Genomic DNA, 109,946 nt, shown 5'->3' on the forward strand with positions numbered 1-109,946 from the left:
ACACCCTGTGAAATAATGCGAAGGACGTGGTGGTCAGTCTCCCGACATTGCGCGCCTACGCCGCGTTCCTTCGCATTATCGCCACCTCGCGATAACAGGTGTTATGCGCAGCTGCGCATAAGATTGCCCAGGCTTCGGCATAGGCGTCGTAAACTGCGATCTGGTCCTCGGTCAGGCAGTGCTCGAGAATTTCGTACTCGACCCCGGCGAAGGATAGCGCGCGGGCGGTGTAGAGTCCGAGCGACTTCAAGTCCCGAGCTACGAGTTCCATAGCGGCAATCCCGCCGTCGCGGATATCGGCGACGAAGGTTTCGCGGTTAGCGAAGGCGGTCTCGGGGCCCCAGAGACCGAGCCGGGTGGCATAAGCGAGGTTGTTGACGTCCGAGGCGCCGGTTGCCGAAGCATAGAGCACCCGGGCGCGTGGCAGCAGGTTCTGCAACCTGACCCCGGCGATCCCTTGCTCCGACCCTTTGACCTTGCCGCGTGAGCCTTCGCCGCCTGCGGCATTGGCCATGGCGTGAGCCTCGTCGAACACGATCACGCCGTCAAAATCATCGCCGGCCCAGGCGAGGATCTGGTCGAGGCGGGTCGCATCGTTCCGACCGGAGCGCAGCGTAGGATAAGTGACGAACAGGATGCCCTCACGCATGGCGATCGGGGTCCCCAGCCTCCAAGACGCGAGTGGCTGAATATCGATTGGCAGACCGCCGAGTGCTGTCCAGTCCCGCCGGGCATCTTCCAGCAAGGCCTCGTTCTTCGAAACCCAGATATGGCGTCGCTCGCCGCGCACCCAGCGATCGAGGATGACACTTGCGACCTGGCGGCCCTTGCCGGCCCCTGTGCCATCGCCAAGAAAATAGCCCTGACGGAACACTTGACCTTCGGCCGATGCCTTGAGCGAACAGCCTTTGTCTTCGGAATCAAATCGACCGGGCAGGTCGCGGGCGTGAGCGCTCACCGCATAGATCAATGTCTCGGCCTGCGCGGTGGACAGCAAGCCCTTGGAGACAAGGCCTTCGGGAAGCTGCGGCACCGCGTGGGGAACCGGCGCTGCGATCGAGCCCATGGCAACGGATTCAACCAGTGGCGTCGGATGGTCAGCGGCACCATCGATCTCGATACGGCTCGGCCGGTAGGGCAGATAGTGCCCGACCTGGCTTTCAATCGGTGCGGGATCCTCGAGCGGCAGGTAGGTCAACGGAACGATGGCGATCGGGGCAGCGGCAGACTTGGCTGGAGAAGGGAGCGGGCGACGCGACGTGGCGACCAGACGGAAAGGCGAACGAACCGGGACGCTCGATCGTTCAGGCACGACCGCCGCGCCAGCCCGCCCGGGCAATGCATCCACGAGAACCGCAATCTCCACAAAGTCATTTGTGCGGGCAACGACCGGCTCGGCTGTAGCCTCGGTCTTGTCGAGCACCAGCAAACGGGTGGTAATGCCGGTGCCTTGCTTGACGAAGGCGCGCTCGATTGCAGCATTGAGCCTCAGCGATGCGGGACCCTTGAGACCCGTCAGAAATCTGCTGACATCGAACCACTCGGGCATAATCGCAACGAGGCGACCGCCAATCGCCAGCCGGTTCCACGCCGAGCGCAGATGCCGTGCGCCAGTCCAGCTGTCATGTCCGCGCTCGACCCCGTGCGAATAAGGCGGGTTCATCAGCACCACGCTTGGAGCGACGGAAGGATCGAGCAGCTCGTCGATCAGTTCAGCATCGTGGCCGGTCAGCCGTGCATCTGGGAACAAGGCGCCGAGGCAGCCGCGGCGCAGCGGCGAGATCTCGTTGAGTGCGAGGCGCGCACCGGCCTTTGCCGCCCAGACCGCGAGCATCCCCGTCCCGGCGGAGGGTTCGAGGACGAGTTCGCCCTCAGAAATTGCGCAAGCACGGGCGGCGAGCCAGGCAATCCGGGGCGGCGTTGCGAACTGCTGCCATGCGATCTGCTCTTCGCTGCGGCTGGTCTGGGTTGGAACCCGTGCTTCCAGCGAGGCAAACAGGCTGCCGACATCGGTCACAGATGCTGAAAGGTCGAACTCCTCGCGCTCTTGCAGCCAGAGTATCTGAGCGAGTTCGATAGCGGCATGCGCGTCGCGCACCGACCAGCGCCCCTCGGCGTCGCTGCCGCCGAAGTACTCGGTCAGAGTGTCTGTCAGCTGTCTGCGGGTGATGGGTTCGCACGACGCTAACATCGCGGCGATCGAACGAGCGGCGATCAACACCAGCGGTTCAGATGGTGGGGGAAGCAAGAGAGTGGTTGCAGAGCTGAGCATTTGGAACCTCCTGACGAAGCCCCAATGCGATTGCCGGGCCTTCACCAGGCCAAAGGCCTTCTCTCCTCTTGTCCCTTCAGAGCTTGCTCTGTTGCCACGCCTGCAATGCGTCGTTCCAGTCGGCTCCGTGAGTGCGGGGACGACGCGTGATGATGTTTCGGTTCTCACGAGCATAGACGCTACGGGCCCGTTCTTCGGCGAGTTCACCACCCGCATCGTGGTCGATGAACAAGTGCAATTCGTTCACGCTTTCCGGAATCGACACGAGGCCGAATCGTTCGTTCCCCAGCGAGGCCCAGCAGGGAATCTGCGTCAAGGCCCGGGCAGCGAGTGCGCTTTCTATTCCTTCGGCGAGGCCCAGCTTTCCCCCGACAGGATCAAAGAGGCGGACTGCGCCTGCCGTCATTTTCCCTAGCGCCCGCTTGGGATTGTCGAAGGCGGCCAATACCGCCCCTACCGGATCCAAAAATGTCCGGTGGATTGCCACCAGCCCGTGATCCATGGTCACTGCCGCGATCAGAGCAGGTAGGTACTGCGTGTTCCCCTTGGGACCGAGCGGCGTGCGGGGGTGAAATCGCAATGCGCGAGAGACAGCCCGAATTCCTCGGGCCTCGAGATAGGCCTTTGCAGGGGTCTCACCGACAGGCTTAGCTTCGCGCCAAATGCGCTCCGCGAACGCGTTGCGGGCCGATTTGTCGATATTGCTGATGGGTTCGATCTCGGAGCCTGCCGAGAACATCGTCTCGGGAGAAACACCGCGCGCTGCCAAAGCCCGCAGCACCTGATCCTGGCTACAGCCCGCGAAGCAATGGAAGAGAATGGCGCGCCGGCCCAGCGTAACGCCAAGTGACGGCGTTCGGTCGTCATGGGCGGGGCATCGTGCCATCCCTTTGGAGCCTGACCAGTACCCCCCAAGCCCCTCGCAGATCTGTTTTGCCGAGGTAGCGAGAGACGTGGTCGGATGACTGGAGAACGAAGGGGACATTGGGTGGCTCCTCAAGCTCAAAAACCGTCCCCTCGCGAGCGAACTCTCCTCCCAGGCGAAGGTGCAAAACGCTTTCCTACACCCCCGTGTTCACCATACGTTCCTTTTCGATTCGAGGCAATCGGACGAGACGGAAATGATCAGAATAGGAAAGATGGGCGCGCTCTTGGCGGCCGTGACCGTGGTGCATGCTTCTGCTCAGGCGGAGCCCTCAAGCTTCGCGATTTTCGAGCATCGGCCCACTCCCAACGAGGAGGCGGATCCCGATCCAACTTACCTCGTGCAGACCGAGAGAAAACTGAGCCTCAGCGCGTCGGCACCAGCACCAACTTTTCGCGAGTCCATCTATTCCGCCAGCGTGCGAGAAGCGGAGCTGCGCTACAGCCTGCCCTCGGGTCTTTTGCAGGCATTGATATGGACGGAATCTCGATTCAATCCGATGGCGATCAGCCCTGCTGGTGCAGCAGGGCTGGCGCAGTTAATGCCTAGAACGGCTCGCTATCTTGGCGTAGTGAACCGGCATGATCCTCGGGCCAGCATTGATGGCGGGGCACGCTATTTGCGCGAAATGCTGGACAAGTTTGGCGCGATCCACCTTGCACTTGCTGCCTACAACGCAGGGCCAGGCGCAGTTGAGCGCGCTGGCGGGATACCTCGAAATAGCGAGACGCCGGGTTACGTTCGGAGCGTGCTTGGTAGATGGCAGGCAATCAGCTCGCGCATCTGACGCTACTTCGTCTAACATCATGACGACAGAGGAACTGGACTAGTGGGAAAGACCGTGTTGCGATGGCTCTGAAGCTGGATCGAGATGATGAAGATGAAAATGTCGTTCTGTTCGATTTTCGGGACGAATTGACGATGCAGCGCCGCAAACGGCGGCGAAAGGAATGGATGTTGGGACTGGGTGCGTTCTCGATCGTCTTCGCTGGAGGAATGCTGGCGCTAAATTGGCCGTTCGCCGATTTGGCCTCAAGTATTTCCTCGGGGCCGGTAGCTAAGCTCTCCCTCGTGGCAGGCAGCTCCTCGCCGAACTTTGAACTCTGCGGGATGGTGCGCCGGACTTGCGTCGTCGATGGCGACACCTTCTGGCTGGAGGGCGAAAAGATCCGGATCGCTGATATCGACACCCCTGAAGTCAGCGAGCCCAAATGCGATGCTGAATACCAGCTCGGTATGAAGGCGACCTACCGCTTGCGCGACTTGCTAAACGGCGGGGCCTTCGAGGTTCGCACTATCGGCAATCGGGATTCTGATCGCTACGGGCGCAAACTCCGGGTTGTCGTGCGCAATGGTCAATCGCTTGGCGATCATCTTGTGCGCGAGGGGCTAGCCCGCACATGGACTGGGCGACGCGAGCCGTGGTGCTGAGCGGTGATCTGAGCTCAGACGTCATAATGAGCACAACGAATTGGCAGAATTCGACCGAACTCGAGCCATTCCGCTTGGCGGTAGAAAGCGACCGTTATCGGGATACGCTGTCATTTGCACTAGCCTGAGCATACACCTTCGCCGACGCTTCGTTGCGGACCGAACCAGACACATTTAGCAGTAAGATCGTGACATACAGTTTCACTTCTCTCTCTCCAGCCGATTTTGAAGACCTTGCACGAGACCTGCTGGGCGAGGAATTGGCTTGTCGATTTGAGGCGTTTGGCCCTGGTCCCGATGGAGGCATTGACGGGCGTCACGCAAAATCTGGAGTAACCACGATCCTTCAGGCGAAGCACCTTCGCATGTCAGGCTTCGCGGCATTGGCAAGCCAAATGCGGAATGCTCGCCCATCAATCGATCAACTGCAGCCGGACCGTTATATTCTCGTCACCTCGGTTTCTCTCACGCCCGCTAATAAGAAGGCGCTCGCGGATATTATTGGCCCGAGCTTGATCGACGCATCCGATATATTGGGTTTCGAAGACCTGAACTCGCTTCTTCGAAAGCAAGACGATGTCGCCAAAAGCCACGTCAAACTTTGGCTATCCGATACGGCCATCCTCGAACGAGTTTTGCAGGCCGCTTCATATAACTTCACGACAGTCACCCGTGCGGAGATCACCGCAAAACTAAACGTCTACGCCGAAAACCCGAGCTTTGGTCAGGGACGAAAAGTTCTCGAAAGCCAACGCATTTTGATCATTTCCGGCCCTGGAGGCGTCGGGAAGACGACTTTGGCCGAAATGCTGGCATATGCCTACATCGGGGAAGGTTGGGATCTCGTAGCGATCCGCAGTCTCGACGACGGGTTTGCGCGGATAAACGACAGTCGCCGGCAGGTGTTCTTTTTCGACGATTTTTTGGGCCGCATCGCGCTCGACGAGAGAGCCTTATCTACCCAAGACACTGAGCTTGGCCGGTTCATCGCGCGAGTACGTCGCACGCCCACCGCACGGTTTATCCTCACGACCCGTGCACCAGTTTTTCAACATGCGAAACTCGTGTCCGATGTCCTCGCCGATCGACGGCTCGACGTGGCGCAATATCTTCTTGATGTAGGTATTTATACTCGCCGAATACGCGCTCGAATTCTTTATAATCATCTCGTCGTCGCTGGAGTACCTATCGAACATATTCGAGCACTCTACGAAACTGAAACGATTAAAGAAATTGTTGACCACGAGTTCTATAATCCGCGCATAGTAGAATGGATGACTGATATATCCCATATCGAAGATGTGGCGGCCGACGATTACCCCGAAACATTCATTAATAAACTAAACGATCCAGATTCGATCTGGGACAAGCAATTTCAGTATCACATACCGCGCAGGTGCCAGCATCTCCTATTTTCTCTTTATTTTGGGTCACAATACGGCGCAGAAATTGAAGATGTTGAGGAAATATTTGAAGGAGTGCATCCGCTTTTGTGCCAGAAATTCGGCGTGACCTGGGACGCCAAGGATTTTGAGAGTAGCGTAAAAACGCTAGAGGGCGGCTTTATCGCTGTCGCGAACGGCCGCATATCATTCATCAACCCGTCCGTTCGCGATTATCTCTACCGCTACCTGCTCGACAGAAAATTATTGGTAACGATGGCGGCAGGAGCCCCCACGTCCTCGTGCGCGATGCGAATGGTCGATCAGTTCAAGAAGCTTCCCGATCTAGCGCCCGATGATTGGCGGGCCTTGCTATCGGGTTTCTCGGCGCTTGCGCAACGGCTCAACACGATTCCAAGATGGAAGCGTATTTCTTCTAAGCCTACCAATCTCCGTGCCTATGACACGACCACATCGGACCGTATCAATATGCTGCTTCTATGGTGGCAGTTGAGCGGACTTGAACTATTTTTGGAAACGGCGGTCGCGATCGCAGCCAACCCAAAAGACCAATTCAAGTCGTGGGATGATGCTCGGACGCTGCCCACCATCCTCGCCAACCTACTATCTGCGCCCCAGAACGAAAAAAAAGATACCGGCCCGTTGGCAGTTGCTATCGAGAGCGCCATTCGCAAAATGCTCGGCGGCCCTCTCGATCCCGATGACCTCGAACGCATTGTCACATCGATCGACGCCAACAAGGCTAATCTCGGACAAATGTTCGATGATGAAATCAACACGGCAATTCCTGATATGATCGAGAATGTAGGTGGTAATCTCGGACACGTGGATTCCGATTCAACGCTCTCTGATTACATTTCGACCGTTGAGAAACTCGCCAATCGTATCGGGTACAACCCGCAAGCAGTGGATAGCGCTAAACGTGCCATTCAAAGCCGGATTGAAGAGGTGAGTGAGGATGCCGCGAAGGAGGAAGAGCTGTCGGTGACCGGTGGAGATATGCGTACAGATACCTTCGATGATCAAGATCTGAAAAATCTCTTTGAGCCTCTTCTCGCCGAAGAAGATTAGGTCAGTGATGGCTATAAACGGGTAGACGCCGGATAACGGGGCCGGCAGAGCATCTGAATAGGATCGGGCTCGCTCTATTTTTTGTCTAGGCGTCGGTAATAGATTCGTTGGCCAGCATCGGCGGGATCGACCTGTCGGAAATTTTCTGCATATTGATCGATATCCTGCAGCACGCCCAGCAGCATATGCGCGGTGAAGGGTTGGCCGACCGACGTCTCGTAGTGGGCGATGCAATTGGCGATGATCGACGTCGCGTGGGTTTGCTTGACCGCCGTCTTCTGCGCGGCATCCAGGACGCACTCGCCCGCCTTCTCGTAAAGGTCGACCGCCCGCGAGATCGCGTCGAAATAGGTGGAAAGGGTGCGATTGTCGGGCCGCGTCGCATAGTCCGGCGGCACAGGGATTTGCAGCCGCGCGATGATGTAGCCGAGCTTATATTCGAGATACTGGCGGACGAGCGGCCCGGCGAGGTCGACACTGCCCTGATTGAGAAGCGCGGTGGCCCGTTGCTTCAGCCGGTCGGCACCCTGGGCGCTGCTCTGCACGGCGCCCGTTGGCGGCATGCCCTGGAGCTTCTGGTGGTGCCAATCCTTGGTGTTGCCGAGCCGATCGAAGAACTTCTCCAGCGCACTGTCGTGGCTTAGCAAGATGAACTGGACGCCGTCAGGCCTCGCGCCGTAGCGAAGCTCCTTCACTAGCACTTCCATCAGATTGAATTGATGGCCGCCATCGAAGCTTGACGTGATGTCGTCGAGCACCATGAAGCGCGGGGGGCGGGAATGCTTAACCGCTGCCGACAGGAAGATGGAGGCGGCGACAGCATTGCGATAGCTCTCCGACAGCACAGCGCGCGCGTTCACATTCACTTCGCCATGGAAATCCGACAGGGTAAGGTCGATATTCTCGCTCTTCGCGGCGCGGGCGAGATGCGGCTTCAAATCCGGCGCACCGCGCATGATCAACGGGAACAGTCCCTTGTAGGCCGTCTCGATGTCCTTGAGACGCTCGGTCGAAAGCTTGGTCTCCGCGCCAGCGAAGATTTTATCGGCCTTACCGATGAAGGCCAGCCAGCGATCGATTTTCGCCATGGAGGCTTCGGCCGCAGCGAGCTTCGCGGTGGCATTATCGAAGCCGGCAAACTCGTCGCGAAATTTCTTGGCGTTCTCGATCGCGCGCGCCGCCGCTGCGACCGATGGGGGCAAGCTCTTCTCCAGCTTGACAATTTCGCTCTCGAGAGCCGTGACCTTTTCGTCGCGGGCCTTGGTCAGCGTCTCGAGCCGGGCCTTGACCTGCCCGATCTCGGCGGTCTTGACCGAACCTGCCTTCGCCCCCTTGAGCAGCACGGCCGCAACATGTTCCTCGGCGGGCACGCCGAGCGCAGCCGCGCTCTCGAGCTTGCTCAGCAGTGCGACGGCCGGACAGTCCAGACACAGTTTGGCGAGTTCGGCGTCCAGCTCCTTGACGGCGTCATAGGCGGCGATTTTTTCGTCGAGCCGCGCTTTCAGGGGCAGCTCCTGCGGAAGATCGCAGATTGGGCAGCTATCGTCGGCGGGCCATGCCGGCGTCCCGATCACCGTGGCGGCACTCTTGAGCAGCGAGAGCAAGTCGGCATGGCCGATTTTCGCGAGCGCATAGTCACGCTCCTTGGCGGTCGCCTCGAGCGCATCGAGCTGGCCAACATGCTCCTCAGAGAAGGTAAGTTCGCGCACCGCTTCGCGGTCCTGCTGCATCTTCTGCAGCTTGAGCCGGTTCGAGCTGTCGGAGCCTTCTTCCAAGGCGGCGACTGCCGCTTTGTGGTCGAAGTCCTTGACCGTCTTCCCGGCCATGACCGCTTCCAGCACGCCAATGTCGGTCAGCACCTGGGTGACAGTGCTCTCCAGCGTGGCGCGATCATCAATCTGGTCGAGGGTCTGCCCGGTCAGATCCGTATAGGCTTCGATGATCTTGCGCTCCGTCTTCGCGACACTCGCCTTGTGCTCGCCGATGTTCGCGCTCAGCACCTTGATCCCAAGATCGTTGCGCAGCGTGGCGGTGTTGTTCGCGCCCTCGATCGCTTGGCGGAGGTTTGAATATTGGCTGAGGCCGATCAAGGCCGAGAAGGAACGGCCACGCAGCAGCGCGCTGTTGTCGATAAAGCCGGCGAATGTCTTGTAATCGACGAGTACGAAATCCTCGCGGAGCGCATGGAGGACGTCCACCGGCGTCGCGTGGCCGGACGGCGATGTGACTGCGCGGTTGCCATTGGCATCGCGCACGATGCGAATGGTCACATCGGCGCTACCGTCGTCGGGCGAGAGCTTGAGATCGATCGTCGCCGTCTTGGCCGGATGGAAGCGGTTAACAATGTAGCTGTCGCCCTGCTCGGCGTCCTGCAAGGCGGCGAGGCGAGGGATTCCCCCATGGATGGCGAATTGGAGCGCCTCGAAGATCGAAGTCTTCCCGACGCCGTTGTTCGCGTAGATCGAGTTCACGCACTCGGGTTTGAACGAGAGGGTCAACGGATCGCCGTTGTTGTTGATGCCGCGAAAGCCTTCGATCGCGATTTGCGTAAGGAAGTAGCGCCTCATTTCGCCTGCTCCGCCACGGGCAGGGCGTCGAGTGCTGCGTTCACCTTGGCGTTGAATCGGGATCGAGCGTCGCGGTCCGCGCCGTGCGTGATCAAGATGTCGATATTGTCGAAGAGAATTTGGGCACATTCGGCATCAAGTTCTTCGCATGCCGTCTTGAAGGCGGCGAGATTTTCATCGAAGGATTTCTGAACGTCAAACACGAGTGCCCCCTACTGTCGTAGGAGCATCACTTAGCGCTTCTCGCTGGCCCCAGAAATCCTAAACTGAGAGCCTGTGTGATCCGCATAGTTAAATGAACATCTTGAGCTAGCTCCGCGGCAAGGTTCGAAATGTGGCGTCATAGGCCGCTGGCGGGTAAGCCTCAGTTGTCGGCATTCATCCACGCCTGAGCGCCTGCTCTCGCCGAAGGCCGTCATTCCACTAGCGAGCAACGAACGACGGCTTCGTCCCAACTCCGGTCCATCTCAACAGTCGTTAGATTTATTCCCCTCACGCTCCCTTCGCGAAGGCCACGTTGATGACCTTCCCGCCGTCGCGGATCGTATCGAGGTAGTCGCTCCACCATTGCGCCATCCGGACGCGCTCCTCCCAGTGCTTGCCTCGGTGGTAAACTCCGCGGACGGCGTTGCTGTCACCATGAGCAAGTCCCCTCTCGATAGCGTCGGGGTTCCATAGACCGCTTTCGTTGAGCATCGTCGACGCTGTGGCGCGCAAGCCATGCGCTGTCACTTCGTCCTTCGTGAACCCCATCCGACGAAAGGCGGCATTCAAGGTGTTCTCGCTCATCGGGCGGATAGACGCACGGGCTGACGGGAACACATAACCTTCGGTGCCGACCATTTCGGCCAGTTCCTTGAGGTAGCCAATCACTTGCTTGGACAGCGGCACGGCATGAGGACGGCGTGACTTCATCTTGCCCGCGGGGATGCGCCAGACGCCTTCGTCGAGATCGACCTCCTTCCACTCCGCGTGGCGCAGTTCGCCAGGTCGCACAAAGACGTGGGGTGCGATGAGGAGGGCATATCTGGTGAGGAAGTTTCCGGTGTAGTCTTGGATCGCTCGAAGAAGGCCTCCAAGCTCCTTGGGCTCGAGGATGGCGGCATAGTGCTTTGCCTTGGGCGTGATCAGCGCGCCGCGAAGCATGGTCGTCGGATCACCTTTGCAACGGGTCGTGGCAACGGCGTAGCGAAACACGCGGCTCGCGAACGAGCGGGTTTTCTTCGCGGTCTCATGCTTACCCTTTGCCTCGAGGCGCTTCAGGGGCGCTAGCACCTCGAACGGCTCGATTTCGTCGATCGGACGGCTGCCGATGGCATCCATGAGCTGATCGAGAAAGAAGTTTGCCTTGATGATGGTGGCATCGGCACGGCCGTTCTGCACCATCATCTCGTCGATGTACTCACGCGCCACAGCCTCGAACGTTTGGGCCGAGAGAAATTCAGAGCGGATCTTCTGCTTGCGCTTCTCCATCGCCGGGTCGCCGCCTGACGCAATTTTCACGCGGGCTTCGTAAGCTGCCTGGCGAGCCTGCTTCAGATTGATCTCGGGATAGAGGCCGATGGACAGCTTCTTTTCGACTGGGCCGATTCGGTAGCGGAATCGCCAGAGTTTGCCCCCCGATGGGGAGACCTCAATGTACAATCCGCGGTCGTCAGCGACCTTGTAGGGTTTGTCTTTGGGCTTGAGTGCGCGAAGCCGAGTTTCGGTCAGCGACATGTGCGGGCCTTTTCCCAATGTGGTTTTCGCAAAGGCCCGCAAAAGGCCCGCAAAAATGTGCGGAACCCCCGAGAAAAGGCGGGACGATCCGGCACGATCCAAGGGCCAATTCCCTTGGATTTCTGCGGCTTTTATACACTTGTTGGGTTGTTCCGAGAAGAACAAATGGTGCCCAGAAGAGGACTCGAACCTCCACGCCCTTGCGAGCGCCAGCACCTGAAGCTGGTGCGTCTACCAATTCCGCCATCTGGGCACGGGGTAGGAGGGCGCAACTAAGGGAAGGGGGGCGGGGTGTCAACGGGGCAATGGGCCGGGACCTGCACTCTTTTTGCGCGCGGCTGGCCGTCAGGGATGTTCGGCATTGAAAGCGCAGGCAGTGCTGTGCCAAAGGCAGCGCGGACGCTTGCGATTGCGGGCGGATGACAACGCAGACAGGACACCGGCACATGGCACAGGGCAAGACGCGCGATCTCGATGGCATGCTTGTGGCGCTCGTCGGTGGGACAGGGTTCTTCGGAGCGCATCTGGCGCAGGAGGTGCTGGCGCGGGGCGCGCGGCTGCGGGTGTGTAGCCGCCATCCCGAACGGGCGTTTCGGGTCAAGCCGCTGGGGATTCTCGGGCAGGTGCAGACCGTCGCGGTGGACGTGCTCAAGCCGCACACGGTGGCCGTGGCGTTGAGCGGGGTTGATGCGGTGGTCAATCTGGTCGGGGCTTTCTCGGGCGATCTCAACGCTTTGCAGGGCAGCGGCGTCGGACGGCTGGCGCAGGCGGCGAAGGATGCAGGCGCCAAGGCGTTCGTGCATATCTCGGCTCTGGGGGCCGATGCGGCGTCCGACGTGCCTTATGCGCGGACCAAGGCCGAGGGCGAGGCGGCGGTGCTTGCAGCGTTCCCGAACGCGACCATCCTGCGCCCCTCGATCCTGTTCGGCGAGGACGACAAGTTCCTCAATATGTTCGGAAATCTGGTTTCTACACTGCCGATCGTGCCGGTGTTCGGACCGCAAGCGAAGCTGCAACCGGTGTTCGTCGACGATGCCGCAGAAGCGGTGGGTAACGCCCTAGCTAACGGGGAGGTACACGGGGGTAAGGCCTATGAAGTGGCAGGTCCCGAGGTGATTACCATGGGTGAACTCAACCGCCGCATCGCCAAGGCGGCGGGTCGCTCGCCGATGTTCGCCGACCTGCCCGATGCTGTCTCGGGCGCGATCGCATCGCTGACCGGATGGCTGCCCGGCGCGCCGATTACCACGGACCAATGGAAGCTGCTGGTGGCGGGCAATGTCGCGAGCGGCGCGCTGCCCGGGATCGAGGCGCTGGGCGTTTCGCCGCGTCCGCTCGGCCTGTTCCTCGACCGCTGGATGACGCGCTATCGCAAGTTCGGGCGGTTCGGGGTGAAGGCGAAGGCCGTGCATACCTGACAGGGCGCAGGCCGACCCTCCTTCGACGGGCTCAGGATGAGCGGGGGTTCGCGTGCCACTTCCAGCCCCACCCCCGACCCCTCCCGCGAGCGGGAGGGGGGAAGAGTGTGAAGTCCCCCGCCCCCGGCCCCTTCTGCAGGCGGCAGGGGGGAAGAAGGGGGCTACTCCCACTCCCGCTTGCGGGAGGGGAGCGAGACTTGGCGAACGCAGTAAGCTTCGTCGCAGCGGGGTGGGCACTGCGCCCTACCCCTCAGGCGTTGACGTCGCCGTAGTGAGCGGGGGGCTGGATCACGTCCATGCGTTCGGCCAGGAGCGGGCGGAAGCTGGGACGGCTTTTGAAGACCGAGTACCAGCTGCGCGCCTGTTCGTGGTTGGACCAGTCGATGCCGCCGAGGTAATCGGCGACCGAGATCTGCGCGGCGGCGGCGAGATCGGCGAGGGACATCGTCGCGCCCGCCAGCCAAGGGCGATTGTCGATCAGGAAATCGATGTAATAGAGATGCTCGTCGGCCAGCCGCATCGCATCGCGCAAGCGCTTGCTGTCGGGCGGGGAGCGATAGAACAGGCGCTTGCGCATGCGTTCGTCGAGCAGCGGGTCGGTGACATCGGCGTGGAAATTCTCGTCGAACAGCGCGACGAGGCGGCGGATCTCGGCGCGGTTCACCGCGGTGCCGTTGATCATCGGCGACTTGTCGACCGTCTCTTCGAAATACTCGCAGATCGCGCGGCTGTCGGCCAGACTGATCCCGCGCTCGGGGTTCTGGATCGCGGGCGTGCGATAGGCCGGGCTGATCGAGCCGAACCCCTCGCGCCGCTCCCACGGGTTTTCGCGCACGAGATCATAAGCCACGCCCTTCTCGCTGAGCAGGAGACGCACCTTGCGGCTGAACGGGCACAGGGGGAATTGGTAAAGCTGCCACATGGGGAGGAGTCATTGCGCGGGGATGGGGGGGAAGTCTAGGGGGGTTACAAAAGGCCGCACGGACTAAATTGATTACAAAATTGTTTAGGGTCGCTCCGTACCCGATTCCAACTCTGATTCGCTGGCAGAATGTGTGATGTTGCATCAGCCTCCTCAAATGCCTAAGCCGACAGGATGATCACACGCATCGAGATTGATGGGTTCAAATCGTTCGATGAGTTTGCCGTGGACTTACGACCGTTCACGGCGCTCGTCGGTCCCAACGCGAGCGGCAAATCCAATCTTTTTGATGCTTTCCGGTTTATGTCGCTTCTTGCCAAGCATGATGTCAGGCATGCAATGCAGGGTCTGCGTGGCGAGCCCGAAGAGCTATTCCGCACTACGCCAGCGGGAACCGCTCAAAATATGAAATTTGCAGTAGAGGTGTTGCTTCCAAAAAGCGGCACCGACGCGTTTGGAACATCGTATGACGTACCAGCGCAACGACTGCGATATGAGATTGAACTTGCGATATTAGTTGGCGAGGATGGATTGCCACGGCGGGTTCAGGTTGTTCATGAATCATGTTCCACAATTCCTAAAGGAACTGATCGAGCAAAAAGCTATCTTCTTGACTATAAAGTGAACTATACGCGCGTTAGTCCTTTTATTCGGATAAATTCCGAAAAAAAGGCAATCGAAGTTAGGCAAGATGGGCGTCAGAAGCATGGTCGGCCCGTCACGCTTTCGTTAAAAGAGGCTTCTAGATCGGCGCTCTCGACCATTTCGACTGCCGAATTTCCTCATCTATATGCTTTGAGAGAGGCTATTTCGGGTATAAATTTCTTGGAAATTAATCCCCAAGCAGCGCGTCTTGACAACGATCGGTTTGATGAGCCGAGGTTAAAGTCTGACGCGTCGAACCTCGCTGCCGTTTTGGCGCGGCTAAAAGACGAGACTGCGAGCGCAAATAGGCCAAATGGGGTCCTGTCAGACATCGCGGCAGATTTATCTTCTCTCATTCCATCAGTTTCAGATTTAGAAAGTTCCAGCAATATATCACAGAGGCAATATGCCTATTCACTTCGGTTTAGTGATGATCTCCTATTTAGTTCGCGCGTGATTTCTGATGGTACCCTAAGGCTTTTAGCTCTTTTAACGTTGTTAAATGACCCTAATCGATTTGGCACTTTGTGCTTTGAGGAGCCTGAGAATGGTGTTCACGAGGGAAGAATTAAGGCACTTGTCGAATTTCTGAGGCAGTCAGTGGTGGTGTCTACCGATCCAGACTTTCCTTCATTTCAAATATTGATTGCAACTCACTCTCCCAAGGTGATGGGTTGCCTTAACGATGTCGAAATAGTAGCGGCAGATACCGTTTCGGTAGTCCACAAAAAATCGCAAAAAAGAATTGTCAAAACGAGGATGAGAACTGGAATTCATCCTAACAAAGATATGTACGATCCAGAAAAGCATTTGGTAAGGTCAGAGATTGAAGGTCTTTTGCAGCGATCAGGGGAAGCCGGTTAATGTATTTGAGCTGGGCTGCAATGTATGAGGGCGAGACTGATCGAGCTTATTTTGATATTATTATACCATTAGTCATTGAAGATATTACGCGTCGTATTGGAACGCGAAATGTAACTGTACCCCTGAGCTCAACAGCGCAGTTGGGCAAGGGCGGAAGATCGATAGAGTCAGTCGCAGCCGAGATTTGTGCTGAACGTGATGCCTTCCACGTAGCATTTATACACGCTGATACTGGTGGGCGATCTCTTGAGGCGAAAATGGCCGGAAGATCTTATGCTTTCAAAGAGGCTGCATTTAATCTTTGTGGTTTTCCATTGGATCGATGTGTCATAATTGCGCCGCGACATGAAACTGAAGCTTGGATGCTGGCCGATCAAGAAGCTGTGGGTTTGGCTCTTGGTTACCGAGGCGACCTTTCTGAACTAGGACTACCGCAAAGTCCGCAGGAGGCCGACCGATTAGTCGATCCCAAGTCTATACTTGCTACCGCGGTTCATAAAGTGCGGGGGAGGCGGTCGACGTCGAGTGTGCAACAGATAATTCCGGCTATCGCGCAAAGGCAGCGCATTGGCATCCTTCGAGACTCTCCATCCTTTCAGTTGTTTGAATCTCAGCTAATAGTGGCGCTCAGGAGCCTCGGCTGCGTCAATTGAAGTCGATTTTTCAGCTTCCACCCCACAAACCCTCAAATACTCCCCTTAACCGTCAGCGTGAAAATCGGCCCAATGAGCCGGTCGCGCGTCTCGACAAACGCGATCGGCGCACCCGGCCTTGGCCCGTCGTAGACGCGGCGGTCCCAGCGTTGGCGGCCGTTGAGGAGGTTGCGGGCTTCTGCCTTTACCGTCAGGCCCATGAGGTTCTTGTGCTCGATGAATAGCCCCGCAAACACCGGGCCTTCGAAGTCGCGGCCGGCTTCGAAGCGGCGGTGGTAGAGCGATTGGCGGCTGTATTCGTAGTGGCCGCCGGCGGCCCAGTCGGTGCCGGGGAAGTCCTGGCGGAACTGGATCTCGGCGTAGCGTTCGGTGATGAAGCCGTAGGGGATCTGGCGGGACGGGTCGAACGGGTCGCGCAAATTGCTGAAGGTCAGTTCGACGTTCAGGTCCAGCCGCGCGCCTTTCCAGCCCACGGGGTCGAACTGCAGCGTGGTGGTGTTGGCGATGACGCGCTCGGTGGCGCGGGCTACGTTGCCGATGGATTCGCCGTCTGCGCCGATGGGCACGACGGTCACGTAGTCCTGTACGTTGCGGCCGACGAGGCGTAGCTTGGTCGAGCCCCATGCGCCGAAGCTGCGGTTGAGTTCGAGCTCCGCCGACCAGTCCTGCTGCGGCACGAGATCGGCATTGCCGCTGTTGGCGTTGCCATCGTCGAGAAAGCGGCGGGCGAGGAAATCGTAGAACGAGAGCTGGCCGACCGAACGCTTGAGCTTGAGCGAGACGTCGAGGGTCTTGCTCGCCTTCCACGCCAGCGAGAGCGAGCCCTTGGGGCGGAAGAAGCTGCGGCTGAGCGCCGAGTTGGCGACGCCGGTTTGGCGCAAGGTCGAGCGCTCGGCTCCGGCAATGGCCTGCAGCGTGACGGTGTTCGACAGGGGGCGGCTGTAGGACAGGCTGGCGTCGTAGCGGTCTTCCTTCACGCCGCCGGTGCCATCGGGGAAGGGCTCGTCGATGAAGCCGCCCTGTGGGTCGAGGGTGGCGATGGCGGCGACGTTGGTGAGCGAGTTGAACGCGGCCTCACCCGCCAGTTGCCAATCGCCGCCGAGCATCTTCCACGTGTATTCGGCGCGGGCGATGCGTTCGGCAAGGTCGCCGACCTGGGCGTAGCGGTCACCCGTGGCGGGGTCTCCGGCGGGGTACACGGTGATGACGGACTGGCTGTAGGGTTCGTGCTCCTGCCGGTTGAGGCCGATCAGCTTGAGCCGGCCGGGGCCGAGGCGGAATTCCCAGTCGCCGCCGATCTCCCAGTTGCCGCCTGTGGTGCGGTCATCGAGATCGCGGATGGCGATGGTGCCATTGGTGTTCGTGCGCACCGAGTGTTCGGTGAAGCGCCGGTTGACGCGCTGGAGCGAGCCGTTGAGATTGCCGGTGGAGCTGCCGGGACCGTCGATGACGAGGCGGACGGCGAGCTTGGGCTTGTCGTTGCGCGATTTGACCACGTCTTCGCGGGTCTGGATGATCGCGCCGGTGCGGTCGGTGATCACCGTGGGGCCGCCTGCGCCGCCGCGGTTGGAATTGTTGACCAGGCTGACGGTGTATTCGACCGGGCCTTTGCGGCCCGACAGCGATACCTCGCCATTGGTGAAGCGCGGGTCGGCGAAGTGGGGGCGCAGTTCGGGCGAATAGCGGAACTGGCCGGTGAAGCTGCCGGTGCGGGCGATGACGTTGGCGACCTGGCCGGTGAGGCCCGGAATATCGAGCCGCGCGCCGTCGACCAGCTCGATGCGTTCGACGGTGGCGGCGGGGATGCGCGAAAGCTGGGCGTAGATGTCGTCCGACTTGGACGAGAGGCGCTGCGAATTGACCAGCACGTTGCCGCTGGCCTGACCGAGGCCGCGTGCGTCCTCGCCCTCACGGATCGCAAAGCCGGGGACCTGGCGGAGCATGTCGAGCGCGTTGCGCGGGGCGAAGCGGGCGAAGTCGGCGGGGGTGAAAACGGTGCTCTGCGCCTGTGCCTCGGGCACGGGCGGGGGCGTGGTGGCCGGGTCTTCGGCGGCCCATGCCGGGGTCGCGAGGCCGAGGGCAAGGGTGCTGGTCAGGCAAAGGTATCGTTTCTTTGGAAACTTCATCGCATGCCGGTGGCGCAGATCGACGGGCCGAGCGTGGGCCGCTCGACCAACGACATGCGCGAGCCGACAAACGGAGTCCGGGCGGCGGCGTCTAGCCCGAGAGCCGCATGCGATCGCGCAGCACGTCGATGGCGATGCGCTCGATTTCTTCGGCGGGGCGCTCGGCGACGAGCAGGCTGCCGAGCGAGCGCTGCTTCTGGGCGATGAGGTCTATCGCCTGGAGCTTGTCCATGTGCTTCATCGCGATGTCCATGTCGCAGCACAGAGCGGCGCCGAGGGCTTCGATATCCTCAGCGAGCTCATCAAGGACGACCGCGATCTGACGGTGGGTTGCTTGCGCCATGGGGTGTTCCCTTAAAATCCGTCAGGCCGCTTCGGCGATCTGCGCAGCCTCGAGCAGCGCGGCAAGGTTGAGCACCATGACCATGCGGTCCTCGATCGCGGCGAGGCCTTCGAGGAAGGGTACGACCGTGTCGCCGGTCGAGGTCGGCGGCGGGGGCTGCATCGTGTTTTCGGGGACGGTGACGATGTCGCTGACCGAATCGACGATCCAGCCGCTGATCTGCGCGCCCTGCTGGGTGACGATGATCGCGTGACGGGGGGTGGCTTCGGTCGCGCGCCAGCCGAGGCGGGCGCCGAGGTCGATCACCGGCAGGACGGTGCCGCGCAGGTTGACCACGCCGGCGACGTAGGAGGGGACGCGGGGCAGGCGGGTGGTCGGCGACCACGCGCGGATCTCGCGTATTGCCATGATATCAAGGCCGAAGACCTGGCCTTCGACTTCGAACGTGATCAGTTCGCGCAACATGCTGGGGGGCTCCTCAAAGCGATGGTATCAGTGGGAAACGCGGCGGACGGCAGCGACGAGCTTTTCGGGATCGAACGGCTTGACGATCCAGCCAGTGGCTCCGGCCGCACGCGCGCGGGCCTTCTTTTCCTCGGAACTTTCGGTGGTCAGCACGAGGATCGGTCGGTCACGATGGCGACTGCCTTCGCGCAGGCGTTCGATCAGGCCGAAGCCGTCGAGACGGGGCATGTTGATGTCGGTTATGACGACATCGACCTCGTTCATCGCCAGCCAGTCGAGCGCGGCCATGCCGTCCTCGGCCTGCGATACATCGAAGCCCTGACCCGCAAGGGCGTGGTTGAGCAAGGCCCGCATCGACGGACTGTCGTCTACGGTAAGGATACGAGTGGTGGTGGTCATGGGTTGGACTCGCTTTTCCGGTTCAGAACAGTTCGACGTCGCCACGGCCTGCTGCCGGGCGCGGAGTGGGTTGGATGGCAGGCGCGAACCGGTCTTCTACCGTACGGCAGCGGACCTGGCCCGAAGCCGGGCGGAAATCGACACGGCGGGCCTGAGTCCCACCAAGATCCTCGCGCATCAGCACGATGCCTTCGCGACGGAGGAATTCGCGCGCGAACTCGGCATTCATCGAGCCGATGCGCATCATGTTGCGGTTGACGTTCGCGCCGCCATAGAGGTGCGCGCGCAAGTTGACCTTGCGGGCTCCGCGGGCGAGCATTTCGTTGACCAGAAGTTCCATCAGATAGACGCCGTAATGCTCGTCGACTTGCGTGCCCGGTGTGTTGGCGGGGGGCTCGGACAGCAGAAAATGGTTCATGCCGCCGACGTGCGCTTCGGGATCGTAGAAACAGGTGGCGACGCAACTGCCGAGCACGGTCGAGTACTCGATCGAGGGGCTGGCGCTGGCCAGGGCATGGCCCTGCATCACGGTGACCCGTTCAAGCGGCGGAGCGCCGGGGATATGGCTTTCAAAGCTCATCAGGCAGCCTTGCTGAACAGGTGCCGCGCGATCGAGCCGAGCGGGGCGACGACATTGGCGGCGCCGAGGCTGATCGCAGCGCGGGGCATACCGAACACGGTGCAGGTCGCCTCGTCCTGGGCGATGGTGTGGGCACCGCTGCGCGCCATGGCGAGCAGTCCCTGTGCGCCATCCGCGCCCATGCCGGTCAGGAGGATACCGACCGCGCGCGCGCCGACGACTTCGGCGACCGAGGCGAACAGAACGTCGACGCTGGGCTGGTGGCCCGAAACCGGATCGCCTGTACGCAACTTGCAACGATAGGTGGACGACCCGCCGATCGAGAGATGGCGATCGTCGCCGGGCGCGAGATAGACGTGTCCCGGCTTCAGCGGCATGTCGGGTTCCGCAATGAGGATGCGCGGCGGGCACGACTGGTCGAGTGTGCGCGCTACGGCAGGGGCGAAGCGTGCGTTGATGTGCTGGACGATCACGGTCGGCGGGCAATCTGCCGGGAAGCTGCCGAGCACCGTCTGCAGCGCCTCGACGCCGCCGGTGGACGAGCCGATGGCGATAAGGGCGGGGCGTTCTATTAACGAACTGCGCGCTTCCACCGCGACACGCTGTGCAGCAGGGGCTCGGGCGGTAAACTGGACCCGGGATGCATCACGGATCATCTCGGCAAGCCGTCCGGCATCATCGAGGCCCCCGCCCGATTTGGCGTAGCAATCGACCGCGCCCAGCGCGAGCGCACGCGCGGTGTTTTCGTCGCCCCGCTGGGTGGTGCCCGAGACGATGATCACCGGCGTGGGGCGCAGTTCCATGATCTTGGCGAGAAAATCGAGCCCGTTCATGCCCGGCATCTCGATATCGAGCGTAACTACGTCGGGGTCGAGCTCACGGATCATCTGGCGGCCTTCTGCGGCATTCGCAGCGGCGGCAACGACGTCGATGTCCGGCTCCTTGCTGAGCCGGTTCGTGAGGATCGCGCGCATGGTAGGCGAATCATCGATGATGACGACACGGATGCTCATGCGGACCTCTTGCGATAGATGGTGGGACCTTGCGTCGACAGGAGATCGAGCGCTGGACCGGTGACGCGCTCGGAATGACCGATGTACAGCCAGCCGCCGGGGCTAAGCTTTTCGGCAAAGCGCGCGACGAGGCGCTCCTTGGTCGGATTGTCGAAATAGATCATGACGTTGCGGCAGAAAATCACGTCGAATTCGCCCTTCATCGGCCAATCGCCGAGCAGGTTGAGCGACCGGAAGCGGGCAAGTTGCTGCAGTTCGGGTGCGATCTTCGCGTCATCGCCCGAGACGCTGGTCCAGTTTCTGCGCAAGGCGTCCGGCACCGGCTTCAGGTCTTCGGCGCGGTAAGTCGCCTCGCGTGCCTTCGTTAGCGCGTGGGTGGCAATGTCGCTGGCAAGCAGGCGCAAGTCGCGCTTGGCGATGTCGAGCCCTTCGGCACGATCCGGACCCAGGAAGGTCATCAACAACGACCAGGTCTCCTCGCCGCTGGAACTGCCGGCGGACCACAGCCGGACTTTCCCGCCGCGCTTCAACCGGTCGACGAAGCCGGGGCGCACCTCGGATGCGAAGTGTTCGAAATGGTGGGCTTCGCGATAGAAGAAGGTGTGGTTTGTGGTCAGCGCGCAGATCGTCTTCTGGCGCTCGGTCGCGTCTTCGCGAATGCGGATGATGTAGGATGCGAAGGTTGCGCAACCGCTGTCACGGACGAGCGGGGAAATGCGCGAGTAGACCAGCATGGCCTTGCCCTTCGGCAGGACGATCCCTGCCTCGGCATGGGCGATTTCGCTGATCGCGCGGAAATCCTTCTCATCGTAGATTCCCGGGCTGACGCCCGGCATCGACGCGTCGAGAGCTTCGACAATGCTCATGCTGCTTCTGCCAGGGCTGCAGGAGTGGCCGAAGCCAGACTGCGCGAAACAAGGCTGTCGACATCGACGATCAGCGCCACGCGGCCGTCGCCAAGGATCGTCGCACCGGCAACGCCTTCGACCGAGCGGTAGTGCGTGTCGAGGCTCTTGATTACGACCTGACGCTGGTCGCAGATCGCATCGACCAGCAGGGCCGCGCGGCCTGCGCCTTCGGTTTCGACCACGATCAGCACGCCCTCCTGTGGATGCGAGGTCGCGCCGATGGCACCCACCGCTTCGCTGAGCGGGATCACCGGGATGAAGCGACCGCGCACGTTGATCATGCAGCGGTTCGCGCCAAGGCCCTGAACTTCGTCGGGTTCGGGACGCAGGCTTTCGACGACATTGGCAAGCGGGACGACCAGCGTCTGGTCCCCGACGTTGACGACCATGCCGTCCGAGATCGCCAGCGTCAGCGGAAGCGTCAGGGTAAAGGTGGTGCCCGAACCGGGTTCGGATTCGATGGTGATGCGCCCGCCGAGATCCTTCACGTTCTGGCGCACGACATCCATGCCGACGCCGCGCCCGGAAACGTTGGTAACCTGTTGCGCGGTCGAAAAGCCCGGCGCGAAGATCAGCAGATCGATCTCTTCCTTGGTCAGAATGGCTTCGGGCGCAACGAGGCCCTTTTCGATGGCCTTGGCCAGAACGCGATCGCGGTCGATGCCCTTGCCGTCATCGCCGATGCGGATGAGGATGCGGCCAGAGCGATGTTCTGCCGACAGGGTTAGCGTGCCTTCGGCGGACTTACCTGCGGCAATGCGCTCGTCGGCGGGTTCGATGCCGTGGTCCACGGCGTTGCGGATGAGGTGGGTGAGCGGTTCGCCGAGGCGCTCGATCACGGTCTTGTCGAGCTCGGTGCTTTCGCCCGAAACTTCGAGCCGGACGTGCTTGCCGGTGGACGAGGCGAGCTCGCGCAGAATGCGCGGCACGCGACTGAACACCGAGCCGATCGGCTGGGCGCGGATCGCCATCGCCGATTCCTGAATGTCTCGCGTCAGGCCCTCGATCAGCGTCATTTCATCGGTGGCGGCAAAGCCGTCGCCGGACAGGCGTTGCGCCATCATCGCCTGGGCAATGACCAACTCGCCCACGGCATCGATCAATTTGTCGAGCTTGTTCAATTCGATCCGAATCGATTGGCCGGGTGCGGGTGGCGCTGGCGGCGCCTGCTGCGAGCGCGCAGACGGGCCTTCGTCGTGATCGTCGTTGACGGCAGGTGCCGCTTCGACCGGCGCGCTGGCTGTAGGGCCCACAGCCGCGTTGGCGCTGGTCGGCGCCGGTTCGGCAACCACTTTGGCGGGGACGGCAGGATATCGGACGTCCGGCATCGCGTTGTCCGCACCGAATGCGAGCGTGCAATCGTCGCCAACGAAATCGAAGATTTCACGCACGGCGGCCTCGCTGACCTCTGCGGGGAAGCTGAACGACCAGCCGAAGTAGCCGGTGCCGACTTCGAAGCTGTCGAGCGGCGGGACCGACGAAATGTCGCAGACCATGCAGGTGCCACCGAGGTCGGCCATCTCGCGCAGCATCAGCAAGGGCTCGCTGCCGTTGCGCATCGCCGCGGCATGGGCGCGCAGGCGCATTTCCCAGCGCGGCTGGTCGGGGGTGTCGCCGATCTCGCCCGAGATGTCATCGAGCAGCGCGTCGAGATCGAAATCGAGATCGAAGTCGTCGCCCGAAGTATTCTCGCCCGAACTATTGTCGGCCGAAGTCGTCTCGACCGTCGTGCTGGCCGCTTCCGGTGCAGCAGTGACCGGTGCGGCGGTATTGCCGGCATTTGCCGCCATTGCCGCCGTGAGGTCTGCCTGGAGCGCGGAATCCTCGGGCGGTTCGGTCGAGTCGCGCGCGGCAGTGACGTGATCGCTCAAGGTGTCGAGCGCAGTCAGCATCAGGTCGATTAGCGATTCGGTGATCGCCACGGTGCCGTCACGGACGTCGGACAACAGGGTTTCGAAGGTGTGGGTAAAGGCCTGCAATGCGGTGTAACCGAATGCGCCCGCGCCGCCCTTGATCGAATGGACGCCGCGAAACACCGCGTTGACGGTGTCGTCGTCCTGCGCGCCTTCCTTGCAAGCGGCGAGGCCCGCTTCGGCTGCCGCGAGCGATTCCTCGCATTCTGCGAAGAAGATTGCCTGGATTTCTTCGGAGGTCATGCGCCTGCTCCTGCGAAGAGTTCATCGGTAAGCGCGGAGAGCGCGGCAACTTCGCGCAACGCCGTCGAGGGTTCGATGATCGCGCCCTCGCCGGTCTGGCGTGCGCTGACCAGCAGCTGCAGCATGGCTTGGCCGATCTGCTGGCATTCGCGCGCATCGATCCGCAGCGGGCCGGAGCCCAGCGCCGCGATCAGCTCTGGCAGCAGGGCTTCTGCGGCAGCGCGGTCACATCGTGCTGGCAAGGTTATCGACGACATCGGACAGGTGTCCCCCGGTGGATAGACCGATCGGGAAGACGCCCGGCTGGTCACTGTGAATTCCGGGATAGCGCAAGAGGGCGAAGGGCGGCTTTCGCAGGGGATAGGTTGAGATACGTAAGGGGGGGCACATGAATTGCTGGTCCCCCCGCGCGTAAATGGAGGTCGAGAGCGCAACCGCGCCAGCACACGAGGTTCTTGTCAGATGAATGAAGCACGAGTTCTGGTCGTCGATGACTCCGCCGCGATGCGTGCGCTGTTTTCCGATATCCTCGATCAGGCCAAGAACGTGACGGTCATCGGAGCGGCGGTCAACGCCGCCGACGCCCGCGAGCAGATCCTCGAGCTCAAGCCGAACGTCGTCACGCTCGACGTGGAGATGCCCGGCATGAGCGGCATCGAGTTCCTCGAAGAGTTGATGGGGTCCAACCCGATCCCGGTGGTGATGCTGTCGAGCCTGACCCAGGCGGGGACCGAGACCTCGCTCAAGGCTTATGCATTGGGCGCGGTCGAGTGCTTTCCCAAGCCGCTGAAGGCAACGCCTGAACAGTTCAGCAAATCGGTCGCCAAGCTCGGCAAGATCGTGCTGGCGGCGGCAAACAGCAACGTCAAGGACCGTAAGGCTCCGCGCGAGCACAAGGTGAGCGAGGTCCACTTCGAGTGGAACGGTTATCTTGCCGCGATGTCTGCCTCGATGGGCGGCATCGATGCGCTGACCCAGATCCTCGCGGGCTTTCCCGAAAAGTGCCCGCCCACGGTCATCGCGCTCAACGCTGAGCCAGCCGTGGTCGAGACGTTCATCAAGCGCATGGACACGGAACTCAAGTGCTCGGTCAAGGCGGCCAAGGATGGCACGCCGTTGACGCAGGGAACGATCCACATCGCGTTCGACCCGGAACGGCATGTGGTGATCGAACCGGGAAGTCCGCTGAAGCTGCGGTTGATCGACCGCGATCCGGTCGATGGCATGCGGCCATCGGCGAACCTGCTGTTCGGGTCGATCGCACGCGGCGCCATCCCGGCGACCGCTGCGGTGCTGACCGGCATGGGCAAGGATGGCGCCAAGGGCCTTCGGCTCATGCGAGACGCGGGTTGCAAAACCTTCGCGCAAGACCGCAAGAGCGCGCTGATGGCCGAGGCGCCCACTGCCGCTATCGAAATGGACGCGGCGGCGAACGAGGTCGAACTCGACGACCTTGGCCCCGCAATCATCGCCAGCTGCAACATCGGCTGAGGCCCAGGAAACTCCAGAGTTCCCCGCACCGCGCGTCCCCTGCGGTGCGGGGAAAAACAATAAACCCGGCAGCGCCCTCAGGGGTGCTGCCGGGTTTTCCGATTGGTCTGACTTCAGGGGTTTTGCTGCGCCTGTCAGGCAGCGATGCTGCGCAGCATGGCCTCGCGGATTTCGGTGAAATCCTGGCGGATCGTGCGCAGCTTGGGTGCATCGAAACGTGCGACGCAATCGAGGATCGCGTTGCGCGCGGACTGGTAGAGATGGGCGAGCGACTGCGCGGTGGGATTGGTCATGTCGATGCCCATCTGCAGCGCAGTCAGCGCCGAGATCGCCCGGGTCAGCGCGGCGCTCTTGGCCGAGTTGTCCGATCGTTCCTGCGCATGCAGCGCGCGACCAATCGAGCCGACCACCTGTTCGAGGCAGAGGTCGACCAGCTGGCGTGAATCCGCGCCGCGGACGCGAGCATCGAAATCGACGCGGCGATAGGCTTCGGACGGGTCGTTGCGATGGTGCAGCATCAGTTATTGCCCGTCGAGTTCCAAGCGGCGATCTGCTGCTTGAGGAAGGTAAGGGTGGATTGCGAAGAGGACACATTGGTGTCCATCACTGCAAACCGGGCGATCATGCGCTGGCGCACGTCCTCCTGCTTTTCGGCAAGGGAGGTGGACTTTTCGGCAACCGACTTCTGCAGCGCGGTGTAGCGGGTGATCGAGCTGCCGAGCGAGGTGCCGCTGCTGGTCGAGGCGGCAGCGCGCGAGATCTTGTCGATCGTGGCGTAGACGCCGTGGATGCCCGTCGTCCACATCGCTCCGGCTGCCTCGGGGCTGGCCTTGAGCGTGGCGGCAAGGCGCGTGGTGTCGAGCGAGAAGGTGCCGTCGCGTTCGGTCTTGAGGCCGAGGTCGGCAAGTGTCGAGGGCTGGCCATCGCTTGCATTGGGCATGACCTTCTGCCCCGCCAGCGATGTCAGCGCGGTGCGCAGTGCGCGGGCGCCGGGGTCGTTGTTGAGCTCGCCGCTGTCCTTGTTCATCGCGGAGGCAAGCTGCGAGACGACCTCGTTCAGCGCCTCGACCAGGTCGGTCATCACGCCGCTGATGCTGGACGATGGGTCGCTGAAACTGATCGTGGCGGGCGCGCCGATATTGGTGGCGGTCAGCTTCAGATTGAGGCCCGGCACCGCGTCGTTGATGGTGTTGCTCTTGGACGTGTAACCGACCCCGTCGATGTTGTAGGCCGCATCGCTCGCGGTAGATTTCAGCTGGGTGGTATTGGTTGCCGCCGACCAGGCAAGGCTGGAAAGCGCTTCTCCGCCCACGTCCGGCGTGACTTCGATTTCGAAGCCGCTGGTGGCACCTTCAGCGCCCTTGAGCACGAGTTGCGCGCCTGCGGTCCCGTTGGCGACATAAGCGGTGACGCCCTTGTTCGCGCCGTTGATCGCCGTCGCGACATCTGCGAGCGTAGCGCCTGCAGGGATCGCCAGATCGACTGCAGTCTGCGTTGCATCGGCGGTGAAGCTGCTGCCCGATACCGTGCCAAAGCGCAGCGTCAGTGTGCCCGAGCCAACGGTCGAGGTGGACGCGGGATAGGCCGAGGTTACCAGCTTCTGCGAATTGGCAAGGCTGGTGACTTCAAGCGAATAAGTGCCGCTGCCGGTGGCGGTGCCCTTGCTGACGGTCGCGACATTCGCGGTCGAGATCGAGGGGTTCACCGCAAGGTCGCCGGTGCGGATGATCGTGCCGACCGAAGTGGCAAGCGTTGCCATCAGCGACTTGAGGTTCGACGCGCTCGAGATCTGCGCAGTCAGCTTTTCGGTCTTGGCGGCCAGCTGATCGATGCGCGGCGCGAACTGCGCGGCAGCGAGCTGTTCGGCGAGCTGCGGCAGGTTGATGCCACTGCCTCCGCCAAGCGACGAGACGATCTGGGCAGTTGCCGAAGTCGATGAGGTGGACGAGGTTGTAGGCATGGACTGAAGAACGGTTCGCGTGAGGGGAGGTTAAGGGTTTACACGGCCTTCTGGACAACAAGTTCGGGGCGGCCATCGGCGTCGAAGCGCATGTGCACCGGCAGGTCGATTGCGGGCAGGCTGACTGCGTCGCCGCGCTTGAGCGACAGCACGAAGGCGAGGACCGAGGCGACCGCCGAATAGAGATCCTCTCGGATCACCTGGTTTTCGCGCGTGGTGAAATAGACCGAACGCGCCAGCGGCGGGATCTCGAGCGTCGGCACGCCCATTTCGGCGGCGAGCTGGCGCATCGCCAGCGCTTTTTCGCCGCGACCCTTGGCCAGGACCACCGGCGCCGGAGCAAGATCGGGATCGTAGATCATCGCCACCGAGAAGTGCGTCGGGTTGGTGATCACGAACTGGGCCTTCATCATCGCCGATTGCATCGCGCCCATCGCCATCTGGCGCTGCCGGTTGCGGATCGCACCTTTCTGTTCGGGCGAGCCTTCGGACTCCTTGGATTCGTCCTTCACCTCCTGCAGCGTCATGCGCAGGCGGAAATAGCGGCGGATCCACTGGATCGGAAAGTCGATCAGCGCGATGATCATCAGCCCCGACGCGAGCGCGAAAGCCAACGAGGTGATCGTGTCCCACGCCATCACCAGTTGGCCGTGAATATCGCCGTGGCCAAGCCCGATCATCGTTTTCAGGCTGTCTGACGCCCAGAACCAGGCGATCGTGCCAAGCAGCGCGAGCTTGGCAAGCCCCTTGGCGAGTTCGATCCAGCCTTGCGCACCGAACATGCGCTTGAGGCCGGACATAGGGTTGATCCGCGATGCCTTGAACGCAAGGTTTGCGGACACCCAACGCCCGTCGGACATGCCGATCTGTGAGAATACCGAGGATGCCAGCACCATGGCGCCGAGCACGAAGACCGGTGGCAGCACCGCGATCATCGAGCCGAGCAGGAGCTTGCGCGGCGCGAAATCCTCGATGGATGCGCGGTCGAGCGTCAGCGACGCACGCAGGGTGTCCTGCATCGCATCGAACAGCCATGGGCCTGCAAACTTGAGCCAGGCCGCGCCGACCAGTACGCCGACCGCCGTGGCCAGATCGCGCGAGCGGACGACGTCGCCGTTCTTGGCGGCGTCCTTCTTGCGTTTCTCGGTTGGTGCAAAGGACTTCTCGCCTTCGGTCTCGGCCATCGTGGCAGTGTCCTATTGCGCGAGCAGCGCGGCAGCGTTGCCGACGGCGGTTGCGGATATGTCGACCATCATGTCGGTCAGCATCGGCGCGGCGACGATCATCGCGGTGATACCCGCCAGCACGCCCGCAGGCAGGCCGAGCGAGAACAGGTTGAGGCTGGGGGCCGAGCGACTGATGATGCCGGTGGTGATCTGGACCGCGAGCAGGATCAGCGTGACGGGCAGCGCGATCAGCAGGGCGGTGGTGAACATCGTGCCGGCAAAGCCGATCATCAACTCCATCCGATCGGCTGCGAGCCATGCGGTGCCCGGAGGAAAGGTGCGGTAGCTTTCGACGATCAGCGCGATCCAGTTGAGATGCGCGCCAGTGCCGAGAAAGATCACCGTCAGCACCACCGCGAAATACTGGCCGAGTGCAGGCGAACTGGCACCGCTGACCGGATCTGCGGCAGTCGCCATCGACATGCCCATACCGCCGCCGATCAGTTCGGCTGCCAGCGTCGGCGCTGCGAACGAGAGTTGCAGCGCGAAGCCGAGAGCGAGGCCGATCAGCAGTTCGTTGGCAACCGACAACATGCCGGTAAGCGACAGCAGTGCAGGCGGCGCGACGACCGGGGTCCAGGCGCAGACGAGCACCGCGATCGCGCCCGTCACGATCACGCGGATCTGCGGCGGAACGGTGCCCGCGCCGAACAAAGGCGCTGCCAGCATTGCCGCACCGATCCGCGTCATCACGAAGACGAAGCGCCAGAAGTCGGCCTCAAGCGCGCCGAAACCGAAGTTGAGCTGGAGCACGCGTCAGTGACCGGTCATGGCGATCTGGTCGAAGATTTCCTTGGTGAAATCTCCGATCAGGCCGAGCATCGCGCTACCGAACAGCACCAGTACCAGCGCGGTGATGGCCAGCTTGGGCACGAAGGTCAGCGTCTGTTCGTTGACCGAGGTCGCCGCCTGGATCAGTCCGACGACAAGCCCGACGGCAAGCGAGGCGATCAGGATCGGCGCTGCGACCAGCGCGGTGATCCAGAGCATGCGGTCGGCCAGTGCGAGAAGGGAAGCGGTGTCGTCCATTTTGCTGTCCTATTCCCCCTTCCGCCTGCGGGAGGGGTCAGGGGTGGGCTTGTTCTTTTGACTATCGTGCAACAGGCCCACCCCCGGCCCCTCCCGCTTGCGGGAGGGGGGAAGAATGGGCGCGCGTCATCCGAAGCTTGCCGCGAGGCTGCCCATCAGCAGCGCCCAGCCATCGACAAGGACGAACAGCAGCAGCTTGAACGGGAGCGAGACGATCGTCGGGGACATCATCATCATGCCAAGGCTCATCAGCACCGATGACACGACAAGATCGATCACCAGGAACGGCAGGAACAGCATGAAGCCGATCTGGAACGCGGTCTTCAGTTCGCTGGTAACGAAGGCGGGGAGCAGGATCGAATAGGGCACGTCGGCGGGCGTGGCGAACTTGGGCGCATTGGCCATCGCGGCGAACATCTGCAGGTCGGACTGGCGGGTCTGGCGCATCATGAAGGTGCGAAACTCCTGCCCTCCGGCAACGATGGCCTGTTCCGCGCCGATCTGACCTGCCGAATAAGGCTGGATCGCATTGGCATTCACCTTGTCGAGCGTCGGACCCATCACGAATAGCGACAGGAACAGCGACAGGCCGATCAGGACCTGATTGGGCGGCGATTGCTGCAGACCCATCGCCTGACGCAGGATCGAAAGCACCACCAGCACACGGGTAAAGCTGGTCATCATCAATACCAGCGAGGGCAGGATGGTGAGCAGGCCCATGACCAGCAGCAGTTGCAGCGAAAGCGACAGTGTGCCGCCGCTCTGTGCACCCGAAAGCTGGCCGAATGCACGGTCGAGGGCGCCCGACAATGCTGCTGGCTGTTGCGCAGTGGCAGGCGCGCTGGCGACGGCAGCCATCGCGTGGTGCGGCAGCAGGGCGAGTGCCGTGGTTAGCGTGGCGATCAGGCGCTTCACTGGGCGATCTCCGCTTCGACCTTGGGACGCGCCGGGGCTTCGGCGAGGCGGACGATGCCGTTCTTGCCGGCCGAGACGAGGATTTCGCGGCCGTGGAATTCGATGACGGCGAGGCGCAGCGTGGGGCTGAGCATCTGCGTTTCGACGATGCGCACCGACTTGGGGCCGGTGCCGGAGGTGAACTTGCCCTCCATCCGCTTGGCGAACTTCAGGCTGACATAGGCAAGCCCGCCGATCAGTGGCAGCAGCACCAGCAGCTTGAGAATGTACCAGAACATCAGGCGGCATCCCCCTTGGCGGCACGCTTGGGCGCCGCGATGGCGGGGACAACGGCGTCGGGCTCGGTGCCGAGCAGTTCGACGATGCGCAGGCCGAAGCGATCGCCCTGCGCGACGACTTCGCCGCGCGCGATCAGCTTGCCGTTGACCATCACGTCGAGCAGTTCGTCGGTCAGGCGGTCGAGCATCACGACCGATTCCTCAGTCAGCGACAGCACGTCCTTGAGTTTCATCGCGGTGCGGCCGAGTTCGACAGTCAGGCGGACGTCAACGTCCTTGAGGAAATCGAAACCGCGGGGTTGGAAGGTCATTGGGGTCGGGCCTCTTGTGAATCTGGATCAGGAAAGCTGGGTGATCTGGATGGCGACGCGGTCGTCGAGCGCGCCGATCGTGCCTTGCGCACAAGCCTTGCCGCCGACGATCAGCGGCACGTTGCGCGCAATCGGAACTGACAGGATCTGCCCGACTTCGAGCGTGGACACGGTCACCAGTGGCAGTTGCATGTCGACCAGCACCGCGCAGACCTCGATCGGCAGGTCGGAGAAGGGCGCGTCGGTCGGCTTGTTCGGGCCGCGCGGCGGGCGGGTAGGCTTTGCCGCGTCACCGTGGGCGAAAATCTGCGCGAGCGTCTCGATCGGGAATGCGAGCGACAGCGCCCACGGCATGCGGCCCTGCTCGATCACGTTGAAGGTGAGGCCGGCAACCGGCGTGGCATCGGGCATCGCGCCAAGCTGGGCGAGGCTGGTATCGCGCCGGATAGCCTTGATAGCGCTGCTATTCGCTCCGCCGAGTGCGAGGGCGAGGCAGGCGGCGATGGTCTGCTCGACCCGCGCGATCATCAGTTCGGCCGAGAGCGGGAATTCCTTGGGTAGCGATGCCGGGGTATCGCCCGGCCCGCCGAACGCGCGATCGACCAGGCGCAGGACATGCTCGCCCTCGACCGTCAACATGAACGGTGCGGTGCCGATGTGGAACAGGCTGTTGGCCGCAAGTCGCGGAATTTCCGAGCAGAAATCTTCGAAGTCAGTCTGCATGGGCTTGGCCGGATTGATCTGCGGTTCCTTGCCACCGAGCAGCGGGCTGAGCGCGGCGCGCAAGGTGCGGACCATGCGCTCGCTCATCCGGGTGAAGGCGGGCAAGAGGTCGGCAGCGCTGGGGCCGGGGCGCAGCAGGGCCGGATCGTGCCGGGCAAGGGCACGTTCGGCGATGAGGGCGCGTTCAGGTTTCATCGGGCGATTTCAATCCGGTAAGCTTCGAGTTGCGTCAGAATACGGGTGGCGTGAGCGCGGCCTACTGGACGATGAAGGACTTGAAATAGACCGCATCGACTCCGCCGAAGCCTTCGTTTTCGGACAGGACCTTGTTGATCGCGCCGGTCAGCCGCTTCTGCAGGCGGCCCTTGCCTTCGGGCGAATAGACTTCGCCTTCGGGCGTGTCGGCGATGGCGATCAGCACGGCGGAGCGGATGGCGAGTTCGTGCTTCTTCATCCAGGCGATCACGCGGTAGTCCCGGCGGGTCGATGCGGCGAGGTTGACCTGCAGCAAACCCTCGGAATCCTTGAGATTCGAGGTGAAATCCTCGGGGAAATTATAGTAGACAGTGCGATATTCGCTGCCGCCCTCGCCATCCATGTCGAGCGCTTCGCCGCCGCCCTCGCCTTCGCCTTCCTTGGCGACGGGGGCATAAGGATCGACTTCGCCCTTGCGGACCAGCTTGGGATTTTTGTCTTCCTTGGCTTCGGCATGCGCGCCGCCGCCGCCGATGACGCCGGAGGCCACCAAGCCGAACACAACGCCACCGCCGCCAGCGAGCAGGCCGAGCGCCATGCCGATTTTGATCAGCATGCCGCCGCCCCTTTTCTTCTTGGGCTTGGGTTCCTTGTCGCTCTTGTCGCTCATGGTTTTGCTTTCAGGGGTTCAAGTGACGGAAAGATCAGGCGAAAATGCTGCCGGTCTGGGGTTTGGGATCATCGCGGCGGAGCTTGTCGCGCAGTTGCGGGGCGGGCTGACCGTGGCGCTCGGAGGGCTGTCGGCGAGAGGTGTCGCCGCTTCCGCTTTGAGCGAAGTTGCTGTTTTGCGAGGCTTGTCCGCGCTGGGTATCTGGCTGGGTCTGCGTCGGTGCCGCTTCGCTCGAGGCGGTGACGGCGCGGGCGAAGCCGGGGTCGGCGCTGCTCATCGCGACGGACATCGCGCCCTTGTCATCGTGTTCGAAGCGCAGGGAAATACGCCCGAAGTCAGCGTGTTGCACCGAGGCGCGGACCGCGTTGGGCGAGGCTTCCTCGCGGGCGCGGGAAAGGGTTTCGACCAGGGTGGCGAAGTCGATACGTTCGGCACGCGGTTCTGGCCGGGAGGCCGGAGCGGCGTTCTGCCGGGGTGCTGCGGGTTCGGCGTTCTGGAACGTCGTCGAGATGGCTTCGTCCGTTGTTTCAATGGGTTGCGTGTCGTCGGTGTCCGGCGTGGCGACGCTGGCGGGCTGGTCCGGGGTGGTCTTGCGGGTCGTAGCGATCGCGGCAGTGGCCGCCTGCGGAAGCGCTTGTGGAGCCGCTTCGGGTGAAGCCTTGATTGTGACGGGCGCGCGCGGCACCGGCGTGGGTTCAAGCTCGATCTGCGCGGTCTGGGCGAGCGCGATGACTGCTGCAGCCGGTGTGGCAGGCGCGGGGGGCTGAATGCCAAGTGGCTGAACAACCGGTGCTTTTGGCTGCTCGGGTGCGGTGGCCTCGACGGCTGCGGGTCGCTGCGGCGCGGCGAAAATCGACGCGATCATGGCAAGATCGGGAAGCGGGGGGAAGGCAGGGGGAGCGGGGGAAAGGTCATCGGTGACCGACGAAAGCTCGTCGGACCCGATGGGGTCCGCGGTGGCGACGACGGCAACGGCGGCAAAGTCAACAACGGCGGCAACCGCGCTTGCCGCTTCCGGCAAGATCTTGCCGCCCGGCTGCCGGACCTGCACTGCGGGGACCGAGGGAGTAGGGAGGCCCGTCGCCATGACGATCGCGGGCGCGGTCTGGAGCGCAAGCAGGGCCTCGAACATGCCGGCATGGGGCGTAGAGCCTGACTCTGCCGCGATATCGGGGTTTGCAGCCGCTGGGGCGGCCGGGGTGAGGTTCTGTAGCGTGGGGAGGAGCGCGGGCGTTGCCGAGGTGGGGGTCAGGGAAGTGACAGCAAGATCGAACATCGGCAAGGCTCCGTCGCGTCGGCGTTAACCTTGTCTATTCAAGACTCGTGCCAGTTGGCTTTGCCGCGCCGAGCGGGGTGGCTGCTGCGGCGATCTTCTTGGCGATGAGGCGCGATTGCGCATCGGCGCGCTCTTCGACGGCGGCGCGGCGGCGCTCGGCGGCGGCGGCTTCCTGTGCCTTGGTGTCGGCGATGCGCTGCGCGTTGACAGCGTCGGCGCGGGTGCCGGTAGTGATGCGATCGAGCCCGGCGACGAAGTGACGCAACTGCTGGAGCGCATGGGCATCGGGCAGGTCTGTCCGCGCGGAGTATTCGGCCGACAGGCTGGTGGTGCGGGCGACCAGGCCCTGCAACTGCGCCAGCGTGCTTTCGGCCTTGCCCGCCTCTGCCAGAGCGGTGCGGCGGGCGATGTCGCGGATGCGTTCGAGGCGCTTGAGGCGAGCGAGGCGGGCGCGCTCGGCTTTCACGCCGCCATCAGCCGGATCAGCGCGGCGGCGGAATCATCGGCGTTGATGATCTCGCGCTGCGGCTGGCTGATGAAACCGGACAGGGCATCGTGCATCACTATGGCGCGGTCGAGCTGCGGATCTGCCCCGGCGCGATAGGCGCCCATCAGCACGAGATCGCGGTTGGCCTCGTAAGAGGCGACGAGCGCGCGGAAGGTCCGGGCGGCCTGTTGGTGATCGGGCGCGGTGATGTCGTTCATCACGCGGCTGAGCGAGGCGGCGATGTCGATTGCGGGGTACTGGCCGCGTTGAGCAAGATCGCGCGAGAGGACGATGTGGCCGTCGAGGATCGAACGCGCGGTGTCGACCACCGGGTCATCCTGATTGTCGCCGTCTGCCAGCACGGTGTAGAGCCCGGTGACCGAACCGCCGCTTTGGGCAGAGTTGCCCGCGCGCTCGACCAGCTTGGTGATCGTGGCGAGTGCGGAAGGCGGATAGCCGCGCGCTGCGCCGGGTTCCCCCAGCAGCAGCGCAATTTCGCGACCGGCGTGGGCGACGCGGGTGAGGCTGTCCATGATCAGCAGCACTTTTTTGCCCTGGGCGCGGAAGGATTCGGCAAGGCTGGTGGCGAGCAACGCACCGCGGATGCGCAAGTTTGGCGCGTGATCGGCAGGGACCGCGACCACGACCGAGCGATCGCGCTTGCCGCCGTGCATATGGCGTTCGACGAAATCGGAAACTTCGCGCGCGCGCTCTCCGATCAACCCGACGATCACGATCTCAGCCTCGGCTCCATGCGCGATCATATCGAGCAGCACCGACTTGCCGACGCCCGAGCCTGCCATGATGCCGATGCGCTGGCCGATGCCGAATGTGGTCAGGGCATTGAGTGCGCGCACGCCGGTATCGAAGCGTTCGCGCACGGGCGAGCGGTCGAGCGCAGCGGTGCGCACACCGCCCGAGGGCCATTCGTGGCGCGCGTTCAAGGGGCCGAGGCCGTCTATCGGTTTGCCTTCGCCATCGACCGCGCGACCGAGGAATTCGGCGCCGACCGGAAGCATGCCGGGTCGGCCCTCGGCGCGAACTTTTGCGCCGGGGCGCAGCAGGACCGGGTCGCCCAGCAGCATCATCAGGGTGCGGCCGTTGCGGAAGCCGATCGTCTCGGCCATCAGCGAGCCGGAGCCGTGCGCGATGCGACATTGCGTGCCGATCGGGACCGAAAGCCCAGACACTTCGAGCATCCCGCCATCGCAGGCAGCCAGCAGTCCGTAGCGCGGCGGGGTGAAATCGGGCTGGGTGAGCGCGAAAGAATCGAGCGCGCGTTCGAGCACATTGAGCGTGGTTTCCATCAGCATTGGCGCAGCGCCTCGGTAATGGCGGCGCGCCATTGCGCGGGCCCGTCTTCGACCCCGCCGGTCGCGCCTTCGACGCGGACCGCGCCGCGATCGAGCGTGGCGTCGGGTTCGAAATGCCAGTCCTCGGGCAGGCGCGCGGCGATCAGCGCGAGGTCTTCGGGGTGAAGCCGGATGACGCGCTCGTCCTGTACGCGCGCGAGCATGGCGGCGGCGCATTCGACCCGGCGGGTGAGCCCGTCGGGATCGAGCGCGGCGGGCGCGATGGCGGCCTCGCACAAGGCTTCGACAGTTTCGCGCAGGCGGTCCTTGAGATCGGCCTGCATCGCGGCATCGAGCCGCGCGAGCGAAAGTTCGATTTTCGTTGCGGCGGCTTCGCGCTCGGCGATGATCTGTGCGGCGGCTTCCTGTGCATCGCCCATGCCGCGCGCATAACCCTCGGCCCAGGCGTTGCCGACCGGGTCTTCGGGTTCCTCCGGCTCGACCACTACGGGTGCGCGGGCGGCAGCAACATTGCGCGTGAAGCGCAGGTCGCGAGCAAAGCCGATCGGGCCTTGCCCAAGATTTGCCAGTGAAACCGCGCGCGGGCGTTCAGACATAATCGTCGTCGCCCGCACCGAACACGATCACGCCCTCGGCCGAGAGGCGGCGGGCGGCGGTGACCATGGCTTTCTGTGCCTCTATCACTTCAGCCATCTTCATGCGGCCACGCCCGGCGATCTCGTCGCGCACGCCATCGGCGGCGCGGCTGGACATGGCGCGGAAGAACACTTCGCGCTGATCGTCAGGGATGCCCTTCAAGGCCGCAATCATCGCATCGTTGTCGACTTCGCGCAGCAGCGCGCCCATCGACTTGTCGTCCAATGCGAACAGATGTTCGAACTTGAACATCTCGTTCTCGATCGCCTTGGCGAGCTGTTTGTCCTGCTTGGCGATCTCGGGCATGACCCGCTTTTCCACGGTACGCGCCGAGGCATTGATGATGTCTGCCGCTTCACGCGGGCCGCCCATGGTGAGCGAGCCTGCGCCGTGGCAGTCCGCGATGCGGCGGTTGAGCATTTCTTCCAGCATGGCGATGGCCTCGGGCGCGACAGGGCCGAGCGTTGCGATGCGGTGGACGACCTGCGGCTGGATCTCGTCGGGCATGGCGTGGAGCACGGCGGCGGCCACTTCGGGATCGAGCTGGACCAGCAGCACGGCGATGGCCTGCGGGTGTTCGTCACGGATCAGCGGGACAATTACCTGCGGGGTGAGCCAGCGGGCAAGTTCGATGGTCGGGGTTTGCGAAGGATCGTCGGGCATGATCCGCTGCATCAGGCTGTCCGCCTTCACCGTGCCGACCGCGCGGGTCATCAGCGAGCGGACTTGCCCCACGCGATCGTGCGCGATCAGGCCGAGGCGTTCGGTCTTTTCGACGAAACCGGCGATGGCCTGGGCGATGGCGACGGGGCCGATTTCGCCCAGCGCGCACATCTTTTCACCCAGCAGGCGCAGTTCGGACGGCTCGAGCTGCGCAAGGATCTGCGCGGCCTGATCGTCTTCGAGCAGCATGACCATCACGGCGGCGCGTTCGGGATCGGTGATGTTCGGAGCTTCTGCAAGATCGCTCATGCTGCGGCCTCCTCTTCGGGCGTGTTGAGCATCTGTTTGATCGCGACGAGCGCGTTATCGGGCTTTTCGACAACGAGGCGCTGGGCGAGGTTGACCTGCCGGGCGAGGGCATCTGCATCGACGACGCCGGTCTGAAGGTTCTGCGCAGGCTGGAGCGCCTCGGCCATTTCATCGGGGGTGATGGCGTCTTCGGAATCCTCGTCATCGTCGTCGTCGGACGCGCCCTTGCGCTTCTTGGGCGAGGCCTGAGCCGGATCGCGCTTGAGCGCCTTGATCAGCGGGCGGACGCCGAGTAGCAGGACGAGCAGGACCGCGATCAGCGCGACCGCGTTGCGCAGGATCGTGGCGAACCATGGCGTTTCCCAGAAGGGGATGGCTTCGACCTCGACCGGCTTGAATGCGCGGACCTGCACGGCGACCTGATCGCCGCGCGCGGGATCTGCACCGACAGCGGCGCTGACCAGCTGCTTGATCGCCTCGATGTCCGCTGGTTTGGCCTTGGCCATGATTTCGGAACTGAGCGCGACCGCGACCGAGAGGCGCTTGATCTTGCCGGGGGTCTGGTTGGAGACGGCGACTTCACGGCCGAGCTCGTACGTCTTGGTCGAGCTGGATTCGCCATTGGAGCCGGGCTGGCTCGGAGCGACGGCCGGGGTGCCGGTGGGGGCACCTGCTTGCGCGGTCGTCGCGGGTGGGGGCGTGTTGGCGGTGACGCCAGGGACGCCCTGTGCAGTCGTGGCACCCGCCATCTGCGAAGCGCTTTGCGTTTCGGAGCGGACCACGCCTTGCTTGTCGTAGCTTTCGCGCGCGGAGGTGACCTGATCCATATCGAGATCGATCTGGATTTCGGACGAGAAGTTGCCGTCGCCGAGCATCGGGGTGAGCAATTGCGAGACCTGCTGGCGCAGTTTTTCTTCCATGCGCTGCTGCAGTTCGAGCCGGTCTCCGTCCGCGCCACTGGCCTCTGAGAGAAGGCGGCCATGTTGATCTGCGACGCGGACGGAGCTTATGGCGAGGCCAGGGACAGAGCCTGCCACAAGATTGGTAACCGCACGGACCTGGCTTTCGGAAAGCTGGCGGCCACGCGCCAGCTTGACCATGACCGAGGCCGATGGCGGCATGTTGTCGCGCACGAACACCGACTTTTCGGGCTCGGCGAGATGGACGCGGACGCTTTCGACGCCGTCGATTTCCGTGATGGTGAGTTCAAGCTCGCGTTCGCGCGCGGCCTGGAGGCGCTGGCCTTCGAGGCCGCGGCTGGCGCCCATCGGCAGCTTGTCGAGCATTTGCGTGCCGGTTTCGGGCGTGGCGATCGCGCCATCGGCGGCAGCGGCCATGCGCGCGCGGTAAAGATCGTCTTCGCCGACGGTGATCGCGCCGGTGGCATTGTCGATCTGGTAGGAGATCGCGGCCTTGTCGAGGCTGGCGACGACTTCGCCGCGCTCGCTGTCCGACAACTGGCTGTAGAGCATGCGCTGCGGGGCAGGCGCCATGGTCATGTAAAGCAGCGCGGTGAGGCCCGCAGCCGAGACGCCCGCGAACCATGGAATGGTGCGGCGCACGGAGGGCTGGGCGAGGAACACTTTGGCCCGCGTCGCGACGCTGCCGTCAGAGTCGGTCAGGGCGAGGGAATTATCTGCCACTTATCAGACTCCCATCCGCATGATGTCTTGATAGGCGTTGAGCAGCTTGTTGCGGACCTGCAGCGTGGCTTCGAAGGCGACGCCGGCTTCCTGGCGGGCGAGCATGACCTTGGCGACATCGACGACGTCGCCCTTTTCATAAGCCTCGCTGATCGCGCCTGCCTTTTGCTGGCTGGCGTTGACGCTTTCGAGCGCGCCCTTGAGCGTGTCGGTGAAGCTGCCTGCGGGGCCTGATGAGGGGGCGGTCGCCTGTGTGGCTTCGGGCGTCTTGACCTGCTGGAGCAGTTGCGAACGCTCCATGATCTGCTGGCGCAGGGCCATGATGTCCTGGATGCCGGACGCGCGCCCGCCAATGCCGGATATGCCGCTCATCGCCTGCCGCCTGCGGCCCGGGCGTTCACGTCGATGCCGGCTTCACGGAAGCTGGCGAGGCGGTAGCGCAGGGTGCGTTCGGAAATGCCGAGCTGGCGGGCGGCGGCGACGCGGCTGCCGTTGCAGGCGTCCAGGGTCGCCATGATCGCGCGGGCTTCGGAGATCTGCACGATGTTCGACAGCTTGCCGTCGGGTGTCGAGGCGCTGGGAGCCTGAACCGGTTCGGTGATCAGGCGTGCAGTACGGTCGAACGCAATGTGCTGGGGCAGGATGACGGGCGCGTCGCCTGCCAGCACGAGCGCGCGGCGCATGACGTTCTCGAGCTCGCGCACGTTGCCGGGCCAAGGATGACTGGCGAGCATGGCGAGCGTCTCGTCGGCGATCCATGGCGCTTGCGTTCCGTGGCGCAGGAGCATGGCGAAGGCGAGCGGGGCGATATCATCTGGGCGCTGGCACAGCGGTTCGAGCGCGAGCGGGAAGACGTTGAGGCGGTAGAACAAGTCGGCGCGGAAGCGGCCTTCCTCGACTTCGAGCGGCAGATCGCGGTTGGCGCAGGCAATGACGCGGACGTCGACCTTGATCGGCTGAGTTGCGCCCAAGGGTACGACTTCGCCTTCCTGCAGCGCGCGGAGCAGCTTGGCCTGAAGCGTGAGTGGCATCTCGGCGATTTCGTCGAGCAGCAGCGTGCCGCCGTCGGCTGCGCGGAAGAAGCCCTCGCTGGCGGCGTTGGCACCGGTGAAGGAGCCCTTCTGGTGGCCGAACAGGAGCGCCTCGAGCATGGCTTCGGGCATTGCGGCGCAGTTGATGGCGATGAAGGGCTTGTCGCTGCGCGAGGAGCGGTCGTGGATGAAGCGGCTGAGCACTTCCTTGCCGGTGCCGGTGGGGCCGTTGATCAGGACGGGGATGTCGGTGGCGGCGATGCGTTCGGCGAGCGCGAGGATCGAGAGGCTTTCGGGATCGGCGGCAATCGGTGCGCCGGGCTTGGCGGCGCAGGCGAGCAGCGCGGCGAGCGCGGCTTCTCCGGCTCCGTCGGCATAGCGCAGCGTCGTCTGGCGCGTGTGGGGTGTGCGTTCGAGCGAAGGAGTGGCTGAGCGTTCGAGCAGCACGCTGGTCTGCCGCGCGGTGGGGCGGGCGCCTTCGAAAGCGTCGGACAGGAGAACGTCGGCGTGCGCGCCGTAGCTGGAGAGCACCGCAGCAGCGCGCTGGACGAGCGCCGCGTGCGCGGTTGCTGCCGCATCTGTGAAGCGAAGTGCCCCGCAATCCCGAATCATTTTGAAACCCCCGTTAACCATCGTGTCCGTCGCTCTTGTTTCGCGCGTAACCGACGAACAGGTCGAAACTTTAACCCTTCGGAAAATACTAAGGGCGACTACGTAGGTGCGGCAGTCTTTTGCCGGGGGCGGGCTTAAATACGGCGCGGGTTTGCCGGTCTTTGTCTCGACAGCCGCGTCTTTCCAATGACCCGGCAGTCCATTCGGGACTTATACCACCCCAACCGGAGACTGGAATCATGGCGGTTATCAACACGAATATCAGCTCGCTGAAAGCAGCGAATGCTTCAAACTCTGCTGGCAAGATGCTCAGCACGGCAATGGAGCGCTTGTCGACCGGCAAGCGCATCAACAGCGCCAAGGACGACGCGGCAGGTCTGGCCATTGCCACGACCATGACCTCGCAGATCAAGGGCATGAGCCAGGGCGTACGTAACGCTAACGACGGAATTTCGCTGGCGCAGACCGCTGAAGGCGCGCTCAACGAAGTCACCAACATGACGCAGCGCGTCCGTGAACTGGCCGTACAGTCGAAGTCGGGCACGTATCAGGCTTCCGATCGTGAAGCGATGGACGCTGAAGTTCAGGAACTCACGGCTCAGATCACCGATGTGCTGACCAACACCAAGTTCAACGGTCAGGCCCTGTTCGGTACCGCCGACACCACGTTCACGATCCAGACCGGCGCAGAAACCGCCGATACCGTGGACATCACCAGCAAGGGAATCGCTGCTGTCGCGTTCGACGTCACCACGGTGGCCGCTGCGACCACGTCGATTACCGATGCGGATACTACGCTTGCCGAAGTCAGCGCTGCCCGTGCTCAGTTCGGTGCCGGTCAGAACCGCCTTGAATCGGTGGTCAACAACCTGAACGACAACATCACCAACCTGTCTGACGCCCGTTCGCGGATCCAGGACGCCGATTACTCGGCAGAAACGACCGCGATGGCCAAGGCCCAGATCCTGAGCCAGGCATCGACCGCGATGATCGCTCAGGGCAACCAGAGCCAGCAGAACGTGCTGTCGTTGCTGCGCTAATGAACTGAAGGATCGGCAAACGCCTGCCTCCACCAGGCGCGCGCCACCAGCCCGGCAACCCATATCGGGTTGCCGGGCCTTTCTTCGTTTGCACGCGTACCGGGGGGCGGCTGCGCAGGCCGCCCGTTATGCCATCAGGGCTTTATGCCGATCGGGAAGCGCACGCCGTTGGGTGCCGCGCTCGATTGGCCGCTGGTGCCGGGTCGCCCGTAGAGCAAGATGCCGGCCATATGCGGGGTCGCCATCGAAGTGCCCGAGATCGTGTTGTACCCGCCGTCCTTCCAGGTCGACAGGATCGAGACACCCGGTTCGGCGAAATCGACCGGATCGCCGATCACCGAATAGTTTGAGAAGCTGGCGAAGGTGTCCGAGGCGTTGACTGCGGCGATGGTGTAGATGTTAGGCCCATCGGCGCGCGCGGGCGAATGGTTGTTGGCATCGTCGGTCTCGTTGCCGGCCGCGAGCGCGAAGATCACGCCGCTGCTGTTCGAGGCGTTGATCACCGCCGTGTCGAGGTCGGTCGATACGGGACCGCCGAGGCTCATGTTCGCGACATCGCCGGGCCTGCCGACCCCCGGGGTGGCGACATAATCCACGCCTGCGATCACATCCGAATAAGCACCGCTGCCACGGCGGTCGAGCACGCGCACGGCGATGATCGTCGCGCCCGGAGCAACGCCGACGACGCCCAGCGAGTTGCCCTTTTTCGCGGCGATCGTGCCAGCAACGTGGCTGCCATGGCCGTTGAGATCATTGGGCGACGTTTCGCGCGAAACGAAGTTGCGGCTGAGGGTGGTGCTGACGACCAGGTCCGGGTGAGTCAGGTCGACGCCCGAGTCGATCACGAAGGCGCGTCCAGTCCCGGTGTAGGTGGCAAGACCGCCGCCGACGCGCGTGATGCCCACAGGCGTCGTTTCGGACGTGGCGCCACCGCCGCCGCCAGGTCTGGCAAGAGCGTTGACCGGATCGATGATCGTGGCGATCTGATCGGGCGCACAGTGATCGATGTTGGGATTGTGCGCGGCGACCGCAGCAGCGCCGGGTGCGGGCAGGTTGATCGAAAAGCCCTGCAGCGCATAGCGGTAGACGTGTCCGACGCGGCCACCTGCCTTGCCGACGACCCTGTTGGCTTCTGCCTGTTCATTCCCGGCAGGCACGGAACCAGCCTTGAACACGCAGATCCAGCTATCGGGAATGGCCGAGCCGGGAGCCGCAGCGACTGTTGGCGCGGCAGAGACCTGGTATCCGGCTGCTGCGGATGCGGGCAGAAGGACTGCTCCGGCACCGGCTACCTTGTTGCCCCCGGCTGCGGCGAATACGACCCCGGCCAATGCCACGACCGATACCGTGGCAAGTGCTGCAAATTTCCTCATCAAAGCAAGCTCCCTGTCGAACCTTTGCGTCAGGGCCGGCGATCGGATCGCCGGAAACCTTGCGCGCTGTTCGCGAAGCTGCCCTCATCCGGTTGCAATCGCAACCGCGAATTAATCCAAAAGTCATCGGTATTTTACTTTTCCCTCACCCCGTCAGCAGAATCGACATGCGGCGGTTGCGGGGGTCTGAGGGGTTTTCCTTGATCAGGGGTTCGCGGTCGGCGACGCCTTCGATGCGGCGGAAGCGCGTTTCGGCAATGCCCTGGCGCATAAGCGACTGGCGAGTGGCCTCGGCTCGGCCAGCCGATAGCGACCAGTTGTTGGCGACGCCTGTTTTCCACGGCAGCGAATCGGTGTGGCCGCGTACGGTGAACTGGCCGGCTTCGGGCGCGACCGTCTGGCCGATCGCGCGGAGCAGTTCGGCAGCATCGGGGGTCAGCACGGTGGTGCCGAGCAGGAACATCGAGAAGTTTGCATCGTCGACCAGATCGATGCGGATGCCTTCGCTGGTCTCAACCATGCGTACCTGCCGCGCGAGCTTGCGCAGCTTTTCGGAGGCCTCGAGCTTCTTGGCGAGGCGTTCCTTCATCGTGTTGACGCGCTTGACCTTGCTGCCGCCTTCCTTGGCGCCCCCGGTCGCGTCGCGCGGGATCGTCAGCGTCTTGGTGCCGGTCTGTCCGCCTGCATGGGGGTAATCGTCGGCATCGGTGAGCGAGGATCCGCCAAGCAACCCGTAGCCGCCCGCGCTGCCCTGCTTCATCTTGACCAGCGTCGGGGTGAAGTAGTCGGCGATGCCCTTGCGCTGCTTTTCGGTGGTCGCGCCGAGCAGCCACATCAGCAGGAAGAAGGCCATCATCGCGGTCACGAAGTCGGCATAGGCGACCTTCCACGCGCCGCCATGATGACCGGCGGCGACGACGGTGATCTTCTTGACGATGATCGGCCGCGGGGGCTCGTTCTTGCCTTTGGAAGGTGCCTTGGCCATCGGATCAGCGCCCGCGCAGTGCGTCTAGCAGTTCCGAGAGGCCGGGGCGGAACGAATGACCCAGCCCTGAGCGCGCGCTTTCTACGACCAGCGGTTGCGGCCAGCCGTGGAGGCTGGCGATGATCACCTGCTTGACCGCCTGGAAGATCATCTCGTCCTGATCGAGCACCTGCTTGAGCCTTCCGGCGAGCGGCGCGACGACACCATAGGCAAGCAGCACGCCCATGAAAGTACCGACCAGAGCCGAGCCGATCATCGCGCCCAGGATCGCCGGGGGCTTGTCGATCGAGCCCATCGTCTTGACCACGCCGAGCACGGCGGCGACGATGCCGAGCGCGGGCAATGCATCGGCCAGACCCTGCAGCGCGTGCTGGGGTTCGGTTTCCTCGTGGAAATGCGTCTTCATCGCGTGGTCCATCACGTCTTCGACGGCGTGGACCTCGAGCGTGCCCGACGACACCACGATCAGGGTCAGCGTGTCACAGATCAGCGCGATCAGCGGCTTGTTGCCGAGCAGACGCGGAAATTCGGCGAAGATCGGCGAGTTGGCCGGATCGGTAACGTGGCTTTCCAGCGCGACTGGCCCATCGGTGCGCAGGATCTTCATCAGCTTGGTAACCAGCACGATGGCATCGACGTGATCCTGCTTGTTGTGCCTGGGTCCCTTGAACACCTTCTTGAAGCCGCCGCCGATGCCCTTGAGTTCGTGCATCGAGTTGCCGGCGACGACCGCGCCGACCGCTGCGCCGCCGATGATCAGCATTTCATGCGGGATGGCTTCCATTACCGGGCCGAGCGCGCCGCCGGTGATGGCAAAGCCGCCGAACACCATGACGATCAGGATGACGATGCCGATTATGGCGAACATGAATTGGATCCTCGAGTTTCAGTATCGCGCCGGCTCAATGCAGCTGGCTGAACAACGTCAGGTTGGCGAGCTTGGAGAAGCTGGCCTGGCTGGCTTCGAGCACGAGCATGGTGTTCTGCAGTCGTGCGATCGAGGCGGTGAGGTCGGTGCCGCCGACTTGCGATTGCTCATCCGTGCGCATTTCAGACAGGGTCACGCGGCGCTCGGAGTTGAGATCGATCCAGTTGATCCGTGAGCCGATCACGGTCTGTGCGGTGGTGATCGATTCAAGACCATCGCTTAACGCGGTCAACGCGGCGTTGGCCGTGCTGGCACCGCCGGTGCCCGATTGCAGCGCGTCGGCCAGCCCCTTGGTGAAGGCGAGCAGGTCGATGTCGGTGTTGCCGGACTTGAACTTGAGGAATTCCGGGCCGGTGATGCCGCGCGACACGCTCTGGCCATCGCCGAGCGAGACGGTGCCGGCAGTAGCGGTGCCCTCGTAGTTGGTGTTGCCCGCAGCATCGACGCTGTAGGCCGCGCCGACGCTTTCGCCGCCGAACAGCGCGCGGCCCGAGCCGTCGCGGGTGTTGGCGAGCGCGACGAGGTTGCCGTGGATCTGCGCGATTTCCGCGCCGATACCGGCACGCTGGCTGGTGCTGAGCGTCGAGGAGGCGGCCTGCGTGGTCAGTTCCTGCAGGCGTGTGACGTAGTTTGCAAAACCCGAGAGCGTGTCGTCGGTTAGGGTCAGGTCGGAGCTGACCTTGTTGGTTGCTGCCACGTCGATCTGATCCATCGCATCGGCGCGAGCGAGCGAGCGGAGGCGCGAGGCTGCCACGGGATCATCCGACGAGCGTTGCAGACGCTGGCCCGACGACATGTCGGACTGCAGGTCCTCGGCCTGCTTGCGCAAGGCGGTGAGGTCCATCAGCGAGCGGTCGTAGAAGGCCGATGTCGAGGTGCCGTAGATCGTGCTCATGGCAGTTTATCCAATCCCCAGAAGGGTGTCGAAGATATCGGAGGCGGTCTGCATGACCTTGCCCGAGGCCTGGAAGGCCTGCTGGTAGCGGATCAGGCTGACGGCTTCGGCGTCAAGATCGACGCCCGATTGCGCGGACAGGGCGACCTTCGCGGTGCCGGCGATGGTCTGCAGTGCGCCGAGCGTTACGTTGCGTCCGGCGAGTGTGCCCGAGACGTCGAACAGGATCTGGTCCATGCCGCTGGCGGGGTTGAGCGCGGACATGGTGTTGCGGATGTTGGTCAGGTTGCCGGAATCGCGGCTGCCCGCAAGGCTGCCGAGCGGGGCGGTGGCGAGCTTGCGCACGTTCTCGACGCTTAGCTGCATTCCGGCGGCAGTGGTGCCCGAGAACATCGGCGCACCGGGCGCGCCGTCGAGGTCCGCGCCGGTGCCTTGTGCTTGATTGAACTTGTCGACGATGTCTTCGGCAAGGCCGTCGACGTCGAGCTTGAGCTGGGCGAGTTTGTTGAGGCCAAGCTGGTTGCCCGAGAGCGAGCCGCCCGACAGGGTAAGCGCCGAGGTGCCGACAGAAAAGCTGATCGTGCCGTTGGTGGCGGTCGTCATGGCCAGCGTCGCGGCCGTGCCGCCGGTGACGAGGTCTGGACCGGTAGCGCCGCCGAGCTTGACCGCGACAGTGCCATCGGTGGCGAAGGTCGTGGCGATGTTGCCGTATTCGCTGAGTTGCTGGAGCAGCTTGTCGCGCTGGTCGAGCAGGGCGGTCTTGTCGCTGCTGGCGTCCGACGCGCGCGACAGCCGGGTATTGGTGCGGGCCAGTTCCTGCGCGATGCGGTTGGTCTGGGTGACGCCGTCGCTGGCGAGGAACTGCATGCCTTCGCCGGCCGCATCCATTTCCTGCGCGGCGATCTGGAAAGTGCCGACCATGGTCCGCGCCTTTTCGATGACCGAGGCGCGCAGCGAGGTGTCGACCGGGTCTTGCGTCAGGCGCTGGAGCGAGGCTTCGAAGCCGACGATGGCGTCGTAAACGCCCGACTGTTCGATCGCGGATTCGATGTTGCGCAGGCCGGAGACCTCGGAGGTGGCGCGCGCGACGTCCGAGCCGGTGCGGCGGACCTCGGCTTGGCGAAATGCATCCGCGTTGCGGGTGATCCCATCCAGCCGCACGCCCGACAACGACAGGTCGCCGACGCGGTAGGCGCCGCCGGTCGAGGCGACTTCGGCAAGGCTGACCGAGCGACGGACATAGCCTTCGGACGAGGCATTGGCGATGTTCTGCGCAGTAACGTCCAGACCGATGCGGGCGGCCTGGACGCCGCTGCGGGCGATCGACATGAGATCGGAGGCCATGGCTTATTTGCCTTTCGCAGCAGGTGCTTCGGGGCGAAGCTGCGCGGCAAGATGGTTCTCGATCTGCTTGGCAAGGCCCAGCGCACCGGTCTGCGACGCGATCTCGGCGAAACGATCATCGCGCATCTGGACGAACGTCTGGTCCATCTCGCCGAACACGCCTTTGCCACCGAAATCGGTGGCACGCGCGCTGGCGAGCATCTGGCGGACGAAGATCGCTTCGAACTGCTTGGCTGCCTGGCTGAGCTTTTCGCGGTCGGTCGCGACCTTGGGCTTGAGCGACAGCGTGGGTGCAGGGGTTGCGGCGACAGTACTCATATCACCACCATTTCGGCCTTGAGCGCGCCGGCCTGCTTCAACGCTTCGAGGATTGCGACGAGATCGGACGGGCTGGTGCCGAGCTTGTTGAGCGCGTCGACCAGCGAGGACAGCGATGCCCCCGGCTTGAACAGCGCGACCTTGGCGTCCTTTTCCTGCACGTCGATCTGGCTGGCGGGGGTGACGGCCGTCTGGCCGCGGGACAGCGGACCGGGCTGCGAAACCTGGCTCTTCTCGTCGATCTTGACGACGAGCTTGCCGTGGCTGATCGCGGCTGGCGAGAGGCGCACCGCGCTGTTGATGACGACCGTGCCGGTGCGGCTGTTGATGATCACGCGCGCGGCGGTTTCGGCCGGGGTGATCTCGAGCATTTCGATCGAGGCCATCGCCGTGGCGCGCGAATCCGCACCTGCGGGCAGGCGCAGCGCGAGGGTCACGCCGTCTTCGATCGTGGCGGACTGCGGGAAGCGGGTGTTGATCGCGTCGCGCACGCGCTGGACCGTCAGGAAGTCTGCCTCGAACAGGTTCCAGCGCAGCACTTCACCGCTGTCGAAGCCCGAAGATACGGCGCGTTCGACGCTGGCCCCTTCGGCGATGCGGCCGACGGTGGGGACGTTGACGGTGAGCTGCGAGCCATCGCGCGCGGTGATGCCGAGGCCGCCGACCGCAAGGTTGCCCTGCGCCATCGCGTAGATCTGGCCGTCCGCGCCATAGAGCGGCGCCATGATCAGCGCGCCGCCGCGCAGGGACTTGGCCTTGCCGATTGTGGAGATGGTGACGTCGATGCGCTGGCCGGGCTTGGCAAAAGCGGGAAGATCGGCGGTGATGACGACGGCGGCGGCATTCTTGAGGCCGGGCGAGACGCCAGCGGGCAATTGTACGCCAAGACGTCCTGCGGTGCCCTTCATCGCCTGCGTCAGGTATTCGAGATTGTCGTCGCCGGTCCCGGCAAGGCCGACCACCACGCCGTAGCCGGTGAGTTGGTTGGCGCGCACGCCCTGAAACTCGCCGAGATCGCGCACGCGTTCGGCCATGGCGGGCGCGGGGGCGACCATCGCGATGGCGAGGACCAGGGAAAGAAAGAACCGCGAGAACATCTGCAACACCTTAGAAGGGCGAAATCGCATTGAAGAACTTGCTCAGCCAGCCTTCGCGGCTCGCGCGTCCGACCGAGCCGTTCCCGGTGTATTCGACGCGCGCATCCGCGATCTGGGTGGAAAGGATGCGGTTTTCCTGGTCGATGTCGCCGAGGCGCACGATCCCTGAAAACTGCACCCATTCCTGGCCCTGGCTGAGCATCATGCGCTTCTCCCCCCGGACAAGAGCCGTGCCGTTGGACCGTACTTCTGCGATCGTCACTGCGACCTCACCGGCGAGCGTGCTCGTCTGCGAGGCATTCCCCTGACCATTGAACGACGAACCGCCCGAAGCTTTAAGGGCATTGGGGTTGAGGAACGACAGCGGACCCGAAGTTGGCGGGGTGATCGAGAACTGACCGGACTTCTGCGTCTTGGCTCCGGCGGTCTTGGCGGTGGTCAGATTTTCGATCAGCACGACGGTCAGCGGATCGCCGACTGCGCGGGCGCGGCGGCCCTCGACGAAGCCAGCATAGCCAGCGCTCGCGTTGAAGATCGACCCTGCCGTAGGAGGGGCGACCGATACGGCGGCAGGGGCTTGCGGCAGCGCGGGCTCAAAGCCGGGCTTGGGCCGCGCGGCATTGGCCGGATCGCCCAGAAAGAGCACCGCGGCGGTTGCCAGCGTGCCTGCAAGCAATGCGCGGATCGCGCTTGTGCGGCGGCGACCGGCGGGGATCGAGCGGTTTTCGAAATAGCGTTCGAACGGGGTGGTCATGACAATCACAGGGTCTGGTTGGCGTTCTGGAGCATTTCGTCGACCGCCGAGATCACCTTGGAATTGATCTCGTAGGCGCGCTGCGCCTCGATCATGTCGACCAGTTCCTCGACGACGTTGACGTTGGAGGATTCAAGGTAGCCCTGCTGGATGTGGCCGCGCCCCTGTTCGCCCGCGACGCCGACTTGTGCCGCGCCTGAGGCTGCGGTCTCCTGAAGGAAATTGTCACCCATGGAACGCAGGCCGCCGGGGTTGGCGAAGCTGGCGATGGTCACTTGCCCCAACTCGGTCGGCTCGGTGGTTCCGGCGACCGTGGCCGAGACGGTGCCGTCCTGCGAGATGGTGATCGCGCTGGCGCCTTCTGGCACGGTGATCGCGGGGTTGAGCGGGTAGCCTTGTGCGGTGACCAGCGTGCCTTCGGCCGAGCGGCTGAAGTTGCCTGCACGGGTATAGCCGAGCTGGCCGCCCGGCATCGTCACCTGAAAATAGCCGTCGCCATCAAGCGCGAGGTCGAGCGCGTTGCCGGTGGTCTGCAGCGTGCCCTGCGTGTCGATCCGCGTGGTCGCCTGAAGCGCGACGCCGGTGCCCAGGTTCAGGCCGGTCGCATAAGCAGTTTCGTTCGAGGACTGCTGCCCGGCAACGCGGGTGTCCTGATAGGCGAGCGTGGCGAAGTTGGCGCGGTCGCGCTTGAACCCGGTCGTGCCGATATTGGCGAGGTTGTTGGCGATCACGCGCATCCGCGTGTCCTGCGCTTCGAGGCCAGTGCGGGCGACGTGGAGGGCTGAACTTGGCATGGGGGCTTACCTTTCCGGGGATCAGGAGATGCGCATCAGCGAGGCGCTGGATTCATCGATTTCCTTGGCCTGACCGACGACCTTGGTGCGGATGTCGAACAGGCGCTGGGCCTCGACCATCTCGACCAGAATGCGGGTGGGATCGACGTTGGACTGTTCGAGGCTGCCAACCGCCAGCTTGGCTTCTTCGTCCTGCGGCAGGACGCCGCCGCCGCTGACGCGGAATAGGCCGTCGAGGCCCTTTTCGATGCGGCTGCCGGTGGTCGAGGCGATCTTGATCCGCCCGACCAACTGCGGCGGCTGGGCAGGGTTTTCGGGATTGGCAACGCTGACGCCGCCGTCCGCCGAGATCGTGACCCTGGACCCGAGCGGCACGGTGATCGGCCCGCCTTCGCCGATAACCGGGCGGCCATCGCCGTTCTGGAGCACGCCGCCTGCACTGATCGCAAGGTCGCCACGCCGCGAATAGACTTCCGATCCGTCTTCCGCCTGAAGCGAAAGCATCGTGTCGCCGGTCAGCGAGACGTCGAGCGGATTGCCCGTCTCGATCAGCGAGCCTTGCGCCATCGAAGCGCCGCGCACTTCGCCATCGGTCATGGCGCGGGCTTCGAGGCTGGGACCTTTCAGTGTCATCGGCGTGGTCGTCAGCATCTCGGCGCGAAACCCGATGGTCTGGGCATTGGCCATGTTGCTGGCGATCACGCGCTGGCGCACGGTCGATCCGGTCATGCCGGAATAGGCAGTGTAGATCAGGCGGTCCATGGCACGGCTTTCAGGTTAGGTGCGCGATCAGTTCTGCAGCTGGATCACGGTCTGCGAGATCTGCGTGGCGGTATCGATCGCCTTGGCGTTTGCCTGAAAGTTGCGCTGCGCGGTGATCAGGCTGACCAGTTCTTCGGCGATGTCGACGTTCGAGCGTTCGAGCGCGCCCGAGAGCAGCGAGCCGTACTGGCCGGTGCTGGGCTGGCCGTAGCTGGCGGCTCCCGAAATGCCGGTCGTGACCCAGTTGGATGAACCGACCTGCTTGAGGCCCTGAGGCGCGATGAAGCTGGCGAGCGCGACCTTGCCGATGATCAGGTTCGAGCCATCGGCATAGGACGCGGTTACCGCGCCATCGTCGCCCACAGTGATGCCTGCAAATTCGATCGGGTTGCCGCTGGCATCGTTGCCGTTGGTGGCAGGAATCACCGCGTCCGTCGGCGTGGCCGAGGTGATCGTGCCAGTCGCGTCTGTCGGGAAGACCTGCAGGCGGTTGCCCGAACCATCACCGATATGACCGCTGCCATCGACCGTAAGGCTGCCGTTGCGGGTAAACAGGGTCTGGCCGGTGACGACGTTCTTGGTGGTGAAAAAGCCATCGCCGTTGATGGCGAGGTCGAGCGCGGAACCGGTCTGCTCGATCGGCCCGAGTGCGAAGTTCTGGCTGATCGATTCCACCGCAGCGCCGATGCCGACGACCAGCTTGGGGTTGGTGAAGGCGCTGCCGACGACGATGTCGGCAAATTCGGTGCGGCTCTTCTTGAAGCCTGTAGTCTCGGCGTTGGCTATGTTGTGGCTGATCACGCCGAGATCGGTCTGCGCGTTCTTGAGGCCGTTGAGCGAGGTATAGAAGGACATGGTTTGGAACTCCTGATCAGGCCGGGGTGGCGGAAGTTGAGGTGAGCTTGGCGACCGTGCTGTTCAGCGTGTCGAGCTTGGCCGAGATCTGCGCGAGTGTGTCGCCTTGCGCCGAGATCTTGCCGAGCGAGTCCTTCATGTCGTTCTGGGTCGAGAGCGAGGAGAACTGCGCGAGCTGGGCGAGCATCTGTGAGTTGTCGACCGGATCGGTAGGGTCCTGGTTGTTGAGCTGCGTGGTGAGCAGCTTGACGAAGTCCTCGGCGCCGAGGTTGCCCCAGCCCTGTCCGGCCTTGTCGGATGTCTTGGCACCGTTGACGCCGGTGGTTGCGGTTACAGAAGCAATCGACATCATTTCATCCTCATCGTTTCAAGCATCAGCTGCTTGGCGGTCTGCATGGCCTCGACCACGTTCTGATACTGACGCGAGCTTTCGAGCATCTCGACCATCTCGGCGTTTTCATCGACCGGGGCGGTCCACACATCGCCGTTCTCGTCGGCCAGGGGGTGACCGGGATCGTGCTGGCGGATCGGCGTGGCGTCGGAGCGCTGGACGCTAGAGACGCGCACGGTGGACAGGCCGTTGGCCTGATCGAGCTGTTCGGCGAAGACCGCGCGCAACGGGCGGTAGGCTTCGGCCTCGGACGAGGTGACAGTGCCCGCGTTGGCAAGGTTCGATGCCGCAGCGTTCATCCGCACGAGCTGCGCCGACATCGCGCGACCGGTGACCTGGAACAGGGTGAGGGGAGCTTGGGTCGGCATGGCTTATTCGCCCTTGATCGCGCGGGTGAGTGTTTCGACCCGCCCGCGCAGGAAGTTGAGCGTGGCCGAATAGCCCACTGCGTTTTCGGCAAAGGCAGTCTGCTCGGTCGACATCTCGACCGTGTTGCCATCGAGGCTGGGCATGACCGGCACGCGGTAGCGGGTGGCCGAGGTCAGCGCCTGATCGGTGCTCGCGCCGTTATTGCTGGCTTTCAGCGCGGCGGCGAAATCGATGTCCTTGGCCTTGTAGCCGGGGGTCGCTGCGTTCGCGATGTTGGACGTCAGCAGGCCCATGCGCTGCGAGCGCAGTTCCAGCGCCTTGCCATGGATACCGAACAGGGACTCACTCATCGTTTCATGCCTTTGGGGTTGCCAGAGGGATTGCTGCCGATGTTTCAGCAAGGGGCGTGCCAAGTGGCGGATTCAGCGGGATTGCCCTGGGATCGTGCTGAGCTGCGGCAAGTGTTTGCCGGGGGGCGGCAATTTGCAGGCGCGGGGGGCTGAATATATGCCGGATCGGACCGTTCTTTGGTGCAAGGAGTGCTTTGCCCCATGGAATTCAGCCCGTTGATCGACGGCATGTCCGCCACCATCGTGGTGGGCGGGACCGCGCTTGCCACGGTGCTGCGGTCAGGCCCGCGCGAGCTGGCAACGACCGGGCGGGCGCTTGCGGGGCTGTTCGCTCCGGTCTTTTCAGCCGAGCAATCGAAGGCCGGGCTTGCTGCGCAGGTCAACGCGATCCGCAAGGACGGGGTGCTGCGCGCCAGTCCGCGCGCGATCGGCGACAGGGAGTTCGACGAGGCGACCGACGCGATGATCCGGCTACGCTCGATCGATCCACTGATCGACCGCCATCACGCGCACCGCAAGCATCGCATGACTCAGGCCAACATCGCGGTGCGCACGCTGGCGCAGGCCGCCGAGCTGGGGCCGGTTTTCGGCATGGTGGGTACGCTGGTATCGCTCAGCCGACTGCCGGAAGCAGGGATCAACTCCGGCGCGCTCAACGGTGCGATCGGCATGGCGGTGGTGACGACGCTCTACGGGTTGCTGTTCGCCAATCTATTGCTTGCGCCACTCGCGCGCATGGTCGAGCGCCACGCCTTGGCCGAGGAGCAGGGGCGGCAGGACGTGATCGACTGGCTCTCGGCACAGCTGGAGCCGTCGTTGCCGCACAAGGTGCAGCCGTTGCGCGCGTCCGGGGCCTTGCGCGAAAAGATCCACGCATGATCGTGCGTACCGGGACCGGCTGGCAATATGCGCTGGCCGACCTTTCCTTGATCCTGTTCATGGTCACCGCCTCTGCCTTGGCGCAGGCGGGCGGGCCGAAGGCTGCGCTGCCGCCGCCTCCGCCATTGCCGCCGATTGCCGCTGCAATGCGAGCCGAGCCAGTGGCGGTGTGGAGCGCGGGGCGTGATGCGCCGCCGCTTGCGGACTGGCTGGGGCAAGTGGGGGCGGACTCGCGGCTGGAGGTGAGCGTCGTGGTGCGTTATGGCGCTGGCGCTGGCGCTGGCGGTGACGGCGGCGGGCGCGAGGCGGCGATGGCGCAGGCGGCACAGCTGGTGGCGGCGGGTGGAGCGAGGGCACGCGACGCGCGCATCCTGGTCGAACCGGGCGCGCGGACCGGCGCGAGCGTCTCGCTGACGTATGCGAGCGAGCTGGCCGCCTTGGCACGATGATTGCGTTGCTGGAGATCACAATCTCCATGATGCGGACAGTCTCTTGATGAAAACCCTATCTATCATCGTCGCTCTTGGCGCTTGCACTTTGGCCCCGGCGGCTGTGGCGCAGGTCTCGGGCTTCCACGATCTTGTCGCGATCGACGATGCGGTGGCGCGCTTTACCGGCGCCGGGATCGGCCGTCCGGGCGGGGCGAACCTGCCGGTCGATCGGCGCATGCGGCTGTCTCCGTGTCGTTCGGAGCTGAGCCTGTCATGGTACGGCGCGCGGCAGGACAATGTTCTAGTGCAGTGCCCCGATGCCGGTGGCTGGCGGCTGTTCGTTGCCGTATCCGGCAATGTCCGGCAAGGCACTGCCCCGGCCGAGCCGCCTGCGGTGGCACGAGGCGAGGCCGTGACCATCGCTGTCGAGGGTGACGGCTTTTCGGTTTCGCAATCGGGTGAGGCGATGGAAGCGGGCGCTGTCGGCGCGTGGATCCGGGTGCGAACCAGTGCCAAGGCGACCACAATGCGCGCACAGATTACGCGTCCGGGGCTGGTGGTCGTGCCCGTCGATTGATGACGGTTGCCGGTTTGCCATCCGACCCGGCAAAAATTTTCCGTATTGCCCCTTAAAGGCCACTTCAAAGCGCCGTTCTTGGATGCATGAAACGCGAGGAGCGTCACCATGTCGCCATTTGAAATCGGTGCATCACGGCCGGTCGGTGCGGTTCAGGTCAAGCCTGCAGCCACCCCCGCCCCGGTCGTTGCCAAAGTCGAAACGCAAGGCCCTGCGGTCACTGATGCCGGTTCTGCTGCGCAAGTCGAGCGATCGTCTGCGCTGGATGCCGGAGCCAAGCCTCCTGTCGATGCAGAGCGGGTGCAGGTCATCCGGCAGGCGATCGAGAGGGGCACCTATCCGGTTGTCCCCGCCAAGATCGCTGACGCCATGATTGCTGCCGGAATGCTGCTGAGGAACGCCTCCTGATGACAACCCTGTCCGCTGTCCGCCCGGAAACCGCCACCGATCTTCGCGATCAGCTTCGGCAGATGCTTGCCGTGCTGCAAGAGGAACGGCATGCACTTGCCGGGCTGGACCTGGACGTGATCATGGGCTGCGCGTCGAACAAGGCCGCGCTGTGCGGTACGCTGGCCGATGTGGACAGTGATCTGATCGACGAGGAATGCCGGGGTCTGCTCGATTCCGCGCGCCGCCTGAACGAGGCGAACCGCCGCGTGCGCAACCTGATCGCGGCCAATGTTTCATCGCGCCTTGATGCGCTGACCGGCACCACCCCGCTGTACCGCGCCAATGCGCAGGTCCACAGACTTCGGACAGCCTGAGCCATTTGGCACGGGCCTTGCTGAACACCTTCCGTGAAGTCGCCATCGTGCGACCGGAAGGGATGAAGCGTGAGCTCCTACGACGTTACCGGTATTCCCAAGGTCCCCGCCCGCCCGGTAGTACCGAGCGGTTCGCGGGCTGACGTGCGTGGCGCGATTGCAGGCGCGGCGCAGGCGACCGGCGCCGACTTCAATTACCTGATGGCGCAGGCCAAGCTCGAATCGAGCCTTGACCCGAGCGCTCGTGCGCGGACGTCGAGCGCCAGCGGGTTGTACCAGTTCACCGGCGATACCTGGCTGCGCACGCTCGACAAGCATGGTGTCGACCACGGCCTCGGCTGGGCGAGCGAGATGATCCAGGGCGGATCGGTCCGCGATCCCGCTGCACGCCAGCAATTGCTGGCAATGCGCTTCGATCCGCAGGTCTCCGCGCTGATGGCGGGTGAGCTTGCCAACGACAACAGCGCGTACCTCTCGGGCGTATTGGGCCGCCAGCCAGATCATGCCGAGTTGTATTTGGCGCACTTCTTCGGTGCCGACGGTGCGGCCAAGTTCCTGATCGCATTAGGCAACGATCCCGCACAAAGCGCAGCAGGGATACTGCCTGCTGCAGCGGCGGCCAATCGATCCACGTTTTATGACGCGAGCGGCAATGTGCGCTCGGTCGGCGATGTCATGGGGGTCATCCGTTCGCGAATGGCGGGTGCGAACGAGGGCGCGAGCAGCGACGACGTATTGCAATGGGCGGCCTCGATGGGCGCTTCGCCCGGAGCGATGCAGCCCCGGTTCGCCGGCGGCCCGATCGCGCAGGAATTCCAGCACGCGGCTGCCGGAAGCGGCAATGCGGTGCCGGTTCCGGCCACCTCGATGGCCGACACGCTGCGCCAGGCATTTTCATTGAACAATGGTGGCGCGGTTCCTGCACATGTCCGCCAGGCCTATGGCCGCCTCTCGGCGCTGGGGCTCTAAGCGATGCTCAAGCGCCTCGGCAATCCTGCCGCCTTTGCCCTGCCCGCCGGTGTCCTGACGCTGATCGTGCTGATGGTCGTGCCGATCCCGGCGTTCATGCTCGACGTGTTCTTCGTGCTGAACATCGCGCTTTCGGTCGCGATCCTGATGGCGGCGATGAACGCGGAAAAGCCGCTGGATTTCTCCTCTTTCCCTTCCGTGCTGCTGTTCGCAACGCTGCTGCGGCTCGCGCTCAACGTGGCATCGACGCGCATCGTGCTGGTCAACGGCCACGAAGGCGGCGCGGCTGCAGGCCATGTGATCGAGGCGTTCGGCGAGTTCCTGATCGGCGGCAACTTCGCGGTCGGCCTGTTCGTGTTCATGATCCTGATGATCATCAACATGATCGTGGTGACCAAGGGCGCCGGGCGCGTGTCGGAAGTTTCGGCGCGGTTCACACTCGATGCCTTGCCCGGCAAGCAGATGGCGATCGACGCCGATCTGGCGGCGGGCCTGATGACCGGCGACGAGGCCAAGGCACGCCGCCGTGAAGTGGCGACAGAGGCCGATTTCTACGGTTCGATGGATGGTTCGTCCAAGTTCGTGAAGGGCGACGCGATTGCCGCGTTGCTGATCCTGGGGGTCAACATCATCGCGGGCTTCTGCCTGGGCATGATCACTCACGGGCTGACCGCCGCCCAATCGGCGCAGTTCTATATCACGTTGGCGGTGGGCGACGCGCTGGTGGCGCAGGTACCCTCGCTGCTGCTGTCGATCGCGGCTGCCGTCATCGTCACGCGGGTTTCGGACAGCCGCAACCTGACCGGACAGATCAGCGGGCAGTTTTCCAATCCCGCCATCTGGTTGCCGGTGACGATCGTGATGAGCGCCGTCGCGGTGATCCCGGCGATGCCGCAGACTGTTTTCATGCCCGCCGCCGGGCTTTCGGGCTGGCTGTGGTGGACGCTGAAGAAGCGTGCTGCCCGTCCTGTCCCGGTCGTGATCGAAGCAGTGGAAGCGGTCGATCCGGGCCGCATCCTGCTCGACGAGGTCAGCGACCAAACACTGGTCACGGTCGAGATGGGCTATGGCCTGATCCATCTGGTCGATGAGCGGCGCGGGTCGCCGCTGGTCGCGCGGATCACCGGGGTGCGCAAGCAGTTGAGCCAGCAGTTCGGCTTCATCGTGCCGCAGTTCCGGGTGCGAGACTCGCTCGAACTCGGCCCCAACTCCTACCGCATCCTGCTGGGCGGCGTGCCCATCGGCATTGCCGAAATGCGCCCCGACAAGGTACTGGCAATCGACGCTGGCGAGGCCAGCGCCGACCACGGCTTGCGCGGCGAAAAGACCCGCGACCCGAGTTTCGGCTGTCCTGCGATCTGGATCGAGGCGGCGCAGCGCGACCTTGCCATCGCCGAGGGCTTCCTGACGGTCGATGCTAGCACGGTCATCGCGACGCACATCAATCAGGTACTGGGCGACCGGCCATCGGCACTGCTGGGGCCGGACGAGGTCAAGGCGATTCTCGATGCGGTCAAGGAGCGGTCAGCCGGACTGGTCGAGACGATCCACCCGCAGCCCATGTCGTTGGGCGCGCTCACCCGCCTGTTCCACGCGCTGCTGGATGACGGCATCTCCATCGCGCATCCGCTGCCGATCCTGTCGGCGCTGAGCCAGGCACTGCAGCAGACGACCGATCACGAACGGCTGGTGGACATGCTGCGTGCCGATCTTGGCGAGATGATCGTCGGGCGCATCTGCATGGCCGCCGACCGGCTGCCGGTGGTCACGCTCGAAGCGGGGCTGGAGCAGATGATCGTTGGCGGAATGCACGATCCTGCGACCGGGCAGCCCGTGATCGAGCCCGATCTGGCGCGTGGCATCGGCGAGCGCATCACTGGGATAATTGCCGAACGCGGGCCAGGAGCGCCGCCGATCGCGCTGATCGTTCAGCCGCGTGCGCGGCGTCCGCTCGCCGCATTGCTGCGCCTGCGCGCGCCGCAATGCCTGGTGCTGTCAATATCCGAACTGCCGCCATCACAGCCGATCGAGGTGATCGAAGTGATCGGTGGCGAAGCGCCCGAACAACCAGTCCCGACTCTTGAGGGAATAGCTGCATGAAACACGATCCGCGCGGGTTTGCCGCCGCACAGGCCTATCGCAAGGACGAGGCCGCCGACCGCATCCGCAGGTTTCTGCCGATGGTGAAGCGGCTGGCGTGGCACGTCCACGGGTCGGGCCGCTCGGGCATCGAGATGGAGGACCTGATCCAGTCTGGCCTTGTCGCGCTGACCGAATGTGCACAGCGCCATTCGGGGCCGACCGAAGACGGTTTTGCGGCTTACGCCAAGCTGCGCGTACGCGGGGCGATGGTCGATCTGGTGCGACGCTCGACGCCGTTGTCGCGCTCGGCCACCGAGCGACGGCGGGCCTTGCGCGAGAAAACTTCGACGCTGACGGCGGAACTTGGCCGGCCGCCCAACGACGCGGAACTTGCAGCCGCGATGGGCTTGAGCGAGCGTGAGCTGGGCGATCAGCGCGCCGCAGATGAGCCGATGCGCTTCGAACACATCGACGAGGCCTATTCGGACAGCAACAGTGCCTTCGCCGACGATCGCCCCGACAGCTTCGAGGTGCTCGCCGATCAGGAAATGCGCGGGGCGGTGGCGGGGGCGATCGGCGAATTGCCCGAGCGGTTGCAGATGATCATCCAGCTCTATTTCGTCGAGGAACTCAACCTTGCCGAGATCGCCGAAGTGTTGGGCGTAAGCATCCCGCGCGTACACCAGCTGAAGGCGCAGGCGCTGGAGAAGCTGAGAGCCGGGCTGGGCGAGGGGTACGATATTTTGTGAGGCGTGACGCTTGCCAAGACTTTGATGCCGGTTTAGCCGACCAGTTAAGGTTTGGGGAGAAGCGGCATGGCGTTCACGACACGGATTACGCAGATGCTCGGGATCGAGCATCCGATCGTGCAAGGCGGCATGATGAATGTCGGCTATGCAGAGCTGGCGGCGGCGGTGTCCGAAGCGGGAGGGCTTGGCATCATCACCGCGCTGACGCAGCCAACGCCCGACAAACTGCGCGAGGAAATCGAGCGGACGCGGGCGCTGACGTCCAAGCCGTTCGGGGTCAACATGACCGTGTTCCCGACGATCAATTCGCCCGACTACAAGGCTTATGCGCAGGCGATCATCGACAGCGGGGTCAAGATCCTTGAAACCGCCGGCACGCAAGCCGTGCGCGAGATCTGGGAGATGGTGAAGCCCCATGGCGTGACGGTGCTGCACAAGTGCACCGCCGTGCGCCACGCGCTGTCGGCAGAGCGCGCGGGCTGCGACATCGTTTCGATCGACGGCTTCGAATGCGCAGGGCATCCGGGTGAGGACGATATTCCGGGCCTGATCCTGATTCCGGCGGCGGCGGACCAGGTGAAGATACCCCTGCTGGCCTCGGGCGGATTCGGCGACGGGCGCGGGCTGGTTGCGGCGCTTTCGCTTGGCGCGGAAGGCATCAACATGGGCACGCGGTTCTGCGCGACGGTCGAGGCGCCGATCCACGACAATGTGAAGCAGGCCTACTTGGACAACGACGAGCGCGGCAGTTTCCTGATCTTCCGCAACTTCAAGAACACTGCGCGGGTGGGGCGCAGCGCGGTTTCGGAAGAGGTCGTGCGCCGTCTGGCGCAGCCCGATGCGAAGTTCGAGGACGTGGCCGAACTGGTCAACGGGCGCGCGGGCAAGCAGTTGCTCGAGACAGGCGACATGTCGCAGGGCGTGTTCTGGGCGGGCATGGTGCAGGGGTTGATCCACGACGTGCCGACCTGCGCTGAGTTGATCGAGCGGATCATCGGCGACGCAGAGGCGATCGTCAGGCAGCGGCTGGGCGGTTTCCTGAGCTGATCACAACAAAAATTTTGGGATTGATGCCAGCGGGTTAGGATCTGTTGACGACGGACGTGCGCTTGCATTGCGCGATGTGACGATTTCAGTTGGGCGCAGGAGGACTTCTTGTGCGCAACCTGAAATCGAAGCGGCTCGGGTTTGTGAGCCTTGTTGCCGTGTTGCTGGCTAATCCGGCGCTGGCATCGACGCTGATCACCGGAGCGACGGTGTACGACGGGTCGGGCGCGGCGGGCAGGCAGGCGTCGGTCAGGGTGGACGGTGATCGCATCGTTGCTGTCGGCAAGCTGAGGCCACGCAAGGGCGAGGGGGTGATTGCGGGCGATGGGCTGGTGCTCGCGCCCGGATTCATCGATGCGCACAGCCACCACGATCGCGGCGACTACGCCGACCGCTCGATGCCGCTGCTGCTGGCGCAAGGGGTGACGACGATCGTCATCGGGCAGGATGGCGAGAGCGCGGGGGCGTTTGCAGAGCTGGCGGGCAAGTTTGCGCAGCGCCCGGCGGCGATCAACGTGGCGTCGTACACCGGGCACGGGCACTTGCGCGACGTGGTGATGGGCAAGGACTACAAGCGCACCGCAACGGCTGCCGAAGTTGCCACGATGCAGGGGCTGCTGGCTGCCGACATCGAGGCGGGGTCGCTGGGACTTTCGACGGGGCTGGAGTACGATCCGGGGATCTATTCGGCCCATGAAGAGCTGCTGTCGCTAGCGCGGACGGCGGCGGCGGGTGGTGGACGCTACATCAGCCACATGCGCAACGAGGACGTGACGTTCGACGCGGCGCTGGATGAACTGCTCGACCTTGGCGAGAAGACCGGAATTCCGGTGCAGGTCTCGCACATGAAGCTGGGGCTGGTCGATCGCTGGGGCGGGGCAAAGGCGGTGCTGGCCAAGCTCGACGCGGCCCGCGCGCGCGGGATCAAGGTGACCGCGGACGTCTATCCATACGAATACTGGCAATCGACGCTGACCGTGCTGTTTCCCAAGCGCGACTTCACCGATCTGGCGGCGGCGCGCTATGCCTTGCAGCACCTGACCACGCCCGAGGGCATGTTGCTCGGGTTTTACGCGCCCGATCCGTCGCTGGTGGGCAAGACGATTGCCCAAGTGGCGGCGGCGCGGGGTGAGGACCCGGCAGTGACGTATCTGTCGCTGATCCAGGTGGCCGAGGCGTGGAAGCTGGCGAACCCCGACAAGGGCCGCGCCGAGGCGGTGATCGGGACCGCGATGGACCCGCGTGACGTGGCCGACTTCATCGCCTGGGACCACAGCGTGATCTGTTCGGACGGAATGATCGGATCGCGCCATCCGCGCGGCGCGGGCGCGTTCGCCAAGATCCTGCGGCTCTATGTGCGTGACCAGAAGCGGCTGACGCTGGCGCAGGCGATCCACAAGATGACCGCGCAAACCGCCGAGCAACTCGGGATTGCGGGGCGCGGGCTGATCCGCAAGGGCTTCAGCGCGGATCTGGTGCTGTTCGATCCCGACGCGGTGACCGACAATGCCACGGTCGAAGCCCCGGGTGCGATGGCGCAGGGCGTGGCGATGGTCATGGTCAATGGCGTGGTCGTGGCGGACAAGAGTGGGGCCATGGCGTCCTATCCCGGCAGGTTCCTGCGGCGGGGCGTGCAGTGATGCAGCGGCGGGCGTTTCTGGGTGGGGGGGCGGGGCTAGTTAGTTTGGCCGCCAGTCGCGCGGTGGCGGCACCCATCCTGTCGTCGACGAACTACGGGCTTACCCCCGCTAAAGCCGCGCGGGGCAATGGCTGGATCGAGGTGGATGCAGCGGCTTTCGAGGCCAATATCGATGCAGTGCGTGCCGACATCGGGACGGCACGGCTGGCGGCGGTGATGAAGGCCGATGCTTATGGCAATGGCATCGCGTTGTTGATCCCTTCGATCATTGCGAAGCGCGTGACCGACGTCGCAATCACCTCGAACGAGGAAGCGCGGGTTGCACGTGCGCTGGGCTATCGCGGACGGCTGTTGCGCATCCGGACGGCGACGTCCGAGGAAATGGAGGACGGGTTCCGCTTCGGGGTCGAGGAGACTGTGGGCAATCCCGAGGTGGCCGCGCGGCTGGAGCAGATGTGGCGCAAACGGTCGCCCAAGCGGCGGTTACCGGTGCATCTGGCGCTGAACGCGGGCGGCATGTCGCGCAACGGGGTCGAGCTCTCGACGCCTTATGGCAAAGCCGAGGCACGTGCTTTGCTTGGGCATCCGTCGCTGCACATTGTGGGCGCGATGACGCATTATCCAAGCGAGGAAGAGGGCGATATCCTCGGCCAGCTTGCGCGGTATCACGAGGATCTGGCGTGGTTGCAGGGCGAGGGTCTGACGACGGCGGGGCTGGTGCGGCATACCGCGAATACGTTCGCGACGGTGAAACATCCGGCGACGCGGCTCGACATGGTGCGCGTCGGCGGGGCGATCTATGGCGATCCGGGGTCGGTCAAGACAGAGCGCTTCGTGCAGACGATGTCGATCAAGTCGCGCGTGGCTGCGGTCAATCATTACCCGGCGGGGCAGACGGTGGCCTATGACCGGACGTACCGGCTGGAGCGGGAGAGCTGGCTGGCGAACATTCCGCTCGGCTATTCGGACGGCTACCGGCGCGGCTTCAGCCATGCCAACCGGCCCGAGTTTGCAGCTGAGGGGCGCAATCGCAGCGAAGTGCTGATCGGGGCCGCGCGGTTCCCGATCGTCGGGCGGGTGACGATGAACACGCTGATGGTGGATGTGACCGGCATGCAGGACAAGGTGCGGCTCGACGACGAGGTGGTGCTGTTCGGTGCGCAGGGGGCGGCGCGGATTGCGCAAGCCGAGTTCGAGGCGAACGGTTCGGCCTATGCGCCCGAGATGCTGGCTGTGCTGGGGGCGACTTTGCCACGCGTGCTAAAGGAGCGGGCGCGATGATCTTGCGGCTATGGGTCGCGTTGCTGGCACTGCTCATGCCGCTGGCCGCGCATGCCACGCCCGACGGCTATACGCGCTATTTCATCGGCGATCGCGCCGCGCCGACCCCGGGTAAACGCGCGCCGGGGTTGTTGCTGTCGGGCGGCGGCGACTGGGACCTAGGCGCGTTCCGGTGGTTTACGGCCAAGGCGGGGCACGGACACATCGTGCTGCTGCGCGCGTCGCAGGGGCCGGAACTGGGTGAGGAGTTCATGAACGTCGTTGGCGGGGTTGCCTCGGTCGAGACGTTCGTGTTCGACGACCGCAAGGCCGCTTACGATCCGCGCATCCTTTCGGCGCTGGAGAAGGCCGATGGCGTGTTTCTGGCAGGGGGTGATCAGTCGCGCTATGTCCGGTTCTGGCAGGCCACGCCGCTGTCCGCGCTGATCGACAGGCTGGCGAAGGATCGCCCGATCGGGGGCACGAGCGCAGGGTTGGCGATCATGGGCTGGAACGGCTACGGCGCGTTCGGCGATGACGGGATCACTACGCCCGAGGCGCTGGCCAATCCGGTCGGGCCAGCGGTCACGGTCGTGGGCGATTTCCTGCACCTGCCGCACATGCAGCGGATATTCACGGACTCCCATTTCATGATCCGCAATCGGATGGGGCGGCTGATCGCGTTTCTGGCCAAGGTGCGGATGACGGGTTCGCGAACGGTGGTTGGGCTGGGTGTCGACGAGAAGGCGTCGTTGGTGGTCGAGGCCGATGGCATGGCGCGGTTGATGGCACCTGCTGGGACTTATGCCTGGCTGGTCGAGCCATCGGGCTTACCGGCAAAGGCGCAGCTGGGCGAGCCGCTGGATTATCCGGCGGTGCGCATCACCGGGATCGGTCCAGGTAGTGCCATCGACTTGCGCCGTCTGAAGGTCTCAGGCGCTGCATTCTCGGGCGTCGCGAAAGTCAGCGGCGGGGTGCTTACTGGAGTTCCGGTGCCGCCCGCTCAGTCGATCACGAGGTAGTATCCTGCCGAGGCATCGGTCGGATTGCGCAGGACGATCTCGAAGCGGCCGCTGTAGAGCGGGGTCCACGTGCACTGGCGGTTGCGCGCCTTGGCGGGCGGGCAGACCGGCTTTGCCTCGCCGTCGAGCACGGTGAAGTCGAGGCCTTCCTGTCCGGGCGTGGCGACGGCAACGCGCGCGGCGCGGCCGCCGTCGAACAGTTGCGGCAGGCGGACGGTAGAGCCGGGGTTCAGCATTCCGGATTTGTAGGCTGGGCCGAGCACGCGACCACGATAGGGCGGGGTCTGCGGCATTTCTGCCTTGGCGCGCCAGCTTGCGAGCGGATCAGCAATGCCCTCGGCCGGATGGGCGCCGAGGCTATCGAGCGCGGCGAGATACTGGCCGAGGCGGCGGGGATTGTCCTGCGCTGCGTCGGCTTGCGCCAACAGTTGCGCGACGGCTCCGGTCGGCTCCATCGGATCGTAGGTGATTGCGACGGCAGGGGCTTCGGTGGGCTTCATCGCGCAGCTGCCCGCAAGTGAGGCGGCAAGGCAGGCGAGCAGTGTTGCGGATGGCTTCATGGGGCAGGCTCCAGGATGAATTGTGCGCCGCGCGGGGCATCGCCGAGGCGCAGGACAAGGCCGTGGCGTTCGGCGATGGCGCGTGACAGGGCGAGGCCCAGTCCGTGACCGGGGCGGTCACCGGGGGCGGTGGCGCGGACGAAGCGTTCGAAGATGCGATCGCGCTGGTCGTGCGGTATGCCGGGGCCGTCATCCTCGATGACAATGCGCGGACCATGGGTCAGCGTCAGGCGGATCTGGCCGTCCTCGGGCACGTATTTGATCGCGTTGTCGAGCAGGTTGGAGAGCAGGCGGGTGATCTGCATCCGCTCGCCCAGCAAGGTGACGCCGGGGGCTATGGCGGTGACAAGGGTTAGCCCCGCGTCTTCAGCGCTGTCCTCGTAAAGATCGGCGAGGGAAGTGACGAGCGCGGTGAGATCGAATTCGGCAAGGCCTGCCAGCTCACCGCGGCGACTTTCGGCAGAGGCGATATCGAGCAGCGAATCCAGCATCGAGGTGATCCCGCGAATGTCGTCACGCGATTCACCGATCGGGCCGCCGGGGGCTTCGGGATGGTCGCGCATGGCTTCGCCCAGGCGGCTGTCGAGGTGCATCAGCGGGGTGCGGACCTCGTGCGCAACGTGTTCGGAGACCTGCTTGTAGGCCTTGAGCAACTGGGCCTGGCGCGCCAGCAGGCGCGCGCCGTGGCTGGCCATTTCGTCGATCTCGTCGCCGCCCCGCCTGCGCGTCGGGAAATTTGCCGCGCGTCCGTCTGCTGCTGCGCCGAGCGCGGCGTTGACCGCATCCATGCGCCGGGCGAGGTGGCGTGCGGTCACCCATGCGACGAGCGCAACTGCGCCCACGATGCCCGCGCCTACGCCAAGAAATACGGCCGACAGCACCAGCAGGGCTGCGTGATCGCGATCGTATTCGCGCGCGACCAGCAGTTGCAGATCTGGGGCCAGTTTCGCGCCTTGCGCGTAGACTTGCGTGCCATCGGCCAGCGTCACATAGCCTTCTTCGGACAGCGCAGCGCTAAGTGCGGGCCAACGGGTGATATCGCCCGAAATCCTGCGTCCTGCCCCGTCGGCGACGAGGTAGTGCGAGCGCCGTCCTTCGAGGCTTACGACGTCCTGCCGGTCATCAATCCGGCGCAGCAGTTCGGCGCGCCCCGCGGTGGCATAGATGTCGATCAGGCCGGCAACGTCGGTCGAGACCGTGGCCGACAGCGCGTTGCGCGTCTGGCCGCGTATGGTGATCGTGGTGACCGCAAACAGCACGGCGACGGCGACCATTGCGATCAGGATCGACGCGACCGTGACCTGTCCGAAGATCGAGCGTCCACGCGTGCGGTGAGAGCGTGGGCTCATTCGCCTCTCGTCAGGCGATATCCCGCGCCCCAGATCGTTTCGAGCGCCGGGGCGGTGAAGCCTTCTTCCAGCTTGCGGCGCAGGCGTCCGATGTTGACATCGACGACGTTGGTCTGGGGATCGAAGTTCATGTTCCACACATCGCGCAGCAGCATTTCGCGCGTAACGGTTTCGCCTGCGTTCTCCATGAAATAGCGGAACAGCGCGAATTCCCGCGGCGACAGCGGGATGTGCCGGCCACTGCGGAAGGCGGTGCGCGCCTTTACGTGACATTCGAAGCTGCCGAAGATGATTACCGCGCCGTGGACCTTGCCCGCCGAGCGCCGGTGCAGCGCGTGGAGGCGGGCGACCAGTTCCTGCGGTTCGTATGGCTTGGCAAGGTAATCGTCGACGCCGGCATCGAGACCTTCGATACGGTTTTCGCTGCGGCCAAGTGCCGATAGCATCAGAACGGGGGTGCCGACGCCTGCCGAGCGCAGGCGCGAGACGATGGTCAGGCCGTCGATGTCGGGCAGCATACGGTCGAGGATGATGACGTCGAACGGTTCGGCCCCGGCGCGCTGCAGACCACCAGTGCCGGTCTGCTCCCAGGCGAGGCGATCGCCATCGCTGGCCAGCAGGACGCGGACCGCTTCGGCGGCGCGGGGATCGTCCTCGACATACAGAATATTGAGATCGCCCAAGTCAGTAGCCCCCCGGCATGTCGCTGGCTGCGGCAAGACCGCCCGGCGCAATCATTTCACGCCGGGCGGTCTGCTTGCAACCGTTCAGTTGTCAGCGCAGATCTTCGACCGAGACCCAGCCCTTGGTGCCGAAGCTGTCCTGGACCTCGATAAACAGGCCATTGCGCTGGCCGGTGGTGGTGAGGGCGGTACCGGCCCGGACGGTGCGAAGACTTGCCGACTTGGCGTCGGGGCTGCCGAGCATCTTGGTATCGACGGCGGTGGTGGCCGAAGCCGATGCGGCGGCGGCTGGCGCAGCGGCAGGTGCCATCGAGGCAAGCGCGGGGCCCTGAGCCGAGACCGCGTTGAACGCCTTGATGAAGGCTTCGATCAGCATCTGGCCGTCCTTGCTGCTGGCGTAGGCCGCGCCGGTCGCGCCATTGGCGACTGCACCGATCGTGCCGCCTGCGCCACCGAACGAGATCGAGGTCTTCTTAACCTCGCCCGCGCCTGAAGCGACGGTCTGGCCGGAGGAGGGGCTGATCAGCTTGATTCCGGCGGCGACGACCTTCTTTTTGCCGCCCAGACCGCCGAACATGCCGAGCATGGATGCGCCGCCGGGCAGGCCGCGCATCAGGCCGCTGGCCGCGCCCGAGCGGACGAGGCCCTCCATCGCGACGCCCTTGGCGGTCTCGATCGACTTGTCGACTTCTTCCTTGTCGCCCGCGATCACGTTCATCAGGAACGAGGCGGGCTTGCCGGTTGCGGTGTTGTGGATGGTGAAGCAGCCGGATTCGGTAGCGAGGGCCGCGATCAGTTCGCGCGGGGAGGACAGGCCGTACTTGGTCCAGCCTTGCGTATCGCCATCGACCAGCGCGACCGAGCCGTAGCTGGCGGCGCACTTGTTGAGTGTGACCGGCGGCTCCTTGTCGGCGGCGCTGGCGGCCGTGGGAACGCCGCCGAGCATGGCGGCAGCAAGCGCGAAGCTGGCGATGAACTTGATGTTGCGGAACATGGTTGGCACCCCTCGAAGACTTCCCGCCGATCTGGGCGGTACGTTCCGATCATGCTCCGGTGCCGCCCGCTGCGACACACAACAGTCCTGTCACGCCTGTGACAAATGCCGTCATCATCGTTACTTCGCGACGCCCCCGCCGACTTGGCCGCTCGCGCTACCGCCGCATCAGGGCTGAACCTGGCCAAATACTACCACGCCGTTGACCGTGCTGGTCGCGTTGCCCGAGATGTCGTTGATCTGGTAACCCAGTCCGACATGGCTCGCGCCCACACCATACAGTGATCCGTAAGCCGCAGCGTTGCACGATGTCTGGCAACTGTTGCTGCTTGTGGGCAGCCTTGCGATGCCGACAGAACCTGATGCAAAGGCCATGTCCCGCTCGACCACGATTCCGCCGTTGGCAGGATCTGCAGCGCCGCCATTGGTGCCGATATGCCAGCCATGCGTGCCGGTCTGCACATCAAGCCCGAAGCCGACCTGGACTTGCGAGCCGAATTGTACCGCCAGTGATCCCGTGACGGTACCGGACTGGCCATCGGGAGCCTGATAGTTGGTCGGCGCGGTTGATCCGACAAGTTGGTAGTTGATCTTGCCCGATGCAGGCAACTGAACCGCCGGCGTGCCCGTCAGGATGTGCGTGTTGGGATTGAGATTGGCGTTCGTGGTGCTGTCGTCCCAGCGGCTCCATGCCACGGCATCGGCCACGCGGCCATGTTCGCGCAGTACACTCGGCGCGCCGTAAGAGAATGTCGTCGAGGCTGTGGCCTTGACGCGGCTGATGGAACCATCGCTTGCAACATCCACTTGCGGGGCCGCGTAACCGCTGATGCCGCCGTTGATGAAGGTGAAGGTCTTGGCGCTGGTCAGCGTCGCTGAATTGCTCCCGCTGGCTCCGGTGCCACCCGATGCGGGCAAAGTGCCTTCGCGGCCGAACAGGACGGCGCCGGAAATCTGGTTGGCGTTGTTGCTGTTGGCGAAGGTGTGGTAGCCGAAACCGAGCCGGTCGGCGGGCGTGGCTCCGCCAAAGCCACCGTAGAAGTTCACGAAGCAGCTGCCCGACGGACAGGCTTGGCCACTGGCCGACAGCGTCGGACGGATCACGAAGAAGGCGGGGTCGTTGCCGACTTGCGCCGCTTGCAACGCACCGGTCGCACCGCCCGGTGTGCTGAAGGTGTACGTCGCATCAGCCATGGTCAGCGTGCCGTCCATGGCGAAGCGCAAGCTCGATCCGAACCCGACGGTCAGGTTGGCGGCGAACGTGCCGGTCGCGGTTGAATCGAATGCGTAGAACGGCTTGGTCGCAGACAGAACCTTGTAGGCGATTGAACCGCTGGTGGGGAGTGCGCCGGTGATCGGGGCCATCAGTGCATATGCAAGTCCGTTGTTCTGGCCATATGTGACCTGACCGTTCCCGATCGAGAATGTTCCGTCGAAGAAGCGACCGATCACACCACTGGCATCGCCTGCCAGATCGGTGAAGCGCGCGGTGTCGGTGGCGATGTGGATGCTGCCGGTAAAGCTGCCGTCTGCGCCGACGACCGCGCTCTGCCCTGACAGCCAGCCGCTTGTTTCCTTGGACGCGACGTAGAGGTTAAGCCCGCTGGTCGCGGTGAAGCCACCGGTGTAGGTGGAAGCGGTCGCCCCGCCTCCGCCAGTTGCAGGTGCCGTGCCGAGATAGCCGAGCGCGGTCCCGGTGCGGCCGAATACCGCGACGCCGTTGACGAGATTAGGGTTCGGCACCGACTTGTCGTTGATCCTGTAGCCGAAGCCGACGTAGGCGGCGTCTGCGCCGAACAGACCACCGTTAACGCTGGATTCGCAGGTCGCGGTGCACGCGCCGCCGGCAAGGCCCGTCGTGAGCAGGATCGACGAGAAGCCGGCGAACTGGCGATTGGAATCGATCAGCAAGCCCTGGTTCAACGGGTTCGCCGATCCGCCCGGCGTCTGCACGTGCCACTTGCGGGCGCCAGCCGTGACATCCATCGACAGGCCGACTGCAGGCTCCGATCCGAAGCCAACCGCGAGCGTGCCGGTGAAGGTGCCGATGGTGCCCTCGGCGGCGTTGTAGTCGGTCGGTGGGGTGCCGCCGACCAGGATGTAGTCGATCTTGCCGCTTGCCGGGATCGTGGGCGAAGGCGTGCCGACCAGCAGGTGGTTGTTGAAGTTGACCGCGTTGTTCGCCGTGTCTGTCTGGTAGCGGGTCCACGCGATGTCGTCACCGAAATGGCCGAACTCCTTGGCGACGTTGTTGGCATTGGCGGCGTAGTTGAAATCGAGCGCGCGACCGGGTTGGCTGAAGCGCAGGCGGGTGATCTTGCCGTCGGCCGTGATGGTGGCATCGACCGGCGAGGTGAGCAACGTCGCCTCGGCGTTCACGACATAGCCGGTGCGCTGCCCCGATGGGCTGGGCACTGGCAGCCCGTTGAACTGATCGGGGTTCCCGCCGCTAGCAAGGTAGACGTAGTAGTTCTGAATGAAGGCCAGCGTGGTGCCATCGAACAGTGCGGCAAGCACGCCTGCGTCGGTCAGCGCCTTGAGGTAGGCGAGGATCTGCGCTTGCGTCAGCAGGGTGTAGCCCGACGGCGTGCCGCCGCCAGCGAGATAGGCGTAGTAGGCTTCGAGCGCGGTGACGTAGTTCGCGTAGATCGGCAGGGCGGTATAGCCATCGACGCTGCCGCCGCCTGCCAGATAGGCGTAGTAGGCGGTGAGGAACTGGGCCTGGCCTGCGAGCAGGGTGTTGAGCTGGCCGCTGTCGATCAGCGCCTTGATGTATTGTTGGAGCAGGGCAAGATCTGCGCCGGTGTAGCCACTCGGCACGCCGCCCGCCTGAAGGTAGGCGACATAGGCCGAGACCGCATCGGCGAGGGCCTGGAAGTCGGGCGGGGTGGGCAGGCCTGCGTAGAGATCGGGATTGCCGCCGCCTGCGAGGAACGTGAAGTAGGCGCTGTAGAAGCTGGCGAACTGGCCAAGGAACGCGCCGCTTGCGCCAGCCGATTGCAGTGCGGCAAGGTAAACGCGGATCTGCTCCTGCGTGAGCGCGGTGTAGCCCGAGGGCAGGCCGCCATTTGCAAGATATTCGTAATAGGCGGTGAGCGCCTGCGCGTAGCCGTTGAACAGGTTGAACGGTAGCGACTGCCAGCCGTCGATCGTGCCGCCGGTCTGAAGATAGGCGAGGTATTGCGCATAGAATGTGGCGTTGAGACCGAGGAACCGATCGAGCGCGCCTGCTGAAGCGAGTGCGTCGAGATACCGACGCAGGATCGCGGGATCGAGCGCGGTATAGGCGCTCGGCACTCCGCCTGCGGCGAGGTAGGCCTGATAGGCGCTGAGTGCCTGCGCGTAGCCTGCAAACACGTTGACCGGGAGACCCTGCCACGTGTCGATCGCGCCGCCAGCGCGCAGGTGGGCGAGATAGGCCGCGTAGAATTCGGCCTGTGCGCCGAGCACCTGATTGAACAGGCCGGTCGCCTGCAAGGTTTCGAGATACTGGCGCAGGACTGCCGGATCGAGCGCGGCGTAGCTGCTTGGCAGCTGGCCGCTGGAGATATAGGCGAAATAGGCGGTGAGCGCCGTGCGGTACTGCGTGATGAATGCGGTGCCGCTGCCATTGATATAGGCTTGCAGCAGCGCGCGATCGGCCTCGGCAAGGCGGACCAGCAGACCGGAATCGTTGAGGAAGGTAATATAGGCGGTGAGCGTCGCCTGCGTTGCGCCTTCGAACGCCAGGGGATCGCCGCCGGTGCGGATGAAGGCGAAGTAGGCGCTGGTCAGGCTGGTGTAACGGCTGACGAACTGGTCCGCGTTGCCGCCGTTCAGGATGAACGCAAGATAGGCATCGACCAGCACGCGGTTCTGGCCCGAAAGCGTGGCAAAGCCGCTGGTGCGTCCGCGATAGGAAATGAACGCGTTGATGTCGGTCAGCGACGTGCCCGCGAAAGCCGATGGTGCGGCGCCTGCGCGGACGAGGTCGAGGAACTGGACCATGAGGCCGGCATATGTGGTCAGAAACTGTGCCTGCGAGCCGCCATTGGCAAGGTAGCCGAGATAGGCGCGGATCACATCGGCCTGGGCCTGGTTGAACGGCTGGCCACCGTAGAGGCGTTCGAGTTGCGCGGCGTAGGCGACGAGTGCTGCAAGATCGTTCGAGGGGAAAGTCTCGAGCGCCGGGTTGACCACGGCGGCCTCGATGCGTTGGCCTGCCGAGACGATGTCGCCCGAGGCACCGGCGGCGGCAAGCGCTTCGCCGAGGACGACGGGCACGCCGTTCTGCGCGGCGGCGGCGGGGCCACCCTCGGCAATCGACACGACTGCGGGTTCTTCCACGACAGGAGCGGGCGTGGGCGTGGGCGTCGTTTCGGCCTGCGCTGTCTGGACTAGCGGCGGAACGGCGGCGATGGGGGCGCTGGCGGCGAGGCGGGGGTGGCCGTTGGCGACTTCCCATGCCTGACCCGACGTGAACCGCTTTTCCTCGCGACCGTTGGCAATGGAAGCAAGGCCGGTGAGCACGCGCCCGGTGGCAACCGTCTTGCCTTTGGCGTCGGTGCCGACCGAGAAGCTGCCCGACGACCCGCTGCCGGTGATTTTGCCCTTGCCCTGGCCGGCCAGGTTGATGATGGTGTCGTTCGTGGCCGCGCCGGTGACGGTGACGTTACCGCTGAACAGATCGACCGAGCCATCGGGGCGCAACTGGAATTCGGCACCTTCGACGAATGACAGCATCGCGCCACTGGCGAGGCGCAGCTGCGTCATGCCGCCGGTCTGCTTGACGCGTTCGCCGCGCAGCGCGGCCGCGGCAAGATCTGCGTTGTCGGCAAAGACGACGTCCTGCGCGCAAGCGGGCGTGGCGAGAGCCAGCGACGATGCGCCGATCAGCAGGGCGGTAAGGGTCTTTTGGGCGGATTTGCGGATCATGTTGGGTCTCCCGGCGCTAAAGGGCCGCAGGATTTTCAGAATTCGAAGCGTGCGCCGGCCTGGACCGTCCACCGTTCGTGATCGTAAAGCGCGATGTTCGACCAGTTGCGCGACCATGTGGCCTTTGGCTGGATGAACAGGCGCGGCAGCACCGCGACCTTGACCGCTGCAGTCAGATCGAGCCGCTCGTCATGGCGCTTGCGCATGAACAGCAGGTCGGCGCGGTCGTAGCGGCGCAAGTCGAAGGCAGCGCCCGCGACCAGCGCGACCTTGGGCGCGACCTGGAATTCGGCGCCCATGTTGGCGCCGGCAAAGGTGTTGGATTCAGCGTCGCCTGCCTGGCGCCGCGTTTCCTCGTGCCCTCCGATCAAGTTGACGGCGTAATTGCGCGCGGAATAGCCGATGCCGACGGCGAACCGGTCTGCATCGCGCAAGGCATCGCGGTCGTAATCGAAACGGTTGAACTGGACCGAGGCCGAAAGCGCTTTGCCGCCCGGCAGCAGGTGCGTGTATTGCGCGATACCGCCGAAGGCGGTGCGGAAGCCGCGATGGCCGACCCAGTATTTCTGCACCTGTCCCGACAAAGACACGACATCGCGATTGGCAAAAGTATGCGCGAAGCCGGCGGTGCCGGTCAGGCTCGACTGGTCGAACGCGGCGCTGTCCAGATTGTCGCGCCAGTTGCCGAGCAGCGACCCGAACACGCGGTCCTGCCTGCTGGTGGCGCTGACCGCGCTGATGCCTGCGGACAAGTCGTAGAATTCATCCTTCTGCGCGCGTGCGCCAGCGCCGAGCGAGCCGGGGCCGAGCGCCGCGAACAGCGGGATGGTGATCGAGGTCAACTGCGTGGCCGAGTTGATGTTGCTGTCGTGGCCGAACGCGGCCTCGCCGAAGCCCGAGAGGTCGGAGCCGCCGCCCTTGATCTGTTTGTCGAACTGGCGGACGAAGCCGGTGAAGCGCTGGCGCACCGGATCGGGGATCGTGGGATCGTCGACCACGGTCGAGAACTGCGCGCGGGCTGTGTCGATATCGCCTGCAAGGGCATAGGCGCGGGCGAGCTCGGCCCGGGCCGGTGCATTGGCGGGCTGGCGCGCGAGTACGCGCTGGAATGCGACGATCGCCTCGCCATAGCGGCCTGCGTCGGACGCGGCTGTGCCCAGCGCGTAGTCAAACGCCGGGTCGCCCGCCTTGGTGCGCTCCTCGGCAGCGAGCGCCTGATAGCGTGCGGCGGCGTCCTGCGGCGATGGGGTCTGCTGGCCGAAAGCTGGCATGGGTAGCGCCGCAAGGACGGCTACGCTGCAGGCTGCGGCGTGCAGGAACGGATGCTTGATTGCCATCATACCCCTCATTGATCAGATGGCATTCCAGCTATCGGGTGTGGCCTGCGATGTCCGATGACAAACCCTGTCACGCGGGTGACAAGTCCTGTGCGGCGGGTCTGTTGCTTGTCCCGGGGCTGCGCTAAGGCGGGGTCATGCAACATCAACCCATTCTTGTGCTGACCACCGGCGGCACCATCGACAAAGCCTATTTCGACGCACTCAGCGAATACCAGATCGTCGAGAGCGGCATTCCGGCGGTCTTGGCTCAGGCGCGCGTGGCGCTGCCGTTCCGGGTCATGGAATTGATGCGCAAGGACAGTCTGGAATTGACCGACGCCGACCGTGCGCTGATCGCCGACGTCGTGCGTGAGGCGCCCGAGGCGCGCGTGGTGATCACCCACGGCACCGACACGATGACCGATACGGCCCGCGCGCTGGCAGACATCGCGGGCAAGACGGTGGTCCTGACCGGCGCGCTATCGCCTGCGCGCTTTGCCGAAACCGACGCGCCGTTCAACCTCGGCATGGCGTTCGCCACTGCGCAGATCGCGCCTGAAGGCGTGTGGATCGCGATGAGCGGGCAGGTGTTCGACGGTCTGAAAGTGCGCAAGGACCGCGCGGCGGGCAAGTTCGTCGCGCTCTAGTCGAGCCGCTTCCCGAGAGTCACGACGTCCTGCAGATCGTATCCGATGGCGTCGTAGAAGCCGCGGGCGGCGTGGTTGTCACCGCGGACCATCAGCTGGATCTTGGGGCAGCCGCGTGTTGCGAGCCAGGCTTCGGCCTGCGCCATCAGCAAGCGGCCCAGCCCTCTGCCGCGTTGATCGGGCGCGGTGGCGACGTAGTAGACCCAGCCGCGATGGCCGTCGAAGCCGACCATGACGCTGCCGACCAGCGCGGCGCCGTCGCATGCGAGCAATACTGCAGACGCTGGCGATCCGATTGCGGTGTCGAAGTCGGCGTGGGGATCGTTCCAGGGTCGGGTCAGCCCGGTCGCCCGCCATAATGCGACGACAGCCTCGCGGTCTGCAGGGGTCGCCGGTCGGATCGTGGGGTCGGTCATTGTCCCGGTGTTCTGCGCCAACGCGAGTTTGTCAAATTCGGCGAGTGACAGGCCGAAGTAAGGTCGGGTTTGCTTGCCTAACCTTGCCCGGACCGCCTAACGCTGGTCCCAAGATGGTGTTGATCCTGCTTTGCCTGTTGCCGTTTGCCGGAGCCGCCCTTGTCGGATTGCTGGCGCGGGCCAGTCGTGGGCAACAGGCGCTGGTTGCGGGCGCGACGACGGCGGCGGCGCTGGCGCTACTGCTGGTTCAGGCGGGCGACGTACTCGGAGGCGAACCGGTGTCGGCACAGGTTGCCTGGGTGCCGTCGCTCGGGCTGTCGTTCAGCCTGTTTCTCGATGCCTGGGGCCTGCTGTTTGCCGGACTGATCCTCGGGATCGGACTGCTGGTGATCGTCTATGCGCGGTTCTATCTTGCCGCCGCCGATCCGATGGGGCGGTTTTATGTGTTCCTGTTGCTGTTCCAGGGCGCGATGCTCGGTGTGGCGCTGGCGGACAACGTGCTGCTGCTGCTGATTTTCTGGGAGCTTACCAGCCTGACTTCGTTCCTGCTGATCGGGTTCTGGGGGCACAAGGCCGAGGCGCGGCAGGGCGCGCGGATGGCGCTGGCGGTGACCGGAGGCGGTGGCCTTGCTCTGATCGCGGGATTGCTGCTGTTGGGGCAGATTGCGGGAAGTTACGAGCTGAGCGCGATCCTGCGCAGCGGCGACGCGATCCGGACCTCGTCACTCTACCCGCTGGCGCTGGTGTTGATCCTGCTGGGATGCTTCACCAAGTCGGCGCAGTTTCCGTTCCACTTCTGGTTGCCGCACGCGATGGCCGCGCCGACGCCGGTCAGCGCGTATCTGCATTCGGCGACGATGGTGAAGGCAGGCGTGTTCCTGCTCGCGCGGCTGTGGCCGGTGCTGGCGGGGACCGACCTGTGGTTCGCGCTGGTGGCCACTACCGGGCTGGTGACGATGCTGGTCGGGGCGAGCATCGCGCTGTTCAAGCACGACCTGAAGGCGATCCTGGCCTATTCCACTGTCAGCCAGCTGGGGCTGCTGACAATGCTGTTGGGCTTTGGCACGCCGATGGCGGCGCTGGTGGCGGTGTTCCATTTCCTCAACCACGCGATCTTCAAGGCGGCGCTGTTCATGAACGCCGGGATCGTCGATCACGAGACGGGTACGCGCGATGCGAGGGTGCTTGGAGGCCTTGCGACGCTGATGCCGATCAGCGCGACGGTCGGGCTGGTCACCGCTGCGTCCATGGCGGGGCTGCCCCCACTGGGCGGGTTCCTGTCGAAGGAGATGATGCTGGAGGAAGCCGCGCATACCGCTTGGGGCGGGGCAGGCTGGGTGGTGCCGGTACTGGCGACGCTCGGCGCGACGCTTTCTGTGGCTTATTCGCTGCGCTATGCGGTGCACGTCTATTTGCGCAAGCGGCACGCGGACACGCCGCTGACGCCGCACGATCCGCCGTTCGGGATGTGGGGACCGTCGGCGCTGCTGGCGCTTGGCGCGGTGGCGGCTGGACTGTTCCCGATGGCGATCGCGGGTAGGCTGGTGCGGGCGGTGGCGGGAACGGTCACGGGCGGGCTCGCGCCGATCGTGACGCTCAAGCTGTGGCATGGGTTGACGCCTGCACTGGCGATGAGTGCGTTCGCGATCATCGTGGGCGCGGTGATGCTGGCCGGCCACGGCGCGTTGCTGCGCGGCTGGGAGCGGCTGCCGGTTCCTTCAGCGAAAGGCCTGTTCGATCGAGGGATGTCTGCGCTACTGGCGGTCGCGCGCGGGTTCACGCTCGCGGTCCAAACCGGGTCGCTCCAGCGCTATCTGGCAGTGCTGTTCGTGACCGCTGTCGCGGTCGGCATCGCTGGCATGTCGAGCGGAGGATACGCGCCGGGCGACCGGGTAACGCTTCCGGCTTCGCCGGTCGCGATTGTCGGGTGGGGGGTGCTGCTGATCGGTACGATCGCGGTGCTGCGCGCCCACCGGCGGCGGTTTCTGGCATTGATCTACATCAGCGTGATCGGGCTGATCGTCTCGCTCGGCTTCGTCTACATGTCAGCGCCCGATCTGGCACTGACCCAGATCACGGTCGAGGTGGTGACGATCCTGCTGTTGCTGCTGGCGCTGAACCTGCTGCCCAAGCAGCCGGTGCGGCTGGGCACGACTTTTGCCCGCTTCCGCGATGGCGTGATTGCGCTGGCGGGTGGCGGGTGCACCGGTTTCGTGGCGTGGGCGGTGATGACGCGGTCGCCGAACGACCCGATTTCGGCGTTTCACTGGGCGCAGAGCTATCCGGGCGGCGGCGGAACAAACGTCGTCAATGTCACGCTGGTCGATTTCCGCGCCTTTGACACGTTCGGCGAGATCATCGTGCTGGGCATCGCTGCGCTGGCGATCTTCGCGCTGTTGCAGACGGCGACGCGCGGCGCCTCGGGGCAGCGGCTGCGCGCGTGGTTGCCCGATCTGGTGCGTTCGCCCGAGCGCCACCCGATGATGTTCGCGGTCGCCACGCGGCTGCTCTTGCCGCTGGCGATGCTGGTGGGCGTGTACATCTTCCTGCGCGGACACAACCAGCCGGGCGGCGGGTTCATTGCCGGGCTGGTGATCTCGATCGCGATCCTGATGCAGTACATGGCCTCGGGCTTCGAATGGGCCGACCAGCGGCGGCGGTTGGACGAGCATGCGATGATCGCCTGCGGGGTGCTGATCGCGGCGGCGACGGGCCTTGGTTCGCTGGCATTCGGTGTACCATTGTTCACCACGGCTTATGGTCATTTCACGCTGCCGTTCGTCGGTGAATTCGAACTGGCGACCGCAATGGCATTCGACTTGGGCGTGGCGCTGACGGTCGTCGGGGCGGTGATGCAGGCACTGGCAGAGCTCAGCCATGTCGCGCAGCGGGCCGAGAAGGACGCGCCGAGCGAGTTTCCGATGGACGTCGATCCGGCGCGTGCGTCGGAGGAGCCGTCATGAGCCTCGAATTTCTGGTGGCGAGCGCGATTGCGGTGCTCACCTCGGCGGGCATCTGGCTGACCTTGCGCGGTCGGACGTTCCAGGTCGTGCTGGGCCTTGCCATGCTGTCCTACGCCATCAACGTGTTCCTGTTCGCGATGGGACGGCTGGTCATCGACAAGCCGCCGATCTGGGGCAAAGACGTGACCGAATATGCCGACCCGCTGCCGCAAGCGCTGGTGCTGACGGCGATCGTCATCGCGTTCGGTATGACCGCGCTGGTGGTGGTGCTGGCGTTGCGGACGTTCCTCGAGACCGGGACCGATCAGGTCGACGGGTTGGCGGATGTCACTGCGGACGATGACGCCGCATGAACGCGCTGATCGTCGCCCCGATTGTGCTGCCCGCGATCGTTGCGGCGTTGAGCGTGCTGGCGCGGGGCCGCAGGCAGCGGGTGGGCGCGGCCTTGTCGCTGGCAGGTTGCGTCGGGCTGCTGGCAATTGCACTGGCGCTGTTTGCGCAGGCCAGCGGGGGTGCGGTTTCGGTCTATACCGTCGGCGATTGGCCGGCACCGTTCGGTATCGTGCTGGTGCTCGATCGACTGTCGGCGCTCATGCTGCTGCTCAATGCGGGGTTGGCGCTGGTGGTGCTGGTCCATGCGCTGCTGACTGGAGTGGACCGCAAGGGATGGCACTTCCATCCGCTGTTCCAGTTCCTGCTGACCGGTCTGAACGGCGCATTCCTGACCGGCGATCTGTTCAACCTGTTCGTGTTCTTCGAGGTGTTGCTGATCGCGTCCTATGGTTTGATGCTGCACGGACAGGGCGCGGGTCGGTTGAAGGCGGGGCTGCAGTACGTTGTGATCAACCTGGTCGGATCGACGCTGTTCCTGATTGGCGTTGGCACGCTCTACGGGGTGACCGGCACGCTCAACATGGCCGATATGGGTTTGCGCATTGCCGCTTTGCCGACGGGGGATCGGGGGCTGGTGCAGGTGGGGGCGCTGTTGCTGACGGTCGTTTTCGCGCTGAAGGCGGCGCTGTTGCCGCTGCATCTGTGGCTGCCGCGCACTTATGGCGGGACATCGCCGGTGGTTGCGGCGCTGTTCGCGATCATGACCAAGGTCGGGGTCTATGCGATCATCCGTACGACGACGCTGATTTTCGGGGCGCAGGTTACCGGTCCGCTGATGCTGCCCGCTGCGATCGCCTCGGTGGTGATCGGCTTTGTCGGGGTGCTCGCGGCGCGGGGCTTGCGCGAACAGGCGGCGTTCGGGGTGGTCGGATCTACCGGCACGCTGCTGGTCGCGGTCGCGCTGTTCGAGCCGCGCGCGTTGGCGGCGGGGCTTTACTATCTTCCGCACACGACCCTGACCGTGGCCTTGCTATTCCTCGTGGCGGACCTGATTGCCCGTCGCCGTGCGGACCATGGCGATGCGATCACGCCGGGGCCGCGTTTTGCCAGCATGGGCCCGATTGCAGTGCTCTATCTGCTGGCAGGGATAGCGCTAGCGGGGATGCCGCCGTTGTCAGGATTCATCGGCAAGCTGCTGATCCTGAAGGCCGCGCTGGCGCATCAGGCGGCACCGTGGATCTGGGCCGCGATCCTGGGCACGACATTGCTGGCGGTGATCGCACTGGCGCGGACTGGGAGCACACTGTTCTGGAAGGGCAGGGCGGGCGAGATGCGCCATGGCGCGGTGTCGCGGCTGGACCTGCTGCCGGCGGTGGCGCTCGTCGTATTGCTGGGAGCGCTGACGGTGGGGGCCGGGAGCGTGACCGGGTTCATGGACGCGGTCGCGGGGCAGATGTTCGCGCCGCGCGGCTATATCGAGGCCGTGCTGGGTCAGGCGGCGGTGCGATGAGGCGGCTGTTTCCGCATCCGGGCCTCAGCGTGCTGCTGGTCGGGGTATGGCTGCTGATGCTCAACGCGGTGACCGCGGGCGGCGTCGTGCTGGGCCTTGTGCTGGGCACGGTGATCCCGATCTTCTCCGGCCCGTTCTGGCCGGACCGGCCGCGCTTGCGTTTCGGGTGGGGGATCGTTGCCTATCTCGGGCTGGTGATCGGGGACATTGTCGTCGCCAACTTCCACGTCGCGCGGATCATCCTGTTGCGCCGGACGCGCGACTTGCGCCCGTGCTGGCTGGTGATCCCGCTCGACCTGCGCTCGGCCGAGGCGATCACGACGCTGGCCGCTACGATCAGCCTGACCCCGGGGACGGTCTCGGCCGATGTCTCGACCGACGGGCGGTTTCTGCTGGTCCATGCGCTCGATGCGGGCGACCCGGCAGCGGAAGTGGCGCGGATCAAGGCGCGCTATGAAACGCGACTGGCGAGGATATTCCGATGATCGGCTATGCGCTGATGGTAGGCTTTGCCTGCGTTTCGGTCGCGCTGCTGCTGGCGCTGTACCGACTGCTGGCGGGACCGACGCGTGGAGATCGGATCCTTGCGCTCGATACGATGGTGATCAATGCCATCGCGCTGATCGTGCTGTTCGGGATTGCCGATGCGACGATGACCTATTTCGAGGCGGCGCTGCTGCTGGCGATGGTCGGGTTCGTCGGCACGGTCGCCTATGCCAAGTTCCTGCTGCGAGGGGACATCGTCGAATGAGCGCCTTGGCAGAAATCGTGGTCTCGGCGCTGATCGTGACGGGCGGCGTGTTTGCCTTGATCGGGAGCTGGGGGCTGGTCCGGCTGCCGTCGCTGATGACGCGGCTGCATGGGCCGACCAAGGCGACAACGCTGGGCGTGGGCAGTTGCCTCGTCGCGTCGATGGTCTATTTTCCGAGTGCAGGTCTCGGCTGGTCCGCGCACGAACTGCTGATCACGCTGTTCCTGTTCATCACCGCGCCTGTTTCAGCCAACATGATCGCCAAGGCGCACCTGCATCGCCAGCGCTGCAGGCTCGATGCCGATGCCGCTGACGGTATCGGTGAGGATCTTCCGGAAACGGGGAGCGATGCGGGCTGGGCGACGTTCGGGGATCGCTGAGGCGGTTCAGGCGACCCGTTCGACCGCGACCGGGTGGAGCGGCTGGCCGGTTTCCTCGAAGCTTGTGATATTGGCGATCGTCGTGGCGGCGATCGCGGTCATCGCGTCGCTGGTGAAGAACGCCTGATGGCCGGTGATCAGGACGTTGGGAAAGGTCAGCAGTCGGGCGAAAACGTCGTCCTGAATGGTCTGGTCGGACAGGTTCTCGAAGAACAGGTCGCCCTCCTCTTCGTAGACGTCGAGGCCGAGGTAGCCGATGCAGCCCGATTTGAGGCCTGCGATGACCGCGCGCGTATCGATTACCGCGCCGCGGCTGGTGTTGATCAGCATCACGCCGTGCTTCATCTGCGCGATGGCGGCGGCATCGATCAGGTGCCGCGTTACCGGAGTCAGCGGGCAGTGCAGCGTGATGATATCCGAGCGGGCGAGCAGGGCGTCGAGATCGACGTACGTGCCGCCACTTTGGGTTAGCGCAGGGTTGGGTGCCGGGTCGAACGCCAGCACTTCGCAGCCGAAACCGCGCATGATTCCGGCCGTCGCGAGACCGATCTCGCCAGTGCCGACGATCCCGACAGTGCGGCCGTGCAGGTTGAAGCCGAGCAGCCCGTCGAGCGCGAAGTTGCCCTCGCGGACGCGGGCCCAGGCGCGGTGGATATTGCGGTCTAGCGAGAGGATCAGCGCGAGGGCGTGCTCAGCGATGGCGTGGGGTGAGTAGCCCGGCACGCGCGCAACCGCGATACCGAGATCGCGCGCGGCGGCAAGATCCACCTGATTGAACCCGGCGCAGCGCAATGCGACCAGCTTCATGCCCTGTGCGGCGAGCGCGGCCAGCGTCGGTCGGTCGAGTGTGTCGTTGACGAACGTGCAGACCGCGGTCGCGTCGCCGGCGAGCGCTACCGTCTCATGGGTCAGGTGCGGTTCGAGATAGCGTAGCGCGTGACGCCCGGCGTTGGCTGCGTCGAGAAAGGTGTGGTCGTAGGGCTTGGTGCCGAAAACGCCGACCTTCATGATGTTGTCCTTCGGCTGCTGCGCATGGTGCGACAACGGCCGAAGGGCAAGGTCAGCCCCTCACTCCCACTCGCTTGCCAAAACGCCAACGCAAACCGACGACTTGAAACATCTGGCGGATACGCTCGATCTTCATGCCAAGTCGTGATTGCCCAAGGCAATCTCGCACCCTTTGCGAAAATCCATGCGTTGAAATTCTACGATTTGGCCCGGGCTCCAGGTTCAATGATCCGGGTAGGGCAGGATCTGGTTGATGAATTTTGCATTGGCGTGACCAGTGTGGTGGGCTTGCGATGGCCGTGCGGGTAGCCCATCCGCAGGCGTTCGCCCTTGGCGCGCGAAGAAGCGGTGCAACGCGCCAATGCCAACCGTAGCACCGCGCTCGATCAGCCGCGCCTTTATCTCGACGAGGGTCATGTCGGCCTGCTCGGTCACCAGATCGCGGATGAACGCGCCGTGCGTCTCGATCCTGGCGGAGTGCCGGTCTCCGCTGCGTGGCTTGGCAACCGCCTGTCCATGCTCCAGCGTCAGTTGCCGCCACCGGATCGCGCTCTACACACTGACCTCAAAACGACCTGCCGCGGCACGGCAGCGCAGCCCGCCACCAATCGCGGCAATTACCCTGTCCCGAAGATCCTGTGAAAGCGTTCGTGCCAGCCATGCCGGCATCCCTCGCCAGCAGACAGCGTGAATCACATCAGCCGCCGATGGGAATCCCCTATGATCCGGTTCGCGTGGAAAGCGCTCTAGTCGAAATGGCTTACCGGATCCGGGAAAGTCGGGAAGCCGCAATCAGGGACTCAACTGCCATCAATGGCAGCCATGGCGGCGTGTCGTTTGCCAGCGCAGCACGACCCAGGTGCAATACGTCATCCAGCTGTGCTGCGTCAGGCAACAGGTGAAGCCCGGCGGCGATCGCATCCAGATCGAAGATGGTTGCTTGTCCGTCAATGGACGCGCGCAGCATCTCCAGTGAGACCAGCAGCTTTTCCTTCAGCTGCGCATAGCCGATGAAGCGCTCGTCGAACAATCCGACTTTGACCTGCGCCAAGCGGACCTCGTCAGGGATTATGCCTAGCATTGCCTGCCGGAATGGCTGGCGACTGTATCCGTCCCTCACGAACTGATGAAGTGGCAGCGATAGCATGAAGTCCACGACTTTTCGATCAAGCATCGGAAAGGTCACCGCGAGGCCATGCCTGGCTGCCATTATCGAGAAATAGGTGCAACGCGATGGAATGTGATGGTCAGCAAAGGCTGTGACGCGCTCGCTCGGCGAATTCCTCTGAAGGATCGGCGGCATGCTTCTGTCGAGGATCTCGCGCCTCAACGCGGGCTTCACGAAGCGCAGGATGCCCGACATCCCGTCCATTGGCGAACGCGAACGTCCACGCGAAAGCAGAAGAGATCCGGCAAGAAGGGGTTTCAGCAGGCGATTGTAGAGCGTGGCGCGCAACGATTTTCCATCGGTGCGCGCACGAGATCGGAGTTCTCTGGTAAGTACTTTCACATCTCCGTTCCGGAACAGAGCGGCGTAGAGGTTTGCACCATTATAGGTTGCCCCTTCGTCACCACCCACTCCGCTCAGGACCCGATCTGCACCGGCATTGGCCGCGAGGGCCATCATCTGGTCGTCATGACCGCCAATTACGCCACCCGGCCAATCGGAGTCTTCATCCTGACCAGGGATGTGCAGGGCATCGTGGACCACGCGATGGTCAACGTCCGGGTACTGCTTCAACAGGGCTGCGATCAATGGACGTTCATCGAGCTGCGCAGGCCCGATCGGCTTGACGGTCGTCATGCTCAGCGCGGTGACGCGTGCGCCGCACTGGCGCGCCGCTTTGGCTGCCAGCGCAGTTATCGCCGAACTGTCCAGGCCCCCGCTGAGGTGACAGGCGACGGGCATATTCGCCGGCATCCGTCGCCGCACGGCCTCGTCCAGCAGGGTTCTGAGCTTGCTGGCTGCGGCGTCCTGCGTCCCGCTCCAGGTGCCGACGTCGCGTTCATCGGGACGGTATGCCCGGTGAATCCACGGAGCGCGGTCCTCGACACCGAAGCGCAGGCTATGACCGGCAGGGAGATAGGCGATCTCGGCAAATCCGCTGTCACTGCCTCGGAAGAATGACTGGCGAAGCTTGATGGCATGGGCAAGCGCATCTGGTGCCGGGGATGCCAGGCCGGCTTTGTGAAGACCCTTCGGCAAGCTGGCAAACGCGAACCAGTGTCCCGCGCGCAGGGTCCATGCCAGAGGTCTTGCCCCGATGAAGTCGCGACCCAGCCAGAGGACTTTTTGCGTCCGCTGCCACATCGCCACGGCGAAATCGCCATCGATGCGATCGGGAAAATCCGGGCCATGTGCGGCAAGGCTCTGAACGAAAATCTGCTCCGGATTGTCTGCGGCGACATCCAGTCGCACATCGGCTGTCACGATCCAGCCATCCTGCTCCACCGGACGCGCGCCCGCATGCGCAAAATCCAGTACGGCTGTGTGCAGGATGCCGTGTGCCTGTCTGCTGACGGCAGGGGCCCGCCCGGGGGGCGTCATGGCCTCGATCATGCCGTCGAGCATCGGCCCCGCACCGGAAAAGCCATCGAGGCACAGTATTCCGCAGATCAGCCTCACGCCGTCACACGACCTCCAGCATCCCTCGCTCCGTCAGGCCACGGAGAAAGGCTGACACCTGATCCCGGCAATCTGCATCCGTCACGTCGTACTCAGCCAGAAGCGTTGCGACGATCTCGTCATCGTCGATTGGCTGCGCGAGGAGTTCCCAGATCCGCGAGGCCACCTCGTTCAATTCGTGATAGCGCCCTGCCTGCACATTCAGCAGCAACATGGTACTCTCTTGAGGCGAGCCCAATATGCCTCGTGAGCGCTGCATGACATTACCCATCTGAAACTCCCTTGAAATATCCGGCCGATCGCGTGTGTGACCCGCGATCAATCGTGGTGAAGTGGGGAATAGCCCCATTGTTTCATGACCGGAGCGAATGCGTCTTCGATCCGGCATATCTGATCCGCGTCGAGCACTTGGCGCCATTCCCCAGTCTGCCCCGAACGGAAAAAGCGCTCTTGATGCGGCAGCCTTTCGCGAAAGCCGTACGTTGTCTCCTGACGCTGCATTTCTCCAAGCGACGAATGGCCGATCGCTCGATCAATTTCGGCGGAAGTAGCAGTGCCCCCCAGCGATCTGACGATCCTGGCAAATTCAGCCCGGGTGTCGCGTCGCAGGTCCTCGTATCGTATGACTTCGACCGGAACGTCCTTCTGCCCGGTCCATCCCGTCACGTGCGAAGCCCAGTCTCCCAACGCGTAGCGCAACTGCATCGGTCCGTTGGAGTGGCACGTTGGATCAAGCATCTGGCCAATGGCCTCATCAATTGAAATGCCGGCGTGATGCGAAAGTGAGATGGCAACATCGCGGGGGTCGCGCACGATGTACAGGCTGCGGCTTGCCGGTACGCCGGTTATTTCAGGCTGATACTTGTCATGGGTCTTGCAGACGAAAGGCTTCTCGAGGTTTCGCGCGACGAATGCTCCCTGCATCGCGCGAAGGACGGCAAGCTCTGCCGGATAGAGTGTTTCGGGCTCTACCAGCAGATCATCGCAAAACCGCCAGCGGCTTATCAGCAGTTCTTCTTCCGACAACTGATTGATGTTGCACGGTTGGTCGCTGCCGGACAACACGTTGGCAAACAGGACACGCATCCAGGTGTTGCCCGATTTGGGGTAGGATGCGAGCCAGATCAGCCCGGCGGGAAGCGTTGCCACGGCCGCTACGCCAAGCTCAGACTTTGCCAGTGTTTCATCAATACCGCAGTGGTATCGTCGAGACGCAACAAGTCGCGGGGTCTGCTCAGGTGATAGACTCCGGTCCCCGCTGCGAGGGCCCCGATGCGACCCGCCAATCCGGTTTCGTTGGCATAGGCAAGCGCGATCTGTCGTCGATAGGATTGGCGCAGGAGGGCTTGGGCGGCATTGAGTGGTGTCATCCGCGTTATCGTTGGATCCTGCGCCGGGTCGGAGGCTGTCAGCATGTAGATAGCCGCGATCGGCACGGCACCGCCATCGTCCGATGTCGTCGGCGGAGCGACGTGAAACTTCTCGACGAATTGCCGCACGCGCGGGCCTGCGGAATCCTCTAGCGCCAAGCGCTCGATACTGTCTGTATAGAGCCGTAGCGCTCTTCCATCCCGCTCTACCATTGGCGGGCCACCATCCTGTTGGACGACCGCACACAGATCATCGGATAGAAAGTCGCATCCGGCGCGGCACAGTGCAGCCGAAAGAGTGGACTTGCCGACGCCGCTCGGCCCGCAGAAAAGATAGGCGCGGCCATTGCAAACAACCGCGGAAGCATGAAGCAACATGGCGCCACGCTGGTAGAGGATTGCCGACATTCCTGTACCGGTCGCGAATACCAAAACGTCTTCGACCGGCATGTCCGGTGCGGGGCAGATGCTGATGCGGTCGCCGTCCGTCGCCATGAAGCGGCCCGTGTCCGGCAGGTTGAGCAGGAAGCTGCTCTTGTTGATTTCCCAATTCGGCCCGCTGTGCAGGACCGTGTCAAGGTGTTCGGGAACGTCCTCGACCAGCATTGTCACATCCGCTTTTTCCGCCAGCAGCGCTCCTGAATCCGCGCGCATCGGCAGGACCAGCGTCGAACGAACATTCAATCCTGACATTCGATAGGTATGTAGTGGGGTATCAAGCGGCTCAATCATGCTGAACTATCGCCGGCAAGCGCCGAGATGCAACCCGCAAAACACATTAATTTTCCAAAATAAATATTGATTTACAGGCTTTTTTTCTGCATTGTCCTAGGTTACGTGAAAAGAAATTGGAGGTCCTGTTATGCCTAGCCAAAAGTTAGTATCGGAACTTGGTCAAAAGGTCGAGACCCCCGCTCGCAAGACTTGGCAGTCGCCACGGATCGAAGATGCGGACATCAGCACGCTGACCGCAGGCGGTGGCACTTCAGGCATTGAAGGCACTTCTTTTCTCAAGACCGGCTCCTGAACCCCGACCATGCTCGACAGGGCATGGGCAAGGGGTGTTGTCGCCAGCCGGAATGACTCGTCATTGTAGAGTTTTCCAGTGACGAGCCTCTGGCGGCGGCTCCCACTTGATGGGCTTGGTTGGGGGCGCTGTGCCGATCGCGAGGTCGAGCGGTGTCGAAGGTGGGCGTCGGTCAGGTGGTACAGAAGGTTTCCAGTCGTCCTGCGCCCGGTGCTCTACTTGGCCAATCGGTTGGCCTGGCCCATCGCGGCCTTGTCTCAGGTCGCCCGCTTCTCCCGTTTACGAAAGCTTGATGCCGAGGCATTCCTGGCGTTGTACCGGGACTGTGTCTGGACAGGGGCTGCTCCTGTCGACGCGTTTTTGTGGCGGCGCCTGTATCGTTGCAGTGCCCCCATGTCGGCGCGCTCGGCGGCGTTGCTGCTGCGAGAGCTTGGCTCTCTCGATGGACAGGCGCTTCTTTCGGACAAGCTGGCACTGACCCGCCGCCTGGCGGCGGTCGGGGTACGTGTGCCGCGCGTGCATTCGGTACGAGACCCCCTGTGCATTGGGGAGTTGGGGCGCGTGATCGGGCCAACGGGGCTGTTCGTCAAACCCCGCAGGGGCTTTGGCGGCCGGAACGTGGCGGCGGTAACCCGGTCGGGCGATGCCTGGCAGATCGATGGCGTGCAAATTGATCCAGACAGACTGATTGCTCACCTGGCGCAGATGAACAAGCGTGGTGAGATGATTTTGCAGGACCGGATGGTCTCCGTAGACGGCCTTGCCGATCTTTCATGGGGTGGCCGCGCACCTGTCCTGCGCCTGGCCACATCGCGCACGCCCGATGGCCAGCCGCAACTGGATTCCGCATTGCTGATCATTGCGCGTCCCGGGTTCAAGCCCCAGAATTTCCTCAACGGCCAGATCTACGCTCCGATCGACCCGGCGACCGGAATCGTGAAAGGCGGAGTTGTCCTCGAGACGCCCGACAAGATGTTGGATCGGCGCGAGCCCGATGGCCCTAGCATGTCCGGCAGGGTCGTACCCTTTTTCGTCGAAGCGGTCCGGGACGCGCTTCTTGCGATGTCGGCAGTTCCGCCCCTACCGGCAATTCACTGGGACATCGTCCTCACGCAGGAAGGGCCGGTCTTTCTGGAAGGCAACAGCAACGGGAACTGGATCGTTGCCACCCTGGCCGGGCGATACGGGTTGCAGATCAGGCCTCTTGCAGCAACGCTGGGGCAATGGCTGGACGCCGCGCCACCAGTGCAAGGCCAGCCTGTCCTTCAAATCCTGCAGGGCAGATTTGGACGGGTTGGCATGTCTGTCCGCAACTTGGGACTGGTGCTGGAAGCCATCGCTTGTCTCGCAATTGCCCGTTTGATTTTGCTGGTTGTACCGTTTCACAAGGTTGCGGACCGCCTTGGAGACCTTGTCGCTCCCGACGACCCACGCGCCATCGCGGCAGCTTCCAAGGCGCCAGCGGCGAGTGCAGGCACTGCAGCCGAGATCGGGCGTACGATCGAGTCCGTGGCGCGAAGGGTGCCATTCAGGGCGGTCTGCCTTCAGCAGGCGCTGGCTGGGCACACCATGCTTCGACGCAGGCGTATTCCGTCTGTCCTGCACTTGGGCTCGGGTCGGGATACAGACCGAAAGTTCATCGCTCATGCTTGGCTGGAGGCGGCAGGCCTTCCCCTGACGGGCTACCCTCCGGCGCCCCAGATTCGTGAAGTCGGGTGCTTCATACCAACGACGACCAGCGAACAAAGGATGATGCGCTACCATGCCGCGCAGGAGCGCCTGTGAGTAGTGACGAAGTTCGCCAGCAGGAGCGCGGGCTGCCCGATGCCGACCTGTCCGCTGCCAGCCACGCCTTCCTGATTGCCAGCGTAATCGCTGCCATCGACCCATCCCGCCAGGGCGAAGTGGCGGCCATGGCCTCCCGCGACCTCAATCCCCATGTGCTGCTGCGCCTTGCACGCAATCACCGTGTCTTGCCCATGGTCCAGCGTGCCGTCAGGATCGGGGGCATCACTTTGCCAAAGGACGTCGGCGACGCCCTGTCCTTGGAAACCCGCAAAGCCCGTCTGGCCACGTTCGCCAACATGGGTGAGGAGGTCCGCCTGGCCTCTGCCGTGGAAGCGGCCGGGCTTGACGCGATCTTCATCAAGGGCGCCACTCTATCGCATCTGATTTATGCCGATCCTTCGCTGAAGAGTTCGTGGGATATCGACATGCTCGTCGATCGCGCCGATCTGCGGCGCGCATGTGCATTGTTACGCGAGCAGGGCTTTGTCATCGACGATCCGCTCGGGCTTGGCGCCGGACCGAAGCTGGATAACTGGATCCAGACCGTCCGCGAGACTGCCTGGTATCATCCCCAACGCGGCACTACAGTCGAGCTTCACATTGGGTTGAGCGACACTACAGCCTTGCTTGGAAGTGTCGGCACAGCCTCGCCACGTCAAGGCGTGCTGATCGGTGGAATTGCCCTCCCCACGCTAGCTGACGAACAATTGTTCACCTATCTGTGTGTTCACGGAACCTGTCATGGATGGTCGCGGCTCAAGTGGCTGGTCGATGTGGCAGCCATGGTCAGCAATGGCAGGCACAGCCCTGCTGAATGGCGGACGATCGCCGCAGACAATGGGGCGGGGCGTTGTGGTGACGTGACGCTTCTGCTGTCCCACCAGATCTTGGGTATCGAACTGCCTTCGGCGTTGGTGGTCGACCTGAAGCGCGATGCGGCCACGGGCAGAATTGTCGATTACTGCCTCGCCCAGATCGACCGCATCGGCATGAAGGGCGGGGCGGCGGGCCCCCAGACCATTCCCGAGGTTGTGGCCTACATGCGCAATCTCTTGAGATGCGGCATCGGCCTTGGCGGCTTCATGCGAACAGCCTGGGCGCTATGGAATCGTCCATATGGCGGCGGGTTGCCGTGGTTGCCGAGCGCCGTCCGCCCGCTGGCGACGCTGATCTGGCTGCCCTGGCGCATCACGCGGCGGGTATTCCTCGAATGGCGTAAGTTGTGAGATCGTGACAGCTCGGGAAAAGTTTGCCTCGCCATTTGCGAACCTGCGGTTCTTTGTGTCCGAGTTTGTGGATTACGCCGGCGAGGAGCTGACGCCGGCGATCGCCTTGATGCTTGTCGGCGCCCTGCTTGAGGGCGTGAGCCTCATGCTGCTGATACCTATCGCCGGGTTGCTCGTGCATGGCTCCTCGCAAGGGGGCGGCTTGTCCTATCTCGTGAATTTCATCCCGCTCGAGAATCGTCTGGGTCAGATGGCTGTCCTACTCGGGCTGTTTGCCGCAATGGTAGCGGTGCGTGCGTGTGTTCTCACCTTGCGCGATCGACGGCTGGCGCTTCTTCAGCTTGGCTTCATTGATCAACAACGCTCCGCGCTCCTGCGGGAGCTCACGGCTGCGCCCTGGTCATTCGTGGCGAGCCTGCGCCATGCCCGCGTCACCTCGGCAGTGGGCAATGAAGTGCACATGATGGCCGCAACGGCGCAACTTCTGCTGCAGAGCATTGTTACCATATCGATGCTTGTCGCGCAGTGGTTGCTCGTAGCCTTTATTGCTCCGTGGCTCTCACTCATGGTCGCTGCCCTGGGGATCATAGGCTCGATTTGCATCGTACCGGCGCTTCGGAAGGCTTCCCACAGGGGTTTTCAGCAGGTCGAGCGTCAGACCGCGGTCATGAACGCCGCCGGGCAGTTGTTGGCGGGGCTGAAGCTGGCCAAGGCGCAAAATGCCGAAGCGGCCTTTCTCGATGATTTCAGCCGGCACACCGACGCACTAACCGGCAATCAGATCGAGAGCCTGCGTAGACAAAGTCGGCTGCGAGTGTCGAACGCGAGTGTTGCTGCGGTAGTGGGTGCCGTGATGCTGCTTGCCGGAATGGCGCTGAAGATGCCTCCTCCCATCCTCCTCACCGCCATCGTGATACTGGCCCGGATGAGCGGTCCGATCATGACCCTTCAGCAGAATGCCTATCACATCGCCGCGATGCTTCCCAGCCACGCGTCCATGTCGAACCTGCGCAAGAGCCTGCGGCAGTCGCAAGCTGACGACGAGCGAGCATCAGATGCCTCTACAGCGATCTGCACTATCGGGACACAGGATGTGCATTATCGCCATGCAGACGGCGGGGGCGTCACCGGGGTCAATCTGAACCTTCGCCGGGGGGAGGTGGTGGGCATTACCGGGCCGTCTGGCTCGGGAAAGACGACATTCATCGATCTCCTGACAGGACTGCTGCAGCCGGAAGGCGGACAAGTCCTCGTCAACGGCCAACCGGTCGACGCGTCGCAGTTCAGGCAGTTCAGGGACCGCATCGCCTATATCCCGCAAGATAGCTATCTTCTGAATGACACCATTCGGCACAATCTTGCGTGGGGCCGGGCAGATGTGTCGGAGGCTGCCATGTGGCGTGCGCTCGAAGCTTCGGGCGCGTCGCAGTTCGTCGGCCAGTCGCAGAATGGGCTTGATACGCCGGTTGCCGAACGCGGCAGCCGCCTGTCTGGTGGTGAGCGTCAGCGTATCGCCATTGCCCGCGCCCTGCTCCGGTGTCCTGATGTAATAATTCTGGATGAGGCCACCAATGCGATCGATGTTGTCAGCGAGCGACTGATCATTGCCGATCTGGTTGCGATGCCTTCAAAACCAATGATCGTTCTGGTGACTCATCGTCCCGAGACACTGCGCTTGTGCGAACGCCTGATCACCTTTGAGGCGGGCCAAATTGCTCCCGAGATTCACCTCCGCAAGATTGGTGGCAAAGCAACTCTTGCACCCGATCGGATCGGCGTCCCTCCGTTTGAACTCAACCGGTAACAGCATCTTGCTTATGACTTGGGTGCGAACGATTCAGCCTGAACGCACCTCTCCAGCTCGAAGAAGCACAGGCTTTCCCGATTTTTAGCAAGGAAAATGACCGTCGGGGCTGTTGTGACCCTGGCGGTAACGAGCGATTTGAGGGTGGCAAGAGCAGGCGAAACCGTCAGCGCGGCCGCGAATTTTGAACGCTGCCCACCGATTGTAGTTGAATGCCAATGAATGAAAGTTGTTTTATTTCAGTGCGTTATGTCGCAATATTTCGCATTTTTGGACCCCACTCGAGGGGTAAAGATCACTCCCACTCGATCGTGCCGGGGGGCTTGCTGGTGTAGTCGTAAACGACGCGGTTGATGCCCTTGACCTCGTTGACGATGCGCGTGGCGACGCGGCTGAGGAACGCGGCGTCGAACGGGTAGATGTCGGCGGTCATGCCGTCGGTGCTGGTGACGGCGCGCAGGGCGCAGACGTTGTCGTAGGTGCGGAAATCGCCCATCACGCCGACGGTCTTGACCGGGAGCAGCACGGCGAAAGCCTGCCAGATCGCGTCGTATAGCCCGGCGTTGCGGATTTCTTCGAGGTAGACGGCATCCGCCTTGCGCAGGATGTCGCAGCGTTCGCGGGTCACTTCGCCGGGGATGCGGATGGCAAGGCCGGGGCCGGGGAAGGGGTGGCGACCGACGAAGATGTCAGGCAGGCCTAGTTCGCGGCCCAGCGCGCGGACTTCGTCCTTGAACAGTTCGCGCAAGGGTTCGACCAGCTTCATGTTCATGCGGTCGGGCAAGCCGCCGACGTTGTGGTGGCTCTTGATCGTGACCGAGGGGCCGCCGGTGAAGCTGACCGATTCGATCACGTCGGGATAGAGCGTGCCCTGCGCGAGGAAATCGGCGCCACCGACCTGGCGGGCTTCTGCCTCGAACACGTCGATGAAGGTCTTGCCGATGAACTTGCGCTTGGCTTCCGGGTCCGTGACGCCGGCAAGGCCGCCGAGGAATAGTGGCGACACGTCCTTGTGCACCAGCGGGATGTTGTAGTGGTTGCGGAACAAGCTGACGACCTGTTCGGCCTCGCCCATGCGCATCAATCCGTGGTCGACGAACACGCAAGTCAACTGATCACCGATCGCCTCGTGGATCAGGACCGCCGCGACTGCCGAATCGACGCCGCCCGAAAGCCCGCAGATCACGCGGCTGCTGCCGACCTGCTCGCGAATCTCGGCAATCTTGGTCCTGCGGAATTCGGCCATGGTCCAGTCGCCGGTGCAACCGCAGACGTGGCGCACGAAGTTGGCGATCAGCTTGCCACCGTCGGGCGTGTGGACGACCTCGGGGTGGAACTGCGTGCCGTAATAGCGCTTCTCGTCGTTGGCGATGACCGCAAACGGCGCGCCGTCCGATACTGCGACAATGCGGAAGCCCGGTGCGAACTGGGTCACTTTGTCGCCGTGGCTCATCCACACCTGATGGCGTTCGCCCACCGACCACAGACCGTCGAACAGCACGCAGGGTTCGGTCACCGTCAGGAAGGCACGGCCGAATTCGCCGGAATCACCCGGTTCGACCTTGCCGCCCAATTGCTCGCTCATCACCTGCTGGCCGTAACAGATGCCCAAGATCGGAAGGCCGGAGTCGAACAGCACTTGCGGTGCGCGCGGGCTACCGTCCGCAGGCACGCTGGCGGGCGATCCCGACAGGATGATGCCGGTCGGCTTCATCCGGTGGAATGCGGCTTCGGCCTGCGTGTAGGGCGCGATTTCCGAATAGACCCCGGCCTCGCGGACGCGGCGGGCGATAAGCTGGGTTACCTGACTGCCGAAGTCGACAATCAGGATCGATTCTGAAGGCTGGATGCTCATGCGCAGCCGATAGGGATTGGGGCGGTTCCTGTCCAGATAGCGGCGCAATTGCAGCAGTTGCATTCCGTGCAACCGTGTGTGCCCCGTTCGCACTTGCAGCATACGTCATTCGGCGTATTTGCGGCGGCGGTTCCCAATGCTTCCAGCGCCACCCTGCCGGACATGACCGAACCGGGAGGATGTCTGCAAAGGTGAACCACAACAGGAGGTACACCATGCGCAACTTTACAGCTATCGCGCTGCCGTTCATCTTCGCTGCTGGCCTCAGCGGCATGATGTTCACTGCCACGCTCGTCTGAGCACCGCAGAAATACCAGCGTAAAACCGACGAAAGCGGCTGCCCCTGTGGGTGGCCGTTTTGTCTTTTCTGGCAGGCGCGCTAATTCAGGCGGCAATGACCGTCACCCGCTTTGCCCCCAGCCCCAATGGCCCGCTCCACCTGGGGCATGCCTTTTCCGCGATCGTCGCGCATGACCGCGCAGCGCGTGACGGGGGAGAGTTTCTGCTGCGGATCGAGGACATCGACGGTGTGCGATCGCGTGACGAGCTTGCCGATGAATTCCGTGCCGATCTGGCTTGGCTCGACCTTGAGTACCGCGATGTTACCCCGCAATCACAGCGCATCGAGCGCTACCGCTCTGCCGCTGACGACTTGCTTGCGATGGGATTGCTCTATCCCTGCACTTGCACCCGCGCCGAAGTGGCCAGCGCGGCTGTGGCTGTCGGGCCTGACGGTCCGCTCTATCCCGGAACGTGCCTGAGGCGCGGGCCGACGCCGGGACTCGATGTCGCGTGGCGGCTGGACATGGAGCAGGCTGTTGATCTGGCAGGTCCGCTCGAATGGACCGACGAACGGCGCGGGGCGCAGCGAGCGACGCCCGCAATGTTCGGCGATGTCGTGTTGTGGCGCAAGGACGCGCCTGCCAGCTACCACCTTGCCGCGACGCTCGACGATGCCGCCGATGGCGTCACTTGCGTGACTCGCGGGATCGACCTGTTCCGCGCGACTCACGTGCATCGTCTGCTGCAGCACCTGCTCGGGCTGCCGGTGCCGGTGTGGCATCATCATGCCGTTCTGGTCGAGGCCGACGGGCGCAAGCTCGCCAAGCGCCGCGATGCCCCGGCGCTGGCCGATCGCCGTCGTGCGGGCGAGGACGGGCGTTCCGTCGCGGCCGAACTGCGCGCTGCCCTCTTTGACACTGGTATTTCGTTGTCGGACATCATAAATCAGCAGACATGATGTATGTCCTCATCCCGCTGATCGTTGTCCTTGTCGGCATGACGGTGCTTTCGCTCGTGCGCGGGATCATTGCGTTCCTGAAAACGACCGAGGCCGACCTCAACCGCGATCCGGCACTGGGCGCGACCGACATGCAGCTTTTGCAGAACAAGATGATGTTCAACCGCATCAAGTTTCAGGGGCTTGCCGTATTGGCGGTCGCAATCCTGATGGCGGTCGCGCGCTGACCGGCGTAAGGCGCTGGCCATGGTAAAGCTCAACAAGATTTACACCCGCACCGGCGATGACGGCACGACCGGCCTCGTCGATGGATCGCGCCGTGCCAAATTCGATGCCCGGATGAAGGCGATCGGCGAGGTGGATGAGGCCAATTCGGTCATCGGCCATGCCGTTATCGCGGTGTCGGACGAGACAGCGCGCAATCTTCAACGCATCCAGAACGACCTGTTCGATCTGGGCGCGGATTTTGCGACGCCCGGCGAGGACTTCGAGCCGTCGGAAATGGTCCTGCGCGTAGTTGCGTCGCAGACCGATTGGCTCGAGGGCGCGATTGACGCCCTGAACGAGGGTCTGCCGCCTCTCACCAGCTTCATTCTGCCTGGCGGCTCGGAGGCGGCGGCACGCATCCACATTGCGCGCGCCACGGTCCGCCGCGCCGAACGCGCCGCGGTGGAACTCGACAACGTCGAGCCGGTCAATCCGCAGGCGCTGGCCTATCTCAACCGCTTGTCCGACTACCTGTTCGTGCTCGCGCGTGCCACAAATGCGGGCAATGACCCGCTGTGGGTGCCGGGCGCCTCGCGCTAGTGGACTTGAGGTTTGCGCCTCGCTAGGCACCCCACAGGATAGACCAACGGGGATAGCTCATGATCAGGACGGTTGCAGTCATCGGCGCGGGCCAGATGGGCTCGGGCATTGCGCAAGTTGCGGCGCAGACCGGGATGAAGGTGCTGCTGGGTGACGTCTCGCTGGATCTCGCCGACAAGGCGCGCGACAAGATCGCCAAGGGGCTGGCCAAGCTGGTCGAAAAGGGCAAGATCGAAGCCGCGCTTGCCGCCTCGACCGTTGCCAACTTGCATTCGTTCTCCGATCACGCAGCGCTGGCCGAGGCCGATCTGGTGATCGAGGCGGCGACCGAGCGCGAGGATATCAAGCGCAAGATCTTTGAATCGGCGGGCAAGCATCTGGCGGCCCATGCGGTGATGGCGTCCAACACGTCGTCGATCCCGATCACGCGGATGGCGGTGTCATCGCCCGATCCTGAGCGCTTCATCGGCATTCACTTCTTCAATCCCGTGCCACTGATGAAGCTGGTCGAGGTGATCCCCGGCCTTGCAACGTCGGTTTCGACGATCGAGACGGTGCGTGGTTTCGTCAGCGACATCGGCAAGGAAATCGTGCTCTCGCAGGACGAGCCGGGCTTCATCGTCAACCGCATTTTCGTGCCGTTTATCAACGAGGCAGCTTTTGTGCTGGGCAGCGGGACCGGATCGGTCGTCGATATCGACAAGGGCGTGAAGCTTGGCCTCAACCATCCGATGGGGCCGCTGGAACTCGCCGATTTCATCGGGCTGGATACCCTGCTCGAAATCATGAAAATCTATCTCGCCTCGACCGGAGATCCGAAGTACCGGCCTGCGCCGCTGCTGCAGAAGTACGTCGAAGCAGGCTGGCTTGGCCGTAAGTCGGGCCGGGGATTCTACGATTATTCGGGCGACACGCCGGTTCCTACGCGCTGAGGTGGAACGGGCTGCGGCACGGGGCGTAGTCTCCTCAACAAGGAGACACCCCGTGATCGACCGCGACAAGCCGACTGCCGACAATACGGCACCCGAAACCGTCAATTCCGAGCAGGAGGACGGCGACACGCAGGCGCAGACCGTCGCCGACGAAGCGATCGCTCGCGCCACCAGCGTATTGGGTGAGCAGGGTGAGAGCGAGCGGGTGCGCGGCGGGATCGACGATGAGGGCGGCGATGCCCAAGATCTGGTCGATCACATGAACCAGATGGTCACCAGCGGCCATATCGACATGAGTGCGTTTCGTGGCGAGCGCAGCGATGATGACGAAGAAGGTATGTATGGCGAAGGCGGTATCGAGGACGATACGCCGCGTGGTGCCTGACGACTGCGGCGGCTGACGATTATTGCGGGGCGAGTTCGGCTCGTTCCGCACCGGCCTCACGATCGGCTTCGGTGTCTGCGGCAGGCTCCAGAACCTCTTCGGGCAAGGCCTCGCGCACTTCAACCATCTCGCCGTTACGCTCGACGTGACCCAGCAGCTTGCCCTTGCCTTCGTCCGGGGCGGGGTCCTGATCCACCCATTCGTCGAATGCGGGGCCGTTTGGCGCGGCATTTGTGCCCTGGCCGTTCACGACGTTGGCCTCGGTGATCTGCGATGCGACGAGCGCCGCGGACACCAGAATACCGCCAGCAAACAGCAGCAGCGTGAAGCGGTAACGCTGAGGATTGGCGTTCACAGGCAAGGGTCCTTGAGGTCGATCGGCCAGCGATGTCTGCGCGCAATCGGTTAAATTTTGACGAACCGGGGTGATCGCGCGGGATCAGACCTTGCTGCACCTCGAGCGAAACGGCAGGGCTATGGCATGAGCACCATCCTCCTCCTCGTCCTGTCGAACCTGTTCATGACGACGGCTTGGTACTGGCACATCCGCGGCGGGGCGCAGGCGATCGAGGCGCGGCCACTGGTCGTGGTGATCGCGATCAGCTGGGGCATCGCGCTGTTCGAATACTGCCTTGCCGTGCCGGCCAATCGCATCGGCACGCTGAATGGGTGGACTGCGGGTCAGCTCAAGGTCGCGCAGGAGGCGATTGCCCTGATCATATTTGGCGGCTTCATGGTGCTGGTTCTGAAGGAGCCGCTGCACTGGCGTCACTTTGCGGCGTTTGCCTGCATCATGGCTGCCGTCGCATTCCTGTTCTCGGGCAAATGATAGCTCAGTCCGGCTTGCTGTCCTTGGCCCAAGGATCGGCGAGCGCGCTTTTGCGGACGTCGGCAGCCTGATCGTCGGGCTGCGGCACCGAGCAGTAGGCCAGCAGGCAGATCGATGCCGCCCACCACAGCGCCTTCCAGCGACTGGCGAATACCGACGATAGTCGTGGTCCGAACATCGGATCAGCATGGCACCGACCGGTTGAAGCGTGATTAACGCTTAGGTCCATTCCGGAGGGGGTGAATACGGAGGCGCGCAAGGTCTTTCCACGCGGCAAGGCTGGGTATGACCAAACCGCTGGCAACGCTGCCTGTCGCCCCCGCCCTGCTGCTGCTGCTCCTGCTAGTGCCGGGAACACCCACTGCCGCCGCGCCCGCACCCGAGCCGGAGCACGCCAGGTTCGAGGCGTGTTCCAGCGGGCCACGGGTGACCTGCGTCGTCGATGGCGATACGTTCTGGTACGATGGGACCAAGATCCGCATCGCCGATATCAACACGCCCGAAACGTCACAGGCATCGTGTCCTGAGGAGGCGGCGCTGGGCGCACGGGCCAAGGGGCGGCTGGCGCAATTGCTCAACGCGGGGCCTTTCACGCTGGAGGTGCAGGGGCGGCAGACGGACCGCTATGGCCGGGCCTTGCGCGTGGTTACCCGCGGCGGGCGCAGCATTGGCGCGCTGCTCGAGGCCGAGGGGCTGGCCGAGCATTGGCAAGGCAAACGCGGGGATTGGTGCGCCCGGCTGCTTTAATCGCAGTCAGGCCGCGCGTAGCCCTGTCAGGGCCCGCGCGCCGCGATCACTGGCCGACAGTCCGTCGAACACTGCGTCGATGATCCGCGCGAGCTTTTCCTCGCTGAGGCGTTCCATGAACATGATCGTGGTGTTGGGCGCGCAATAGGGCGCGACCATCTGATTGACGAGGCTGATCGTCTCGTCCACGCCAAGGCCAGCGAAAGCACCATCGCTCATCGCCTCACCGATAATCTCGCCAAGGTAGTGGTCGGCAAGGTCGATATAGCTGCGAATCTGCGCGTAATGGTCGTTGCCGATCTCGATATAGGCTTGCAGTTTGACCGGGTCGGCTTCCCACTTCTTGCGCAGGGCAAGATAGCGGCGAGCGAAGAATTCGTACATCTTGCGACGGGGCGGCAGCTCGCTGCCGAGCACCTCCTCCATGATTTCGACCATGGGCTGAAACCAATGGTCAGCCAGCGCTTCCATCAAAGCCTCGCGCGAACTGAAATAGCGAGACAGATTGGCTTGCGAAATACCCGCGTGCGCTGCCAGTTCGGCAAAAGATACGGCTTCTCCTCGCTCCTCGACGAGTGCTTGGGCAACTTCGACAATGCGCATGCGCATGGTGTCGTTTTCGCTGTGAGTAGACGCCATGGCGCGCGATATTCCTGCCTGAGGGTATTCTTCTCCTTTGTAGGCGTGCTGCGCCGCGCAGACAATCTCTGTTGCGAGTGCAATCACACCGATCTGGCCTTCTAGCTGCAATGTGGATGCGCTATGGCGCGGGCCAACCGCTTGCCCACGTTACGAAAAGGGTCGCTCGTCCATGCGCTTGTCAGTTCGTTTGATTCTGGCTCTGGGTCTTCCAGGAATGATCGCGGCTTGTGCCGGGCCGATGGCGACGCGCGATAGCGCACCGGTGGAAGTGGGCATCATCGGTATCAACGACTTCCACGGCAGCCTCGAGCCGCCGCGCCAGGCGGTGAACGTGAGCGATGGCAAGGGCGGGGTGATCCCGGTTCCGGCAGGCGGCGCGGCGTGGCTCGCTTCGGCCATCGATTCGGTGCGTGCAGGACACCCGCAATCACTGACCGTTTCGGCGGGCGACATGATCAGCGCCTCGCAACTGGCGTCCTCGCTCTATCTCGACGAACCCAGCATCGGCGTGATGAACCGTATAGGCGTTGATTTCAACGCGGTCGGCAATCACGAATTCGATCGAGGGCAGAACGAACTGCTGCGCATGCAGAACGGCGGTTGCGAAAAGCTTACGCCCAAGCAGCCTTGCGCGATCGAGCCATTCACCGGGGCGACGTTCCGCTATCTTTCCGCCAGCACGGTCAAGGCCGATGGCTCGACGCTGTTCCCGGCGACGGGCCTGCGCACTTTCGGCAAGGGCAAGCGCGCAGTCACCATTGGCGTGATCGGCCTGACACTCAAGGGCACGCCGAACCTCGTAGTGCCGAGTGGGATCGCTGGTCTGACCTTCGCGGACGAGGCCGACACGATCAACGCCGCCGTGCCCAAGCTGAAGGCACAGGGTGCGGACGCCATCATTGTGCTGATCCATGAAGGCGGGCGCACCAAGGGCGAGCCCGATCCGCAAGGGTGCACCGATTTTGCCGGAGACATCCGCCCGATCCTCGACCGGCTGGATACCCGCGTTGATGTGGTCGTCTCGGGCCACACGCACTGGTCCTACGTCTGCGACTACGGCAAGCTCAACCCGGCCAAACCGTTCCTGCTGACCAGCGCGGGCGTCTATGGCGAACTGGTCACCGACATCACGCTGAAGATCGATCCCGTCTCCGGCCGGGTGGTGAGCAAGGCGGCCAAGAACGTGATCGTGCAGTCGGTCCCCTACACGTCCTCGCGCGGGCCGCTGGCCAACACGCCGCTGTTCCCGCAATTCCAGCCGCGCGCTGATATTGCGCAGTATGTCGCCAAATACGTCGATGCCTCGAAAGCCTACACCCAGCGCCCGATCGGCAAGATCGATCGCGCGGCACCCAAGAACGAGGGTGCCGAAGGCGGCGCGGGCGGGCCGCTCGGCAACCTGCTCGCCGATGCGCAACTTGGCGCGACACGGCAAGCAGGCGCGCAGATCGCCTTCATGAACCCCTTCGGCATCCGCGCGCCGCTGGTCCCTGCAGCCGACGGCACGCTGACGTTTGGCGACATCTACCTGAACCAGCCCTTCGGCAACAACGTGGTGACCGCAACGATGACCGGCGCGCAGATCAAGGCGACGCTGGAAGAGGGGCTGGATGATACCGGCCCCAAGCAGGTCCTCGCGCCATCGGCGGGCTTTGCGTTTGCTTACGATCCGGCGCGGCCATCGGGTGACCGGATCGTGTCGATCACGCTGGATGGCCAGCCGTTGGGGATGGGCCAGACGTATCGCGTGACAGTGAACGGCTTCCTCGCGCTGGGCGGTGATGGCTTTTCAGGCTTCGTCGGAATGCCCGACGCGGTGACCGGCCCGACCGACATCGACGCGCTCGAAAGCTGGATCAAGGCGGTGCCGGTGCGGGTGGTGCCGCAAGAGGTGCGGGCTGGGGTGGTGCCCAAGGCCTGAGTTCAACCCACAGCCCGTACGTGTCGAGCGAAGTCGAGACACCACGCACAGTGTCTCGACTTCGCTCGACACGAACGGATCATTTCAGAAGGCGTTTGGTATCACATCATGGGTCACGCTGGCGCAACCGCCTGTTGATGGCAGCTTTCGGCGCGTTGCTATCGCCCTGGGGATGACTTCTTTTGGGTGGAAGGCAGACATTACGGCGGTATAGTCAGCACGCGAGGTGCAGCATGCGAAGTGCGGTAATGAAGTGGCTGGTTACGATCGGGGCTACCATCGCGCTGGCCACGGCCATGCTGCTTTGGGGCCTTGCACCAGCTTCCGAGTGCAGCACGCCGCAAGAGATACATTGGTGGACTGGGTTGCCCGCTTTCGTCTTCTACGTGGCCGCTGGTTGTTACATCGCCGCTCAGGGCACCCTCGCGCAACGCCTGCTACTGTTCATAACCTCGGCTGGAATTATCGTCGTCTATGTGGCGATACTCTCTCAAAGCTTGCCGATAGTCATCCAGACTGAGATTAGCTGCGCGGCGCAGGGCCTGCGCTAACCTCGATGGCCGCTACGGTGTCGTGTCCGGAACGGCAACTTTTGGCAAAACTACCCCCGCTTCGGGGACCTCGGCACAAACCCCGAGGTCCGCGCCACATACTCCGCATACCCCGGTCGCCGCTCGGCCATGCCCTTTTCCAGCAGCGGTTTGCCCGACCAGCGCGTCAGGGTGACGGTCAGGAACAGCGGCCCGATCACGCTGCCCAGCGCGACCCACAGGCCCGCCTCGGACGCGGCGAGCCAGATGCCCCACCACACGCAGGCGTCGCCGAAGTAGTTGGGGTGGCGGGTGTAGCGCCACAGGCCTGTGTCGAGCACGCGGCCCTTGTTGGCGGGGTCGGCACGGAAGCGGTTCAGTTGCCGGTCGCCGACCGCCTCGAACGTGATGCCGACGAGCCATAGCGCCCCTCCGGCCATCGCCAGCGCACCGATGGGCGCGGGCGCGCCGCTCGCCAGAATGCCGAGTTGCGCGGGCAGGCAGGTGAAGAACAGCAGCACCGCCTGCGGGCCGAACACGACCTTCAAGGCTGCCGAGCCGTAACGCCGCTGAGCACGCGCCTTGCCGAGAATCTTTGCATAGCGCGGGTCCTCGCCATGGACGCGCCAGCGGGTGAATAAGTGCCACGCCAACCGCGCCGCCCAGATTGCCGTAATCGCAGCGATCAGGCTCGCCCGCGCGCCCGGCGCGTCGAGTTGGACCCATGAAACCAGCGCCAGCACGCCCATGCCGCCGCCCCAGACCGCGTCGATGAAGCTGACATCGCCGATGCGCACCGCTATCCGCCACAGGATCAGCATCGCCCCGGCCAGGACCAGCGCGTTGAGGGCCAGCGCCTCAGACAATGGCAATCTCCGCCGCGCTGGTCAGGCCGCGCGCCGGATGTCGCGGCGTGACCGTGCGATAGATCTCGAAGATCTTCGCCATGTCCGCATCGTAGTCGCCGGTCGGCCAGATCGCGGGGCCGAGGCCGCCGGTCTTCGTGCCGTAGTCCATCATGCCTACGACCAGCGGAACGCCAGCTTTCAGCGCGATGTGGTAGAATCCGGTGCGCCATTGGCCGACCTTGCCGCGCGTACCCTCGGGCGCGATGGTCAGCATGAAGCGGTCGCGCCGCGCGAATTCGGCGACCATCGTATCGACGACGTTGGCCCGTTCGGAACGCACCACCCGCACGCCGCCCATGTCGCGCATGAAACGCCCCAGCGGCCAGCGGAACAGGCTGTCCTTGGCCATGAAATGCGGGCGCAGGCCGAGATCCTCGGTCAACCCGATGAAGTAGAGAAAGTCCCAGTTGGACGTATGTGGTGCCGCGATGATCACGCAGCGCCCATCCGCAGGGGGCACACCCGTCGCTTTCCAGCCGCGCGCGCGGTAGAACGTCACCAGCGCCTTGCGTACGATCCGCGATAGCAGGCTAGGCCTGCGGTCCTCGATTACCCCTGTCATCCCCTGTCTCCCCCCGAGATGGGATATCGCGACCGACGGGTTGAGTCCAACAAACTCCCCTCCCCGGCGGGGAGGGGCTGGGGGAGGGGGCGCGACACTGAATTAGCGCCCAACTCCCCTCCCCAACCCTCCCCTCAAGGGGAGGGAGCAAAGTTGGTCTGACACTCTGTCACATCCGGCCACGCCGCCATGCGCGGGGTCGAGCGCCGGAGGAACAGGCTCGGGAGCTTGATCAGCATCAGCGACTTGTGGATCCAGTAGTCGGCCCAGCGCTCGCGCCACAGCGCCTTTGCGCGGCCTTGGCGGTCCAGCCAGCCTTCGTAGGGCATCCAGTGATCGGGCTCGTCCTTTTCGACGACCTCGAAAATGCGCTTCATTGCCTTGTCGGACAGGACATGGCGATTGCGCAGCAGCACTTCCACCTGATGCATCCCCCTCTGTTCGGTCAGCACGATCACCCGGCACAGCCGCTCGAACGCGTCGGGACTGGCGATCACGCCGTTGGTGTCGAGTTCATCGATCGAGCAGCCGAAGACCTTCTCGATAAACCGGTCGATGTGCCCGCAGGTGCTGTCGACGCTGAGCGGCATCCGTCCCTGCAGCTCGAACCAGCGGCGAAACATCACGTAATGCTTGCGCTCGTCCCTACGGTGCTTCTCAATCGCGGCGATGAATGCCAGATCGCCAGGGCAGCGCACGCGCACCGCATCGAGCACCCGGTCGAGCGAGGTGTATCCGCGATGTTCGTTGTAAATGTAGATCGACGCGAGCACGTCGAGGAACCGGGTACGGTAGCGCTGGAAAAGCTTTGACACGATTCATCATCGCATGAACCGGCATTTCGTTCCACTCTGCCCATTCGGGCTTGCCAAGATCCGCACCGCGCATATGGACGCGGAAGCTTTACTGGAACCGGCACGCATGGCGATATTTACCAGCAATCCCAAGTTCGACTGGATCTTCCGGTGCGGGTGGAAGGGCTTATGCCCGCGTTGCGCCAAGGCGTCGATGTTTCAGGGGTGGCTCAAGCTGCAGAAGACGTGCCCGGAATGCGGGCTGAACTACGATTTCGCCAATGCCGACGATGGGCCGGCTTTCTTCGCCCTGTGCGTGACCGCGTTTCCGCTGATCTTCGTCGCTGTCTGGCTCGAGGTCGCCTACGCGCCGCCGTGGTGGGTGCATCTGGTGACGTCGGTGCCGATCCTGGGCGTGGGCTGCCTTGCCACGCTGCGCCCGTTCAAGGGGTGGCTGGTCGCCTCGCAATACGTCAACAACGCGATTGAGGCGGGGACGGAGAACCTGTGGGCCAAGCTCAATGCCAAGCGCGAAAGTGACGCCGAGGGCTGAGCGTCAGCTGCGCTTTTTCGTCGGTTTCGGTTTGGGCTTCGCTGGTGGCTTGGCTGCAGCCTTGGGCTGAAGTTTGGGCCACGCCCCGATGACCGCAGCTTTGACCAGCGTCCGCGCGGGCTGGTCGCGTGTTTCGGGGTGATCTTCGAGGTACTTGGCGACCACATCACGCACTTGTCCGCCGGTCGCGCCGGTCGGAGTCTTGAACGGCTGGTCGAGGAAGCGCGATCCGTCGAGCACGCCCATCACGTATGAAAGACACAAAGCCTTGTCGACGGCGGTGCCCGACGAGCAGGTGTCGTGCAGCTGGTTGCCACTCATCCATTCGGCGCGGGCGGGCACAGTGGACAAGGCGAGGCCCGTCGCCAGCACGAGGATTGATCTGATTGCGGGCATCGTTGATCCTTGTTCGGTCGCGCTGATCAACCGCCGACGGACAGGGAGGGTTCCACGCAGGCCTCAGGCGGTCTTGCGATAATCGGCGGTGATCTCTCCGCAGGCAGCCAGTTCTGCCTCATGAGCTTCCTCGCGCCAGCTTTCGGCCAGAGCTTCGGCTTCCCACTCCAGCATAGCTGGATGCGCCAGCACCTGATCGACCCAGGCCTGCCCATTGCCCACGTCCAGACCATAAGTGCGGATGCGGAAGGCGACCGGCGCGAAGAAGGCATCGAGCGCGGTGAACGCAGGGCCCGCCAGCCATGGACCACCGAAAGTGGAGACGCCGTGCTCGAATATCTCGCGCACGCGCCCAACATCGCGCAGCAACGCGGCGCTCATCGGGCGCGGCTTGACCCGTACGCCGACGTTCATCGTGCAGTCGTTGCGCAGCGCCGAAAAGCCGCCGTGCATCTCTGCGACGGCGCACATTGCAAAGGCGCGCGCGGCGTCGTCAGCAGGCCAGACGCCGTCATGACGTTCGGCGAGGTAGAGCGCGATGCCGAGTGAATCCCAGATCGTGCGCTCGCCGTCGACCAGGACCGGAACTTGCCCGGTCGGCGAAAACCCACGGAATTCTTCATAGTTCGATGGCTTGGTAAACGGCTCGATCCTGTCTTGGAACGCAATGCCGAGTGCCTTCATCACCAACCATGGCCGCAGCGACCAGCTGGAATAGTTCCGGTTCGCCGTGATCAGCGTGTAGCTCACCTGAACTCTCCTTTGCGCATATTATTCCACGTAGTGCGCGGTCGTCTTGGCGCGCACCTCTTCGGCGCTCACGCCCGGAGCCAGTTCGATCAGCTTGAACGGCGAAGCATGATCAGCCCGCGCAAAGACTGCAAGGTCGGTGACGATCATGTCGACCACGCCGACGCCAGTCAGCGGCAGGGTGCAAGCTGGGATGAACTTCGGCGTGCCGTCCTTGGCAGTGTGTTCCATCACGACGATGATCTTCTTGACGCCCGCGACGAGATCCATCGCGCCGCCCATGCCCTTGATCATCTTGCCGGGCACCATCCAGTTGGCGATGTCGCCGTTTTCCGCGACTTCCATTGCGCCGAGCACGGTCAGATCGATCTTGCCGCCACGGATCATCGCAAAGCTGGTCGCGCTGTCGAAATAGGCCGACTGCGGCAACTCGCTGATCGTCTGCTTGCCCGCGTTGATCAGGTCGGCGTCTTCCTCGCCCGCATAGGGAAACGGTCCGATGCCGAGCATGCCGTTCTCGGACTGCAGCGTCACTGTCATGCCCTGGGGCACGTGGTTGGCGACCAGTGTCGGGATGCCGATGCCCAGGTTCACGTAATACCCGTCCTGCAGTTCGCGCGCGGCGCGTGCTGCCATCTGGTCGCGGCTCCAGCCTGCCTTCAGTCCGTCATGCGTGGTCATAGTCTGGTTTTCCTGCTTATCGGATGGGGGGCGGCACGAGGAACCATCCGGTTCCGATGTGCTGCTCCAACGCCAGCGCAACCGGCCCGTCCGGGTTGCGCAGGTAATCGAAAACTTCGTCGAAATCGCCGCGTCGGTCACCGGCGATCGCGATAACGCACCAGTCATCGGCGGCGCGATTGAGTATCTGCTGCTTGCGCCTTTCCTGCCCGCGCAAAAGCAGCGTGCTATCGATTCCCAGCGGGTCGAGCCCGGTCGCCTTGAGCGTCGTAGCGAGGTCCTTGTCCGCGCTTTCGGGCAGAGTCGCGATCCACACCACCGCCGTGCCGGTTCCGCGGATCGCGCGCAGGCGACCGGCAAGGCCGGGTGCGGGCGAGGGCGGGTCGGTCAGGTCGAAGGGCTTGTCGCCGACATCGAGGTCGATCAGCAGCGCACTGCGTTGATCGGTGCAGTCGACCATCCGGGGCAGCGTTCCGAGGCTGCGCTGATCGATCAGGACCGAAGCGCGCCGCTTGCGCGGCTTGCCCTGTTCGGCAGCGGCCAGCACGTATGTCGAAAGCGGGGCGTATGGATCGGCGTCCGCAGTCTCGCCCGCCGGGGCCACGGCATTGGAAGATGACGTCTGGACGGTCTGCGGCTTCGGCTCGGTCATTGGCGAAGCAGGTGGCGGCACCGCGACGCCTCCGCCGACCGTGACCACCGGCTTCCGTCCTGCCCGCTCGCCGGACAGATCGGCCGAACGTTTGACCACCGCGCCGCTCGCCACGACCGGCACCAGTGCGGCGGCCACGCAACTGCCCAGTTGCGTGGCCGCCAGCGCCAGCACCGCCAAGCGAAGCAGCGCCGTCATTGGTCAGGCGGCCTCCCGCTCGCGCACGGTGCGGAACTCGATTTTCTTGTCGTAAGGCGCGCCGACGATGATCCGCTGCACGTAGACGCCGGGCAAGTGGATGCTGTCGGGGTCGAGGCTGCCCACCGGCACGATTTCTTCCACTTCGACCACGCAGACCTTGCCGGCGGTGGCGGCGGGCACATTAAAGTTGCGCGCGGTCTTGCGGAACACGACGTTGCCGGTCTCGTCCGCCTTCCACGCCTTGACCAGCGCGAGGTCGGCGAAGATCCCTTGTTCAAGGACATATTCCTGGCCGTCGAAAACCTTGGTTTCCTTGCCCTCGGCAACCAGCGTGCCGACGCCGGTCTTGGTATAGAAGCCCGGGATGCCCGCGCCGCCCGCGCGCATGCGTTCGGCCAGGGTGCCTTGGGGCGAAAATTCGACTTCGAGTTCGCCCGAGAGGTACTGGCGTTCGAATTCCTTGTTCTCGCCGACGTAGCTCGAGATCATCTTCTTCACCTGCCGCGTGCGCAGCAGCTTGCCGATGCCTTCGTTGTCGATCCCGGCGTTGTTGCTGGCAAAGGTCAGATCCTTCACGCCGCTGTCACGCACCGCATCGAGCAGGCGTTCGGGCACGCCGCACAGGCCAAACCCGCCGCAGGTGATCAGCAGGCCATCGCGGAGCAGGCCATCGAGCGCGGCGGCGGCATCGGCGTAAAGCTTCTTCGACATCGTGGAAATCTCTCCTGCGTTCAGGCGGGCTGGTAGCACGGGCGACGGATTGAAAAGAGCGATTGTTTTTTATCTGATTCGATAAGAATTACTGATCGAATGAAGCGCATCGCCATCTACCACCTCGAAACCTTGCTCTGGATCGCGCGCCTCGGCACGTTCCGTGCGGCGGCAGAGCGTCTGAACACCACGCAACCCGCCATATCCGCACGCGTCCGCGAAATCGAGGAGCAGCTTGGCATTGCACTCTTCCGGAGGGAAGGGCGAAATATGGTGCTCACCGCGCGCGGGCGGCGCTTGGTCAAGGAATGCGAGCCGCTGTGGGCAGGCTTCGAAAAGGCGCTGCTGACCGCCTCGGGCTTCGAAGGCGCAACCGGCACCGTGCGCATCGCCAGCGGCGAGATCGCGGCGGCATCGTGCCTGCCGGCGTTTGTCCACGCGGTAGAGCGCGACTTGCCGGGCGTCACGCTGGAGATCGAACTCGACCTGACGGCGCGGATGTTGACCCAATTGTTGGGGGCCATGATCGACATGGCATTTCTGGCGGGGCCGGTCGCCAGCCCTGGCATCCGCACGGCAGAGATCGGCTCGGTCGGACTGGTCTGGGTGGCGAGCCGCGCCACCGCGCGGGCGGGCGGTTTCGTGCAAAGCCTGCCGGTGTGGTCGATCCCGAGCTATTCGCCGCTGCACGGGGTCATGATGGAAACGCTGGCGTTGCACGGGATAACCCCGCGTTCGATCGGCACCTGCAACAACGTGCGCACGCTGATCGAGATCATCGGCGGCGGAGGCGGCGCGGCGGTCCTTCCCGAACCGATGGTGCGCGGGTTGCTGGAATCGGGCGAGTTGGCGGAGATCCTGCCACGGCCCACTCGCACGATCCGCTTCGAAGCCGCGATCCGCAGTACGGAGTGCGACCCGGTGGTGCTTGAACTGTTCCGGCGGGCGGGTGAATTGCGGATGGATGGGTGAGGGGAATTGCGTCCCCAACAAAAACCCGCGCCCCTGACTCCCACCCGCTCATCCTGAGCCTGTCGAAGGACGCGCGCCAATCCCCGAACCGGGCGGAACCCCGCCACCCACACACCCCGCGGTACCTAGAGGTTGCAATCGCCCAGCCCAACGCCTGCGCGCATCCTTCGACAGGCTCAGGATGAGCGGGGTTTCTTCTTTGAGCTATGGCAGGTTCTGGCGCGTCGCATGGCTATGCGTTTTTGGCCGGAAAGGGGTGGCTAGATGCCGCTTTCCGCCTTCGAAAAGGGCAACGCTAGACCGTGGTCTTGCAGCACTTGCGTATAAAACACTACCCGTCCCTCTAACGCGTCTACAAGTTCCTTCAGGTCGTGCCATTGGTCAGAATCTGGTTCTGCGCTCGCTAGTGCGTTCGAGGCCATGCGGCTCAAGTTGCGCAACGTATCGCCTTGGATCAATATTCCTGGAAACTTGCGGCCCGGATGCCGAATGATAGCGGCGTTGGACGCGTCGGAGTATATCTCAACCAGTTCTTTACGCATATTCGACTTGCATAGCAGGACATGCATGTCGGCGTAAGCGGCAGTCATGGCGTCGTTCCCGGACAATCCGATTTCCTTAAAACCCAACCCCCAACACCGCCCCCAATTCCGCCAGCGCCTGCTCGCCACTCGTCACCTTGATCGCCCGCATCCCCAGCGCCGCCGCAGGTTTGCAGTTGATCCCCAAGTCATCAAGATACACGCAGTCCTGCGGCGCCAATCCCATCAAATCACACATCATCAGGTAAATCCGCGGGTCGGGCTTGCGGGCGCCAGCCTTGCTGCTTTCGATCACATGCTCGAACCGCGCGAAGATCTGTTCGAGTTCGTCGCGGTTATCGGAACT

Annotated in this window: 116 protein-coding genes and 1 tRNA gene (1 of these 117 running past the window's edge); 43 read left to right on the top strand and 74 right to left on the bottom strand. The window is 63.8% G+C overall.

The window, feature by feature from the left end; all coding sequences use genetic code 11:
• Positions 1-55: 55 nt before the first annotated feature.
• Entirely contained in the window at positions 56-2,272 is a 2,217-nt protein-coding gene (locus GGQ88_RS15305; RefSeq protein WP_183614324.1) for a strawberry notch-like NTP hydrolase domain-containing protein, read from the bottom strand.
• 76 nt (positions 2,273-2,348) lie between these two features.
• Entirely contained in the window at positions 2,349-3,257 is a 909-nt protein-coding gene (locus GGQ88_RS15310) for a DUF7146 domain-containing protein (protein ID WP_183614325.1), read from the bottom strand.
• A 154-nt stretch (positions 3,258-3,411) separates the two neighbouring features.
• Between GGQ88_RS15310 and GGQ88_RS21100 the strand changes: the two genes are divergently transcribed.
• The 3 genes from GGQ88_RS21100 to GGQ88_RS15325 all read left to right on the top strand — a co-directional run bounded on the left by GGQ88_RS21100 (position 3,412) and on the right by GGQ88_RS15325 (position 7,102).
• Positions 3,412-3,984: a lytic transglycosylase domain-containing protein gene (locus tag GGQ88_RS21100; RefSeq protein WP_246386083.1), complete on the top strand. Its 573-nt coding sequence runs from the start codon at positions 3,412-3,414 to the stop codon at positions 3,982-3,984.
• Between the two features lie 62 nt (positions 3,985-4,046).
• Complete coding sequence (locus GGQ88_RS15320) at positions 4,047-4,628, top strand: thermonuclease family protein (RefSeq protein WP_183614326.1); 582 nt, start codon at positions 4,047-4,049, stop codon at positions 4,626-4,628.
• Between the two features lie 188 nt (positions 4,629-4,816).
• Complete coding sequence (locus GGQ88_RS15325; protein ID WP_183614327.1) at positions 4,817-7,102, top strand: nSTAND3 domain-containing NTPase; 2,286 nt, start codon at positions 4,817-4,819, stop codon at positions 7,100-7,102.
• Positions 7,103-7,176: 74 nt separating this feature from the next.
• Here the strand turns inward: GGQ88_RS15325 and GGQ88_RS15330 are convergent, their stop codons facing one another.
• The 4 genes from GGQ88_RS15330 to GGQ88_RS15345 all read right to left on the bottom strand — a co-directional run bounded on the left by GGQ88_RS15330 (position 7,177) and on the right by GGQ88_RS15345 (position 11,641).
• Positions 7,177-9,669, bottom strand: a complete 2,493-nt coding sequence (locus tag GGQ88_RS15330; RefSeq protein WP_183614328.1) for an ATP-binding protein — start codon at positions 9,667-9,669, stop codon at positions 7,177-7,179.
• Complete coding sequence (locus tag GGQ88_RS15335) at positions 9,666-9,872, bottom strand: hypothetical protein (RefSeq protein WP_183614329.1); 207 nt, start codon at positions 9,870-9,872, stop codon at positions 9,666-9,668. The genes GGQ88_RS15330 and GGQ88_RS15335 overlap by 4 nt, the downstream gene beginning before the upstream one ends.
• Before the next feature lie 289 nt (positions 9,873-10,161).
• Positions 10,162-11,388 carry a tyrosine-type recombinase/integrase gene (locus tag GGQ88_RS15340; RefSeq protein ID WP_183614330.1) on the bottom strand — a complete coding sequence of 409 codons (1,227 nt, stop codon included), beginning with the start codon at positions 11,386-11,388 and terminating at the stop codon, positions 10,162-10,164.
• Positions 11,389-11,554: 166 nt separating this feature from the next.
• Positions 11,555-11,641, bottom strand: a tRNA-Leu gene (locus tag GGQ88_RS15345).
• A 193-nt stretch (positions 11,642-11,834) separates the two neighbouring features.
• Between GGQ88_RS15345 and GGQ88_RS15350 the strand changes: the two genes are divergently transcribed.
• Positions 11,835-12,806 carry a complex I NDUFA9 subunit family protein gene (locus GGQ88_RS15350; RefSeq protein ID WP_183614479.1) on the top strand — a complete coding sequence of 324 codons (972 nt, stop codon included), beginning with the start codon at positions 11,835-11,837 and terminating at the stop codon, positions 12,804-12,806.
• A gap of 250 nt (positions 12,807-13,056) precedes the next feature.
• On the opposite strand, the gene GGQ88_RS15355 is transcribed toward GGQ88_RS15350, so the two are convergent.
• A complete protein-coding gene (locus GGQ88_RS15355) occupies positions 13,057-13,728 on the bottom strand; it encodes a glutathione S-transferase family protein (RefSeq protein WP_183614331.1) in 672 nt (223 codons plus the stop codon).
• Positions 13,729-13,902: 174 nt separating this feature from the next.
• Between GGQ88_RS15355 and GGQ88_RS15360 the strand changes: the two genes are divergently transcribed.
• Together GGQ88_RS15360 and GGQ88_RS15365 are read left to right on the top strand one after the other, a co-directional pair.
• Entirely contained in the window at positions 13,903-15,237 is a 1,335-nt protein-coding gene (locus GGQ88_RS15360) for an AAA family ATPase (RefSeq protein WP_183614332.1), read from the top strand.
• A 5-nt stretch (positions 15,238-15,242) separates the two neighbouring features.
• Entirely contained in the window at positions 15,243-15,890 is a 648-nt protein-coding gene (locus tag GGQ88_RS15365) for a hypothetical protein (RefSeq protein ID WP_183614333.1), read from the top strand.
• A 32-nt stretch (positions 15,891-15,922) separates the two neighbouring features.
• Here GGQ88_RS15365 and GGQ88_RS15370 read toward each other — a convergent pair whose 3' ends face one another.
• From GGQ88_RS15370 to GGQ88_RS15410, 9 genes are all read right to left on the bottom strand, one after another.
• On the bottom strand, positions 15,923-18,016 hold the full coding sequence (locus GGQ88_RS15370; RefSeq protein ID WP_183614334.1) for a TonB-dependent receptor plug domain-containing protein: 2,094 nt from the start codon (positions 18,014-18,016) through the stop codon (positions 15,923-15,925).
• 91 nt (positions 18,017-18,107) lie between these two features.
• A complete protein-coding gene (locus tag GGQ88_RS15375; protein ID WP_183614335.1) occupies positions 18,108-18,359 on the bottom strand; it encodes a hypothetical protein in 252 nt (83 codons plus the stop codon).
• Positions 18,360-18,380: 21 nt separating this feature from the next.
• Entirely contained in the window at positions 18,381-18,824 is a 444-nt protein-coding gene (locus GGQ88_RS15380; RefSeq protein WP_183614336.1) for a chemotaxis protein CheW, read from the bottom strand.
• Between the two features lie 27 nt (positions 18,825-18,851).
• Entirely contained in the window at positions 18,852-19,223 is a 372-nt protein-coding gene (locus tag GGQ88_RS15385; RefSeq protein WP_183614337.1) for a response regulator, read from the bottom strand.
• 22 nt (positions 19,224-19,245) lie between these two features.
• Complete coding sequence (locus GGQ88_RS15390) at positions 19,246-19,803, bottom strand: chemotaxis protein CheD (RefSeq protein ID WP_183614338.1); 558 nt, start codon at positions 19,801-19,803, stop codon at positions 19,246-19,248.
• On the bottom strand, positions 19,803-20,816 hold the full coding sequence (locus tag GGQ88_RS15395; RefSeq protein ID WP_183614339.1) for a protein-glutamate methylesterase/protein-glutamine glutaminase: 1,014 nt from the start codon (positions 20,814-20,816) through the stop codon (positions 19,803-19,805). The genes GGQ88_RS15390 and GGQ88_RS15395 overlap by 1 nt, the downstream gene beginning before the upstream one ends.
• On the bottom strand, positions 20,813-21,682 hold the full coding sequence (locus tag GGQ88_RS15400) for a CheR family methyltransferase (protein WP_183614340.1): 870 nt from the start codon (positions 21,680-21,682) through the stop codon (positions 20,813-20,815). Before GGQ88_RS15400 ends, GGQ88_RS15395 begins: the two co-directional genes overlap by 4 nt.
• Entirely contained in the window at positions 21,679-23,880 is a 2,202-nt protein-coding gene (locus GGQ88_RS15405) for a chemotaxis protein CheA (RefSeq protein WP_183614341.1), read from the bottom strand. Before GGQ88_RS15405 ends, GGQ88_RS15400 begins: the two co-directional genes overlap by 4 nt.
• Positions 23,877-24,137: an STAS domain-containing protein gene (locus GGQ88_RS15410; protein ID WP_183614342.1), complete on the bottom strand. Its 261-nt coding sequence runs from the start codon at positions 24,135-24,137 to the stop codon at positions 23,877-23,879. The genes GGQ88_RS15405 and GGQ88_RS15410 overlap by 4 nt, the downstream gene beginning before the upstream one ends.
• A gap of 205 nt (positions 24,138-24,342) precedes the next feature.
• Between GGQ88_RS15410 and GGQ88_RS15415 the strand changes: the two genes are divergently transcribed.
• A complete protein-coding gene (locus tag GGQ88_RS15415) occupies positions 24,343-25,371 on the top strand; it encodes a chemotaxis protein CheB (RefSeq protein ID WP_183614343.1) in 1,029 nt (342 codons plus the stop codon).
• A gap of 134 nt (positions 25,372-25,505) precedes the next feature.
• Here GGQ88_RS15415 and GGQ88_RS15420 read toward each other — a convergent pair whose 3' ends face one another.
• The 18 genes from GGQ88_RS15420 to GGQ88_RS15505 all read right to left on the bottom strand — a co-directional run bounded on the left by GGQ88_RS15420 (position 25,506) and on the right by GGQ88_RS15505 (position 40,648).
• Entirely contained in the window at positions 25,506-25,889 is a 384-nt protein-coding gene (locus GGQ88_RS15420; protein WP_183614344.1) for a flagellar export chaperone FliS, read from the bottom strand.
• Entirely contained in the window at positions 25,889-27,331 is a 1,443-nt protein-coding gene (gene fliD, locus GGQ88_RS15425) for a flagellar filament capping protein FliD (protein ID WP_183614345.1), read from the bottom strand. The genes GGQ88_RS15420 and fliD overlap by 1 nt, the downstream gene beginning before the upstream one ends.
• A gap of 38 nt (positions 27,332-27,369) precedes the next feature.
• The gene (locus GGQ88_RS15430; protein ID WP_183614346.1) at positions 27,370-28,515 is read right to left on the bottom strand and encodes an EscU/YscU/HrcU family type III secretion system export apparatus switch protein; all 1,146 of its coding nucleotides are present in this window, start codon (positions 28,513-28,515) and stop codon (positions 27,370-27,372) included.
• Between the two features lie 12 nt (positions 28,516-28,527).
• Complete coding sequence (gene fliR / locus GGQ88_RS15435) at positions 28,528-29,310, bottom strand: flagellar biosynthetic protein FliR (RefSeq protein WP_183614347.1); 783 nt, start codon at positions 29,308-29,310, stop codon at positions 28,528-28,530.
• A 3-nt stretch (positions 29,311-29,313) separates the two neighbouring features.
• Complete coding sequence (locus GGQ88_RS15440; RefSeq protein ID WP_183614348.1) at positions 29,314-29,586, bottom strand: flagellar biosynthetic protein FliQ; 273 nt, start codon at positions 29,584-29,586, stop codon at positions 29,314-29,316.
• A 126-nt stretch (positions 29,587-29,712) separates the two neighbouring features.
• Entirely contained in the window at positions 29,713-30,444 is a 732-nt protein-coding gene (gene fliP, locus GGQ88_RS15445) for a flagellar type III secretion system pore protein FliP (protein ID WP_183614480.1), read from the bottom strand.
• A 53-nt stretch (positions 30,445-30,497) separates the two neighbouring features.
• Positions 30,498-30,779 carry a flagellar biosynthetic protein FliO gene (locus tag GGQ88_RS15450; protein ID WP_183614349.1) on the bottom strand — a complete coding sequence of 94 codons (282 nt, stop codon included), beginning with the start codon at positions 30,777-30,779 and terminating at the stop codon, positions 30,498-30,500.
• Positions 30,779-31,090, bottom strand: a complete 312-nt coding sequence (gene fliN / locus GGQ88_RS15455) for a flagellar motor switch protein FliN (RefSeq protein WP_183614350.1) — start codon at positions 31,088-31,090, stop codon at positions 30,779-30,781. Before fliN ends, GGQ88_RS15450 begins: the two co-directional genes overlap by 1 nt.
• A 27-nt stretch (positions 31,091-31,117) precedes the next feature.
• Positions 31,118-32,008 (bottom strand): FliM/FliN family flagellar motor switch protein, encoded by an 891-nt coding sequence (locus tag GGQ88_RS15460; protein WP_183614351.1) that lies wholly within the window; start codon positions 32,006-32,008, stop codon positions 31,118-31,120.
• Positions 32,009-32,069: 61 nt separating this feature from the next.
• Positions 32,070-32,678, bottom strand: coding sequence for a flagellar basal body-associated FliL family protein (locus GGQ88_RS15465; RefSeq protein WP_183614352.1), 609 nt, complete (start codon positions 32,676-32,678; stop codon positions 32,070-32,072).
• A 34-nt stretch (positions 32,679-32,712) separates the two neighbouring features.
• On the bottom strand, positions 32,713-33,954 hold the full coding sequence (locus GGQ88_RS15470; RefSeq protein ID WP_183614353.1) for a hypothetical protein: 1,242 nt from the start codon (positions 33,952-33,954) through the stop codon (positions 32,713-32,715).
• Between the two features lie 34 nt (positions 33,955-33,988).
• Positions 33,989-34,420, bottom strand: a complete 432-nt coding sequence (locus GGQ88_RS15475; RefSeq protein ID WP_183614354.1) for a hypothetical protein — start codon at positions 34,418-34,420, stop codon at positions 33,989-33,991.
• A complete protein-coding gene (locus GGQ88_RS15480) occupies positions 34,417-35,748 on the bottom strand; it encodes a FliI/YscN family ATPase (protein ID WP_183614481.1) in 1,332 nt (443 codons plus the stop codon). Before GGQ88_RS15480 ends, GGQ88_RS15475 begins: the two co-directional genes overlap by 4 nt.
• Complete coding sequence (locus GGQ88_RS15485; protein ID WP_183614355.1) at positions 35,748-36,350, bottom strand: FliH/SctL family protein; 603 nt, start codon at positions 36,348-36,350, stop codon at positions 35,748-35,750. Before GGQ88_RS15485 ends, GGQ88_RS15480 begins: the two co-directional genes overlap by 1 nt.
• A complete protein-coding gene (gene fliG / locus GGQ88_RS15490; protein WP_183614356.1) occupies positions 36,343-37,362 on the bottom strand; it encodes a flagellar motor switch protein FliG in 1,020 nt (339 codons plus the stop codon). Before fliG ends, GGQ88_RS15485 begins: the two co-directional genes overlap by 8 nt.
• A complete protein-coding gene (gene fliF / locus GGQ88_RS15495; protein WP_183614357.1) occupies positions 37,359-39,005 on the bottom strand; it encodes a flagellar basal-body MS-ring/collar protein FliF in 1,647 nt (548 codons plus the stop codon). Before fliF ends, fliG begins: the two co-directional genes overlap by 4 nt.
• A gap of 3 nt (positions 39,006-39,008) precedes the next feature.
• The gene (gene fliE / locus GGQ88_RS15500) at positions 39,009-39,377 is read right to left on the bottom strand and encodes a flagellar hook-basal body complex protein FliE (protein ID WP_183614358.1); all 369 of its coding nucleotides are present in this window, start codon (positions 39,375-39,377) and stop codon (positions 39,009-39,011) included.
• Positions 39,374-40,648: a sigma-54 interaction domain-containing protein gene (locus tag GGQ88_RS15505; protein WP_183614359.1), complete on the bottom strand. Its 1,275-nt coding sequence runs from the start codon at positions 40,646-40,648 to the stop codon at positions 39,374-39,376. Before GGQ88_RS15505 ends, fliE begins: the two co-directional genes overlap by 4 nt.
• 239 nt (positions 40,649-40,887) lie before the next feature.
• Here GGQ88_RS15505 and GGQ88_RS15510 point away from each other — a divergent pair, with 239 nt between their 5' ends.
• Complete coding sequence (locus GGQ88_RS15510; protein WP_183614360.1) at positions 40,888-41,688, top strand: flagellin N-terminal helical domain-containing protein; 801 nt, start codon at positions 40,888-40,890, stop codon at positions 41,686-41,688.
• Between the two features lie 134 nt (positions 41,689-41,822).
• On the opposite strand, the gene GGQ88_RS15515 is transcribed toward GGQ88_RS15510, so the two are convergent.
• The 14 genes from GGQ88_RS15515 to flgB all read right to left on the bottom strand — a co-directional run bounded on the left by GGQ88_RS15515 (position 41,823) and on the right by flgB (position 52,903).
• Entirely contained in the window at positions 41,823-43,061 is a 1,239-nt protein-coding gene (locus GGQ88_RS15515; RefSeq protein WP_183614361.1) for a S8 family serine peptidase, read from the bottom strand.
• A gap of 145 nt (positions 43,062-43,206) precedes the next feature.
• Positions 43,207-44,046, bottom strand: coding sequence for a flagellar motor protein MotB (locus GGQ88_RS15520; protein ID WP_183614362.1), 840 nt, complete (start codon positions 44,044-44,046; stop codon positions 43,207-43,209).
• A 4-nt stretch (positions 44,047-44,050) separates the two neighbouring features.
• Entirely contained in the window at positions 44,051-44,914 is an 864-nt protein-coding gene (gene motA / locus GGQ88_RS15525; protein WP_183614363.1) for a flagellar motor stator protein MotA, read from the bottom strand.
• A 34-nt stretch (positions 44,915-44,948) separates the two neighbouring features.
• Positions 44,949-45,869 carry a flagellin N-terminal helical domain-containing protein gene (locus GGQ88_RS15530; RefSeq protein WP_183614364.1) on the bottom strand — a complete coding sequence of 307 codons (921 nt, stop codon included), beginning with the start codon at positions 45,867-45,869 and terminating at the stop codon, positions 44,949-44,951.
• Between the two features lie 6 nt (positions 45,870-45,875).
• Complete coding sequence (gene flgK / locus GGQ88_RS15535; protein WP_183614365.1) at positions 45,876-47,213, bottom strand: flagellar hook-associated protein FlgK; 1,338 nt, start codon at positions 47,211-47,213, stop codon at positions 45,876-45,878.
• A 3-nt stretch (positions 47,214-47,216) separates the two neighbouring features.
• Positions 47,217-47,531 carry a flagellar biosynthesis protein FlgJ gene (locus tag GGQ88_RS15540; protein ID WP_183614366.1) on the bottom strand — a complete coding sequence of 105 codons (315 nt, stop codon included), beginning with the start codon at positions 47,529-47,531 and terminating at the stop codon, positions 47,217-47,219.
• A complete protein-coding gene (locus tag GGQ88_RS15545; protein WP_183614367.1) occupies positions 47,528-48,628 on the bottom strand; it encodes a flagellar basal body P-ring protein FlgI in 1,101 nt (366 codons plus the stop codon). Before GGQ88_RS15545 ends, GGQ88_RS15540 begins: the two co-directional genes overlap by 4 nt.
• A 10-nt stretch (positions 48,629-48,638) precedes the next feature.
• On the bottom strand, positions 48,639-49,382 hold the full coding sequence (locus tag GGQ88_RS15550) for a flagellar basal body L-ring protein FlgH (RefSeq protein WP_183614368.1): 744 nt from the start codon (positions 49,380-49,382) through the stop codon (positions 48,639-48,641).
• Positions 49,383-49,387: 5 nt separating this feature from the next.
• A complete protein-coding gene (flgG, locus tag GGQ88_RS15555) occupies positions 49,388-50,176 on the bottom strand; it encodes a flagellar basal-body rod protein FlgG (protein WP_183614369.1) in 789 nt (262 codons plus the stop codon).
• A 21-nt stretch (positions 50,177-50,197) separates the two neighbouring features.
• Entirely contained in the window at positions 50,198-50,938 is a 741-nt protein-coding gene (locus GGQ88_RS15560; protein ID WP_183614370.1) for a flagellar basal body rod protein FlgF, read from the bottom strand.
• A gap of 27 nt (positions 50,939-50,965) precedes the next feature.
• Positions 50,966-51,793 (bottom strand): flagellar hook-basal body complex protein, encoded by an 828-nt coding sequence (locus GGQ88_RS15565; RefSeq protein ID WP_183614371.1) that lies wholly within the window; start codon positions 51,791-51,793, stop codon positions 50,966-50,968.
• Between the two features lie 16 nt (positions 51,794-51,809).
• A complete protein-coding gene (locus GGQ88_RS15570; RefSeq protein ID WP_246386091.1) occupies positions 51,810-52,145 on the bottom strand; it encodes a flagellar hook assembly protein FlgD in 336 nt (111 codons plus the stop codon).
• Positions 52,142-52,552: a flagellar basal body rod protein FlgC gene (gene flgC, locus GGQ88_RS15575; RefSeq protein WP_183614373.1), complete on the bottom strand. Its 411-nt coding sequence runs from the start codon at positions 52,550-52,552 to the stop codon at positions 52,142-52,144. The genes GGQ88_RS15570 and flgC overlap by 4 nt, the downstream gene beginning before the upstream one ends.
• 3 nt (positions 52,553-52,555) lie before the next feature.
• Positions 52,556-52,903, bottom strand: a complete 348-nt coding sequence (gene flgB / locus GGQ88_RS15580) for a flagellar basal body rod protein FlgB (RefSeq protein WP_183614374.1) — start codon at positions 52,901-52,903, stop codon at positions 52,556-52,558.
• Between the two features lie 201 nt (positions 52,904-53,104).
• Here flgB and GGQ88_RS15585 point away from each other — a divergent pair, with 201 nt between their 5' ends.
• The 12 genes from GGQ88_RS15585 to GGQ88_RS15640 all read left to right on the top strand — a co-directional run bounded on the left by GGQ88_RS15585 (position 53,105) and on the right by GGQ88_RS15640 (position 64,322).
• Complete coding sequence (locus GGQ88_RS15585; RefSeq protein WP_183614375.1) at positions 53,105-53,782, top strand: MotA/TolQ/ExbB proton channel family protein; 678 nt, start codon at positions 53,105-53,107, stop codon at positions 53,780-53,782.
• Positions 53,779-54,231 carry a hypothetical protein gene (locus GGQ88_RS15590; RefSeq protein WP_183614376.1) on the top strand — a complete coding sequence of 151 codons (453 nt, stop codon included), beginning with the start codon at positions 53,779-53,781 and terminating at the stop codon, positions 54,229-54,231. The genes GGQ88_RS15585 and GGQ88_RS15590 overlap by 4 nt, the downstream gene beginning before the upstream one ends.
• 46 nt (positions 54,232-54,277) lie before the next feature.
• Positions 54,278-54,790 carry a flagella basal body P-ring formation protein FlgA gene (locus GGQ88_RS15595; RefSeq protein WP_183614377.1) on the top strand — a complete coding sequence of 171 codons (513 nt, stop codon included), beginning with the start codon at positions 54,278-54,280 and terminating at the stop codon, positions 54,788-54,790.
• 108 nt (positions 54,791-54,898) lie between these two features.
• Entirely contained in the window at positions 54,899-55,198 is a 300-nt protein-coding gene (gene flgM, locus GGQ88_RS15600) for a flagellar biosynthesis anti-sigma factor FlgM (RefSeq protein WP_183614378.1), read from the top strand.
• Positions 55,198-55,554 carry a flagellar protein FlgN gene (locus GGQ88_RS15605; protein WP_246386095.1) on the top strand — a complete coding sequence of 119 codons (357 nt, stop codon included), beginning with the start codon at positions 55,198-55,200 and terminating at the stop codon, positions 55,552-55,554. Before flgM ends, GGQ88_RS15605 begins: the two co-directional genes overlap by 1 nt.
• Positions 55,555-55,623: 69 nt before the next feature.
• A complete protein-coding gene (locus tag GGQ88_RS15610; protein WP_343057237.1) occupies positions 55,624-56,523 on the top strand; it encodes a lytic transglycosylase domain-containing protein in 900 nt (299 codons plus the stop codon).
• A gap of 3 nt (positions 56,524-56,526) precedes the next feature.
• Positions 56,527-58,623, top strand: a complete 2,097-nt coding sequence (locus tag GGQ88_RS15615) for a flagellar biosynthesis protein FlhA (RefSeq protein ID WP_183614379.1) — start codon at positions 56,527-56,529, stop codon at positions 58,621-58,623.
• Positions 58,620-59,354 (top strand): sigma-70 family RNA polymerase sigma factor, encoded by a 735-nt coding sequence (locus tag GGQ88_RS15620; RefSeq protein ID WP_183614380.1) that lies wholly within the window; start codon positions 58,620-58,622, stop codon positions 59,352-59,354. The genes GGQ88_RS15615 and GGQ88_RS15620 overlap by 4 nt, the downstream gene beginning before the upstream one ends.
• 66 nt (positions 59,355-59,420) lie before the next feature.
• Positions 59,421-60,401: an NAD(P)H-dependent flavin oxidoreductase gene (locus GGQ88_RS15625; RefSeq protein WP_183614381.1), complete on the top strand. Its 981-nt coding sequence runs from the start codon at positions 59,421-59,423 to the stop codon at positions 60,399-60,401.
• Between the two features lie 110 nt (positions 60,402-60,511).
• A complete protein-coding gene (locus GGQ88_RS15630) occupies positions 60,512-62,041 on the top strand; it encodes an amidohydrolase family protein (protein ID WP_221214706.1) in 1,530 nt (509 codons plus the stop codon).
• A 62-nt stretch (positions 62,042-62,103) separates the two neighbouring features.
• On the top strand, positions 62,104-63,321 hold the full coding sequence (gene alr, locus GGQ88_RS15635) for an alanine racemase (RefSeq protein ID WP_183614382.1): 1,218 nt from the start codon (positions 62,104-62,106) through the stop codon (positions 63,319-63,321).
• Complete coding sequence (locus tag GGQ88_RS15640; protein WP_183614383.1) at positions 63,318-64,322, top strand: cyanophycinase; 1,005 nt, start codon at positions 63,318-63,320, stop codon at positions 64,320-64,322. Before alr ends, GGQ88_RS15640 begins: the two co-directional genes overlap by 4 nt.
• Here the strand turns inward: GGQ88_RS15640 and GGQ88_RS15645 are convergent.
• From GGQ88_RS15645 to GGQ88_RS15670, 6 genes are all read right to left on the bottom strand, one after another.
• Positions 64,304-64,882, bottom strand: coding sequence for a hypothetical protein (locus GGQ88_RS15645; RefSeq protein ID WP_183614384.1), 579 nt, complete (start codon positions 64,880-64,882; stop codon positions 64,304-64,306). The two genes, GGQ88_RS15640 and GGQ88_RS15645, sit on opposite strands and share 19 nt — an antisense overlap.
• Entirely contained in the window at positions 64,879-66,231 is a 1,353-nt protein-coding gene (locus tag GGQ88_RS15650) for a sensor histidine kinase (RefSeq protein WP_183614385.1), read from the bottom strand. Before GGQ88_RS15650 ends, GGQ88_RS15645 begins: the two co-directional genes overlap by 4 nt.
• Positions 66,228-66,914: a response regulator transcription factor gene (locus GGQ88_RS15655; protein ID WP_183614386.1), complete on the bottom strand. Its 687-nt coding sequence runs from the start codon at positions 66,912-66,914 to the stop codon at positions 66,228-66,230. The genes GGQ88_RS15650 and GGQ88_RS15655 overlap by 4 nt, the downstream gene beginning before the upstream one ends.
• 91 nt (positions 66,915-67,005) lie before the next feature.
• Complete coding sequence (locus tag GGQ88_RS15660) at positions 67,006-67,908, bottom strand: SH3 domain-containing protein (RefSeq protein ID WP_246386098.1); 903 nt, start codon at positions 67,906-67,908, stop codon at positions 67,006-67,008.
• Positions 67,909-68,076: 168 nt separating this feature from the next.
• Entirely contained in the window at positions 68,077-72,822 is a 4,746-nt protein-coding gene (locus GGQ88_RS15665) for a hypothetical protein (protein WP_183614387.1), read from the bottom strand.
• Positions 72,823-72,857: 35 nt separating this feature from the next.
• Complete coding sequence (locus tag GGQ88_RS15670) at positions 72,858-74,159, bottom strand: porin family protein (protein ID WP_246386101.1); 1,302 nt, start codon at positions 74,157-74,159, stop codon at positions 72,858-72,860.
• 137 nt (positions 74,160-74,296) lie between these two features.
• Here GGQ88_RS15670 and GGQ88_RS15675 point away from each other — a divergent pair, with 137 nt between their 5' ends.
• Complete coding sequence (locus tag GGQ88_RS15675) at positions 74,297-74,788, top strand: asparaginase domain-containing protein (RefSeq protein WP_183614388.1); 492 nt, start codon at positions 74,297-74,299, stop codon at positions 74,786-74,788.
• Here GGQ88_RS15675 and GGQ88_RS15680 read toward each other — a convergent pair.
• Positions 74,785-75,204, bottom strand: coding sequence for a GNAT family acetyltransferase (locus GGQ88_RS15680; RefSeq protein WP_183614389.1), 420 nt, complete (start codon positions 75,202-75,204; stop codon positions 74,785-74,787). The two genes, GGQ88_RS15675 and GGQ88_RS15680, sit on opposite strands and share 4 nt — an antisense overlap.
• Before the next feature lie 113 nt (positions 75,205-75,317).
• On the opposite strand from GGQ88_RS15680, the gene GGQ88_RS15685 reads away from it, so the two are divergent.
• From GGQ88_RS15685 to GGQ88_RS15710, 6 genes are read left to right on the top strand one after another with little or no spacing between them, the layout of a single operon-like run.
• Complete coding sequence (locus GGQ88_RS15685) at positions 75,318-78,167, top strand: monovalent cation/H+ antiporter subunit A (RefSeq protein WP_183614390.1); 2,850 nt, start codon at positions 75,318-75,320, stop codon at positions 78,165-78,167.
• Positions 78,164-78,520 (top strand): Na+/H+ antiporter subunit C, encoded by a 357-nt coding sequence (locus GGQ88_RS15690; protein ID WP_183614391.1) that lies wholly within the window; start codon positions 78,164-78,166, stop codon positions 78,518-78,520. Before GGQ88_RS15685 ends, GGQ88_RS15690 begins: the two co-directional genes overlap by 4 nt.
• Positions 78,517-80,010, top strand: a complete 1,494-nt coding sequence (locus tag GGQ88_RS15695; RefSeq protein WP_183614392.1) for a monovalent cation/H+ antiporter subunit D — start codon at positions 78,517-78,519, stop codon at positions 80,008-80,010. Before GGQ88_RS15690 ends, GGQ88_RS15695 begins: the two co-directional genes overlap by 4 nt.
• Positions 80,007-80,495: a Na+/H+ antiporter subunit E gene (locus tag GGQ88_RS15700; protein WP_183614393.1), complete on the top strand. Its 489-nt coding sequence runs from the start codon at positions 80,007-80,009 to the stop codon at positions 80,493-80,495. Before GGQ88_RS15695 ends, GGQ88_RS15700 begins: the two co-directional genes overlap by 4 nt.
• Positions 80,492-80,761 carry a K+/H+ antiporter subunit F gene (locus tag GGQ88_RS15705; protein WP_183614394.1) on the top strand — a complete coding sequence of 90 codons (270 nt, stop codon included), beginning with the start codon at positions 80,492-80,494 and terminating at the stop codon, positions 80,759-80,761. The genes GGQ88_RS15700 and GGQ88_RS15705 overlap by 4 nt, the downstream gene beginning before the upstream one ends.
• Positions 80,758-81,141 carry a Na+/H+ antiporter subunit G gene (locus GGQ88_RS15710; protein WP_183614395.1) on the top strand — a complete coding sequence of 128 codons (384 nt, stop codon included), beginning with the start codon at positions 80,758-80,760 and terminating at the stop codon, positions 81,139-81,141. Before GGQ88_RS15705 ends, GGQ88_RS15710 begins: the two co-directional genes overlap by 4 nt.
• A 6-nt stretch (positions 81,142-81,147) precedes the next feature.
• Here the strand turns inward: GGQ88_RS15710 and GGQ88_RS15715 are convergent, their stop codons facing one another.
• The gene (locus tag GGQ88_RS15715) at positions 81,148-82,149 is read right to left on the bottom strand and encodes a 2-hydroxyacid dehydrogenase (protein WP_183614396.1); all 1,002 of its coding nucleotides are present in this window, start codon (positions 82,147-82,149) and stop codon (positions 81,148-81,150) included.
• A 330-nt stretch (positions 82,150-82,479) separates the two neighbouring features.
• Between GGQ88_RS15715 and GGQ88_RS15720 the strand changes: the two genes are divergently transcribed.
• The gene (locus GGQ88_RS15720) at positions 82,480-82,791 is read left to right on the top strand and encodes a hypothetical protein (protein ID WP_183614397.1); all 312 of its coding nucleotides are present in this window, start codon (positions 82,480-82,482) and stop codon (positions 82,789-82,791) included.
• Between the two features lie 118 nt (positions 82,792-82,909).
• On the opposite strand, the gene GGQ88_RS15725 is transcribed toward GGQ88_RS15720, so the two are convergent.
• The 4 genes from GGQ88_RS15725 to GGQ88_RS15740 form a co-directional block, all read right to left on the bottom strand.
• Complete coding sequence (locus GGQ88_RS15725) at positions 82,910-84,721, bottom strand: asparagine synthase-related protein (RefSeq protein WP_343057243.1); 1,812 nt, start codon at positions 84,719-84,721, stop codon at positions 82,910-82,912.
• Between the two features lie 58 nt (positions 84,722-84,779).
• Entirely contained in the window at positions 84,780-84,989 is a 210-nt protein-coding gene (locus tag GGQ88_RS15730) for a PqqD family peptide modification chaperone (protein ID WP_183614399.1), read from the bottom strand.
• A 104-nt stretch (positions 84,990-85,093) separates the two neighbouring features.
• Positions 85,094-85,924 (bottom strand): sulfotransferase domain-containing protein, encoded by an 831-nt coding sequence (locus GGQ88_RS15735; RefSeq protein ID WP_183614400.1) that lies wholly within the window; start codon positions 85,922-85,924, stop codon positions 85,094-85,096.
• Between the two features lie 5 nt (positions 85,925-85,929).
• On the bottom strand, positions 85,930-86,838 hold the full coding sequence (locus tag GGQ88_RS15740; protein WP_183614401.1) for a hypothetical protein: 909 nt from the start codon (positions 86,836-86,838) through the stop codon (positions 85,930-85,932).
• Positions 86,839-87,007: 169 nt separating this feature from the next.
• On the opposite strand from GGQ88_RS15740, the gene GGQ88_RS15745 reads away from it, so the two are divergent.
• The 4 genes from GGQ88_RS15745 to GGQ88_RS21670 all read left to right on the top strand — a co-directional run bounded on the left by GGQ88_RS15745 (position 87,008) and on the right by GGQ88_RS21670 (position 91,990).
• Positions 87,008-87,172, top strand: coding sequence for a hypothetical protein (locus GGQ88_RS15745; protein WP_183614402.1), 165 nt, complete (start codon positions 87,008-87,010; stop codon positions 87,170-87,172).
• Between the two features lie 393 nt (positions 87,173-87,565).
• Complete coding sequence (locus GGQ88_RS15750; protein ID WP_183614403.1) at positions 87,566-88,957, top strand: lasso peptide biosynthesis B2 protein; 1,392 nt, start codon at positions 87,566-87,568, stop codon at positions 88,955-88,957.
• Complete coding sequence (locus tag GGQ88_RS15755) at positions 88,954-90,186, top strand: nucleotidyltransferase family protein (RefSeq protein WP_183614404.1); 1,233 nt, start codon at positions 88,954-88,956, stop codon at positions 90,184-90,186. Before GGQ88_RS15750 ends, GGQ88_RS15755 begins: the two co-directional genes overlap by 4 nt.
• A gap of 55 nt (positions 90,187-90,241) precedes the next feature.
• Positions 90,242-91,990, top strand: a complete 1,749-nt coding sequence (locus GGQ88_RS21670) for an ATP-binding cassette domain-containing protein (protein WP_183614405.1) — start codon at positions 90,242-90,244, stop codon at positions 91,988-91,990.
• A gap of 295 nt (positions 91,991-92,285) precedes the next feature.
• On the opposite strand, the gene guaA is transcribed toward GGQ88_RS21670, so the two are convergent.
• Complete coding sequence (guaA, locus tag GGQ88_RS15765; protein WP_183614406.1) at positions 92,286-93,845, bottom strand: glutamine-hydrolyzing GMP synthase; 1,560 nt, start codon at positions 93,843-93,845, stop codon at positions 92,286-92,288.
• 394 nt (positions 93,846-94,239) lie between these two features.
• Here guaA and gluQRS point away from each other — a divergent pair, with 394 nt between their 5' ends.
• Genes gluQRS through GGQ88_RS15790 form a run of 5 tightly spaced genes read left to right on the top strand, consistent with a single transcriptional unit; the run spans position 94,240 to position 97,209 of the window.
• Entirely contained in the window at positions 94,240-95,085 is an 846-nt protein-coding gene (gene gluQRS / locus GGQ88_RS15770) for a tRNA glutamyl-Q(34) synthetase GluQRS (protein ID WP_183614407.1), read from the top strand.
• Positions 95,082-95,312: an HIG1 domain-containing protein gene (locus tag GGQ88_RS15775; protein ID WP_183614408.1), complete on the top strand. Its 231-nt coding sequence runs from the start codon at positions 95,082-95,084 to the stop codon at positions 95,310-95,312. The genes gluQRS and GGQ88_RS15775 overlap by 4 nt, the downstream gene beginning before the upstream one ends.
• Positions 95,313-95,331: 19 nt before the next feature.
• Complete coding sequence (locus GGQ88_RS15780; RefSeq protein WP_183614409.1) at positions 95,332-95,892, top strand: cob(I)yrinic acid a,c-diamide adenosyltransferase; 561 nt, start codon at positions 95,332-95,334, stop codon at positions 95,890-95,892.
• Between the two features lie 59 nt (positions 95,893-95,951).
• Positions 95,952-96,824 (top strand): 3-hydroxyacyl-CoA dehydrogenase NAD-binding domain-containing protein, encoded by an 873-nt coding sequence (locus GGQ88_RS15785; protein ID WP_183614410.1) that lies wholly within the window; start codon positions 95,952-95,954, stop codon positions 96,822-96,824.
• A 52-nt stretch (positions 96,825-96,876) separates the two neighbouring features.
• Positions 96,877-97,209, top strand: a complete 333-nt coding sequence (locus GGQ88_RS15790; RefSeq protein WP_343057238.1) for a hypothetical protein — start codon at positions 96,877-96,879, stop codon at positions 97,207-97,209.
• A 19-nt stretch (positions 97,210-97,228) separates the two neighbouring features.
• Here GGQ88_RS15790 and GGQ88_RS15795 read toward each other — a convergent pair whose 3' ends face one another.
• Positions 97,229-97,564, bottom strand: coding sequence for a hypothetical protein (locus tag GGQ88_RS15795; RefSeq protein ID WP_183614411.1), 336 nt, complete (start codon positions 97,562-97,564; stop codon positions 97,229-97,231).
• Between the two features lie 126 nt (positions 97,565-97,690).
• On the opposite strand from GGQ88_RS15795, the gene GGQ88_RS15800 reads away from it, so the two are divergent.
• Positions 97,691-98,038: a DMT family protein gene (locus tag GGQ88_RS15800; protein ID WP_183614412.1), complete on the top strand. Its 348-nt coding sequence runs from the start codon at positions 97,691-97,693 to the stop codon at positions 98,036-98,038.
• A gap of 4 nt (positions 98,039-98,042) precedes the next feature.
• Here GGQ88_RS15800 and GGQ88_RS15805 read toward each other — a convergent pair whose 3' ends face one another.
• Positions 98,043-98,267 (bottom strand): hypothetical protein, encoded by a 225-nt coding sequence (locus GGQ88_RS15805; protein ID WP_183614494.1) that lies wholly within the window; start codon positions 98,265-98,267, stop codon positions 98,043-98,045.
• Between the two features lie 56 nt (positions 98,268-98,323).
• Between GGQ88_RS15805 and GGQ88_RS15810 the strand changes: the two genes are divergently transcribed.
• Complete coding sequence (locus GGQ88_RS15810) at positions 98,324-98,785, top strand: thermonuclease family protein (RefSeq protein WP_183614413.1); 462 nt, start codon at positions 98,324-98,326, stop codon at positions 98,783-98,785.
• Positions 98,786-98,791: 6 nt separating this feature from the next.
• On the opposite strand, the gene GGQ88_RS15815 is transcribed toward GGQ88_RS15810, so the two are convergent.
• The gene (locus tag GGQ88_RS15815) at positions 98,792-99,424 is read right to left on the bottom strand and encodes a TetR/AcrR family transcriptional regulator (RefSeq protein WP_183614414.1); all 633 of its coding nucleotides are present in this window, start codon (positions 99,422-99,424) and stop codon (positions 98,792-98,794) included.
• Positions 99,425-99,641: 217 nt separating this feature from the next.
• On the opposite strand from GGQ88_RS15815, the gene GGQ88_RS15820 reads away from it, so the two are divergent.
• Positions 99,642-101,348, top strand: coding sequence for a bifunctional metallophosphatase/5'-nucleotidase (locus GGQ88_RS15820; RefSeq protein ID WP_246386131.1), 1,707 nt, complete (start codon positions 99,642-99,644; stop codon positions 101,346-101,348).
• Positions 101,349-101,596: 248 nt separating this feature from the next.
• A complete protein-coding gene (locus GGQ88_RS15825) occupies positions 101,597-101,899 on the top strand; it encodes a hypothetical protein (RefSeq protein ID WP_183614416.1) in 303 nt (100 codons plus the stop codon).
• A gap of 50 nt (positions 101,900-101,949) precedes the next feature.
• On the opposite strand, the gene GGQ88_RS15830 is transcribed toward GGQ88_RS15825, so the two are convergent.
• The 3 genes from GGQ88_RS15830 to GGQ88_RS15840 all read right to left on the bottom strand — a co-directional run bounded on the left by GGQ88_RS15830 (position 101,950) and on the right by GGQ88_RS15840 (position 104,163).
• A complete protein-coding gene (locus tag GGQ88_RS15830; protein ID WP_183614417.1) occupies positions 101,950-102,744 on the bottom strand; it encodes a DUF1295 domain-containing protein in 795 nt (264 codons plus the stop codon).
• On the bottom strand, positions 102,737-103,348 hold the full coding sequence (locus GGQ88_RS15835; RefSeq protein ID WP_183614418.1) for a lysophospholipid acyltransferase family protein: 612 nt from the start codon (positions 103,346-103,348) through the stop codon (positions 102,737-102,739). The genes GGQ88_RS15830 and GGQ88_RS15835 overlap by 8 nt, the downstream gene beginning before the upstream one ends.
• Positions 103,349-103,482: 134 nt before the next feature.
• Positions 103,483-104,163 carry a ferritin-like domain-containing protein gene (locus tag GGQ88_RS15840; protein WP_183614419.1) on the bottom strand — a complete coding sequence of 227 codons (681 nt, stop codon included), beginning with the start codon at positions 104,161-104,163 and terminating at the stop codon, positions 103,483-103,485.
• A 106-nt stretch (positions 104,164-104,269) separates the two neighbouring features.
• Here GGQ88_RS15840 and GGQ88_RS15845 point away from each other — a divergent pair, with 106 nt between their 5' ends.
• The gene (locus tag GGQ88_RS15845; protein ID WP_183614488.1) at positions 104,270-104,695 is read left to right on the top strand and encodes a DUF983 domain-containing protein; all 426 of its coding nucleotides are present in this window, start codon (positions 104,270-104,272) and stop codon (positions 104,693-104,695) included.
• Between the two features lie 3 nt (positions 104,696-104,698).
• Here the strand turns inward: GGQ88_RS15845 and GGQ88_RS15850 are convergent, their stop codons facing one another.
• From GGQ88_RS15850 to GGQ88_RS15870, 5 genes are all read right to left on the bottom strand, one after another.
• Complete coding sequence (locus GGQ88_RS15850) at positions 104,699-105,091, bottom strand: Rap1a/Tai family immunity protein (RefSeq protein ID WP_183614420.1); 393 nt, start codon at positions 105,089-105,091, stop codon at positions 104,699-104,701.
• 63 nt (positions 105,092-105,154) lie between these two features.
• On the bottom strand, positions 105,155-105,841 hold the full coding sequence (locus tag GGQ88_RS15855) for a glutathione S-transferase N-terminal domain-containing protein (RefSeq protein WP_183614421.1): 687 nt from the start codon (positions 105,839-105,841) through the stop codon (positions 105,155-105,157).
• Positions 105,842-105,862: 21 nt separating this feature from the next.
• Positions 105,863-106,522, bottom strand: coding sequence for a CoA transferase subunit B (locus GGQ88_RS15860; protein WP_183614422.1), 660 nt, complete (start codon positions 106,520-106,522; stop codon positions 105,863-105,865).
• Between the two features lie 16 nt (positions 106,523-106,538).
• Positions 106,539-107,372 carry a hypothetical protein gene (locus GGQ88_RS15865; protein ID WP_183614423.1) on the bottom strand — a complete coding sequence of 278 codons (834 nt, stop codon included), beginning with the start codon at positions 107,370-107,372 and terminating at the stop codon, positions 106,539-106,541.
• Positions 107,373-107,375: 3 nt separating this feature from the next.
• The gene (locus GGQ88_RS15870; protein ID WP_183614424.1) at positions 107,376-108,086 is read right to left on the bottom strand and encodes a CoA transferase subunit A; all 711 of its coding nucleotides are present in this window, start codon (positions 108,084-108,086) and stop codon (positions 107,376-107,378) included.
• Between the two features lie 99 nt (positions 108,087-108,185).
• Here GGQ88_RS15870 and GGQ88_RS15875 point away from each other — a divergent pair, with 99 nt between their 5' ends.
• Positions 108,186-109,058: a LysR family transcriptional regulator gene (locus GGQ88_RS15875; RefSeq protein ID WP_183614425.1), complete on the top strand. Its 873-nt coding sequence runs from the start codon at positions 108,186-108,188 to the stop codon at positions 109,056-109,058.
• A 260-nt stretch (positions 109,059-109,318) separates the two neighbouring features.
• Here GGQ88_RS15875 and GGQ88_RS15880 read toward each other — a convergent pair whose 3' ends face one another.
• Together GGQ88_RS15880 and GGQ88_RS15885 are read right to left on the bottom strand one after the other, a co-directional pair.
• The gene (locus tag GGQ88_RS15880; RefSeq protein ID WP_183614426.1) at positions 109,319-109,648 is read right to left on the bottom strand and encodes a DUF6959 family protein; all 330 of its coding nucleotides are present in this window, start codon (positions 109,646-109,648) and stop codon (positions 109,319-109,321) included.
• Positions 109,649-109,676: 28 nt separating this feature from the next.
• Positions 109,677-109,946 carry the end of an HAD-IA family hydrolase gene (locus GGQ88_RS15885; protein ID WP_183614427.1) on the bottom strand. 375 nt of this gene lie beyond the right edge of the window, so 270 of the gene's 645 nt are visible here — the last part of the coding sequence; its start codon lies off the right edge, out of view; its stop codon occupies positions 109,677-109,679.

This window comes from Novosphingobium hassiacum, from assembly GCF_014196055.1.
Lineage (GTDB): Bacteria > Pseudomonadota > Alphaproteobacteria > Sphingomonadales > Sphingomonadaceae > Novosphingobium > Novosphingobium hassiacum.

Excerpts from the sequence above, each read along its gene's own strand:
- GGQ88_RS15305 (WP_183614324.1), bottom strand. The coding sequence starts at position 2,272 with ATGCTCAGCTCTGCAACCACTCTCTTGCTTCCCCCACCATCTGAACCG.
- GGQ88_RS15310 (WP_183614325.1), bottom strand. The coding sequence starts at position 3,257 with ATGTCCCCTTCGTTCTCCAGTCATCCGACCACGTCTCTCGCTACCTCG.
- GGQ88_RS21100 (WP_246386083.1), top strand. The coding sequence starts at position 3,412 with ATGGGCGCGCTCTTGGCGGCCGTGACCGTGGTGCATGCTTCTGCTCAG.
- GGQ88_RS15320 (WP_183614326.1), top strand. The coding sequence starts at position 4,047 with ATGGCTCTGAAGCTGGATCGAGATGATGAAGATGAAAATGTCGTTCTG.
- GGQ88_RS15330 (WP_183614328.1), bottom strand. The coding sequence starts at position 9,669 with ATGAGGCGCTACTTCCTTACGCAAATCGCGATCGAAGGCTTTCGCGGC.
- GGQ88_RS15340 (WP_183614330.1), bottom strand. The coding sequence starts at position 11,388 with ATGTCGCTGACCGAAACTCGGCTTCGCGCACTCAAGCCCAAAGACAAA.
- GGQ88_RS15350 (WP_183614479.1), top strand. The coding sequence starts at position 11,835 with ATGGCACAGGGCAAGACGCGCGATCTCGATGGCATGCTTGTGGCGCTC.
- GGQ88_RS15355 (WP_183614331.1), bottom strand. The coding sequence starts at position 13,728 with ATGTGGCAGCTTTACCAATTCCCCCTGTGCCCGTTCAGCCGCAAGGTG.
- GGQ88_RS15360 (WP_183614332.1), top strand. The coding sequence starts at position 13,903 with ATGATCACACGCATCGAGATTGATGGGTTCAAATCGTTCGATGAGTTT.
- GGQ88_RS15370 (WP_183614334.1), bottom strand. The coding sequence starts at position 18,016 with ATGAAGTTTCCAAAGAAACGATACCTTTGCCTGACCAGCACCCTTGCC.
- GGQ88_RS15375 (WP_183614335.1), bottom strand. The coding sequence starts at position 18,359 with ATGGCGCAAGCAACCCACCGTCAGATCGCGGTCGTCCTTGATGAGCTC.
- GGQ88_RS15380 (WP_183614336.1), bottom strand. The coding sequence starts at position 18,824 with ATGTTGCGCGAACTGATCACGTTCGAAGTCGAAGGCCAGGTCTTCGGC.
- GGQ88_RS15385 (WP_183614337.1), bottom strand. The coding sequence starts at position 19,223 with ATGACCACCACCACTCGTATCCTTACCGTAGACGACAGTCCGTCGATG.
- GGQ88_RS15390 (WP_183614338.1), bottom strand. The coding sequence starts at position 19,803 with ATGAGCTTTGAAAGCCATATCCCCGGCGCTCCGCCGCTTGAACGGGTC.
- GGQ88_RS15395 (WP_183614339.1), bottom strand. The coding sequence starts at position 20,816 with ATGAGCATCCGTGTCGTCATCATCGATGATTCGCCTACCATGCGCGCG.
- GGQ88_RS15400 (WP_183614340.1), bottom strand. The coding sequence starts at position 21,682 with ATGAGCATTGTCGAAGCTCTCGACGCGTCGATGCCGGGCGTCAGCCCG.
- GGQ88_RS15405 (WP_183614341.1), bottom strand. The coding sequence starts at position 23,880 with ATGACCTCCGAAGAAATCCAGGCAATCTTCTTCGCAGAATGCGAGGAA.
- GGQ88_RS15410 (WP_183614342.1), bottom strand. The coding sequence starts at position 24,137 with ATGTCGTCGATAACCTTGCCAGCACGATGTGACCGCGCTGCCGCAGAA.
- GGQ88_RS15415 (WP_183614343.1), top strand. The coding sequence starts at position 24,343 with ATGAATGAAGCACGAGTTCTGGTCGTCGATGACTCCGCCGCGATGCGT.
- GGQ88_RS15420 (WP_183614344.1), bottom strand. The coding sequence starts at position 25,889 with ATGCTGCACCATCGCAACGACCCGTCCGAAGCCTATCGCCGCGTCGAT.
- fliD (WP_183614345.1), bottom strand. The coding sequence starts at position 27,331 with ATGCCTACAACCTCGTCCACCTCATCGACTTCGGCAACTGCCCAGATC.
- GGQ88_RS15430 (WP_183614346.1), bottom strand. The coding sequence starts at position 28,515 with ATGGCCGAGACCGAAGGCGAGAAGTCCTTTGCACCAACCGAGAAACGC.
- GGQ88_RS15440 (WP_183614348.1), bottom strand. The coding sequence starts at position 29,586 with ATGGACGACACCGCTTCCCTTCTCGCACTGGCCGACCGCATGCTCTGG.
- fliP (WP_183614480.1), bottom strand. The coding sequence starts at position 30,444 with ATGGCTGCCGTCGCCAGCGCGCCTGCCACTGCGCAACAGCCAGCAGCA.
- GGQ88_RS15450 (WP_183614349.1), bottom strand. The coding sequence starts at position 30,779 with ATGTTCTGGTACATTCTCAAGCTGCTGGTGCTGCTGCCACTGATCGGC.
- fliN (WP_183614350.1), bottom strand. The coding sequence starts at position 31,090 with ATGACCTTCCAACCCCGCGGTTTCGATTTCCTCAAGGACGTTGACGTC.
- GGQ88_RS15460 (WP_183614351.1), bottom strand. The coding sequence starts at position 32,008 with ATGAAACCTGAACGCGCCCTCATCGCCGAACGTGCCCTTGCCCGGCAC.
- GGQ88_RS15465 (WP_183614352.1), bottom strand. The coding sequence starts at position 32,678 with ATGAGCGACAAGAGCGACAAGGAACCCAAGCCCAAGAAGAAAAGGGGC.
- GGQ88_RS15470 (WP_183614353.1), bottom strand. The coding sequence starts at position 33,954 with ATGTTCGATCTTGCTGTCACTTCCCTGACCCCCACCTCGGCAACGCCC.
- GGQ88_RS15480 (WP_183614481.1), bottom strand. The coding sequence starts at position 35,748 with ATGGAAACCACGCTCAATGTGCTCGAACGCGCGCTCGATTCTTTCGCG.
- GGQ88_RS15485 (WP_183614355.1), bottom strand. The coding sequence starts at position 36,350 with ATGTCTGAACGCCCGCGCGCGGTTTCACTGGCAAATCTTGGGCAAGGC.
- fliG (WP_183614356.1), bottom strand. The coding sequence starts at position 37,362 with ATGAGCGATCTTGCAGAAGCTCCGAACATCACCGATCCCGAACGCGCC.
- fliE (WP_183614358.1), bottom strand. The coding sequence starts at position 39,377 with ATGAGCGGCATATCCGGCATTGGCGGGCGCGCGTCCGGCATCCAGGAC.
- GGQ88_RS15505 (WP_183614359.1), bottom strand. The coding sequence starts at position 40,648 with ATGATTCGGGATTGCGGGGCACTTCGCTTCACAGATGCGGCAGCAACC.
- GGQ88_RS15510 (WP_183614360.1), top strand. The coding sequence starts at position 40,888 with ATGGCGGTTATCAACACGAATATCAGCTCGCTGAAAGCAGCGAATGCT.
- GGQ88_RS15515 (WP_183614361.1), bottom strand. The coding sequence starts at position 43,061 with ATGAGGAAATTTGCAGCACTTGCCACGGTATCGGTCGTGGCATTGGCC.
- GGQ88_RS15520 (WP_183614362.1), bottom strand. The coding sequence starts at position 44,046 with ATGGCCAAGGCACCTTCCAAAGGCAAGAACGAGCCCCCGCGGCCGATC.
- motA (WP_183614363.1), bottom strand. The coding sequence starts at position 44,914 with ATGTTCGCCATAATCGGCATCGTCATCCTGATCGTCATGGTGTTCGGC.
- GGQ88_RS15530 (WP_183614364.1), bottom strand. The coding sequence starts at position 45,869 with ATGAGCACGATCTACGGCACCTCGACATCGGCCTTCTACGACCGCTCG.
- flgK (WP_183614365.1), bottom strand. The coding sequence starts at position 47,213 with ATGGCCTCCGATCTCATGTCGATCGCCCGCAGCGGCGTCCAGGCCGCC.
- GGQ88_RS15540 (WP_183614366.1), bottom strand. The coding sequence starts at position 47,531 with ATGAGTACTGTCGCCGCAACCCCTGCACCCACGCTGTCGCTCAAGCCC.
- GGQ88_RS15545 (WP_183614367.1), bottom strand. The coding sequence starts at position 48,628 with ATGTTCTCGCGGTTCTTTCTTTCCCTGGTCCTCGCCATCGCGATGGTC.
- GGQ88_RS15550 (WP_183614368.1), bottom strand. The coding sequence starts at position 49,382 with ATGACCACCCCGTTCGAACGCTATTTCGAAAACCGCTCGATCCCCGCC.
- flgG (WP_183614369.1), bottom strand. The coding sequence starts at position 50,176 with ATGCCAAGTTCAGCCCTCCACGTCGCCCGCACTGGCCTCGAAGCGCAG.
- GGQ88_RS15560 (WP_183614370.1), bottom strand. The coding sequence starts at position 50,938 with ATGGACCGCCTGATCTACACTGCCTATTCCGGCATGACCGGATCGACC.
- GGQ88_RS15565 (WP_183614371.1), bottom strand. The coding sequence starts at position 51,793 with ATGTCCTTCTATACCTCGCTCAACGGCCTCAAGAACGCGCAGACCGAT.
- GGQ88_RS15570 (WP_246386091.1), bottom strand. The coding sequence starts at position 52,145 with ATGATGTCGATTGCTTCTGTAACCGCAACCACCGGCGTCAACGGTGCC.
- flgC (WP_183614373.1), bottom strand. The coding sequence starts at position 52,552 with ATGCCGACCCAAGCTCCCCTCACCCTGTTCCAGGTCACCGGTCGCGCG.
- flgB (WP_183614374.1), bottom strand. The coding sequence starts at position 52,903 with ATGAGTGAGTCCCTGTTCGGTATCCATGGCAAGGCGCTGGAACTGCGC.
- GGQ88_RS15585 (WP_183614375.1), top strand. The coding sequence starts at position 53,105 with ATGGAATTCAGCCCGTTGATCGACGGCATGTCCGCCACCATCGTGGTG.
- GGQ88_RS15590 (WP_183614376.1), top strand. The coding sequence starts at position 53,779 with ATGATCGTGCGTACCGGGACCGGCTGGCAATATGCGCTGGCCGACCTT.
- GGQ88_RS15595 (WP_183614377.1), top strand. The coding sequence starts at position 54,278 with ATGAAAACCCTATCTATCATCGTCGCTCTTGGCGCTTGCACTTTGGCC.
- flgM (WP_183614378.1), top strand. The coding sequence starts at position 54,899 with ATGTCGCCATTTGAAATCGGTGCATCACGGCCGGTCGGTGCGGTTCAG.
- GGQ88_RS15605 (WP_246386095.1), top strand. The coding sequence starts at position 55,198 with ATGACAACCCTGTCCGCTGTCCGCCCGGAAACCGCCACCGATCTTCGC.
- GGQ88_RS15615 (WP_183614379.1), top strand. The coding sequence starts at position 56,527 with ATGCTCAAGCGCCTCGGCAATCCTGCCGCCTTTGCCCTGCCCGCCGGT.
- GGQ88_RS15620 (WP_183614380.1), top strand. The coding sequence starts at position 58,620 with ATGAAACACGATCCGCGCGGGTTTGCCGCCGCACAGGCCTATCGCAAG.
- GGQ88_RS15625 (WP_183614381.1), top strand. The coding sequence starts at position 59,421 with ATGGCGTTCACGACACGGATTACGCAGATGCTCGGGATCGAGCATCCG.
- GGQ88_RS15640 (WP_183614383.1), top strand. The coding sequence starts at position 63,318 with ATGATCTTGCGGCTATGGGTCGCGTTGCTGGCACTGCTCATGCCGCTG.
- GGQ88_RS15645 (WP_183614384.1), bottom strand. The coding sequence starts at position 64,882 with ATGAAGCCATCCGCAACACTGCTCGCCTGCCTTGCCGCCTCACTTGCG.
- GGQ88_RS15650 (WP_183614385.1), bottom strand. The coding sequence starts at position 66,231 with ATGAGCCCACGCTCTCACCGCACGCGTGGACGCTCGATCTTCGGACAG.
- GGQ88_RS15660 (WP_246386098.1), bottom strand. The coding sequence starts at position 67,908 with ATGTTCCGCAACATCAAGTTCATCGCCAGCTTCGCGCTTGCTGCCGCC.
- GGQ88_RS15665 (WP_183614387.1), bottom strand. The coding sequence starts at position 72,822 with ATGATCCGCAAATCCGCCCAAAAGACCCTTACCGCCCTGCTGATCGGC.
- GGQ88_RS15670 (WP_246386101.1), bottom strand. The coding sequence starts at position 74,159 with ATGGCAATCAAGCATCCGTTCCTGCACGCCGCAGCCTGCAGCGTAGCC.
- GGQ88_RS15675 (WP_183614388.1), top strand. The coding sequence starts at position 74,297 with ATGCAACATCAACCCATTCTTGTGCTGACCACCGGCGGCACCATCGAC.
- GGQ88_RS15680 (WP_183614389.1), bottom strand. The coding sequence starts at position 75,204 with ATGACCGACCCCACGATCCGACCGGCGACCCCTGCAGACCGCGAGGCT.
- GGQ88_RS15685 (WP_183614390.1), top strand. The coding sequence starts at position 75,318 with ATGGTGTTGATCCTGCTTTGCCTGTTGCCGTTTGCCGGAGCCGCCCTT.
- GGQ88_RS15690 (WP_183614391.1), top strand. The coding sequence starts at position 78,164 with ATGAGCCTCGAATTTCTGGTGGCGAGCGCGATTGCGGTGCTCACCTCG.
- GGQ88_RS15695 (WP_183614392.1), top strand. The coding sequence starts at position 78,517 with ATGAACGCGCTGATCGTCGCCCCGATTGTGCTGCCCGCGATCGTTGCG.
- GGQ88_RS15700 (WP_183614393.1), top strand. The coding sequence starts at position 80,007 with ATGAGGCGGCTGTTTCCGCATCCGGGCCTCAGCGTGCTGCTGGTCGGG.
- GGQ88_RS15705 (WP_183614394.1), top strand. The coding sequence starts at position 80,492 with ATGATCGGCTATGCGCTGATGGTAGGCTTTGCCTGCGTTTCGGTCGCG.
- GGQ88_RS15710 (WP_183614395.1), top strand. The coding sequence starts at position 80,758 with ATGAGCGCCTTGGCAGAAATCGTGGTCTCGGCGCTGATCGTGACGGGC.
- GGQ88_RS15715 (WP_183614396.1), bottom strand. The coding sequence starts at position 82,149 with ATGAAGGTCGGCGTTTTCGGCACCAAGCCCTACGACCACACCTTTCTC.
- GGQ88_RS15725 (WP_343057243.1), bottom strand. The coding sequence starts at position 84,721 with ATGCTCGACGGCATGATCGAGGCCATGACGCCCCCCGGGCGGGCCCCT.
- GGQ88_RS15730 (WP_183614399.1), bottom strand. The coding sequence starts at position 84,989 with ATGTTGCTGCTGAATGTGCAGGCAGGGCGCTATCACGAATTGAACGAG.
- GGQ88_RS15740 (WP_183614401.1), bottom strand. The coding sequence starts at position 86,838 with ATGTCAGGATTGAATGTTCGTTCGACGCTGGTCCTGCCGATGCGCGCG.
- GGQ88_RS15745 (WP_183614402.1), top strand. The coding sequence starts at position 87,008 with ATGCCTAGCCAAAAGTTAGTATCGGAACTTGGTCAAAAGGTCGAGACC.
- GGQ88_RS15750 (WP_183614403.1), top strand. The coding sequence starts at position 87,566 with ATGTCGGCGCGCTCGGCGGCGTTGCTGCTGCGAGAGCTTGGCTCTCTC.
- guaA (WP_183614406.1), bottom strand. The coding sequence starts at position 93,845 with ATGAGCATCCAGCCTTCAGAATCGATCCTGATTGTCGACTTCGGCAGT.
- gluQRS (WP_183614407.1), top strand. The coding sequence starts at position 94,240 with ATGACCGTCACCCGCTTTGCCCCCAGCCCCAATGGCCCGCTCCACCTG.
- GGQ88_RS15775 (WP_183614408.1), top strand. The coding sequence starts at position 95,082 with ATGATGTATGTCCTCATCCCGCTGATCGTTGTCCTTGTCGGCATGACG.
- GGQ88_RS15780 (WP_183614409.1), top strand. The coding sequence starts at position 95,332 with ATGGTAAAGCTCAACAAGATTTACACCCGCACCGGCGATGACGGCACG.
- GGQ88_RS15785 (WP_183614410.1), top strand. The coding sequence starts at position 95,952 with ATGATCAGGACGGTTGCAGTCATCGGCGCGGGCCAGATGGGCTCGGGC.
- GGQ88_RS15800 (WP_183614412.1), top strand. The coding sequence starts at position 97,691 with ATGAGCACCATCCTCCTCCTCGTCCTGTCGAACCTGTTCATGACGACG.
- GGQ88_RS15805 (WP_183614494.1), bottom strand. The coding sequence starts at position 98,267 with ATGGACCTAAGCGTTAATCACGCTTCAACCGGTCGGTGCCATGCTGAT.
- GGQ88_RS15810 (WP_183614413.1), top strand. The coding sequence starts at position 98,324 with ATGACCAAACCGCTGGCAACGCTGCCTGTCGCCCCCGCCCTGCTGCTG.
- GGQ88_RS15815 (WP_183614414.1), bottom strand. The coding sequence starts at position 99,424 with ATGGCGTCTACTCACAGCGAAAACGACACCATGCGCATGCGCATTGTC.
- GGQ88_RS15820 (WP_246386131.1), top strand. The coding sequence starts at position 99,642 with ATGATCGCGGCTTGTGCCGGGCCGATGGCGACGCGCGATAGCGCACCG.
- GGQ88_RS15825 (WP_183614416.1), top strand. The coding sequence starts at position 101,597 with ATGAAGTGGCTGGTTACGATCGGGGCTACCATCGCGCTGGCCACGGCC.
- GGQ88_RS15835 (WP_183614418.1), bottom strand. The coding sequence starts at position 103,348 with ATGACAGGGGTAATCGAGGACCGCAGGCCTAGCCTGCTATCGCGGATC.
- GGQ88_RS15845 (WP_183614488.1), top strand. The coding sequence starts at position 104,270 with ATGGCGATATTTACCAGCAATCCCAAGTTCGACTGGATCTTCCGGTGC.
- GGQ88_RS15850 (WP_183614420.1), bottom strand. The coding sequence starts at position 105,091 with ATGCCCGCAATCAGATCAATCCTCGTGCTGGCGACGGGCCTCGCCTTG.
- GGQ88_RS15860 (WP_183614422.1), bottom strand. The coding sequence starts at position 106,522 with ATGACCACGCATGACGGACTGAAGGCAGGCTGGAGCCGCGACCAGATG.
- GGQ88_RS15865 (WP_183614423.1), bottom strand. The coding sequence starts at position 107,372 with ATGACGGCGCTGCTTCGCTTGGCGGTGCTGGCGCTGGCGGCCACGCAA.
- GGQ88_RS15870 (WP_183614424.1), bottom strand. The coding sequence starts at position 108,086 with ATGTCGAAGAAGCTTTACGCCGATGCCGCCGCCGCGCTCGATGGCCTG.
- GGQ88_RS15875 (WP_183614425.1), top strand. The coding sequence starts at position 108,186 with ATGAAGCGCATCGCCATCTACCACCTCGAAACCTTGCTCTGGATCGCG.
- GGQ88_RS15880 (WP_183614426.1), bottom strand. The coding sequence starts at position 109,648 with ATGACTGCCGCTTACGCCGACATGCATGTCCTGCTATGCAAGTCGAAT.